This is a genomic window from Pseudomonas putida (assembly GCF_028682175.1).
Lineage (GTDB): Bacteria > Pseudomonadota > Gammaproteobacteria > Pseudomonadales > Pseudomonadaceae > Aquipseudomonas > Aquipseudomonas putida_AD.
Genome location: NZ_JANHKS010000011.1, coordinates 1 through 115,343 on the forward strand (window position 1 = coordinate 1; position 115,343 = coordinate 115,343).

Sequence of the window (115,343 nt, forward strand, 5' to 3'; positions counted from 1 at the left end):
CGGTGCCGGTGTTGAAATCGAATCATGCGCACGCCGCCACCCGTAGGAGCGCGCTTGCCCGCGATGGCGTCAGCACATGCGACATCACCGTACCTGACACACCGCCGTCGCGGGCAAGCGCGCTCCTACGCAGTTCCGTGGTGGAGTCAAATCAAGCGCACCCCGCCACAGAAACGGACACCGTGCTGCTACGGGTGAATTATCGTCATTCAGATCGAACAATCAGACTTCACGAACGCGGCGCTGACGCGGGTCCAGCCTTTGCCGGGGCTGGTCTGGGCGCAGACGGTCTTGGTCTTGCCTTGCCACAGGTAATAAGGCGCTGGCGCCGCGACGGCCAGGGTGGTGAAGGTGAGGAGGAGGGTGAAGGTGAGCGGCAAGCGCATGACAATTTCCTGTTGGCAAAAGGCCCGATAACCCAGGCACTGCAATTATCGCTCCCTGCGCGAAATTTTTTTGGCGCGCAGGCTGTGGCGATTCTATCGAAAGTGGCGGTCCGCCGTCGCCGATCAAATCACCGCTGCCGACCCCGTCCGATTTGCGCCCGCAATCACTGGGAAATCAGCCATTTGTATCTCTTCTGAAAAACTGGCGCGATCATTGCTATGACCTGCTCAGTACAGCTACAGGCGGCAAGCGTCTGTCGGAGGAGGAAGACTGTGGACAAGTTGCTTTACGTGGCCATGAGCGGTGCGTCGGAAAACGCCATCGCGCAAAAGGCCCATGCCAACAACCTGGCGAACGTCTCGACCAACGGGTTCCAGCGCGACCTGGAACAGGCCCGCTCGATGCCAGTGTTTGGCGAGGTCAACCCGTCTCGCGCCTATGCCATGAGCGAGCGCCCGGGCACTGACTTCAGCCAGGGTTCGATGATCGACACCGGTCGCGAGCTGGACGTTGCCGTCAAGGGCGACGGCTGGATGGCGGTCCAGACACCCGATGGCGGCGAAGCCTACACCCGCACCTCCAGCATGAATATCGACGCACTCGGCGTGTTGCGTGATGGCAATGGTTTGCCGGTCATGGGCAACAGTGGGCCGATTGCCGTGCCGCCACAGCAGCAGATCGAAATCGGCGCCGACGGCACGATCAGCGTTCAGTCCTTGGGTGAGAGCCCGCAGGTGATGGCGCAGATCGACCGCATCAAGCTGGTCCGGCCTGACCTTGCCAACCTGGAAAAAGGCCCCGACGGCCTGATGCACACCAAAGACGGCAAACCGGCGCAGGCCGATGCCAACGTGCAGGTCGAATCCGGTTTCCTGCAGTCGAGCAACGTCAACGCCGTCGAGGAAATGACCTCGGTGCTGGCGCTGTCCCGCCAGTTCGAACTGCATATCAAGATGATGAAGACCGCTGAGCAGGACGACGAGTCGATGGCTCGCGTCTTGCAAATGGGCTAATGACTGACAGCTTGCGCCGATAATCAGGCGCTCGAGGAGATTCAATACATGCTTCCGGCACTTTACGTCGCTAAAACCGGCCTGGCCGCTCAGGACATGAACCTGACGACCATTTCGAACAACCTGGCCAACGTCTCGACCACAGGCTTCAAGAGTGATCGCGCCGAATTCCAGGACCTGCTCTATCAGATCAAGCGTCAGCCAGGTGCTCAGTCCACCCAGGACAGCGAGCTGCCATCGGGCCTGCAACTGGGTACCGGTGTGCGCATCGTCGGCACCCAGAAGAACTTCACAGCCGGCAGCCTGCAGACCACCAACCAGCCGCTGGACATGGCAATCAACGGCCGTGGCTTCTTCCAGATCCGTCAACCGGACGGCACCGTGGCCTACACCCGCGATGGTACTTTCCACCTGGACCAGAACGGCCAGATCGTGACCGCCAACGGTTACGCGCTGGAGCCTGCGATTGTCGTGCCCCAGGACTCGCAGACCTTCACCGTCGGCGAAGACGGCACCGTGTCGGTGACCACTTCGGCTGCCACTGCCACGCCACAGGTGATCGGCAACATCCAGACCGCCGACTTCATCAACCCGGCCGGTCTGCAGTCCCAGGGCGGCAACCTGTACCTGGAAACCGCATCCAGCGGCGCGCCGCAAGTCGGTACGCCTGGCCTGACCGGCCTGGGTGTGGTGCGTCAGAACACCCTGGAAAACTCCAACGTCAGCACCGTTGAAGAGCTGGTGAACATGATCACCACCCAGCGCGCCTACGAGATGAACTCCAAAGTGATCTCGACCGCCGACTCGATGCTGCAGTACGTCACCCAAAACCTGTAAGTCGGTCACCTTCAAGCGGATCCTGAAACACCTGATGGTCTTTAACGAAACACCTGGTCAATCCTTGCTACACCGAGAGGTTTTAAGTGTCATGAAACGGCTTTCTGTACTGCGGCTTTCCCTGTTGGCAGCACCGCTTTGCGGGCTCGCGCTGCTGACCGGTTGCGTTGCGCCTTCGGCCAAGCCCAATGACCCTTACTATGCGCCGGTGTTGCCACGAACGCCGCTGCCTTCGGCGGCGAACAATGGCTCGATCTATCAGGCAGGCTTCGAGCAGAACCTGTACGGCGACCGCAAGGCTTACCGGGTGGGTGACATCATCACCATCACCCTGTCCGAGCGGATGGCGGCCAGCAAGGCGGCCAGTTCCGGGATCAGCAAGACCAGCAAGACCAGCGTCGGCCTGACCTCGCTGTTCGGTGCCGGTGTGAGCACCAATAACCCGGTGGGCAGCGGTGACCTGAGCCTGAATGCAGGCTACAGCGGCGACCGCGCCACCAAGGGCGACGGCAAGGCAGCGCAGAGCAACAGCCTGACCGGTTCCATCACCGTGACCGTGGCCGATGTGCTGCCCAACGGGATTCTGTCGGTGCGTGGCGAGAAGTGGATGACGCTCAACACCGGCGATGAGCTGGTGCGCATCGCTGGCCTGATTCGTGCAGACGACATCGCCACCGACAATACCGTGTCGTCCACTCGCGTGGCCGATGCGCGCATCACGTATTCCGGTACAGGGGCGTTCGCCGATTCCAGTCAGCCTGGCTGGTTCGACCGTTTCTTCCTGAGCCCGTTGTTCCCTTTCTGATACCGGGATAGCCATGATCACGTTCAAGCAACTGATAGCGGCAGCGTTGCTGTTCACCACGGCCATCGGCGCCCATGCCGAACGCCTGAAGGACATCGCCAGCATTTCCGGCGTGCGCACCAACCAATTGATCGGCTACGGCCTGGTGGTGGGCCTGAACGGCACGGGTGACCAGACCACCCAGACACCGTTCACCCTGCAGACCTTCAACAACATGCTCTCCCAGTTCGGCATCAAGGTGCCGGCGGGCTCGGGCACTGTGCAGTTGAAGAACGTCGCGGCCGTGGCGGTGTATGCCGACCTGCCGCCGTTCGCCAAGCCCGGTCAGCAGATCGACATCACCGTGTCGTCCATCGGTAACTCCAAGAGCCTGCGCGGCGGTGCGCTGTTGATGACCCCGATGAAGGGTATCGACGGCAACGTCTATGCGGTCGCCCAGGGCAACCTGGTGGTCGGCGGCTTTGACGCTGAAGGCCGCGACGGTTCGAAGATCACCGTCAACGTTCCGTCTTCGGGTCGTATCCCTGGCGGTGCGTCGGTCGAACGTGCGGTGCCGAGCGGTTTCAACCAGGGCAACTCGTTGACCCTGAACCTCAACCGCAACGACTTCACCACGGCCAAGCGCATCGTCGACAAGATCAACGACATGCTCGGCCCAGGCGTCGCGCAAGCGGTGGACGGTGGTTCGGTGCGCGTGACAGCGCCGCTGGACCCCAACCAGCGCGTGGACTACCTGTCGGTGCTGGAGAACCTGGAGATCGATCCGGGCCAGACCTCGGCCAAGGTCATCATCAACTCGCGTACCGGCACCATCGTCATCGGCCAGAACGTCAAGGTTTCGCCGGCCGCCGTGACCCACGGCAGCCTGACCGTGACCATCACCGAAGACCCTGTGGTCAGCCAGCCGGGTGCGTTCTCCAACGGCCAGACCGCCGTGGTGCCGCGCTCCAAGATCAACGCACAACAGGAACTGCATCCGATGTTCAAGTTCGGCCCGGGCACCACCCTGGACGAAATCGTGCGTGCGGTTAACCAGGTCGGCGCAGCCCCTGGCGACCTGATGGCGATTCTCGAAGCACTGAAACAGGCCGGCGCCCTGCAAGCCGACCTGATCGTGATTTAAGGACTGACCGATGAGTATTCCAACTGGCGGCACGAGCACAGTCGATTCGGGGGCGTATACCGACCTCAATCGCCTGACCGCCATGAAGAACGGCGACCGCGACAGCGAAGCGAACCTCAAGAAGGTGGCGCAGGAATTCGAGTCGCTGTTCGTCAGCCAGATGCTCAAGGCCATGCGCTCGGCCAACGAAGTGCTGGCCAAGGACAACCCGATGAACACTGCCGCGACCCGGCAGTATCAGGACATGTACGACCAGCAACTGGCGGTCAGCATGTCCCGCGAGGGTGGCGGTATCGGCCTTCAGGAAGTGCTGATGCGCCAGCTCTCCAAGAACAAGAGCGATGCAGGCCCTGCGACCAACCAGCTCAACCCGGCGGCGCCGACGGCCGCTGACGCCACTCACGCCCAGGGTGGCCTGGCGACCCGTATCGCCCAGCGTCCGTTGTGGGCAACCCGTTCGGTCGCGCCGGCTTCCATCGCCCTTGGCACCAACGCCGATGGCAGCGTGCACAACGATGTGGCCGCGCTCAACGCCCGTCGCCTGTCGCTGCCAAGCAAGCTGACCGACCGCATCATGGCCGGTATCGTGCCGAACACCGCAGGTGATGCTGCGGCCAGTGCGACCACGCTGAAAAACCGCATTGCCGTCTCCAATGCCGTCGCCGCCGCCAAGCAGGCAGGCAGTTCGGGCAATGGCGACTGGACCATCGGCCCGCAGTACACCGCCCAGGCCGACAGCTACGTGCGCAACCGCGTGCAGACTCCGCTGGCGCCGGGCAAGGCCGCGTTCGCCAATGCCGACGAGTTCGTCGCCACCATGTTACCGCTGGCCAAGGACGCCGCTGCCCGTATCGGCGTCGATCCGACCGTGCTGGTGGCCCAGGCGGCGCTGGAAACCGGCTGGGGCAAATCGATCATGCGTCAATCCGATGGCAGCAGCAGCCACAACCTGTTCGGCATCAAGGCCCAGGGTGGCTGGCAGGGGCCTGAAGCGCGGGCGATCACCAGCGAGTTTCGCGACGGCAAGATGGTCAAGGAGACGGCGGACTTCCGTTCCTACGACTCCTACGCCGACAGCTTCCACGATCTGGTCAGCTTCCTGCAGAACAACAATCGCTATCAAGCCACGCTTAAATCGGCCGATAACCCGGAACAGTTTGTGAAAGAACTGCAGAAGGCCGGGTACGCCACGGATCCGGGCTATGCCAGCAAGATTTCCCAAATAGCGAAACAGATGAAGAGTTACCAGAGCGTTGCAACCGCATCGGGCTCTTCCACGACTTTATAAGGTTTGAACCATGTCACTGATCTCAATTGGGCTTTCGGGACTGAACGCCAGCAGTGCAGCGATGACCACCATCGGCAACAACACTGCTAACGTCGACACGCTGGGCTACTCGCGCCAGCAAGTGATGACCACCTCCAGTGCTCAGCAGAATATCGGTGTGGGCTTCATCGGCACCGGTACTACGCTGTCGGACGTGCGTCGGATCTACAACGGCTTCCTGAACACCCAAGTGCAGTCCAGTACATCGCTCAACTCCGATGCCCAGGCGTATCTGGGTCAGGCCAAGCAACTCGACTCGATCCTGTCCGACAGCTCGACCGGGATCAGCACCGTCCTGAGCAACTTCTTCTCGTCCTTGCAGACGCTGTCGAGCGGGTCGACCGTCGCGGCCAACCGCGCCAATTTCCTGGCCAGCGCCAAGTCGCTCGCCGGGCAGTTCAACGCCATCTCCTCGCAGATGAAGGACCAGAACACCAGCATCAACAGTCAGTTGACGTCCCTCACCGGACAGGTCAACTCGCTGGCGTCCTCGATTGCCGACCTCAATACCCAGATCACCCAGGCCAAGGCCACCGGCGGCGAGCCCAACTCCCTGCTCGATGCCCGGGACGAGGCCGTGCGCCAGCTCAACGACCTGGTGGGCGCCAAGGTGGTCGAGAACAACGGCAACTATGACGTCTACATCGGCAGCGGCCAGCCGCTGGTCACCGGTGGCAAGGCCGGCACGCTGACCGCAGGCCCGAGCGACAGCGACCCGAACGTGTACTCGGTCAAGCTCAATTATCAGAATAGCAGCGTGGATGTGTCGTCGGTGGTCACCGGCGGTACCATCGGCGGTCTGCTGCGCTATCGCAGCGACGTGCTGCAGCCTGCGGCCAACGAGCTCGGTCGCCTGGCGCTGGTGGTCTCCGACCAGATCAACCAGCAGATGGGGCAGGGGGTGGATGCCAACGGCAACTTTGGCTCCAGCATGTTCACCAGCATCAACGACCCAAGCCTGGTCAGCCAGCGCAGCCTTGCCAACAAAGGCAACAGCGCAGGTTCCGGCAATCTGGACGTGACCATCGCCAACACCGGCGCGCTGACCACCAACGACTATCAGGTGACGTTCACCAGCGCCACCGGCTACAGCGTCACTCGCCTGCCGGACGGCCAGAACATGGGCGCCTACGACCTGAGCACCACGCCGCCACCGGTTATCGATGGCTTCTCGCTCAAGCTCAATGGCGGTGCGGTCACTGCCGGCGACAGCTTCAAGATCAGCCCGACCGCGTCGGCGGCGGGTGGCATCAAGACGGTCATGACCGACCCGAAAACCATCGCGCTGGCGGCGCCGTTGACGGCCACCAAAGGTGCAGGCAACGAGGGCAACGGGACTTTCACCCAGCCTGTGCTGAACACCCCGACCAATATCTACGACGCCACCGGCACCGCCGACCTGCGCAAGGCCATCGACGGCTCGACGCCGATGCGCCTGATGATGGGCGCCGTCGCAGCGGACGGCACGCAGTCCTATTCGCTGGTTGACGCCAGCGGGGCAGCCGTCAAAGACAAGAACGGCAACCCGATCACCGGCACGATCGTGCAGAAGCAGAACAACGACCTGAACCTGGCAGTGGGCTACACCGACTCGTCGGGTGCGGCGCAGTCGTTCTCCATCAGTATGTCAATCAATGGCGAGCCGAAGGCAGGCGACACTTTCAGCATCGACATGACCGGCGCCGGTTCCTCGGACAACCGCAATGCCGAGACCACGCTGGCCCTGCAGACCAAAGAGACCGTCGATACCGCCGGCGGCAGCGGCACCGGGATGACCCTGAGCGGCGCCAACGCCAACCTGATTTCCTCGGTCGGTGCCAAAGCCAAGCAGGCCTCGGCCGACGCTACCGCCACCACCGCAGTGCTGGCCCAGGCCAAGGGCGCGCGCGACAGCGTGTCCGGCGTGTCGCTGGATGAAGAAGCGGCCAACCTGGTCAAGTACCAGCAGTACTACACGGCCTCGTCGCAGATCATCAAAGCCGCTCAAGCCATCTTCAGCACGCTGATCAACAGTCTTTAAGGGGTCGTAAACCATGCGTATTTCCACCACCCAGTTTTACGAAACCAGCGCCAGCAACTACTCGCGCACCTACGCCAACGTCACCAAGACCGGCGAGGAAGTCTCCAGCCAGATCAAGCTCAATACTGCGGGCGACGATCCTGTGGGCGCGGCGCGCGTACTGGCCTTGCAGCAACAGAACTCGATGCTGCTGCAGTACAAGTCCAACATCGACAACATCAACACCGGCGTCGTGAACACCGAGACCGCGCTGACCGCCATCACCTCGGCGATCCAGCGCGCCCAGGAGCTGGTGCTGTCCGCCAGCAACGGCACCAACACCGACCAGAACCGCCAGGCCAACGCTTCGGAGCTCAAACAGTTGCAGGACCAGATCCTGGGCCTGATGAACTCCAAGGATTCGGAAGGCAACTACCTGTTCTCGGGATCGAAGTCGAGCACACCGCCCTACGCGATCAACCCCGATGGCAGCTACAGCTATCAGGGCGACCAGACCCGCAACATGCTGAACATCGGCAGCGGCATTTCCATGGCCAGCAACATCACTGGCTGGGATGCGTTCGAGCAGGCGATCAACACCACCCGTACCTCGGCGACCCTGACGTCCCCGACCACTGACGACGGCGTGCTGACGCTGTCAGGCGGCAGCGTCAGCAACAGTTCTGACTACGACACCAAGTTCCTGAGCGGCCAGCCGTACAGCATCACGTTCCAGAGCAGCACCCAGTACCAGATCCTCGACAAGAACGGCAACGACGTGACTGCGGAAGCCTCGTCGGCCGGCAAGTTCAAGTCCACCGGCCCGGAGAACCAGAGCATCGGTTTTCGTGGCCTGGAGCTGAACCTGAACGTCAACCTGACCCAGGCGCAGTACACCAACTCAGGCGCGGCCGATACCGCCATCGCAGGCCACAGCTTCCAGCTGGCGGTCTCGCCGACGTCCGTCACCACTGCACGCTTGCCGGCCAACCCGTCGTCAACCGTGATCAGCGGCACGACGGTCACCAACCAGGCCAACTACGACAGCACCTTCCCGTCCGGTGGTGCGATCCTGCGTTTCTCCAGTGCCACCAGCTTTGATCTGTACGCGGCGCCCTACGATCCGGCCACCAGCAAGCCGGTGTCCAGCGGCACCCTGACCGGCACCCCGCCAACGGCGACCGCAGCCGGGGTGACCTTCACCCTGAGCGGCGCGCCACAGGCGGGCGACCAGTTCACCGCCACCGGTTCCGCACCCCAGAGCCAGAACATCCTCAACACCCTGGGCACGGTCATCAATGCCCTGAACAGCAAGGTGGACGGTGATCCGATCGCCAAGCAGAAGCTGCAGGCCACCCTGACCTCGACCATCGGCAACCTGACCAGCGCCGCCAGCCAGATCGGCGATGCGGTCGCCGACGGTGGTGCGCGCGCAGCCACGGCCACCTCGCAAGGTGTCACCAACCAGACGCTGATCGACAACGGCACTACCGAGTCGGGCACCATCACCGCCTCCGACCCGGTCGATGCCATTGCCAGGCTGACCCTGCAGAAGAACATGCTGCAAGCCTCGCAACTGGTGTTCACCCAACTGTCCTCGCTGAACCTGTTCAGCAAGTTGTAATCGCCTGACCGGAGGGCGGTGCGCGAATTCTTCCCGCGCCGCCACCGCCGAGCGTCAACCGTTTTTTTCAGCGGTTAAGCCCCGCTCTCAGCCGAGAGGGGCGCGCCGCTCGTGAGTCCGCCTGTGAAATCAGCTCCTCTGGTCAGCATTGTCATACCCGCCTTCAATCCCCGTTTCTTCCAGCGTGCGTTACAGGGCGCGCTCAGCCAGACCTACTCGAACCTGGAAGTGATTGTCTGCGACGACTCGCGCGGCGACGAGATCCAGCGCATCACAGAAGCCTTTGCCCAGAACACCCGGGTCGACCTGCGTTACGTGCGCAACCCGCAGCGGCTGGGGTTTGTCGGCAACCTGCAGGCGTGCCTGGCCCAAGCCCGTGGCGAGTACGTGAAGTTTCTCTGCGACGATGACCAGTTGTTCGCCCTGGCGGTGCAGATGCAGGCGCGACAGCTGGACATGCATCCGGACGTGAATCTGGTACTGGCCTTGCGCCTGTTCTGGGACGCCGATGACGTGCAGCTTCCGGCCCGCCTTGAAAACAGTGCATTGGCCCCTCGTGGCGCGGTGTACAAGGGCGAGGACCTGCTGGGGATCTTCCAGGCGTTTCCGATCAACTTCGTCGGTGGTTTCAGCAGTTCGATGTTCCGTCGCAGGGACCTTGAAGAACTGTTGCCGGCACTGACCCAGCCGGAGCATGGCTTCGTCGCCTCGCTGGACCTGGCGCTGTACATCTGCCTGATGCGGCGCAGCAACGTGGTGGTGCTCAACAACGTGCTGAGCGTCGAGCGTCTGCATCAGGATCGGCTGAGCCATCAGCAATCGATGAAGGACGCCGCCCTGCAAGAGCGCGAGTGGCTGCTGCAGATGCTCGAAGCCCGTGGCGGCGAGCAGGCACCGGCCAAGGGCTGGGTGCGCTACCAGCCGCTGACCGACGACGAACTGGCGGGCGGCCCTGCACAACCTCGTGCCTGGGATGAGCTGCCGCTGAGCCGTTCGCTCGGCACCAAGCAGAGCACCCAGCAGTGGCGGGTCGGCATCGACAGCGAGAGTTTCGCCGAACTGTATGACCAGTGGCTGAGCTGCCGCATGCTGACACCGCTGCAGCAGAGCCAGTTGCCCAACGTCATCGCCCAGTGGCCGTCGCGGCCGAAGATCGTTCCGGTCATCATCGACGAAACGGGTGGTCGCGCCAGCCTGGCAACGACCCTCGACAGCCTCGACCAGCAGTTGTATCCGCCGGAACTGATCGTCGTGCTGTCGCGCACCTGCACCGAAGCCCGGCTTGAAAAACGGGTGTTCACCCTGCCGCTGCAGGACGACCCCTACGCCCAGCTCAACCCGCTGTTGTCGCAGCTCGACGGGGCCCAGTGGTGCTACTTGCTGCAGGCAGGAGACCGGTTGGTCAAGCCGGCCTTGCTGATGCTGGCCGAGCGCATCGCCATGAACCCCGGGCTGCAGTGCCTGTACAGCGACGAAGGCTCCCTGCGCGAGGGCGAGTCGGCGGAGCCGGTGTTCAAGCCGGACTTCAACCTCGACATGCTGCGCAGCTACCCTTATGTCGGTCGCGCCCTGGCGTTTTCCCGCCGTGCGTTGCTCGATGCCGGCGGTTTTGATCCGCGGTTTGGCGTGCTGGCACCCCACGACGCCCTGTGGCGGCTGTTCGAGCAGGACGGCGACGCAGCCATTGGCCATGTCAGCGAACTGCTGCTGGAATCGTCGTTCCCGCTACCGCGCTGGCTGGCGCTGCCGGAGGTCGCCGAGCAGAACCTTCAAGTGGTCCAGGCGCACTTGCAGCGCTGTGGCATCGCCCACGACATTCGTCCGGGCCAGAGCCTGGCGTTGCTCAACCGCATCGAGTACCTGCACCGCGAACAGCCGCTGGTGTCGATCATCCTGATCGTCAAGGACCAGTTGCCGGCCTTGCAGCGCTGCGTCGAAACCCTGTTCGAGAAAACCGCCTACGGCCGCTATGAACTGCTGATCGTCGACAATGCCAGCGAAACCCCCGAGGCCCGGGCGTGGCTGGCGGCGATGGCGCAACTGGACCCCGATCGCTTGCGGGTGCTGCGCCATTCGCAGACCGAACCTGTGGCCGCGCTGTACAACCAGGCTGCCAGCGATGCCCGCGGCGACTACCTGCTGCTGCTCAATCCGTACGCGATGATTACCCATGGCGACTGGCTCGGCGAGCTGGTCAGTCAGGCTCAGCGCCCGGAAGTCGGTGTGGTCGGCGCCAAGCTGTTCGGCTCCGATGGGCAGGTGCTGCACGCCGGGCTGATCCTGGGCCTGCATGGCCCGGCCGGTGTGCCGTTCCACGGCGAGAACATCAATGCCAGCGGCTACCTGCAACGCCTGCAGGTGGTCAGCGACCTCTCTGCGGTCGGCGGCGATTGCCTGATGATTCGCAAGCGCCTGTTCGCCGAGCTGGACGGTCTGGACGAGGTTCAGTACGGCAAGGGCCTGAGCCATGTCGACCTGTGCCTGCGGGTGCGCGAGAGCGGTCACCTGGTGGTCTGGACTCCGCACGCGTTGCTTGCCCTGGGCAGCCAGCCGCCGGTGATCGCAACGCCTGAGCTTCGCGAATTGCAGATTCTGGAACAGGAGCGTTTCTACCTGCGCTGGCTTCCGGTAGTAGCCCGCGATCCGGCGTACAACCCCAACCTTGCGCTCAACAGCCTGGGCGGCACCAGCTTCAACCTGGAACCGGGGCTGACCACTGGCTGGAGTCCGTTTTCCACCACGCAACTGCCGCGCATCCTGGCCTTGCCGATCAACGCCTCGGCCATCGGTCACTACCGCGTCACCCAGCCGCTGATCGAGCTGGAAGCGGCGGGGAGGGCGGTGGGCGTGATCAACTACAACCTGCCGAGCATGATCGATATCGAGCGCCAGTCGCCCGATATCATCGTGCTGCAGGGGCGCTACAGCGAAGCCCCCATCGATGAGATCGTGGGGCTGAAAACCTACTCCAGGGCGCGACGCATCTTCGAGCTGGATGACTACGTCATTCATGTGCCCAAGAAGAACGCGCACATCCGCAACATGCCCGACCGCCTGGAGATGGAGCGCCTGGTGCGCCGTGGCATCAGCCTGTGCGACCGGGTCGTGGTTTCGACCCAGCCGCTTGCCGATGCCCTGAGCGAGATGCACACCGACATTCGCGTGGTGCCGAACATGCTCTCGCCTCACTGGTGGAGCGGTCTGCGCAGCCATCGCCGAACGTCGGTCAAGCCCCGGGTCGGCTGGGGCGGCGGTACCAGCCACTCGGGTGACCTTGAGATCATCGCCGAGGTGGTGCGTGAGCTGGCAGATGAAGTGGATTGGGTATTCTTCGGCATGTGCCCGGATGCCTTGCGGCCTTACGTGCGCGAATTTCACACGGTGGTAGCGCTGGAGGCGTACCCGGCCAAACTGGCCAGCCTGAATCTGGACCTGGCGCTCGCCCCGCTGGAGCATCACATCTTCAACGACTGCAAAAGCAACCTGCGGTTGCTGGAGTACGGCGCCTGCGGCTACCCGGTGATCTGCACCGACACCTTGGCTTACCGTGGTTACCTGCCGTGCACGCGGATCTACACCAACAGCACGGAAGAATGGCTCGAGGCAATCCGCAGCCACCTCGCCGACCCGGACGCCAGCTACCGCCAGGGCGACGCCCTGCGCGAAGCGGTGCTGCGCGACTACATGCTGCGCGACGACAACCTGCAGCATTGGGTCAACGGCTGGCTAGCCGACTGACACCCCGCTCCCGTAGCAGCGGCCTTGCCCGCGGGTCGATCTCGCGGCCGCCCCCGCCGGCAAGCCGTGCTGCTACGGACTGGCGGCGCACTCAGATCCCGCGCTAGCGATATCGCGGACGCCGACGCCGGCAAGCCGGACTGCTACGGGTTGGTGGGGTGGTGGCGATTTCTGTGTGGGTCGGAATGGTGGGAGCGGGCTTGCCCGCGAAAGCGGTGGGTCAGGCGATATCGAAACGTCAGGCCTGACGCATTCGCGGGCAAGCCCGCTCCCACAGATTCTCGGCACAACCATAGATTACCGGCACATTTTCGGATACATGGGTGCACCCAATCCCGTAGCAGCCGGGCTTGCCCGCGGGTCGATCTTGCGGACGCCCCCGCCGGCAAGCCGTGCCGCAACGGACCGGCGGCGTACCCGGATCCCGCGTCCTCCGACGCTTTTGGTAGCAGTCCGGCTTGCCGGCGTCAGCGATCTCGCGGCCGCCCCCGCCGGCAAGCCGTGCTGCTACGGGTTTGTGGGGTGGTGGAGATCTCTGTGTGGGTCGGAATGGTGGGAGCGGGCTTGCCCGCGAAAGCGGTGGGTCAGGCGATATCGAAACGTCAGGTCTGACGCATTCGCGGGCAAGCCCGCTCCCACAGATTGCTGGCACAACCATAGATTGTCGGCACAACCACAGATTCTCGGCACAACCATAGATTACCGGCACATTCTCGGATACATGGGTGCACCCAATCCCGTAGCAGCCGGGCTTGCCCGCGGGTCGATCTTGCGGACGCCCCCGCCGGCAAGCCGTGCTGCTACGGATCGGCGGCGTACCCGGATCCCGCGTCCTCCGACGCTTTTGGTAGCAGTCCGGCTTGCCGGCGTCAGCGATCTCGCGGCCGCCCCCGCCGGCAAGTCGTGCTGCTACGGGTTTGTGGGGTGGTGGAGATCTCTGTGTGGGTCGGAATGGTGGGAGCGGGCTTGCCCGCGAAAGCGGTGGGTCAGGCGATATCGAAACGTCAGGTCTGACGCATTCGCGGGCAAGCCCGCTCCCACAGATTGCTGGCACAACCATAGATTGTCGGCACAACCACAGATTCTCGGCACAACCATAGATTGCCGGCACATCCACGAATTCCTGGGTGCACCCAATCCCGTAGCAGCCGGGCTTGCCCGCGGGTCGATCTCGCGGCCGCCTCCGCCGGCAGGCCGTGCTGCTACGGACCGGCGGCGTACCCGGATCTCGCGTCCTCCGACGCTTTTGGTAGCAGTCCGGCTTGCCGGCGTCAGCGGTCGTATGCCAGAAAAACAGACGCCGCAAAACTGGCGCGCTTCCTGCAAGACCTCCCTTATATCGCCATAAATCGTGCATTCCAGGCGTTGCCCTGCACGGTGCGATGTCGATTTCGGTGATTGGTCCAGACGGCCTGCGAGGCGCGAAGAGCGCCAGCTTGAGCCCTGAACGAAACATGAGGGGAAGTGCAGTGAAAGCAGTAATTCTGGCGGGCGGTCTCGGTACCCGTATCAGCGAAGAGTCGCATCTGAAACCCAAGCCCATGATCGAGATCGGCGGAAAGCCAATTCTCTGGCACATCATGAAGCAGTACTCCGCCCACGGCATTCACGACTTCGTGATCTGCCTGGGCTACAAGGGCTATGCGATCAAGGATTTCTTCGCCAACTACTTCCTGCACACCTCCGACGTCACCTTCGACATGCGCAACAACCGCATGGACGTGCATCAGAACTACAGCGAGCCATGGCGCGTCACCCTGATCGACACCGGGGATGACACCATGACCGGCGGCCGCCTGCGTCGTGCCCAGCGCTACGTCGAAGATGAAGAAGCCTTCTGCTTCACCTATGGCGACGGCGTATCGGACCTGAACATCGGCGCGCTGGTCGATTTCCACCGTGGCCACGGCAAGATGGCCACCGTGACCGCCGTTCAGCCTCCAGGACGCTACGGTGCGCTGGATCGCGATGGCGACCGCGTGCTGGGTTTCACCGAGAAGCCCCGTGGCGACGGTGGCTGGATCAACGGCGGCTTCTTCGTGCTGTCGCCCCGGGTGCTGCCGTTCATTGCCAATGACATGACCTCGTGGGAATCCGAGCCGCTGGCGCAACTGGCTGCCCAGGATCAACTGCGCGCGTACCAGCACGAAGGTTTCTGGCACCCGATGGACACCCTGCGCGACAAGAATCAGCTCGAAGAACTCTGGCAGAGCGGGGAGGCTCCATGGAAGCAGTGGAGCTGAGCCCGGCGTTCTGGCAGGGCAAGCGTGTCCTGCTCACTGGACACACAGGCTTCAAGGGCAGCTGGCTGGCGCTGTGGCTGGGCAGCATCGGTGCCCGGGTGACCGGCTTTGCCCTGGACCCCGGCACCGAGCCGAGCCTGTTCGAGCTTGCCCGTGTGGCTGAAGGCATCGACGACCGCCGTGGCGACCTGCGCGACCTCGGCGCACTGCTGGAGGTGATCGCAGACGTCGAGCCTGAAATCGTCCTGCACCTGGCGGCCCAGCCGCTGGTGCGCGAAGGCTATCGCGACCCGTTGGGCACCTACTCGAGCAACGTCATGGGTACCCTCAACCTGCTCGAAGCGGTGCGTCAGGTTGGCTGCGTGCGCGCCTGCGTGCTGGTGACCACCGACAAGGTGTACGCCAATCAGGAGTGGCTGTGGCCCTATCGTGAGAACGAGCCCCTGGGCGGCCATGACCCCTACAGCAGCAGCAAGGCGTGCTGCGAATTGCTCGCGCAATCCTATGCCGCATCGTTTTTTCATCCCGATAAATACGCCGAGCACGGTCTGGCCATCGCCACCGCCCGCGCGGGCAATGTGCTGGGCGGTGGTGATTTCGCCGCCGACCGCCTGATCCCCGATGTGCTCAAGGCATGGTCGGCGGGGGAGCCTGTGACCTTGCGTTATCCGCAGGCCGTGCGCCCCTGGCAACACGCTCTGGAGCCGTTGGCGGGTTATCTGCTGCTCGCCCAGGGGCTGTTCGAGCAAGGCCCGCAGATGGCGGGTGCGTGGAACTTCGGCCCCAGCGACAGCGACATGTGCACCGTCGGCGAAGTGGTCGCGACCCTCGCCAGCCACTGGCCTCAGGCGCCGGGGCTACGGGTGGAAACCAGCGAGCTGCACGAAGCCGGTCTGTTGCGCCTGGACAGCAGCCGTGCGCGGCAGTTGCTCGGCTGGCAAGCGCGCTGGTCTTTGCAGCAGTGCCTGCAGAACACCCTGGCCTGGCACCTGGCGTGGAAGGCCGGCGAAGACATGCGCGACTTCACCCTCTCGCAACTGAACCAGTACATGGAGCGCACATGATCGACATGCAATTGCGCGCCTTGCCGCTCAAGGGGCTGTTCAGCGTCCAGCACCGCCGCCACGCCGATCAGCGCGGACAGTTTTCACGGCTGTTCTGCGAGGGCAGCCTGGCCGCGTTCGGCCAGACTTTTCACATTCGCCAGATCAACCATTCCCGCACCACCGAGCAGGGCACGGTGCGCGGCATGCATTACCAGAAGGCCCAGGCCCCCGAAGCCAAGCTGATTACCTGCCTGCGCGGCGCCGTCTGGGATGTGGCCGTTGACCTGAACCCGGATTCGGCAACCTTCTTGCAGTGGCATGCCGAGCGACTGGAAGCTGGCGACGGGCGCAGCCTGTTGATTCCTGCAGGCTTCGCCCACGGATTCCAGGCGTTGACCGACGACGCCGAGCTTCTGTACCTGCACAGCGCCGATTATTCGGCCGAGCATGAGGCCGGTCTGTCGGCAAACGACCCACGGCTGGACATTGCCTGGCCGTTGCCTGTCAAGAATCTGTCGGCTCGCGACGCTGGCCATCCAATGCTGGACTCGACTTTTGCTGGAGTGCGTTTATGAATTGCCGTGGTTGCGGTGCGAAGCTTTCGCTGCCGCTGATCGATCTGGGCACTGCGCCACCGTCCAACGCCTACCTGCGGCCCGAGCAACTGACCCAGGCCGAGCAGTGGGTGCCGTTGAAGGTCGATGTGTGCGAACAGTGCTGGCTGGTGCAGACCGATGACTACACCAGCGCCGAAAGCCTGTTCGACGCCGACTATGCCTATTTCAGCTCGTTCTCCAGCTCCTGGCTGGCCCATGCCGAGCGGTACGTGGGCCAGATGGTTGAGCGCTTCGCGCTGAACGCTGACAGCCGCGTGGTCGAGATCGCTGCGAACGACGGTTACCTGTTGCAGTACGTGGCCGGTCGTGGCATCGGCTGCCTGGGCATCGAGCCGACCCGCAGCACCGCCGAGGCGGCGCGGGAGAAGGGCCTGGAAATCCGCGAGGTGTTTTTCGGCGAGGCCACCGCGCAGGCCCTGGTTGCCGAAGGCTGGTCGGCGGACCTGATGGCGGCCAACAACGTGCTGGCCCATGTGCCGGACATCAACGACTTCCTGCGCGGGTTCGCCACGCTGCTCAAGCCAACCGGTGTTGCCACCTTCGAATTCCCGCAACTGCTGGCGCTGATCGCCGGGCAGCAGTTCGACACGCTGTATCACGAGCATTATTCCTACCTGTCGTTGACTGCCGTGCAGACCCTGTGCGAGCGCAACGGCCTGCAGGTCTTCGATGTGCAATCACTCAAGACCCATGGCGGCTCGCTGCGGGTCTTCGTGCAACGTGGCAGCCTCTCGCAGCCCGGCGCTCAAGCGGTACAGCCTGCGGTCGCGCAGCAGTTGCAGGCCGAGCTGGACGCCGGGGTGAAAACGCCGCAGTTCTACGCATCCCTGGCGCCTGCGGCCGAACGCATCAAGCATCAATTGCTGGGCTTCCTGCTCAAGGCCAAGGCAGAGGGCAAGCGCGTGGTGGGCTACGGTGCGGCGGCCAAGGGCAACACCTTGCTCAACTATGCGGGCGTGAAGCCGGACCTGCTGGCCTGGGTCGCCGACGCCAATCCGCACAAGCAGGGCAAATTCCTGCCGGGTAGCCGCATCCCTGTGGTTTCCCCCGAACGCATCGCCATCGAGAAGCCGGACTACGTGCTGGTGCTGCCGTGGAACCTGCTCAAGGAGATCGGCGAGCAGCAGAGCCACGTGCACGGTTGGGGCGGCCGTTTCGTGATTGCCGTGCCGGAGTTGACCTTCCTGTGAGCAACCGAACAGTTCTGGTGACCGGTGCGACCGGTTTCATCGGCCGGCACGTGGTGAAGGCGTTGCTGGCGCGCGGATTTGCCGTGCGTGCCGTGGCCCGTGATGCCGACAAGGCACGCAGCATGCCGTGGTATGGCGATGCCGCAGTCGAATTCGTCGCCGCGGACATCCATGCCGCCGCCACCGATGTGCCTGCGTTGAGCGAAGGCGTCGACGCCTTGATGCACCTGGCCTGGCCGGGGCTGCCGAACTACGCGGGGCTGTTTCATTTCGAGGTCAACCTGCCCGCCGACTACGCCTTCATCAAGCAGGTGGTGCGCAGCGGTGTGAGCCAGGTTCTGGTCACCGGCACCTGCTTCGAGTACGGGCTGCAGAGCGGTCCGCTGAGCGAGTCGACGCTTGCCCAGCCCGTCAATCCCTATGGCCTGGCCAAGAACACCCTGCGCCAGTTTCTGGAAGCCCTGAGCCGCACCGAAGCGTTCACCTTGCAGTGGGCGCGGCTGTTCTACCTGCACGGCGAAGGGCAGAACCCCAACAGCCTGCTGGCGGCCCTGGAGAGAGCCATCCAGGCTGGCGATACACAGTTCGACATGTCCCCGGGGGATCAACTGCGCGACTACCTGGCGGTGGAAGACGCGGCGGCCTGCCTGGTGACGGCGCTGGAGCATCCACAGTTCGCCGGCGTGTTCAATTGCTGCAGCGGCCGGCCCGTGTCGGTGCGGGCGCTGGTCGAGGACTACCTGCAGGCGCGCGGCGCAAAGATTTCACTCAACCTTGGCCATTACGGCTACTCGGCTCATGAACCCATGGCGTTCTGGGGCACCCGGGATCGGCTGCAGCAATTGTTAGGGGGCTCTGATGGTGCGTGAATTGTATCGGGCGACGGATCTGCCGGTGTTGCAGAACCGCACCTTCGCCGAACCGCACTCGGCGCGGCAGTCGGGCAGGGCCGATCTGGTGCTGGTCCAGGACGAGGAAACCGGCCTGATCTACAACCAGGCCTTCGATCCGGCCAAGCTGATCTATGACAGCAACTACCAGAACGAGCAGGCCCACTCGGCGCTGTTCAAGCAGCATCTCGAGGTCGTGGAAGGCATCCTGGCGCGTCATTTCACCGGCAAGGTGCTGGTCGAAGTCGGCTGCGGCAAGGGTTACTTTCTGGAGATGCTCGCTGGCAGGGGCTATGACATTCGCGGTGTCGACCCGGCCTACGAGGGCGATAACCCGGCGGTGATCAAGGACACCTTCAACCCGCGCCTGGGCATTCGTGCCGACGGTGTGGTGCTGCGCCACGTGCTCGAACACATTCCGGACCCCATGGCGTTTCTGGCGCAAATCGCGGCGGCCAACCATGGCGGCCAGATCTACATCGAGGTGCCATGCTTCGACTGGATCCTGGAGCATCGCGCCTGGTTCGACCTGTTCTACGAACACGTCAATTACTTCCGCCTCGAAGACTTGCGCCAGATGTTCGGCAACGTCCAGGAGTCCGGCTACCTGTTCAACGGCCAGTTCCTGTACGTGGTGGCCAACCTTGCGAGCCTGCGCCGCCCCGTCGCCAATGCCACCACCGCAGTGAGCATGCCCGCGGCCTTCGACAGCAGCCTGAACCGCGCCATCGAGGTGATCAAGGCCGCGCCGCACAAGGGCGTGGCGGTGTGGGGCGGGGCGTCCAAGGGCGTGATTTTCTCGCTGTTCCTGCAACGCATGGGCATCGAAGTCGATTACGTGGTGGACATCAATCCACAGAAGCAGGGGCAGTTTCTGCCGCTCAGCGGGCTGCGCGTGTCATCTCCCGAAGAAGCCATGAGCAGTTGGCCCGCGGGCACGCACCTGTTCGTGATGAATTCCAATTACCTAGAAGAAATCAAACGGATGACGGGCGGCGCGTGCGTGTATCACGCCGTGGACGACGCCGTTTTCCATTCCCAGATCGAGGCTGCAAACCAATGACTACAAACCCCGCTCAAGTGTTTCAGGAAGAGTGCAAGGCCGAAGTGGCTGCCCAGGGCCAGGACAAGAGCCTCGTCGCGCTGGGTCAGCAGTTCTACAACGAGTCGGCCAGGCACAAGTACACCTACCACTTCTCGTGGATGGGCCGTCCGATCATTCAGACCCCGCAGGACATGATCGCCATGCAGGAGCTGATCTGGGCAGTGCGCCCGGACGTGATCATCGAAACCGGCATCGCCCATGGCGGCTCGATCCTCTACTACGCCTCGCTGCTGCAGTTGATCGGCCACGGTGAAGTGATCGGCATCGATATCGACATCCGCCAGCACAACCGCGAGGCGATCGAAGCCCACCCGATGAGCCACCGCGTGAGCATGATCCAGGGTTCGAGCATCGATCCTGCGCTGGTCGAGCAGGTCCGCGCGCGCGTTGCCGGCAAGAAGGTCATGGTGGTGCTGGACTCCAACCACACCCACGAGCATGTGCTCGAAGAACTGCGCCTGTACGCGCCGCTGGTGTCGGTCGACAGCTATTGCGTGGTCATGGACACCGTTGTCGAAGACATGCCCGAGGACGCCTTTCCGGACCGTCCATGGGGCAAGGGTGACAACCCCAAGACCGCCGTGTGGGCCTACCTCAAGGAAAACGACGACTTCCAGATCGACGTTTCGGTGCAGAACAAGCTGCTGATCACCGTTGCCTCCGACGGCTACCTGCGTCGCGTTCGCTAACCCATGAATTCAGAGCTTGCGCCTCGGTCGAGCGGCTCGTCAGTGTCAGGATGAAGGTATGAAAGGTCGTAACAGTCTGGAAGTGGCAGCCTCGCTCAACGAGCTGCTGACAGTGGTATTGCTCAGTCACAACCGCCCGGCGTTCCTGCGCCGGGCCATGGCCTATTACAGCGCGCTGTCGTGCCGTGTGCTGGTGCTGGACTCGTCCACCCAGGCGTTGGATAGCGCCGAGACCCGCCATCCGTTCGTGGACTACCGGCACGTCTCGCAATTCGCCTACTGGGGCTTCCAGGCCAAGCTGGCCCACGGCGTCGGGCTGGTCGAAACGCCGTACATGGTGCTGGCCGCCGACGACGATTTCATCGTGCATGACTCCCTGCACCAGACCCTGGCGTTCCTGGAGAGCAACCCCGACTACGGCCTGTGCCACGGCTATTGCATGATGTACGTGTCGCAGGCCAACAGCGTCGGCTACCTGCGCCGGGACAAGAAGGTGCGCGAAGACTACGACGACGAGAGCGCCGAAGACCGCATCGTCTCGTACATGGGGCAGTACCTGCCGCCGTTCTACGCCGTGACCCGCACCGGGCTGCTCAAGGACTTCTTCGAGGCGATGCCCGATCGTGGCTTCGAGTGGATGGAAATCGGTCACGTGTACTACCTGCTGGCGCGCGGCAAGGCACGTGTGCTGCCGATTCCCTACGTGGTGCGCGAGGTCAACGTCGGCGAGTCCGAGCACCGCACCGACGTCTACCACAAACTCAGCTACCTGGACCCCAAGACCGTCGCCGAGCGCGAGGCCTATGCCGAGTTTCTTGCCGCGTTGCCGACCCAGGTGGTCGCCAGCGACGCCGAGCACGGCAAGCAGATCGCCCTGCGCGCGTTCGATGCCATGGCCCAGGGCTTGCGCGAACGCGCGTCGCTGACCATCGAGCCGATCTTCCGCTCGGTCTGGACTGACCCGCTGTTGCCGCCTGACCGCACCTTCGGGCCGCGTCAGTACGTCGAGATGCCGTTCTACAACAAGCCGTTCTTCGACACCCTGGCCGAGTATGAATTTCTCCTGCACGCGATGCCTGCCGGGCACCTGCAACTGGCAGAACTCGAAGGCGTGTGGGTGCGGCAACAGGCGTTGCTGCAGATCCACGACAATGACGTGCTCGAAACCATCCTCAACCGGTTGTGGCAGGCGGTGGAACTCAGCCCGTTCAATCGCGAAGTGGTCAACGCCCTGGCGCTGCGCCTGAGCCAGCAGAGCGAAGCGGGGGTGGAAGAAGCCCGCGAAGACGCGCTGACCATGGCCGCCTGGGCCGAACGCCTGGCCGCCGCCCCGGAATACGATTACCGCAAGACATTCGACAGCATGCAGTCGGGCCGTGTCCTCAAGTGGCTGCAAGAGCGCAGCCCGGATGCAGCGCAAGGCGCAGCGCTGGGCCAGCACCTGGCAGAGCTGGGCGGCGGGCCGCAGTTCGGTCTGTTCCTGCTGGACCTGGACAACGACATGGAGCAGTTGCAGGCCACCCTCGACAGCCTGGTCGAAGGCTACTGCAAGCGCTTCAAGATCGTGGTCTTCACCACCGGTGAGCCGCCAGCCGCCACGGCGGTCAACAACACCCTGCATTTCGTCGAAGTGACCCGCAACAACTACGTCGACAAACTCAACCAGATGGCGCGCCAGACCGAGTGCGACTGGGTAATGCTGGCGCAGGTGGGCGATGTGTTCACCCCCGGCGGCCTGGTGCGCGCGAGCCTCGAGCTGCAAGGCGCGCCTGGATGTCGCGCGGTGTCCGTGGACGAAGTCCAGCGTCTGGAAAGCCATGCGCTGGCCGATGTCCTGCGCCCCGGTTTCAACTTCGACCTGCTGCAAGCGGTGCCGTCGGTAATGGCCCGCCACTGGCTGGTGCGCCGTGATGTGCTGCTGGATGTCGGTGGCTACTCGGCAGACTTCAGCGAGGCGCTGGAATTCGACCTGCTGCTGCGCCTGGTCGAGGAGGAGGGCATGAACGGCCTGGCCCATCTGGACGAGCCGCTGCTGATCTGTCACGCACAGCCCATGAAGGACAATGAACAGGAGCGCATGGCCCTGAGCCGTCACCTGTCGGCCCGTGGTTACAAAGCGTTGATCAGCTCCTCGCAACCGGGTGTCTATCAGATCGACTACCGTCATACCGCGCGACCACTGGTGTCGATCATTCTCAACGGCGAGGCCGGGCTGCCGGCGTTGCAGGACTGCCTGACCAGCATCCTGCAGCGCACCCGCTACAGCCTGTACGAGGTGCTGGTGGCGGTGGCGCCGGCGCAGGAAGTCGAGCTGGCTGCCTGGCTGAACGAGCAGGGCAAGATCGCAGCTCAGGTGCAGGTGGTCGCCAACCGCGATGGCCTGAGCCATGGCGCATTCGTCAACACGGTTGCCGCCCAGACCAACGGCGAGTATCTGGTGCTGATGGCGGCCGATGCCCAACTCATCAGCCCCAACTGGCTGGGCTCGCTGCTCAACCAGGGCCTGCGCGCCGAAGTGGGTGCGGTGGGCGCGAAACTGCTGGACGAAGACGGCAAGGTCACCCAGGGAGGGCTGCTGCTGGGCTTCGACGGCGGCATTGGTTCACCGTTCGTGGGCCAGGGCAAGGACGAAGACGGCTACATGTACCGCGCGGTGGTCGAACAGAATCACTCGGCGCTTTCCGGCACCTGCATGATGGTGCGCAAGGAGGTATTCGATGCCGTGGGCGGGCTGGACGAAGGCCCGTTGGCCGAGGCCTTTGCCGACGTCGACCTGAGCCTGAAAGTCGCCCAGGCAGGTTATCTGCTGGTCTGGACGCCGCAGGTGCAACTCACCCACCCGGGCGTGCTGCCCGATGCCCCCGAGGCCCTGGCGGCGCTGCGGGAGAAATGGGCTGACGCCTTCGCCCGGGACCCGGCCTACAACCCCAATCTGGCACTGACCGGCAAGGCCTATTCTCTCGGTCAGGCCAGCGGTGCCCACTGGCAGGAATTCCTGGCGTAGTCGCACGGGAAAAAAGGACGCACTCATGTTCAACGGCAAATCAGTGTTCATCTCAGGCGCGACCGGCTCGTTCGGTCGCCAGTTCATCCGCACGCTGCTGGCGCGTTACCAGCCGCGGCGAGTGGTGGTGTTTTCCCGCGACGAGCTCAAGCAGTACGAGATGCAGCAGGAATTCAACGCACCCTGCATGCGTTATTTCCTGGGCGACGTGCGCGATGCCGAGCGGCTGGTGCAAGGCATGCGCGGCATCGACTATGTGGTCCATGCCGCCGCGCTCAAGCACGTGCCCGCAGCGGAATACAACCCGACCGAATTCATCCGCACCAACGTCAACGGCGCCGAGAACATCATCGCGGCAGCCATTGCCAACGGCGTGAAGAAAGTCGTCGCGCTGTCCACCGACAAGGCCGCCAGCCCGATCAACCTGTACGGCGCGACCAAGTTGCTGTCGGACAAGCTGTTCGTTGCCGCCAACAACATCGGCGGTGAGGAGCAGACCCGCTTTGCCGTGGTGCGCTACGGCAACGTGGCAGGCTCGCGGGGTTCGATCGTGCCGTTTTTCAACAAGCTGATCGCAGGCGGCGCGAAGGAGCTGCCGATCACCGACCCGCGCATGACGCGCTTCTGGATCACCCTGGACCACGGCGTGGATTTCGTCATGCAGAGCTTCGAGCGCATGCACGGCGGCGAAGTGTTCGTGCCCAAGATTCCGTCGGTGCGCATCGTTGATCTGGCCCAGGCCATGGCCGCTGACCTGCCGCACAAGGTGGTGGGCATTCGTCCCGGCGAGAAACTGCACGAACTGATGGTGCCCCAGGACGATGCGCGCATGACCCTGGAATTCGACGATCACTACACCATCGTGCCGTCGATCCGCTTCAACAACGTGGACACCGATTTCACCATCGATGCGACCGGAGCCGCCGGGCGTGCCGTGGCCGATGACTTCGAGTACCGCTCCGACACCAATCCGGATTTCATGTCGGTCAAACAGATCGGCGACCTGCACGCCGGCATCACGCCATGATTCCCTACGGGCGGCAGAGCCTGGATCAGGCCGACATCGACGCGGTGGTGGCTGTGCTGCAATCGGACTGGCTGACCCAGGGCCCGACCATCGAGCGCTTCGAAGCAGCCATGGCCGAGCGTTGCGAAGCCGGCTTCGGCATCGCTGTCAGCAACGCCACCGCAGCCTTGCACATCGCCTGCCTGGCCGCAGGGCTAGGGGAAGGGGATGCGTTGTGGACCAGCCCCAACACCTTTCTGGCCTCGGCCAACTGCGGGCGTTACTGCGGCGCCGATGTCGATTTCGTCGACATCGACCCCTTGACCTGGAACCTCGACGTCAACGCCCTTGAGCACAAGCTGCGTGCCGCCGAGCGCATCGGCAAGCTGCCCAAGGTGCTGGTGGCAGTGGCCTTCTCGGGCCAGAGCTGCGACATGCGGGCGATTGCCGAGCTGGCAAGGACCTATGGTTTCATCGTCATCGAAGACGCCTCACACGCTGTCGGCGCCCGGTACGCCGGACGGCCGGTGGGCTGTGGCGAGTTCGCCGACATGACGGTGTTCAGCTTTCATCCGGTGAAAATCATCACCACCGGGGAGGGCGGGCTGGTGCTGACCAATCGCCCAGAACTGGCCGAGCGCCTGCGCCGCCTGCGCAGCCACGGCATGACCCGCGACCCTGCACAGATGGACGAACCCAGCCACGGCCCCTGGTATTACCAGCAGGTGGAACTGGGCTTCAATTACCGCATCACCGACATGCAGGCAGCGCTCGGGCTGTCGCAACTGGGCAAGCTCGATGGCTTCCTGGCGCGCCGGCGTGAACTGGCAGCGCGTTATCAGCAGTTGCTGGCGGACCTGCCCCTTGACCTGCCAACGGCGCAGGCCGACGCCGAATCGGCCTGGCACCTCTACGTGGTACGTTTGCAGACGCAGCGCCTGGCCGTGAGCCACCGCGAAGTGTTCGAAGGCTTGCGCGCCGCCGGCGTCGGGGTCAACGTGCATTACATCCCCGTGCACCTGCAGCCGTATTATCGGGACCTGGGGTTCATCGCCGGAGACTTCCCCGAGGCCGAAGCCTACTACGCCCAGGCCATCAGCCTGCCGCTGTTCCCGGCCATGACGCACGAACAACAAGACTTCGTGATCGGGCAGCTCAAGACGCTGCTGGTTACCTCAGATTGATGGATGCAGCATATGCGTGAACTGACTGAACAAGAGCAATTCTGGCAAGGCGACTTCGGCGACCAATACGTGGGGCGCAACCAGGGCCAGGCGCTGATCTCGGCCAACCTTGCGCTGTTCGCCAAGGCGTTGGGCCGGACCCAGAAGCTCGGTTCGCTGCTGGAACTGGGCACCAACACCGGCAACAACCTGCAGGCCCTGCGTCAGTTGTTGCCGGGTTGCGAACTGGCAGGTGTCGAGATCAACGCCATGGCCCACGCCCAGGCCCAGGCACTGGAGATCGCCAGCGTCTGGCACGGTTCGCTGTTCGACTTCCCCCGCGAGCGCCAGTACGACCTGACGCTGAGCAAGGGCGTGCTGATTCACCTGGCACCCGAGCTGTTGAGCCAGGCCTATGACCAGCTCTATCACCTGAGCAAGCGCTATGTGCTGATTGCCGAGTACTACAACCGTGCGCCGGTGGAGGTCGCTTATCGCGGCAACAGCGGCAAGCTGTTCAAGCGCGATTTCGCCGGGGAGATGCTGGATCGTTTCGCCGATCTGCAGCTTGTCGACTACGGCTTCGGCTATCACCGCGATCCGCAGTTTCCGGTGGACGACATCACCTGGTTCTTGCTGGAAAAACGTTCGTGAGTGCCGTGGCGATCATTCCGGCACGCGGTGGCAGCCAGCGGATCGCGCGCAAGAACATAAAGCTGTTCAACGGCGAACCCATGATCGCAGGTTCCATCCGCACGGCGCTCGCTTCAGGGGTGTTCGATGCAGTGGTGGTCAGCACCGATGACGAAGAAATCGCCGAGGTCGCGCGGGCCTGCGGTGCGCAGGTGCCGTTCATGCGCCCGGCGCAACTGGCCGACGCTTACACCGGCACCGCACAGGTGATCGAACATGCCATCGGCGCGATGGGGCAGCGCTTCGATTATACCTGCTGCATCTACGCCACCGCGCCCTTATTGCAGGCGCGCTTCCTGCGTCAGGGGCTTGAACTGCTCGAGGCGGCACCGGACAAATCCTATGCGTTCTCGGTGTGCAGCTTCGGCTTTCCGATCCAGCGCGCGCTGACGCTCAACGACAGTGGCGCGCTGCAAGCGTTGTACCCTGAATTCCGTAATGTTCGCTCACAGGACCTGCCGGTGGCGTATCAGGACGCCGGGCAGTTCTACTGGGGGCGTACCGAGGCTTGGCTGCGCGGTGACCTGCTGTTTTCCGAGGCGAGCCTGCCGGTGATCCTGCCCCGGCATCTGGTTCAGGACATCGATAACGAAGAAGACTGGCTGCGCGCCGAATACCTGTATGCCGCGCTCAAGGCGGGGGGAGAACTCGATTCATGAGAGTGCTGATTCGCGCCGACGCCTCGATCAACATCGGCAGCGGCCATATCGCCCGCTGCCTGACCCTGGCCAAGGTGCTGCGCAAGGACGGCGCCGAGGTGGCGTTCGCCTGCCGGCAACTGCCGGGCCATCTGCTGCAACGCCTGACCGATGAGGGCTACGTCGCCCATGGCTTGCCCGAGCGCTACCCTCAGGAGCAAGGCGGGGTGGACATCGAAGCCTCTCTGCCGTGGCAGGCCGACATCGATGCGCTGGCGCAGGCGCTTGGCGAGCAACCACGCTTCGACTGGCTCATCGTCGACCATTACGGTCTGGATGCGCGGTGGGAAAAGGCAGCCCGTCAATTCGCCGACCGGCTGATGGCCATCGACGACCTGGCCAACCGGCCCCACGCGGTGGACGTGCTGCTCGATCAGAACTACAGCGCACAGGCCCAGGAGCGGCCCTATGCGCGTTGGGTCGATGCCGACTGCCGCACCTTCCTGGGCCCGCACTACGCGCTGATGCGCGACGAATTTCGATGCGAGGCCATCGCCATCAAGCCTGTGGTCAAGCGGGTGATGGTCAACTTCGGCGGCTTCGATGCAGCGCGGCAGGTCTATGCCACGATGCTGGCGCTGCAGGGGTTCGACGATCTTGAAGTGGACTTCGTCGCCGGGCTGCACAACCCCGAGTGGGACGCTATGTGGGCGTTGGTCGAGTCCCGTCCGAACTGGCGATTGCACACGCTGGTGAGTGATTTTCTCGGCCTGATGCAACAGGTCGATCTGTTCATCGGGGCGGGCGGCGGCACCACCTGGGAGCGGGCGGCGCTGGGCTTGCCGACGATCTGCATCTCGGTCGCCAACAATCAGCAGCTCAATGCGCAACTGATGGCCGAGGCGGGCGGGCACCTGTATCTGGGGCCCCACGAAACGCTGGATCCGCAGCGCTTGATGCAGGCCATTTCGACGCTGCGTGACGACCAGGAACTGCGCCGCAGCTATGCCATGCACTCTCGCGCACTGGTGGACGGCAACGGTGCCCGGCGGCTGGCCGTGGCGCTGATGGCGCCGTTGCTGGAACTGCGCCAGGCCACTGGACTGGACGCCGCTTTACTCTTCGAAGGCCGCAATGCAGAGCATGTGCGCCGTTGGTCGTTCAACCCCGAGCCGATCGACTGGGATGCCCACGTGGCCTGGCTGGCACGCAGCCTGGAGAACCCGCAACGGCTGATCCTGATCGCCGAAACCGCCCAGGGGCCGGTTGGCGTGGTGCGCTACGATCTACAGGGCGCAACGGCCGAGGTCTCGATCTATCTGTTCGAGGGGCAGACCGGCGTGGGTTGGGGCGCGGCACTCCTGAACAGCGGGGAGCGTTTCCTGCACCGCCACTGGCCGCAGGTCCGCATGATCGCGGCGCAGGTGATGGACGCCAACAGCGCCTCCCATTCTCTTTTTACCAAGGCCGGTTATCTGCAGGCCGGCCAGCAATACCAGCGAGTGATCAGCGATGAATAGCTTCAAGATCGGTTCAAGAACCATCGGCCCCGATGCGGCGCCCTTTGTCATCGCCGAAATGAGCGGCAACCACAACCAGTCCCTCGATCAGGCGCTGCGTATCGTTGACGCCGCCGCGAAGGCCGGGGCCCATGCGCTCAAGCTGCAAACCTACACCGCCGACACCATGACCCTGGACATTGCCGAAGGCGAGTTCTTCATCAAGGACCCCAACAGCCTGTGGGCGGGGTCCTCGCTGTATGCCCTGTATCAAAAGGCCCACACGCCGTGGGAATGGCATGCGCCGATCTTCGAGCGCGCCAGGGCGCTGGGGATGCTGGCGTTTTCCACGCCGTTCGACGAGACGGCGGTGGACTTTCTCGAAGGCCTGGACGTGCCGGCGTACAAAATCGCCAGTTTCGAGAACACCGACATTCCGCTGATCCGCAAAGTGGCGGCCACCGGCAAGCCGATGATTATCTCCACCGGCATGGCCAGCCTCGCCGAACTCGACGAAAGCGTGCGTGCTGCCCGCCAGGCCGGATGCAAGGATCTGGTGCTGCTCAAATGCACCAGCACCTATCCGGCATCGCCCGAGAACAGTCATATTCGCACCATTCCCCATCTGGCCGGGTTGTTTGGCTGCCAGGTGGGCCTGTCCGATCACACCATGGGGGTCGGGGTGTCTGTCGCGGCGGTGGCGATGGGTGCAACGGTGATCGAAAAGCACTTCACCCTCGACCGTGCAGACGGCGGGGTGGACGCGAGTTTTTCCCTGGAGCCTGCCGAAATGGCAAGCCTGGTGATCGAAACCGAACGTGCCTGGCAGGGGCTTGGACAGGTGCGCTACGGCGCGACCCAGGCTGAGCAGAAGTCCCTGGTGTTCCGGCGCTCATTGTACGTGGTCAGGGACATGGCCGAGGGCGAAGTCTTCAGCCCCGACAACGTCCGCGCCATCCGGCCCGGCCTCGGCCTGGCGCCCAAACACATCGACACCGTGCTCGGCCGCAAGGCGCGCCAGCCGATCAAGCGCGGAACGGCACTTAGCTGGGACATCGTTGGCTGATCGCCCGAGGCCACTGCGGATTACGATCATAAAACTGTGGGAGCGGGCTTGCCCGCGAAGGCGGTGGCCCGGACAGCGTGATGGTGCCTGATATTCCCCTTCGCGGGCGAGCCCGCTCCCACAGGAAGCGGGTTTATGACCTGATGGCAAGGCGGACTCAATAACGCCCCCGCCGGCAAGCCGTGCTGCTACGGGATCGGGGGCGTTCAGGACCGGCAAAACCCCGCGCCTGACACGCACACCCTCATGACCCTTTCATGTCAATTGACTGTCCGAAACACACGCCACCCTTGCACAGCACCGACCGGTCAGCTAAAAGCTTGTAAAACTTTTGGTGACCTGTGAGTCATAACGGGCATCTTCACTGTATCGTGCTTGCAGGTAATGGAAGCATCAGGCTGATTCCACAGACATTCCGGACAGCCCGGCGCCTTCGCATTTGCCATTTTTTCGGCCTCAAGCCCCGGATTTCAATGCCCCGCCCCCAGGGCTGCGGGTGATGTTCAGCAGTTTTTGATTGGGAAGCCATGATGATTGGCATTAAAAGCATAGCGAGTTACGTGCCAGCAGCCGGCGTTGACAATTACGCTCAGGGTGCCAAATTCGGGAAGGATGAAGACTTCATCCTTGGCAAGATCGGTTCTGCTTTTCTGCCTCGCAAGGACGACACACAGGAAACCTCCGATCTGTGCGTCGAAGCCGCCAACCAGCTGTTCGCCAACAACCCCGAACTTTCCCGCGACGCCATCGACGTGGTCATCGTCGTCACCCAGAACGGTGATGAAGAAGGGCTGCCGCACACCGCAGCCATCGTTCAGCACAAACTGGGCCTGCCGACCCACGTCGCCGCGTTCGACATCTCCCTGGGATGCTCGGGTTACGTCTACGGCATCTACGCGCTCAAGGGTTTCATGGAAGCCGCAGGCCTGAAAAACGGCTTGCTGATTACCGCCGATCCGTATTCGAAGATCGTCGACCCCGAAGATCGCAACACCACCATGCTCTTCGGCGACGCCGCCACGGCCACCTGGATGGGCGAAAACGCGCCATGGCAGTTGGGCAAGTCCAAGTTCGGCACCGATGGCTCTGGCGCCGAATTCCTCAAGACCACCAACGGCGCGTTCTACATGAACGGTCGGCAGGTGTTCAACTTCGCCCTGGTCAAGGTGCCTGCGCACCTGAACGAACTGCTCACCGATTCGGGCCTGCAATCGTCCGAGATCGACGCATTCTGCATTCACCAGGGCAGTGCCGCCATCGTTGACGCCGTGGCCCGCCGCTTCGAAGACGGCAGCCACCCGGAAAAATTCGTCAAGGACATGCTCGAGACCGGCAACACCGTGTCGTCGAGCATTCCGCTGCTGCTGGAAAAGCACCTGCTCAACGCCAGTTGGAAGCGCGTGGCCATTTCAGGCTTCGGTGTAGGGTTGTCCTGGGGCTCGGCGATCATTTATCGTCCTTGACCCTGAGTCAGTCAAAACGGCGACACTGAATTTCAGGTCGCCGTTTTTTTATTTCCATCGTTTGCCAAGGACCGCGCGCATGAGCGAGATTTTCCAGCGCAACTTCGCGATCATCGAACAGCGCTGGCCCCAGCTCGCTCAGCGGTTGTCGGCTGAAGACGCCGATGCAGTGCCCGCGCAACTGCTCGAAGGCCAGGGCTCGACCCTGAACATCGCCGGCATTCAGCTCACCAGCCGTCATGACCGGGTCGCCGAGGCGCGGTTGCAGGCGGCGAGCCTGCCCGCCGACAGCGCCGAGATCCATGTGTATGGCACAGGGCTTGGGGATCTGCAGCGCGTCCTGCTGGCGTCCTCCACGCTGCAAAACCTCCACCTGCACATCCTCAACGGCGCGATCTTCGCCCTGGTGTTGCGCCTGCTGGAACAGGATGACTGGCTCACAGATCCCCGTGTGAGCCTGGCCTATGCCAACGGGCACGCGGAAATTCAATTGCCGTTCTTCGCGCTCCCCGCCGAGCTGGTGCTGGCCGAAGACAGCAGCGCCCGGATCCGGGACCGATTGGTGAGCGAGATCCACCTGAGCTTCAACAACCGCGAGTTCGCAGCCGACCACCCCGACAACATCGCGCGGCTGGAGCAGGGCAGGGCACTGCTGCGCAGCGACACCGATGTGGGCGAACTGTTTGGCACTGCGCCCGGACGCGACGTCTTCGTGATCGCCACCGGGCCAAGCCTGCAACAGCATTTGCCACGGCTGAAACTCATCAGCGATTCGACCGAGCGGCCGCTATTGATATGCGTTGACACGGCGCTGGTCCCCCTGAGCCGCCACGGCATCCGGCCGGATCTGGTGGTCAGTATCGATCACAACATCACCCAGCGTCATTTGCCCCCCGAAGCCAGCGCAAACGTCGCGCTGGTCTACTTGCCGCGGCTCGACGCCGAGCTGCTCAGCGCCTGGCAGGGCCCGCGCTACGTCGGTTACTCGGCGAGCCCCATGTACACCGCCATTCGCCAGGACATCCCCAAGGCGCAATTGCTCGCCGCCGGGAGCGTCATCCATCCGGCCATCGACCTGGCGGTGAAGATGGGCGCCGCCCGCATCACCCTGTTCGGCGCCGACTTCGCCTTTCCCGGCGACAGGACCCACACCGGCTGGCAGGACGGCGAACTGGGCCCCGAAATGAGCATCGCCAAACACTGGGTCCGTGACGGGCGCGGCAACAAGGTCAAGACCCAGCTCAATTTCCGCAGCTACCTGATCGAGCTCGAGCGCTACATCACACTCCATCCCGAGGTGAAATTCCTCAACACCAGCCGTGACGGCGCACTGATCGCCGGCACCGAATTCGACCCAGACTGGACCGCGCCATGACCTCCCGGACCCAAATCATCGAAGACGCCGTCCACTGCGCGCACCTGTTCCGGCTGGGGCGGGATATCGAAGGGGCGTTGAAAATGGTGGATGTGATCGATGCGGCGATGCCCTTCGCCTCATCCGGCCAACAGGCAGAGTGGACTCAGGTACTGGGCGCGATATTGCAGTGCCAGGAGCGGCAAGACTGGATCGGGGTGGCAGACTGGTTGGAGGCCGAGTTCGTAGCCTTGTGCCGGAGTTGAAGTTTTCTGCATCCGCAACAGTTAAAGAAAAGTACTACAAATTAGTTTTACTTCTTGATAATCAGCGGCCCGATCGGGCCGTTTTTTTTAGCTTTATTTTAATCAATGAATATGAGTGAGTTAGGGCAGTTATTATCCGACATGTGTCGTGGTGGCACAGTTCCAGATTATAGAAATCAACTAAAGCCCTTAAGCCTGTCGTCGATAACGAAACTGTAGGTTTTCCGGGCGAAATGGACTTCCCCGCTTTTTGAAAACCTGCCGTTTCTATCAACGAGGGAATTCAAAATGGCTTTGACTGTAAATACCAATATTGCGTCGCTTTCTGTTCAGACCAAGCTCAACCGCGCCAGCGATGCGCTGAGCGTCTCGATGAGCCGTCTGTCTTCAGGGCTGCGGATCAACAGCGCAAAGGACGATGCCGCAGGGTTGCAGCTTGCAACCATGATGACCAACGAAGTCCGGGGCCAGGTGGTGGCATTGCGAAATGCCAACAATGGTGTGTCCATGGCGCAGGCGGCGGAGGGGGCACTTGATCAGACCGCTACTATCCTTATCCGGATGAAAGAGTTGGCGATTCAAGCCCGCGATGACCATAACGGTTCGGTGCAGCGCAAGGCGTTGAATGATGAATTCGTGACGATGAGTGCAGAACTGACGCGAATCTCCGAGAGCACCAAACTTAATGGCAAGGCACTTCTGGACGGCACTGCGGGTGCAATGGAACTGCAAATTGGCACGGAGACCACAGCGGCAGATCGCATTACCCTGGTATTGAGCGACAAGTTCGATGCTGTTTCGTTGGGTGTCGATTCGGCAACGCTGGCACTGTCAGGGGCGACCATCGCTGACGCCCACACCAATGTCGATACCGCCATGTCGGCGATCAACGCAGCGATCTCATTGGTGACGTCCACGCGAGCCGGATTGGGCGCGGCGCAGAATAGGTTGTCGGCAACGGTGGCCAACCTTCAAAGCATGCGGGAGAACACTGAAGCGGCCCGCGGCCGGATTCAGGACGTCGACTTCGCCGCCGAAACCGCCGAACTCACCAAACAACAAACCCTGCAACAAGCCTCGACCGCCATCCTGGCCCAGGCCAACCAACTGCCGTCGGCTGTCCTCAAGCTGCTCCAGTAACCATCTCAAAAGCAGGATCCGCGCACGACGCACGCCGTGCGCGGCTTCAAGGCCCGAGAAATCAACGCGTTGCTTGCGTGATTAAAGCTTTCCAGGGTTGCGCCGAAACGCTGTGTAACCCCCGTCAAAAAAGCAGGGGTGGCGCTCTGGTGGCAAAAAATTTTCAAAAGCCCCTAAAGCTCCTTGCAGATACGACGATAAACATTACGAAGGTTCTCTAGGCCACACCCGGCGGTTGCCAGGGCCGGATAGCCGCAGCACCCAACCAACGAGGAATTCATCATGGCTTTAACCGTTGCTACCAACACCACTTCCCTGGCCGTTCAGAAAAACCTGAGCCGCGCTTCTGACGCTCTGTCGACTTCCATGACCCGTCTGTCCTCGGGCCTGAAAATCAACAGCGCAAAAGACGACGCCGCTGGCCTGCAGATCGCCACTCGCGAAACTTCGCAAATCCGTGGTCAGACTGTAGCTATCAAGAACGCCAACGACGGTATCTCGATCGCTCAGACCGCTGAAGGCGCTCTGCAAGAATCGACCAACATTCTGCAACGTATGCGTGAACTGGCTGTTCAGGCCCGTAACGGTACCAACAGCTCGGCTGACCGTGACGCTCTGCAAAAAGAATTCGTGCAGATGCAATCGGAACTGGACCGTACCGCAGGTTCGACCAACCTGAACGGCAAGAACCTGCTGGACGGCTCGGCTGGCACCATGACCCTGCAAGTCGGTGCTGACACTGGCTCCGCCAACCACATCGACATCGTGCTGAGCAGCAAGTTTGACTCCGCATCCCTGTCGGCTGGCAGCGGTACCATCTCGATTTCCGGTACCAGCGCCAACTTCAGCGGCAACATCGACAAGGCCATCACTGCCATCGACCTGGCAATCGCCAACATCGGTGCAACCCGTGCTGACCTGGGTGCTGCGCAAAACCGTCTGACCAGCACCATCTCCAACCTGCAGAACATCGTGGAAAACACCACTGCTGCACAAGGCCGTGTACAAGACACCGACTTCGCAGCTGAAACCGCTAACCTGACCAAGCAGCAGACTCTGCAACAGGCTTCCACCGCTGTTCTGGCCCAGGCTAACCAACTGCCATCCGCTGTACTGAAACTGCTTCAGTAATATCGGAATGAGTTTTGGCGGAGGAGTGTGCTTGCGTACTCTTCCGCCTTTTTACGTTGAGAGGTAGTAGACATGGACATGACCGCCAAGCTCAATCAGTCTTACGCTGCTGTACAACCCCTGCCTGCGGTCGCGGACAAGCCTGCTGTCACCCCTCAAAAAGCCGTCACCCCGGTGCCTGACACCGCCAAGGCCGACGCGCAAACAAGTAAAGACTCGCATTCCGAAAGTGATCCCGACGCATTGAAAGCCGCAGTCCAGGAAATCGAAAAGTTCGTTCAGTCGGTGCGCCGCAATCTGGAGTTCTCGATAGATGAGGCTTCGGGCAAGGTCGTCGTTAAAGTGATTGCCAGTGAAACCGGCGAAGTCGTGCGGCAATTGCCCTCTGCAGAGGCGCTGAAGATCGCCGACAGCCTGCAGAACGCTCACAGCTTGTTGTTCGACGCAAAAGTGTAAGTGGCATGAAACGTGAACGCGGTACTTTTGAACGGTGACTTAGTCAAAAGACCGACTCAAACTGAAGGGAGACACACATGGCTAGTCCAATCACTCCATCCACCGGCCTCGGATCGGGCCTGGCAATTGGCGATATCGTCAATGCCCTGGTCGCTTCCGACAAGCTGGCCAAGCAGACGCAGATCACCACGCAGACCAAGCTGGTCACCACCAAACTGTCCGGGATCGGTACCCTGCAGTCGGCGGTGTCTGCATTTCAGACAGCCCTCAAAGGCCTCTCTGACGCGAAGAACCCGTCATTCAACGGCTATGCGGCCAAGTCGTCCGACGAAACCAAGCTGACCGTCACCTCCGACAACAATGCGGTGCCAGGCAACTACACCGTTGAAGTCGGCAATATCGCGACCAGTTCCAGCGTCGCCACCGCTGCCTTTTCCGGCGGCACTGCCAGTGCCATTCCGAGTGGTAACCTGACCATCACTCAAAATGGCATTTCCACCAGCTACCCCATTCCTGCCGGCGCCACCCTGGCTTCGGTGGTCAAGCAGATCAACGCCGATACCGACAGCACCAAGATCAGTGCGAACATCATCACCGACGCCAACGGTTCGCGTCTGGTGCTGGGTTCGACCACCACCGGTGCCGGCTCTGATATCACCACCACCAGTGATATCGCAGGCTTCACGATCAATGCCAACACCAAGCTCGATTCGACCTCGGGAAGCTCGGCCGGTTACATCGGCGCTCAGGCCGTGGACGCGTCGCTGACCATCAACGGTCTGCCGGTGACCAGCAAGAGCAACACCCTGGATTCGACCCTGGGTGGCGTGACCATGACCCTGGTGGCCAAAGGCACTTCCACCGTCAACGTCGCGACCAACACCGACGGCCTGAAAACCTCGCTGCAAACCTTCATCACTGCCTACAACGCAGTGGTTGCCGCCGTGTCCAGCGTGACCAAGGCGACGATCAGTTCCACGCCCGATCCAACCACCGGCGCCACCGTGACCCCGGCTGCGCTGACCGGCGACTCGATGCCGCGTTCGATCCTGACCGCCATGCGCAACGAACTGGTGACCACCGGTGCCGCTGGTGACCTGTCGGTGCTGGCGCAGTTGGGTATCACCACTTCGCAGACCGACGGTACGCTGTCGCTCAATGACACGCAGTTCAAGGCGGCGATGGACAAGGGCCTGGCCGGTGACGTGCAGCAGCTGTTCAGCGGCACCACCGACAGCAACGGCCTGGTCGCACGCATGAACGCCGCGCTGACGCCCTACACCCAGACTGGCGGCATGTTCGACACCCGCAAGAGCAGCCTGAACACCCAGCAGAACGATCTGCAGGATCAGCAGGCGGCTCTGGACTTGCGCGTGACCAACCTGACCGCGACGCTGACCGCCAAATACAACGCGATGGACCTGGTGGTGGGGCAGTTGAAGGCCTCGGCTTCCAGCATTACTTCGTTCTTCGATTCGTTGAATGCGCAGAAATCCAGCTGATGCTTGACTGATAAACCAGGACCCGGCCAAAGTGCCGGGTTTTTGGCATCTGGGCCTAAAGTTTCTCAAGGCCTCGTCGATATCCTGAATATAGAAACTTCAAGTGGTGTGAGGTAAGTACATGAACCGGATGGCAGCCCTTCGGCAGTATCAGAAGGTCAATTCACACGCGCAGACCGCCGTCGCGACACCGCACCGTCTAGTGCAGATGCTGATGGAAGCGGGTCTTGACCGCATCGCCCAGGCCAAGGGTGCCATCGAGCGCAAGGACATTCCCTCCAAGGGCGTGCTGATCGGCAAGGCCATCGAGATCGTCGGCGGCCTTCGCGAAGGGCTCGACATGGAGAAGCAGGCCGAACAACTGGCGCATGTCGACAACCTGTACGTCTACATGATGAAGCGTCTGGCCGAAGCCAATATCAAGACTGACCCGAAAATTCTCGATGAAGTCAGCGGATTGTTGACTACCGTGAAGGAAGGTTGGGACGCCATTGGCGATCAGCCACCTGTCCTGTAAGAGGAAATCACCATGAGTGCTGCACTCAAGCGAATCGAAGAAACCCGCGAAGCTCTGGTCGGTGCCCTGGCCGAACGTGACTGGGAGGCCATCGGCAAGCTCGATCTGGCCTGCCGTGCCTGCGTTGACGAGGTCATCCGCGAGGCCAACGACGATGAGCCGCAGTTGCGCAGCAATCTGGAGGAGCTGCTGGGTGTGTACCGCCAGTTGATAGACGTTGCGGTGGAAGAGCGTCAGGCAATTGTCGATGAAATGTCACAGATCCAGCGAGCGAAAAGCGCCGCAAAGGTATACCATCTGTTTGGTTGACGCTTAGGTTGATCGAAAAAATTGTGCGCCATAAAATTGACTGTGTACGGTTTTTTGACTTAACTAGTGATGTTCACTAATTTCTGGTTTGTGTGGCGTTGATCGCACCCCATACAGAGCCAAGCTTGCCCCTGAGCGGGCATCGAGTTGACTAGGGAAGTTGCTATTGCATGTGGCGTGAAATCAAGATTCTGCTAATCGATGACGATAGCCAGCGCCGCCGTGACATGGCGGTCATTCTGAATTTCCTCGGCGATGAGAACCTGTCCTGCTCCAGCACTGACTGGCAGCAAGTGGTAGGCGCTCTGGCGTCCACTCGGGAAGTCCTTTGCGTGCTGGTTGGCACCGTGAACGCCCCGGGCAGTCTCCAGGGGCTGCTTAAGACCATCGCTGCGTGGGATGAGTTCCTTCCTGTCCTGCTGATGGGCGAAAATTCTTCGGTCGACCTGGCCGAGGACTTGCGTCGGCGCGTGTTGTCCACCGTCGAAATGCCCCCCAGCTACAGCAAGCTGCTGGATTCCCTGCACCGTGCCCAGGTCTATCGCGAGATGTACGATCAGGCCCGCGAGCGCGGTCGCCAGCGCGAACCCAACCTGTTCCGCAGCCTGGTCGGCACCAGCCGTGCCATCCAGCACGTGCGCCAGATGATGCAGCAGGTGGCCGACACCGACGCCAGCGTGCTGATCCTGGGCGAGTCGGGCACGGGCAAGGAAGTGGTCGCGCGCAACCTCCATTACCATTCCAAGCGGCGTGATGCGCCCTTCGTGCCGGTCAACTGCGGCGCGATCCCGGCCGAGCTTCTGGAAAGCGAACTGTTCGGCCACGAGAAGGGCGCCTTCACCGGTGCGATCACCAGCCGGGCAGGGCGTTTCGAGCTGGCCAACGGTGGCACGCTGTTTCTCGATGAAATCGGTGACATGCCGTTGCCGATGCAGGTCAAGCTGCTGCGCGTATTGCAGGAGCGCACCTTCGAGCGCGTGGGCAGCAACAAGACCCAGAGCGTCGATGTGCGGATCATCGCGGCCACCCACAAGAATCTCGAAGACATGATCGAGACCGGCGGTTTCCGTGAAGACCTGTACTACCGCCTGAACGTGTTCCCGATCGAGATGGCGCCGTTGCGTGAGCGCGTGGAAGACATCCCGCTGCTGATGAACGAGCTGATCTCGCGCATGGAGCACGAGAAGCGCGGCTCTATCCGGTTCAATTCGGCGGCGATCATGTCGCTGTGCCGTCACGGCTGGCCGGGCAACGTTCGCGAGCTGGCCAACCTGGTGGAGCGCATGGCGATCATGCACCCGTACGGGGTGATCGGTGTCGCTGAACTGCCGAAGAAATTCCGCTACGTCGACGACGAAGACGAGCAACTGGTCGACAGCCTGCGCAGCGACCTGGAAGAGCGCGTCGCCATCAACGGCCACACGCCCAACTTCGCCAACAGCGCCATGTTGCCGCCCGAAGGCCTGGACCTTAAGGACTACCTCGGTGGTCTGGAGCAGGGCCTGATCCAGCAGGCGCTGGACGATGCCAACGGGATCGTCGCACGGGCAGCCGAACGCTTGCGTATCCGTCGTACCACGCTGGTGGAGAAGATGCGCAAGTACGGCATGAGCCGTCGCGAGGGCGATGATCAGGGCGACGACTGACACCCGATTGACGCGTCAAAAATAAACCGCTGATTTTTCAGCGGTTTTTTTTCGGCACGAGGATTGCTAAGTCTCTTGCAACATACCGTTTAACTGACGGTTCGCCACGCGAGAGATCATTTATGTCCCAGGCCGCTCCGATGTCTTCCAAACCTGCCACGACAGCGGGTTTGCAAGTGCAGCCGTCCCCGGAATTGGAAAGTCGACAAGGATTGGAGCAGGCATTCGCCCTGTTTAACCAGATGTCGGCGCAATTGACGGATTCCTACAGCCTGCTGGAAGCGCGGGTCACCGAGCTCAAGGGTGAGCTGGCGGTGGTCAGTGCCCAGCGCATGCAGGAACTGGCGGAAAAAGAGCGCCTGGCCAATCGTTTGCAGAACCTGCTGGACCTGCTGCCAGGTGGCGTGATCGTCATCGACGCCCACGGCATGGTGCGCGAGGCCAACCCCGCTGCGCTGGACCTGTTGGGTGAGCCGCTGATCGGCATGCTCTGGCGCCACGTCATCGCACGTTGTTTCGCGCCTCGCGAAGACGACGGTCATGAAATTTCGCTGAAGGACGGCCGTCGCCTGTCGATTGCCACCCGCTCCCTGGACGCCGAGCCCGGCCAGTTGGTGTTGCTCAACGACCTGACTGAAACCCGTCATCTGCAAAGCCAGCTGGCGCGCCACGAGCGCCTGTCGTCGCTGGGGCGCATGGTCGCCTCGCTGGCCCATCAGATTCGTACGCCATTGTCGGCGGCCATGATCTACGCCAGCCACCTGACCGAGCAGGCACTGAATACCGAAACCCAGCAGCGCTTTGCCGGCCGCTTGAAAGAGCGCCTGCATGAACTGGAGCACCAGGTGCGCGACATGCTGGTGTTCGCCCGTGGCGAGTTGCCCCTGACCGACCGCGTGAGCCCCGCGGGTCTGGTCGGCGCGCTGGAGTCGGCGGCCCAGACCCATGTGCGCGATGCGGCGGTTCGCTGGCAGTGCGACAGCCTCGACGGCGAGTTGCTGTGCAACCGCGACACGCTGGTGGGAGCGTTGCTCAATCTGATCGAAAACGCGGTGCAGGCCAGTGCCGGGGCATCGCGTATCAAGGTTCATGCCTACAGTCGCGGCGCGACGCTGCGGCTGTGCATCAGTGACAATGGCAGCGGCATCGACGCCGCCGCGCTGGCGCGTATCGGCGAACCCTTCTTTACCACCAAGACCACGGGCACGGGCCTGGGGCTGGCGGTGGTCACGGCGGTCGCCCGGGCACATCAGGGGCAGGTGCAATTTCGCTCGCGTCCGGGGCGGGGCACCTGTGCCATCGTTTCCTTGCCGCTGGTTCCAGGCACCGGCGGTGGAGTGGCTGGAGTGGAGAACCCATCATGACGATCAAGGTGTTGCTGGTCGAGGACGACCATTCTCTGCGCGAGGCCCTGGGCGAAACCCTGGCGCTGGCCGGCCACGATTACCAGGCCGTCGGCTCAGCCGAGGAAGCATTGCTGGCAGCAGGGCAAGCCTCGTTCAACCTGGTGGTCAGTGACGTCAACATGCCGGGCATGGACGGCCATCAGTTGCTCAGCCAGTTGCGCAGCCGCTATCCGCAGTTGCCGGTGCTGTTGATGACCGCTCATGGCTCGGTGGATCGGGCCGTGGACGCGATGCGGCAGGGCGCTGCCGACTACCTGGTCAAGCCATTCGAGCCCAAGGCGCTGCTGGCGCTGGTTGCCCGGCATGCGCTGGGGCGCCTGGGGCCTGCCGATGGCGAGGGGCCGATTGCGGTAGAGCCTGCCAGCGTCCAGTTGCTCAACCTGGCAAGCCGGGTTGCCAAAAGTGATTCCACCGTGCTGATTTCCGGCGAGTCGGGAACCGGCAAGGAAGTGCTGGCGCGCTTCATTCACCAGCAGTCACCGCGGGCAGGCAAGCCGTTCATTGCCATCAACTGCGCGGCAATCCCGGACAACATGCTCGAAGCCACCCTGTTCGGCCACGAGAAGGGCTCCTTTACCGGCGCCATCGCCGCCCAGCCGGGCAAGTTCGAACAGGCCGATGGTGGCACCATTCTCCTCGACGAGATTTCCGAAATGCCCATGGGCCTGCAGGCCAAGCTGCTGCGGGTGTTGCAGGAGCGCGAAGTTGAGCGGGTCGGTGCGCGCAAGCCCATCGAGCTGGACATTCGCGTGCTGGCCACCACCAACCGCGACCTGGCGGGGGAAGTGGCGGCGGGGCGTTTCCGCGAAGACCTGTTCTATCGTCTGTCGGTGTTTCCGCTGGCCTGGCAGTCGTTGCGTCAGCGTCCTGCCGACATTCTGCCGCTGGCCGAGCGTCTGCTGGCCAAGCACGTCAATAAAATGAAGCACGCCCCGGTGAGCCTGTCGCCCGAAGCGCAAAAGTGTCTGGTCGGGTACAGCTGGCCAGGCAACGTGCGCGAACTGGACAACGCCGTGCAGCGGGCGCTGATTCTGCAGCAGGGCGGGGTGATCCAGGCCGAGGACTTCTGCCTGGCCGGTCCCGTGAGCTTTGCGTCGGCGCCACTCGCAGCGCCGGCCCTTCAGGTTTTGCCGACGCTGCCGACAACGCCGGGTGTCATGGAATCGTCGCCGGAAGCGGCGGGCGGTGAAATGGCCGGTGCGCTGGGGGAAGATCTGCGCCGCCGGGAGTTCCAGATGATCATCGACACCCTGCGCGCCGAGCGCGGCCGCCGCAAGGAAGCCGCCGAACGCCTGGGTATCAGCCCGCGTACCTTGCGCTACAAGCTGGCGCAGATGCGTGATGCGGGAATGGATGTCGAAGGGTATCTGTTCGCTTCTTGAGCTTTGCAATGAGCCTGTGGGAGCGGGCTTGCCCGCGAATGGGGTGTGTCGGGCCGCGCGTTTCGCCTGACGCTGCGCCTTCGCGGGCAAGCCCGCTCCCACAGGTTTGTCTATTCGGTAACCACCCAAATACTTTCATGAAAAGCTGGCACAGTGCCTCTATCGGTCTGGCATTGTTGTTGCTACTACATGGGTAACCGCTGAATCGGTGTCAAAAATTTGCGGCCCTTTTAAGAGAGAAGTCCATGAGCCAGGGTGTTGAATTTAATCGCTTGATGTTGGACATGCGTTCCATGCAGATGGACGCAATGGCCAAGCCTAAGGCCATCGATGCCCCGCAGCAGGCGGGTGCGACCAGCTTTTCCGACATGCTCGGCATGGCCGTGAACAAGGTCAATGACACGCAGCAGGCCTCCAACCAGCTGGCCACCGCCTTCGAGATGGGCAAGAGCGGCGTGGATCTCACCGACGTGATGATTTCCTCGCAGAAAGCCAGCGTGTCGTTCCAGGCGCTGACCCAGGTACGCAACAAGCTTGTCCAGGCGTACCAAGACATCATGCAAATGCCGGTTTGAGGACGATTTAAGTCATGGCTGAAGCCGTCGCCGATAACGTGCCCGCAAAAGCGGGTGCGACAGGAAGCAAGCCGATGTTCGGCCTGGCGTTCCTGCAAAATCTTTCCGAGATGACCATGCTGCGGCAGGTTGGCCTCATGGTCGGTCTGGCGGCCAGCGTGGCGATTGGTTTTGCCGTCGTGCTCTGGTCGCAACAGCCGGACTACAAGCCGCTGTATGGCAGCCTGTCGGGCATGGACACCAAGCAGGTGATGGATACCCTGGCCCAGGCTGACATCCCGTACACCGTCGAGCCCAACTCCGGCGCCTTGCTGGTCAAGTCCGAAGACCTGTCCCGTGCCCGCATCAAGCTGGCCGGTGCCGGCATCGCGCAGAACGACGGCAACGTCGGCTTCGAGATCCTCGACAAGGACCAGGGCCTGGGCACCAGCCAGTTCATGGAAGCGACCCGTTATCGTCGCGGCCTGGAAGGCGAGCTTGCGCGTACCATTTCTGCCCTGAACAACATCAAGGCCGCCCGCGTGCACCTGGCGATCCCGAAGAGTTCGGTGTTCGTGCGTGACGATCGCAAACCTACCGCCTCGGTGCTGGTCGAGATGTACGCCGGCCGCACCCTGGAGCCCGGGCAGGTGGCCGCGATCGTCAATCTGGTGGCGACCAGCGTTCCCGAGCTGACCAAGTCCCAGGTCACCGTGGTCGACCAGAAAGGCAACCTGCTGTCCGATCAGGCGGAAAATTCCGAACTGACCATGGCCGGCAAGCAATTCGACTACACCCGTCGCATGGAAGGCATGCTGACCCAGCGTGTGCAGAACATCCTGCAACCGGTGCTGGGCAATGATCGCTACAAGGCGGAAGTGTCGGCCGACGTTGACTTCAGCGCCGTGGAGTCCACTGCCGAAAGCTTCAACCCCGATCAGCCTGCACTGCGCAGCGAGCAGACCACCAACGAACAACGCTCCAGCAGCAGCGGTCCGCAAGGCGTGCCCGGTGCCCTGAGCAACCAGCCACCTGGCCCGGCCACCGCGCCGCAGACCACCGGTGGTGGTGCAGCCGGTGCCGCAGGCCCGATTGCCCCTGGCCAGCCACTGCTGGACGCTAACGGTCAGCAGATCATGGACCCGGCCACCGGCCAGCCAATGCTCGCGCCGTACCCGTCGGACAAGCGTAACCAGTCGACCAAGAACTTCGAGCTGGACCGTTCCATCAGCCACACCAAGCAGCAGCAGGGCAAGATCAATCGCCTGTCGGTTGCGGTAGTGGTGGACGATCAGGTCAAGGTCAACCCGGCCAATGGTGAAACCACCACCGTGCCGTGGACCGCCGACCAGTTGGCGCGCTTCACTCGCCTGGTGCAGGACGCGGTGGGCTTCGATGCCGCCCGTGGCGACAGCGTCAGCGTGATCAACGTGCCGTTCTCCACCGAGCGTGGCGAAGTGATCCCGGACATTGCCTTCTATCAGCAGCCGTGGTTCTGGGACATCGTCAAACAGGCGATGGGCGTGATCTTCATCCTGGTGCTGGTGTTCGGCGTGCTGCGTCCGGTGCTCAACAACATCACCAATCCGAAAGGCAAGCATGCCGACGGTGACGTGGAACTGGGCGGCATGGTCGGCCTGGACGGCGAGCTGGCCAATGACCGCGTGAGCCTTGGCGGTCCGCAAAGCATCCTGCTGCCTAGCCCTACCGAGGGTTATGACGCGCAGCTCAACGCAATCAAGAGCCTGGTGGCCGAAGACCCGGCCCGTGTGGCTCAGGTCGTAAAAGAGTGGATCAACACAGATGAGTGAGACTCGTGCAGCGGTCAAATTGACCCGCGTTGACAAGGCCGCGATCCTGCTGCTCACCCTGGGTGAGACGGACGCCGCGCAGGTTCTGCGTCACATGGGGCCCAAGGAGGTCCAGCGTGTGGGCGTGGCCATGGCGCAGATGCGCAGTGTGCACCGCGAGCAGGTCGAGCAGGTGATGGGCGAGTTCGTCGATCTGGTCGGTGACCAGACCGGCGTCGGCATAGGCTCGGACGGCTACATCCGCAAGATGCTCACCCAGGCGCTGGGCGAGGACAAGGCCAACGGTCTGATCGACCGCATCCTGCTGGGTGGCAACACCAGCGGTCTGGACAGCCTGAAGTGGATGGAACCGCGCGCGGTCGCCGACGTCATTCGTTACGAGCACCCGCAGATCCAGGCCATCGTCGTCGCTTATCTGGATGCCGACCAGGCCGGTGAAGTGCTGGGCCATTTCGACCACAAGGTGCGCCTGGACATCATCCTGCGCGTCTCGTCGTTGAACACCGTGCAGCCTGCGGCGCTCAAGGAATTGAACCAGATTCTCGAGAAGCAGTTCTCCGGCAACGCCAACACCTCGCGTACCACCCTGGGCGGGATCAAGCGTGCTGCGGACATCATGAACTTCCTCGACAGTTCGGTCGAAGGCCAGCTCATGGATTCGATCCGCGAAGTGGACGAAGACCTCTCGACCCAGATCGAAGACCTCATGTTCGTCTTCAACAACCTGGCCGATGTCGACGATCGTGGCATCCAGGCCTTGTTGCGCGAAGTGTCTTCCGATGTGCTGGTGCTGGCCCTCAAGGGTTCGGACGACGCCATCAAGGAAAAGATTTTCAAGAACATGTCCAAGCGTGCCGCCGAATTGCTGCGCGACGACCTGGAAGCCAAGGGCCCGGTTCGCGTCAGCGACGTGGAAACTGCACAGAAAGAGATCCTCACCATTGCCCGTCGTATGGCGGAGGCCGGGGAGATCGTTCTCGGCGGCAAAGGTGGCGAGGAAATGATTTAACAGCAGGTGCAGTCGATGTTCAGCTCCGATAAAGAAACGCCTAGCGAGCTCATCCGCGCCAAGGACCTCAGTGGATTCGATGTCTGGGCCTTGCCCAGCTTCGATCCCCATGTCGAAGAACCCGAGCCGGAACCTGCGCCCGAGCCCGAACCTGCCGAAAGCGAAGAAGTGCCGCTGGAAGAAGTCCAGCCCATGACCCTCGAAGAGTTGGAGAGCATCCGTCAGGACGCCTACAACGAGGGCTTTGCCATCGGCGAGAAGGAAGGCTTCCACAGTACCCAGCTCAAGGTTCGCCAGGAGGCGGACATCGCCCTGGCCGCCAAGCTGCAAAGCCTGGAGACCCTGATGAGCCATCTGTTCGAGCCTATCGCCGATCAGGACGCGCACATCGAGAAGGCCATGGTGACCCTGGTCGAGCACGTCGCCCGCCAGGTGATCCAGCGCGAGCTGAAAACCGATTCTAGCCAGATCGGCAAAGTATTGCAGGATGCCCTGCGCATGCTGCCGATGGGCGCTACCAACGTGCGGATCCTGATCAATTCCCAGGATTTCGACCAGGTGAAGGCCCTGCGTGATCGCCATGAAGAAAACTGGCGCATCCTTGAAGACGACACCCTGCAACCCGGCGGTTGCCGCGTGGAAACCGAACACAGCCGCATCGATGCCAGCGTTGAGACGCGCCTGAGCGTGGCGATCGCCAAGATGTTCGACCAGCTTCACGAACAGGCGCTGCACCCGGCCGTCCCGGACGTGAGTGTCGATCTGGACGCCGCGATCAAGAGCGCCGAAAGCGCCCTGCAGAAACAGTCGGACGCCTCCGATGCGTCTTGAGCGCACCAGCTTCGGCAAGCGCCTGAGCACCTACGCCGATGCCATTACCTTGCCGGTACAGCCGGTGGTGGAAGGGCGCCTGCTGCGCATGGTCGGCCTGACCCTCGAAGCCGAGGGCCTGCGCGCCGCCATGGGCAGCCGTTGTGTGGTCATCAACGACGACAGCCATCACCCGGTTGAAGTCGAAGCGGAAGTCATGGGCTTCGCCGGCGGCAAGGTGTTCCTGATGCCGGTCGGCAGCGTGGCCGGTATTGCGCCGGGTGCGCGCGTGGTGCCTCTGCCTGATACCGGTCGTTTGCCCATGGGCATGACCATGCTCGGTCGCGTCCTCGATGGCGCCGGTCGTCCGCTGGACGGCAAGGGCGGCATGAAGGCCGAAGACTGGGTGCCGCTGGACGGCCCGACCATCAACCCGCTCAAGCGCGACCCCATCAGCCAGCCGCTGGATGTGGGCATTCGTTGCATCAACGGTTTGTTGACGGTAGGTCGCGGCCAGCGTCTGGGCCTGTTCGCCGGTACCGGTGTGGGTAAGTCCGTGCTGCTGGGCATGATGACCCGCTTCACCGAGGCCGACATCATCGTGGTCGGGCTGATCGGCGAACGGGGTCGCGAGGTGAAGGAGTTCATCGAGCACATTCTTGGCGAAGAGGGCCTCAAGCGTTCGGTGGTGGTGGCGTCCCCAGCCGACGACGCGCCGCTGATGCGTCTGCGCGCTGCCATGTATTGCACGCGCATCGCAGAATATTTCCGCGACAAGGGCAAGAACGTCCTGTTGCTGATGGATTCGCTGACCCGTTTCGCCCAGGCCCAGCGGGAAATCGCCCTGGCCATCGGCGAGCCGCCCGCGACCAAGGGCTATCCGCCCTCGGTGTTCGCCAAGCTGCCCAAGCTGGTGGAGCGCGCGGGCAATGCGGAGAAAGGCGGCGGGTCGATCACCGCGTTCTACACCGTACTGTCCGAAGGCGACGACCAGCAGGACCCGATTGCCGACTCGGCGCGGGGTGTGCTGGACGGTCACATCGTGCTGTCCAGGCGGCTGGCCGAGGAGGGGCATTACCCGGCCATCGACATCGAAGCGTCCATCAGCCGGGTCATGCCGTCGGTGGTCGATGCGCAGCACATGACCCAGGCGCAGTACTTCAAACAGCTGTGGTCGCGCTATCAACAGAGCCGCGACCTCATCAGCGTGGGCGCCTATGTGGCCGGCGGCGACCGCGAGACAGACCTTGCGATCAACCTGCAACCGCAACTGGTGCAATACCTGCGTCAGGGCTTGCACGACAACGAGAGCATGCAAAGCAGCGAGGCGCAGTTGGCGCGCATCTTCAATCCTCAGGCGGCTGGCTGATAACCCATGGCCCAGACCCGCGCATCGCGCCTGGCGCCCGTGGTGGACATGGCCGAAAGCGCCGAAAAGACCGCCGCCCAGCGTTTGGGGCATTTTCAGGGCCAGGTCCGGCTGGCCGAGAACAAACTCGGCGAGCTCGAAAAATTCCGCGCCGATTACCAGCAGCAATGGATCGACAAAGGCTCGGTGGGCGTGTCTGGCCAGTGGCTGATGAACTACCAGCGCTTTCTCAATCAGCTGGAAACGGCCGTCAGCCAGCAACGCCAGAGCCTGACCTGGCACCAGAACAACCTCAACAAAGCCCGCGGCGAGTGGCAAAAGGCATACGCCCGCGTCGAAGGCCTGCGCAAACTGGTGCAACGCTACATCGACGAAGCCCGCGCCGCGGAAGACAAACGCGAGCAAAAACTCCTCGACGAACTCTCCCAGCGCCTCCCCCGGCAGCAGCCGTTCTAGCCGCTTCAGATGTCGGCTGTGATGCGTGGCGCGTCAGCGATGAATCCCTGTGGGAGCGGGCTTGCCCGCGAAAGCGTCATATCGGACCCTTCAATGTCGTATGGTCCGCCCCCTTCGCGGGCAAGCCCGCTCCCACAGTTCTATGATCCCCAGTCCCGTAGCAGCACGGCTTGCCGGCGGGGCGATTTCGAGAGCGCCATCGCGGGCAAGCGCGCTCCTACAGGCACAGACACCGCATGCCCGGCCGGTGGTGCGCGACGTCAGGCGAGCAATCAAACCACCCAACTCCACCCCAGTCAGATCACTTCCATCATGACTGTAGGAATCTTCCATTTGCCGCGCCGCACAAGGGGTGCTAAAACTTCATCCGTCTGACGCCGTTTCATATAAGGGATTTGCCAATGTCAGTTACTTCCGAGCGCTCTCCTGACAAGCAGAAGCTGACCATCAAGATCAAAGGACGGTTCGATTTTTCCACGCACCAGGATTTTCGCGGTGCGTACGAGCGAGAAACCGACGCCAAGCATTACGTAGTCGATCTGAAGGAAACCAACTACCTCGACAGCTCGGCGCTGGGCATGCTCCTGCTGCTGCGCGATCACGCCGGCGGCGAACGCGCCGATGTACGGTTGGAAAACTGCAGCGCCGACGTCATCAAAATCCTCGCCATTTCCAACTTCTCCAAACTCTTCAACATCGGCTAATGGCGGGTTCTGCGCCACCCGAGCGCCTGACGATACTCATCGCCGACGACAACGCCAGCGACCGCATGCTGCTCTCGGCGATCATCAGCCGCCTGGGGCATGAGGTCCAGAGCGCCTGCGATGGCGAAGAAGCCGTCGGACTGTTCGAGCGCAGGCGCCCGCAACTGGTCCTGATGGACGCCCTGATGCCGGTCATGGACGGCTTCGAGGCGGCCCGCCGGATCAAGGAACTGGCCGGCGAAGCGCTGGTGCCGATCATCTTCCTCACCTCCATGAGCGAAGGCGAGGGCCTGGCGCGCTGCCTGGATGCCGGCGGCGATGACTTCATCACCAAGCCCTACAACCCCATCGTGCTGGCCGCCAAGATCAACGCGATGAACCGCCTGCGCCTGTTGCAGGAAACCGTCCTGCAGCAGCGCGACATGATCGCCCGCCACCATAAATACTTGCTCAACGAGCAGCGCGTGGCCAAGGCGGTGTTCGACCAGATCGCTCACTCGGGCTGCCTCAACGCCCCCAACATTCGTTATCTGCAGTCGCCTTACGCGCTGTTCAACGGCGACCTGCTGCTGGCGGCGTGGGCGCCGTCGGGCAACATGCATGTGCTGCTTGGGGACTTCACAGGGCACGGCCTGCCGGCCGCCGTCGGGGCAATGCCGCTGGCCGAAGTGTTCTACGGCATGACGGCCAAGGGCTACGGCCTCCCAGAAACCCTGCGCGAGATGAACGCCAAGCTCAAGCGCATCCTGCCGGTGGACATGTTCTGCTGCGCGGCGCTGGTGTGCGTCAACTTCAAGCAGCAACTGGTGGAAGTCTGGAACGGCGGCCTGCCTGATGGCTACCTGCTGCATGCCGACGGGCGACCCCACACGCCGCTGGTGTCGGCGCACCTGCCGCTGGGCGTGCTGGGTGCCGGCAGCTTCGATGACAATACCCAGGTCTACCCCTTTGCCCCCGGCGACCGGGTGTTCCTGCTGTCTGACGGCGTGGTGGACAGCACCGACGAAAATGGCGAGATGTTTGGCTCGCGGCGGTTGCAGAACGTTTTCGTCACCAACCGCAACCCGGCCTCGCTCATGGAAGAAGTGCAATGGGCGCTCGCGCGGTTTCGCGGTCAAGTCCGTGACGATGTGAGCATGCTGGAAGTGGGCTTCAACGAGCCCGAGCTTCTGGGCACGCCGTCGGTGATCTACACCGACAGCGGCGATTCGAGCCCGCTGGACTGGGCCGCCAGCTTCGAATTCCGTGCCTCGACCCTCAAGCGCTTCAACCCGCTGCCCTACCTGTTGCAACTGCTCCAGGAAGTGCATGGCCTGCGCCTGCAGAGCAGCGAGCTCTATACCGTGATGTCCGAGCTGTACAGCAACGCCCTGGAGCACGGGGTGCTGGGGCTGGATTCGGCACTCAAGCGCGATGCCGAGGGTTTTGCCCTTTACTACCAGTTGCGCGCCGAGCGTCTGGAGAACATGGAAGGCGGGTTCATACGATTTAGTTTCCAGATAATTCCGGTCGGGCAGGGTGGGCGGCTGATCGTCGAAGTTCACGACAGCGGCAATGGTTTCGACGTCGAGAGGGTGCTGGCGTTGCCCCCTGCGGTCAACCAGTTGTCCGGGCGCGGGCTCAACCTGGTCCGGCAATTGAGTAATGAGTGCCATTGGTCCCCGGACGGGCGCACTGCCCGTGTAGAGTTCGCTTGGGAGGGTCTGGCATAATCCGGCGCTTTCTTGATCAAGGAGCGAGCAAGCAGTGAAAAATCATATGGATCTAAACGTCCTCGGGACGCTGCGTGACGTCATGGAAGGGGAATACCCGGCGCTGCTGGAGGTATTCATCAAGGATTCCGAACGACGTGTCATCGAGCTCAATGAGCTCATTCAATCAGCCGATTTTTCCTCCCCCGGCCCGCTCCAGCTCAAGCAACTGGCCGACAAGGTCCACAGCTTCAAGGGCAGTTGCAGCAACATGGGCGCCGCACACCTGGCCGACCTGTGCCGCGAGCTGGAAGACCAGGCGCGCAGCCCGGCGCCCCCCGGTGCTGCTGAAATCCGCCAGAGCGTCGCGGCGATCACCAGCGAATTTGCCGTGGTGCGCGATCTATTCGACGTACAACTGGAGTCTGCGCTCAAGGGATTCTGAGCCGGCAATCTGTCCCATCCCGAAAGCTGGCCCGCCATTTGCTTGATCTCCGCGCAATCGTGCTTTTGCGGAGATCAACATGGCCCTTGCCAACAACCCTTTACTTACGGCCCTGACGGCTGCCAAAGCCCAGAAAGCCAGCGCCGCCAATTCGGTAAAGGCGCCAGACCCCGTCAAGGACAACGCTTCCAGCTTCTCGACGGTATTTGCCAAGCAGGCCGCGCCCAAGTCTTCCAGCGTCGATGACAGCCCGCCCAAGCCCGCCAGCGCCAAGAGTCCGGCAGCGACCGACAAGCATGGCGCCAGCCAATCGTCTGCCGCCTCCGACAAGACGGTTGCCGATAACGGCAATGGCTTGCCTGGCAACAAGGCGGTGAATGCCAAGCCGGATAACGCCTCCGGTAAGGACAACGACGAGGACGACGATACCGACGACACCTCCGATTCCGCGACCTCGGCCACCGATCCGACGGTAGCTGACGGCACTGTCACTGACCCGGTCGTCGATCCGTCGCTGATCGTTGCCACCCCCGTGGTCGAGCCTGCGCCGGTCCAGCCCGACGTCGCCGCGCAGCCGGTGATCGATCCGGCGTTGCTGGCCGGCACCGCCCCGGTTGTGCCGCCACCGGTGGTGCAGGCGCCGACCGACGCCACCGATGACACCTTCGACCCGTCGGCCGATCCTCTGGAAGGCTTGACGGCGGTTCAGGTGGCCCTGGAGAACAAGGCCCAGCAAAGCGCCCAGGCGAATGCGGCCGTGAAGGGCGCAGGCCATGACGCCGGCAAGCAGGACCCCAACGCCGATGCAGCGCAGCAGCTTGCCGGTAACCTGGCGGCGCTGGGCGATCAGCCTGTGGACAAGAGCACCACCGAGGGTGGCGGCGACAAGGCCTTTGCCGGGCTGTTGGCCGATGGCCTCAAGGATGTGAAGGGCGCCACCGGCGACACCCGGGTGGACAACTTCGCCGAGCGTCTGGCGGCATTGTCCCAGGCCGCCCAGGTGAAAACCGGCTCCGCGACGCCAGCGACCCCGCTCAATCAGCCGCTGGCCATGAACCAGAGCGGCTGGACCGAGGGCGTGATCAACCGCGTCATGTACCTGTCCAGCCAGAATCTGAAGCAGGCCGACATCCAGCTGGAACCGGCCGAACTGGGACGCCTGGACATTCGCGTCAATATGGCGGCAGACCAGCAGACCCAGGTCACCTTCATGAGCGCCCACGTCGGTGTGCGTGAAGCGCTGGAAAACCAGATGTCGCGCCTGCGTGATTCCTTCGCCCAGCAGGGCATGGGGCAGGTCGATGTCAACGTGGCCGACCAGGGCCGTGGCTGGCAACAGCAGGCCCAGCAGCAGTCGGGTGGTGACGCCCAGCGCGGCAATGGCACCAGTGGTTCGGGCAATGGCAGCGGCAGCGACCTGATCGCCGATGGCGCCCCGGTGGATGCCGCAACCGCCGCCGCCAGCGCCCCGTTGCAGGTGGTGGGTTCAAGCGCGGTCGATTATTACGCCTGACCCCCAATAGCTACTCCGACCCCGTAGCAGCACGGCTTGCCGGCGGGAGCGATACTTCAGTCAACTCATCAATGACTGACCCACCGCTCCCGCCGGCAAGCCGTGCTGCTACGGGGTTTCTCGTTTGATGTCTCGTCCAGCGCCAACTCTGGCACAACCCTTGCTCTCCCTATGTCACGCAACACCGAACCCATTGGATAGTGACGGATTATTGGCATGGCGAAGACCGACGACGCAGCACCTAAAGACCCCGCGAAGAAAGGCAAGTTGAAGATCATCATTCTCGTGGTGGTGGGCCTCTTGCTGGCCATCGGGCTGTCGGTCGGTGCTACCTGGTTCATCATGCACAAGGCCGAGAGCAAGCCTGATCCTGCGGTGGCGGCCGAAGCTGCTAACGTCAAGAAAGAGGCGATCTTCGAGCCGCTCACGCCGCCCTTCGTCGTCAACTACAACGTCAATGGCCGCCAGCGCTACATGCAGGTCAGCATTACCCTGCTGGCCCGTGATCACGCCGATCTGGAAGCGTTGAAAGTGCACATGCCGGTCATCCGTAACAATCTTGTGATGATGTTCTCAGGCCAGGCGTTCGACACCATCGCAACGCCGGTGGGCATGGAAATGCTGCGCCAGAAAGCCGCTGCCGTGGTGCAGGAAGTCGGCCAGAAAGAGCTGAACAAGAGCGTCATCGAGCAGGTTCTTTTCACTAACTACGTATTGCAGTAGGACCACGACATGGCCGTGCAAGACCTGCTGTCCCAGGATGAAATCGACGCGCTGCTGCATGGCGTGGACGATGGTCTGGTACAGACCGAAAGCGTCATCGAACCTGGCAGTGTTAAGAGTTATGACCTGACCAGTCAGGACCGCATCGTCCGTGGACGCATGCCGACCCTGGAAATGATCAACGAGCGTTTCGCCCGTTACACCCGCATCAGCATGTTCAACCTGTTGCGTCGCTCTGCCGACGTGGCGGTAGGCGGTGTGCAGGTGATGAAGTTCGGCGAGTACATCCACTCGCTGTACGTGCCGACCAGCCTGAACCTGGTCAAGATCAAACCGCTGCGCGGCACCGCGTTGTTCATCCTGGATGCCAAGCTGGTGTTCAAGCTGGTGGACAACTTCTTCGGTGGCGACGGCCGTCACGCCAAGATCGAAGGTCGTGAATTCACGCCGACCGAGCTGCGCGTGGTGCGCATGGTGCTGGACCAGGCCTTCATCGACCTGAAGGAAGCCTGGCAGGCGATCATGGAAGTCAATTTCGAGTACATCAACTCGGAAGTGAACCCGGCCATGGCCAACATCGTGGGCCCGAGCGAAGCGATCGTGGTGTCGACCTTCCACATCGAACTCGATGGCGGTGGCGGCGACCTGCACGTGACCATGCCGTATTCGATGATCGAGCCGGTGCGCGAAATGCTCGACGCCGGTTTCCAGTCCGATCTGGACGATCAGGACGAGCGCTGGGTCAACGCCCTCAAGCAGGACGTCATGGATGTGGCGGTGCCGCTGAGCGCCACGGTTGCCCGTCGTCAGCTCAAGTTGCGGGACATCCTGCACATGCAGCCCGGTGACGTGATTCCGGTGGAGCTGGGTGAACACCTGGTGATGCGCGCCAATGGCGTGCCGTCGTTCAAGGTCAAGCTGGGCTCGCACAAGGGCAATCTGGCGCTGCAGGTGATCGAGCCGATAGAACGTCGCTGACGCCTGGCCGTCTGCATCTGAATGTGTGCTGTAAACGAATTGCTCTGCTAACACAATTTACGGGCGAATGACAAAGCCCTGTCGAGGACAACCATGGCTGATGAAAACGAAATGAACTCCGCAGACGACCAGGCACTGGCTGACGAATGGGCTGCAGCGCTGGGCGAAGCGGGCGAGGGCGGTCAGGCTGATATCGACGCGCTGCTGGCCGCCGATGCGGGCAACGCCGCCGGCAACCGTCTGGCGATGGAAGAGTTCGGCAGCGTGCCAAAGCACAATGGCCCTGTTTCGCTGGAAGGCCCGAACCTGGACGTGATCCTGGACATCCCGGTGTCGATTTCCATGGAAGTGGGCAGCACCGACATCAACATCCGTAACCTGCTGCAACTCAACCAGGGCTCGGTGATCGAGCTCGACCGTCTGGCCGGCGAGCCGCTGGACGTGCTGGTCAACGGCACACTGATCGCCCACGGTGAGGTGGTGGTGGTGAACGAGAAGTTCGGCATCCGTCTGACTGACGTGATCAGCCCAAGCGAACGCATCAAGAAGCTGCGCTAAGTGGGTCGCTTGCTGAAGGGCCTGTTGGTCGCGCCCGTGCTGATGACGTCGTGGCTGGCAATGGCGGCGGATCCTGCAACCACGCCAGCGCCAGCCGCTGCCACGCCTGCCGTCACAGCGCCGGCTGCCGTTACCGTGCCCCCGGTGGGCGCTTTGACCAGCGGTATCGGCGGTCAACTGGCGCAACTGGTGTTCGGTTTGCTGCTGGTGGTCGGTTTGATCTTCGTGCTGGCCTGGCTGATGCGCAGGGTTCAGCGCGCAGGGCCCGGCGGCAACCAGGTGATCGAACTGGTGGGTTCCCGTGCCCTCGGCCCGCGTGACCGGCTGGTGCTGGTGCAGGTTGGCAACGAGCAGGTGCTGCTGGGCGTTTCCCCCGGCAGCATTACCGCGCTGCATGTGATGAACGAGCCGGTGCAGGTGCCTGAAACCCAGAACGCCACGCCCGAATTCGCCCGCCGCCTGATGGAAGCGCTGGGCAACAAGGGTGTGGTCAACAAAGGCGCGGCCCGGCCGTTCGGCGGCAAGGACAGCCTCGAAAATCCGGGTCAGAAGGATAAGAACTGATGCGCATTGTCTTGACGCTGCTGTTGTTGCTGGCAGCGCCGCTGGCGTTCGGCGCCGACCCGTTGTCGATCCCGGCGATCTCGCTGGGCACCGGTGCCAACGGCCAGCAGGAATACTCGGTCAGCCTGCAGATCCTGCTGATCATGACCGCGCTGAGTTTCATCCCGGCGTTCGTCATGCTGATGACCAGCTTCACCCGGATCATCATCGTGTTCTCGATCCTGCGCCAGGCCCTGGGCCTGCAGCAGACGCCGTCGAACCAGATCCTCACCGGCATGGCGCTGTTCCTGACGCTGTTCATCATGGCGCCCGTGTTTGACCGGGTGAACAACGATGCACTTCAGCCGTACCTGGCGGAAAAACTCACCGCCCAGGACGCCGTCGCCAAGGCTGAAGTGCCGATCAAGGACTTCATGCTCGCCCAGACCCGCTCAAGCGATCTGGAGCTGTTCATGCGTCTGTCCAAGCGCACTGACATCCCGACCCCCGACGCTGCGCCGTTGACCATCATCGTCCCGGCCTTCGTGACCTCGGAGCTCAAGACGGCGTTCCAGATCGGCTTCATGATCTTCATCCCGTTCCTGATCATCGACCTGGTGGTCGCGAGCGTGCTGATGGCCATGGGTATGATGATGCTTTCGCCGCTGATCATTTCGCTGCCGTTCAAGATCATGCTGTTCGTGCTGGTGGATGGCTGGGCGCTGATCATCGGTACGCTGGCCGGCAGTTTCGGTGGCGTATGAACCTGTTTGACGAGGAGTGCGCAGCATGACCCCAGAAGTGGCCGTCGACCTGTTCCGTGAAGCGCTGTGGCTGACCACCACCATGGTCGCCATCCTGGTGGTGCCCAGCCTGATCGTCGGCCTGCTGGTCTCGATGTTCCAGGCCGCCACCCAGATCAACGAACAGACCCTGAGCTTCTTGCCGCGTCTGCTGGTGATGCTCATCACCCTGATCGTGGTCGGCCCGTGGCTGGTGCGTACCTTCATGGAATACATCATTTCGCTGTACACCAGCATTCCCCAAGTGATCGGCTGACGTCTGCATGGAACCTGTGCTGGCGCTGACCGATACGCAGATCAGCACGTGGGTGGCCGCCTTCATGCTGCCGCTGTTTCGCATCGCGGCGGTGCTGATGACCATGCCGATCTTCGGCACGACCCTGGTGCCGACCCGCGTGCGCCTGTACCTGGCGCTGGCGATCACCGTGGTGGTGGCGCCGAGCCTTCCGCCGATGCCCGAAGTGCATGCGCTGGACCTGAGTGCGCTGCTGCTCATCGCCCAGCAGATCATCATCGGCGCGGCGCTGGGTCTGTCCCTGCAACTGTTTTTCCAGGCATTCGTGATCGCCGGCCAGATCGTCGCGATCCAGATGGGCATGGGTTTCGCGTCCATGGTCGATCCGGTCAACGGTGTGTCGGTGGCGGTGATCGGGCAGTTCTTCACCATGCTGGTGACGCTGCTGTTCCTGGCCATGAACGGTCATCTGGTGGTGTTCGAAGTCCTGATCGAAAGCTTCACCACGCTGCCGGTGGGCGAGGGGCTGATGGTCGCCAATTTCTGGGGCCTGGTGCTGCGCCTGGGCTGGGTGCTGGGGGCTGCGCTGATCCTGGTGTTACCGGCGATCACCGCGCTGCTGGTGATCAACATTGCCATGGGCGTTATGACCCGGGCGGCGCCGCAGCTGAACATCTTCTCTATCGGCTTCCCGCTGACCCTGGTGCTGGGCATGGGGATTCTGTGGATCTCCCTGGGCGACATTCTCAATCAGTACCAACCGCTGGCGGTCGACGCCTTGCAGTTGCTCAAGGAAATGGTCAGGGCGCGCTGAGATGGCAGAGAGCGAGAGCGGTCAGGACAAGACAGAAGACCCCACGGACAAGCGCAAGAAAGACGCGCGAGAAAAGGGCGAGATCGCCCGGTCCAAGGAGCTCAACACCGTCATCATCATGATCGTCGGCGCCGCCGGTTTGCTGGCGTTCGGCGGCTCGATGGCAGAAATGATGATGCAGCTGATGCGCGACAACTTCACCATCTCCAGGGATGCGCTGATGGACGAGCGCAGCATGAGCCTGATGTTGATGGTCTCAGGCAAGGCAGCGCTGCAGTCGGTCACTCCGTTGTTGGTGGCCCTGACCCTGGCGGCGTTGATCGGGCCGATTTCCCTGGGTGGCTGGCTGTTCGCGGCAGGCTCGCTGGCCCCCAAGTTCAGCCGGCTCAATCCCCTGGCGGGGCTCAAGCGCATGGTCTCGCCCAAGGCGCTGATCGAACTGCTCAAGTCCCTGGCCAAGTTTTTCATCGTGTTGATCGTGGCCATCATGGTCCTGTCCAAGGACAAGAACGATCTGCTGGCCATTGCCCATGAACCCCTTGAACTGGCGGTGGCGCACAGTCTGCAACTGGTCGGCTGGAGTACCTTGTGGATGGCCTTCGGGCTGTTGATCATCGCTGCTGTGGACGTGCCGGTGCAGCTGTGGGAAGCCCACAAGAAGCTGCTGATGACCAAGCAGGAAGTGCGCGACGAGCACAAGGACAGCGAAGGGCGGCCAGAGGTCAAGCAGCGGATTCGCCAGTTGCAGCGCGAGATGTCGCAGCGACGGATGATGGCGGCGATCCCCGAAGCCGACGTCATCATCACCAACCCGACCCACTACGCCGTGGCGCTCAAATACGACTCCGAGAAGGGCGGCGCGCCGGTGCTGCTGGCCAAAGGCAGCGACTTCATCGCCCTGAAGATCCGCGAGATCGGGGCGCAGCATCAGATCCTGCTGCTCGAATCGCCGGCGCTGGCGCGTTCGATCTACTACAGCACCGAGCTTGAGCAGGAAATTCCGGCGGGGCTGTACCTGGCGGTGGCGCAGGTGCTGGCCTACGTGTACCAGATCCGCCAGTTCCACGCAGGCCGCGGCAAGCGTCCACCGCCGTTGAACGAGGATCTGCCGATTCCGCCGGATTTGCGGCGGGATTCGTAGCGGGCGTGAGATCGCTACATGGATGCCCTTCGGGCCTATCGCGAGCAAGCTCACTCCTACATTTTTTGAAACGTGCCATGGCCTGATGGACTGAGTTGGTAGCCTTGGTGTTCGGTTCAGATTATTTTTGGTCTGTGAAAAAGGCTGCGCACTCGGTCCATCAGAATGCGGTACGTTGCAAAAAATGTAGGAGTGAGCTTGCTCGCGATCAGGCCCGAAGGGCATCAGAGTAAGAATTACCAAACCGGAAATATGTCGACCCCAACACAATTCCGTATAGTGGCACTCTGACATTTTTCACGCTTTCCCAGAGTTGGACAGAATTTTGCAATACCTGCGTTACAGCGCCTCTGGCGTCAAAAGTTTGATTTAACGCGCAGGTAGATAATCGGTGGATCGCTCTCAAATACTCACAAACGCACGCTCCGGACTGATCGGCCTGGGTCGTGGTCAGTTGGGCGTGCCGTTGTTGTTGCTGGTCATGCTGGCAATGATGATGTTGCCGATGCCGCCGTTCCTGCTGGACGTGTTCTTCACGTTCAACATCGCCTTGTCGATCGTCGTGCTGCTGGTCTGCGTCTACGCCCTGCGGCCGCTGGATTTCTCGGTGTTCCCCACCATCCTGCTGATCGCGACCTTGCTGCGCCTGGCGCTCAACGTGGCGTCCACCCGTGTGGTCATGCTCCACGGCCAGGACGGCCACGCCGCCGCCGGTAAGGTGATCCAGGCCTTCGGTGAGGTGGTGATCGGCGGTAACTACGTGGTCGGTATCGTGGTGTTCGCGATCCTGATGATCATCAACTTCGTGGTCGTGACCAAGGGTGCCGGTCGTATCTCCGAGGTGAGCGCGCGTTTCACCCTCGATGCGATGCCCGGCAAACAGATGGCCATCGACGCCGACCTCAACGCCGGCCTGATCGACCAGCCCGAAGCCAAGCGCCGCCGTCTGGAAGTCGCCCAGGAAGCCGAGTTCTACGGCTCCATGGACGGTGCCAGCAAGTTCGTGCGCGGTGACGCCATCGCCGGCCTCCTGATCCTGTTCATCAACCTCATCGGCGGCATGCTGGTGGGTATCCTGCAACACAACATGACCTTCGCCGACGCCGGCAAAGTCTACGCACTGTTAACCATTGGTGACGGTTTGGTGGCGCAACTGCCATCGCTGCTGCTCTCCACCGCTGCCGCGATCATGGTGACCCGCGCCTCGGGCTCCGAAGAAATGGGCAAGCTGGTCGGGCGCCAGATGTTCACTTCGCACAAGGCGCTGGCCGTCTCGGCAGGCATCATGATCGTCATGGGCCTGGTCCCGGGCATGCCGCACTTCTCGTTCATCAGCCTGGGCCTGGTCGCGGCGGGCGGTGCGTACCTGCTGTGGAAGAAACAGAACATGGTCAAGCTCGCGGCGATCCAGGAGGTCAAGCGTCAGCAGGACCTGCTGCCTTCGCCAACCCGTGCGCAGGAATCCAAGGAGCTGGGCTGGGACGACGTGACCCCGATCGACATGATCGGCCTGGAAGTGGGCTACCGCCTGATTCCGCTGGTGGACCGCAACCAGGGTGGTCAGTTGCTGGCGCGGATCAAGGGCGTGCGCAAGAAGTTGTCGCAGGAGTTGGGCTTTCTGATGCCAACCGTACACATTCGCGACAACCTGGACCTGGCGCCGAGCGCGTATCGTCTGACGCTGATGGGCGTGACCCTGGCCGAAGCCGAGATTTATCCGGATCGCGAGCTGGCGATCAACCCGGGTCAGGTATTTGGCAGCCTCAACGGCATCAATGCCAAAGACCCGGCGTTTGGCCTCGAAGCCGTCTGGATCGAAATCAGCCAGCGCGCCCAGGCGCAATCGCTGGGTTATACGGTGGTGGACGCCAGTACGGTAGTGGCCACTCACCTGAACCAGATTCTCTACAAACACTCACATGAATTGATCGGTCACGAAGAAGTCCAGCAATTGATGACGTTGCTGGCCAAAAGCTCGCCCAAACTGGCCGAGGAGCTGGTCCCTGGCGTGCTGTCGCTGTCGGCTTTGCTCAAGGTGCTGCAGGCGCTGCTGGCCGAGCAGGTTCCGGTGCGCGACATCCGCAGCATTGCCGAAGCCATCGCCAACAATGCCGCCCGGAGTCAAGATACCGCCGCGCTGGTGGCCGCCGTACGGGTCGGATTGTCCCGCGCAATCGTGCAAAGCATTGTCGGCATTGAGCCGGAGCTGCCTGTTATCACCCTGGAGCCAAGGTTGGAACAGATATTGCTCAATAGTCTGCAGAAGGCAGGTCAGGGTCAGGAAGAAGGCGTTCTGCTCGAACCGAGTATGGCTGAGAAACTTCAGCGCTCGTTGATCGAAGCGGCGCAGCGTCAGGAGATGCAGGGTCAGCCGGTAATTTTGTTGGTCGCAGGTCCGGTTCGCGCCATGTTGTCCCGCTTTGGACGCCTGGCGGTTCCGAACATGCATGTTTTGGCTTATCAGGAAATTCCTGACAATAAGCAAGTCACCATCGTAGCGACTGTCGGGCCGAACGGCTGAGGTAGTGAGTCATGCAAGTTAAGCGTTTTTTCGCCGCCGATATGCGTCAAGCCATGAAACTGGTTCGTGATGAGCTGGGCGCTGAAGCCGCCATCATCGGCAACCGGCGGATTGCCGGTGGCGTCGAGCTGACAGCCGCGCTGGACTACAAACTGTCTGCGCTGGCCCCGCGTGTGCCCAACGTCGAGCTCGAGGACGAGCTGCGCAAGACTCAGTCGCGCATCGTGACCGCACAGGCGGAGCTGACCAGCCGCAGCGAACTGGACACCGTCGCCAATCGCCAGCTGTTCGCAGGCATCGCGATGGACGACAGCAACAAGCAGATCGAGCCAACCCTGGACGAGCCGTTCCGCCCATCGATCCATGCCGCGATCGCGGCTGATCGTGCAGAGCGTGCCGAGCGTGCGGCGGCCGAGCCTGGCATCAGCCAGCGCGCCTACGAGTCGATGCGTTCGGAATTGAACGGCCTGCGTGAACTGCTGGAGGTCCAGCTCGGTTCGCTGGCATGGAATCAACTGCAAGGCAGCCGCCCGCAACAGGCCAACCTGTGGCGTCGCCTGCAACGTGTCGGCCTGTCCGGCCCGCTGTCCCGCGACCTGCTGAACATGGTCCCGGACGTCGACGACCAGCCCCACGCCTGGCGCATGTTGCTGGCGCACCTGGCGCGCATGATCGTCACGCCCGACGTCGAGCCGCTCGAAGAGGGCGGGGTGATTGCCATGGTCGGACCTGCCGGAATGGGCAAGACCACCACACTGGCAAAACTTGCGGCGCGATATGTGTTGAAATACGGCGCGCAAAATATCGCGCTGGTGAGCATGGACAGCTTCCGTATCGGTGCCCAGGAGCAACTCAAGACGCTGGGCCGGATTCTCAATGTGCCGGTGACCCACGTCGATCCGGGCCAGTCCCTGGCTCAGGCGCTGGAGCCGCTGCTGCGCAAGCGCGTGGTGTTGATCGACACCGCAGGCCTGCAAGCCAGCGATCCTGCACTGCGTCTGCAACTGGAAAGCCTGGCTGGCCGCGGCATCAAGGCGCGCAACTACCTGGTCCTGGCCACAACCAGCCAGAAGCAGGTGTTGACCGCCGCGTACCACAGTTACAAACGTTGCGGCCTGGCCGGGTGCATCCTGACCAAGCTGGACGAAACCGCAAGCCTGGGCGAAGTGCTCAGCCTTGCCGTGACACACGAGTTGCCCGTGGCCTATCTCACCGATGGCCCACGGATACCGGATGATCTGCATCTGCCACGTCGCCATCAGCTTGTAAGCCGGGCGGTGAGTGTTCAGATGCAGGAGGAGCCTAGCGAGGAAGCGATGGCGGATATGTTTGCGGATCTTTATCACAGCCCCGGCAAACGCGCGGGCTAGGTTAAGGAAAATGACATTGGAAAATACCTGCATCGATGGTCTGCCAGGCATTGTTCAGTCACTGAACGTGCAGCCCGAAATGTGGCTTAGGTCTAAGCAAGACAAGGTAAAAAATTAACATGGGCAGCATGCATCCCGTTCAGGTTATTGCGGTGACTGGTGGCAAAGGTGGCGTAGGCAAGACCAACGTGTCAGTGAACCTTTCGCTGGCACTGGCCGAGCTAGGGCGTCGCGTGATGTTGCTGGACGCCGATCTGGGTCTGGCCAACGTCGACGTATTGTTGGGCTTGACCCCTAAACGCACCCTGGCCGACGTCATCGAAGGCCGCTGCGAACTGCGCGATGTCCTGTTGCAGGGGCCTGGCGGTGTGCGCATCGTGCCGGCGGCGTCCGGCACTCAGAGCATGGTCCAGTTGACCCCGGCCCAGCATGCCGGCCTGATTCAGGCATTCAGCGACATCGGCGACAACCTGGACGTGCTGGTGATCGACACCGCCGCCGGGATTGGCGAATCGGTCGTCAGCTTCGTGCGCGCGGCGCAGGAAGTGTTGCTGGTGGTCTGCGACGAGCCGACTTCGATCACTGACGCCTACGCGCTGATCAAGCTGCTCAACCGCGACTACGGCATGAACCGCTTCCGCGTGCTGGCCAACATGGCCCAGAGCCCGCAGGAAGGGCGCAACCTGTTCGCCAAGCTGACCAAGGTCACCGACCGCTTCCTGGACGTCGCGCTGCAATATGTGGGCGCCGTGCCGTACGACGAGTGCGTGCGCAAGGCGGTGCAGAAGCAGCGCGCGGTGTACGAAGCGTTTCCCCGTTCCAAATGTGCGCTGGCGTTCAAGGCCATCGCGCAGAAAGTCGATACCTGGCCGCTGCCGGCGAACCCGCGTGGCCACCTGGAATTTTTCGTTGAGCGCCTGGTTCATCAGACCAGTGCAGGGCCAGTGTCATGACTGCAAGTGGCTATCGCATGTACAGCAAATCATCCAGAGATTCCCAGTACGAGCTCATCGAGCGCTATGCCCCGTTGGTCAAGCGTATCGCCTACCACTTGCTGGCGCGTCTGCCGGCCAGCGTGCAGGTCGAGGACTTGATCCAGGCGGGGATGATCGGCCTGCTCGAAGTGTCGACCAAATACGACTCCACCAAGGGTGCGAGCTTCGAGACCTACGCCGGCATCCGCATTCGCGGCGCGATGCTCGACGAAGTGCGCAAGGGTGACTGGGCGCCACGCTCGGTTCACCGCAATACGCGCATGGTCAGCGACGCGATTCGTGCCATTGAAGCAAAAACCGGCCGTGACGCTAAAGATCACGAGGTTGCTGCCGAACTTCAATTGAGCCTGGACGATTACTACGGGATTCTGAACGATACCTTGGGCAGCCGCCTGTTCAGCTTCGACGACCTTTTGCAGGACGGCGAGCATGAAGGGCTGCACGAGGACGGCGCGAGCCAGTCGCTGGAACCCTCGCGCGATCTCGAAGACGAGCGCTTCCAGAGCGCGCTGGCCGATGCCATCGCCAACCTGCCCGAGCGTGAACGCCTGGTGCTGGCGCTGTACTACGACGAAGAGCTGAACCTCAAGGAAATCGGTGAGGTCCTGGGTGTCAGCGAATCCCGTGTCAGCCAGCTGCACAGCCAGTGCGCCGCACGTCTGCGGGGCCGGCTGGGTGAGTGGCGCGCACGTTGATTGATTGAACGCAGGCTTTCGGGGCTGCGGATGGTATGTAAAACCGGCTGTGCAAGATGTTGTGTGGGCATCATGAGACAAGGCAGGAGCCGGTCGGATCGGGTCTTTGAAGATCCGCTCTGCTGCGCGCGTGACCTGCCGATTCGTCAGACCCGTCACTGTTATTCGTAGAAGCCGCTCGCCGGTATTGATTGAACGCGCGTCCAGGTGCTGGGCGCGTTAAAGACTGCTTGGAGGTCGAATTGGACAAGAACATGAAAATCCTCATCGTTGATGACTTCTCAACGATGCGGCGGATCATAAAAAACCTGTTGCGTGACCTTGGGTTCACCAACACGGCCGAAGCAGATGACGGTACCACCGCATTGCCGATGTTGCAGGCTGGCGGTTTCGATTTCCTGGTCACGGACTGGAACATGCCGGGCATGTCGGGCATCGACCTGCTGCGCCAGGTGCGTGCCGATGAACGCCTGCGCCACATGCCGGTGCTGATGGTCACTGCCGAAGCCAAGCGCGAGCAGATCATCGAGGCTGCCCAGGCCGGTGTTAACGGTTACGTCGTGAAGCCATTCACAGCCCAAGTGCTCAAAGAGAAGATCGAAAAGATATTCGAGCGCGTCAATAGCTGATGTCCGCTGCGAGGGCGCTATGGATCCTAAAGATTCGACAATGGGTGACTTCGAGTCGACCCTGAAGAAACACGCACAAGAGCTCGTCACCAGCCTTGAAAAAGGCAAGTTCGGCGACGCCGTGCAACTTATCCATGAGCTTAACCAGACTCGCGATCGCGGGTTGTATCAGGAAGTGGGCAAGCTGACGCGCGAGTTGCACAGCGCGATCGTCAACTTCCAGATCGACCCGCACATGCCGCAAGCCGAGGAAGTGTCCCAGATCACTGACGCCACCGAGCGCCTGTCCTATGTGGTCAGGCTCACGGAAGGTGCGGCCAACCGCACCATGGACCTGGTGGAGCAGAGCACGCCGTTGATGAACGGCCTGAGCGAGGACGCCAAGGCACTGAGTGCCGATTGGGGGCGCTTCATGCGTCGCGAGATCGGCGCCGAAGAGTTTCGTGATCTGGCCCGCCGCGTCGATGGTTTTCTGTCGCGCAGCGAGAAGGAGACCCACCAGGTCGCCAGCCACCTGAACGACATTCTGCTGGCCCAGGACTATCAGGACCTGACCGGCCAGGTGATCAAGCGTGTCACCACGCTTGTGACCGAGGTCGAGAGCAATCTGCTCAAGCTGGTGCTGATGGCAAGCCAGGTGGATCGCTTTGCCGGGATCGAGCACGATCAGGAAGTGTTCCGTAAGCAAAAAGAACAGGAAAAACTTCATTCCAAGGGTGAAGGTCCGCAGATTCATGCCGATAAACGTGAAGACGTCGTATCCGGTCAGGATGATGTAGACGATCTGCTATCCAGCCTGGGTTTCTAACTTCCAGTTCCCGGGTTCTATGTGAAAGTGGCGCAAGGTCTGCGCGCGAATGCTTCGACGAAGGCAATGCGCGTAGGCCATCAACGCAGCCTCTGGATCGGTTTGACGGTTAATTTTAGGAGCACCCCCAATGAGCTTCGGCGCCGATGAAGAAATCCTTCAGGATTTTCTGGTAGAGGCCGGCGAGATTCTCGAGCAGTTGTCCGAACAGTTGGTCGAGCTGGAAAGCCGACCGGATGATGCGGATCTGCTCAATGCAATTTTTCGCGGTTTTCACACTGTAAAAGGGGGCGCCGGCTTCCTCCAGCTCAACGAGCTGGTTGAATGCTGCCACATCGCTGAAAACGTGTTCGACATCCTGCGCAAAGGTGAGCGTCGGGTCGATGCCGAACTCATGGACGTCGTGCTCGAAGCGCTGGACACCGTGAACAGCATGTTCGGCCAGGTGCGCGAACGCTCTGACATTACCCCCGCCACCCCAGGGCTGCTCGCCGCGCTGTCGCGCCTGGCCGAGCCTGCGTCGGCCGATGAAATCGCCGCTGCGCCTGCACCTGTGGTCGAGGAAGTGCCAGAGGCTGCGTCCGAAGACATCACCGATCTTGAATTCGAACAACTGCTCGACTCGCTCAACGCGGTCAAGGCCCAGGCGGCGGGTGCTGCCGTCTCGGCGCCGGCACCGGTGGCTGCTGCCCCCGTGCAGGCTGATCAGCCGGCCAGCGATGAAATCACCGACGCCGAGTTCGAATCGCTGCTCGATCAACTGCATGGCAAGGGTCAGTTCGCCGCCGATGCCGTGGCGCCTGCCGCCAACGCGCCATCTGCAGCGGCAGCGACACCTGCCAGCGACGAAATCACCGACGACGAATTCGAAGCCCTGCTGGACCAGTTGCATGGCAAGGGCAGCTTCTCCCCCGACGCCAGCGCACCGGTTGCCGCCGCGCCTGTGGCTGCTGCCAGCGAGCCTGCATCGGACGAAATCACCGACCACGAATTCGAAGCGCTGCTCGATCAACTGCATGGCAAGGGCAAGTTCGAACCGGCCGTAGCCGGCGCGACCGCCACTGCTGCCGCACCGGTCAAGAAAGCCGAGCCAGCCAAGGCTGAATCTGCCAAACCGCAAGCACCGAAAGCCGAGGCACCGAAGGCTGAAGCGGCACCTGCGCCTGCGCCAGCAAAAGCTGCGCCTGCACCGGCGCCGACCCGTGCACCTGCGCCGGCCGCCGCCGACAAGGCGCCGACCGAAGCGGAAACCACCGTGCGCGTCGACACCGCGCGGCTGGACGAAATCATGAACATGGTCGGCGAACTGGTACTGGTGCGTAACCGCCTGGTGCGCCTGGGCCTGAACAGCGGCGACGAAGCCATGTCCAAGGCCGTGTCCAACCTGGACGTGGTGACCGCCGACCTGCAGACCGCCGTCATGAAGACGCGCATGCAGCCGATCAAGAAGGTCTTCGGGCGCTTCCCGCGTCTGGTTCGTGACCTGGCGCGCCAGCTCAAGAAAGAAATCAACCTTGAACTGGTGGGTGAAGAAACCGACCTGGACAAGAACCTGGTCGAGGCCCTGGCCGACCCGCTGGTGCACTTGGTGCGCAACGCGGTGGACCACGGCATCGAATCGCCGGAAGAGCGCGAAGCGTCGGGCAAGGCCCGTGGCGGTCGCGTAGTACTCTCGGCGGAACAGGAAGGCGACCACATCCTGCTGTCGATCTCCGATGACGGCAAGGGCATGGACCCGGCGGTGCTGCGCGCCATCGCGGTCAAGCGTGGCGTGATGGACAAGGACGCGGCCGATCGCCTGTCCGACACCGATTGCTACAACCTGATCTTCGCCCCGGGTTTCTCGACCAAGACCGAGATTTCCGATGTGTCCGGCCGTGGCGTGGGCATGGACGTGGTGAAAACCAAGATTTCCCAGCTCAACGGCTCGATCAACATCTACTCGACCAAGGGCCAGGGCTCGAAGATCGTCATCAAGGTCCCGCTGACTCTGGCGATCATGCCGACCCTGATGGTGATGCTGGGCAACCAGGCCTTCGCCTTCCCGCTGGTCAACGTCAACGAGATCTTCCACCTGGACCTGTCGACCACCAATGTCGTCGATGGTCAGGAAGTGGTGATCGTACGGGACAAGGCCCTGCCGCTGTTCTACCTCAAGCGCTGGCTGGTCAGCTCGGCCGCTCACGAAGAGCAGCGCGAGGGCCACGTGGTGATCCTCTCGGTGGGCACGCAGCGCATCGGTTTCGTGGTGGATCAACTGGTGGGCCAGGAAGAAGTGGTCATCAAGCCGCTGGGCAAGATGCTGCAAGGTACCCCAGGCATGTCCGGCGCCACCATCACCGGTGACGGCCGCATCGCGCTGATCCTCGATGTACCGAGCATGCTCAAGCGTTACGCCGCACGGCGTATCTGATTCAAGCGAGCGCGTCCGCCGTCACGGCAACGCGCGCCTCGTAGCAGCACGGCTTGCCGGCGGTGGCGCCTGCGGGACCGTCACCGCCGGCAAGCCGTGCTGCTACGAGGGCGTCGCCGGGATCAGATCCCGGTGTGTGTCATGTTTGACGAAACAGGTTTGATTCAGCGGCCTGTTCCGTCCTATGGAGTGTTTATGGCAGTCAAGGTTCTGGTGGTAGACGACTCCGGTTTTTTTCGCCGGCGCGTCTCGGAAATTCTTTCCTCTGACACAACGATTCAAGTGGTCGGCACCGCCACCAATGGCAAGGAAGCGATCGAGCAGGCGCTGGCCCTCAAGCCTGACGTGATTACCATGGACTACGAAATGCCGATGATGGATGGCATTACCGCAGTCCGGCACATCATGCAGCGCTGCCCGACACCGGTCCTGATGTTCTCCTCACTGACCCACGAAGGCGCCCGGGTGACCCTGGATGCGCTGGACGCCGGTGCGGTGGACTTCCTGCCGAAGAATTTCGAAGACATCTCGCGCAACCCCGAGAAGGTCAAGCAGATGCTGTGCGAGAAGGTGCACAGCATTTCGCGCAGCAACCGTCGCTTTGGCGGGTACAGCAGCCCGGCAGCGCCTGCGCCGGTATCGAGCCCGGCCTCTGCATCGCCTGCCAGCTCGCTGCGCAGCAGCGCAACACCGAGCGCCACCACGCGCCCGGCGCCAGCCCCTGCACGTCCGGCGCCCGCTGCGCCTGCGGCCCACGGCGCGGCACACCATGCACCTGCCTCGCCTGCGCCCAAGCGCAAGGCATACAAGCTGGTGGCCATCGGTACGTCCACAGGTGGCCCGGTGGCGCTGCAACGGGTGCTGACCCAACTGCCTGCCAATTTCCCGGCGCCCATCGTGCTGATCCAGCACATGCCGGCGGCCTTCACCAAGGCCTTTGCCGAGCGCCTGGACAAGCTGTGCCGCATCAGCGTCAAGGAAGCCGAGGATGGCGACATCCTGCGTCCGGGCCTGGCGCTGCTGGCCCCCGGCGGCAAGCAGATGATGGTCGACGGCCGTGGCGCGGTGAAAATCCTGCCGGGCGACGAGCGCCTCAACTACAAGCCCTGCGTGGACATCACCTTCGGTTCCGCCGCCAAGGCCTATGCCGACAAGGTGCTGGCCGTGGTCCTGACCGGCATGGGCGCGGACGGTCGCGAAGGCGCGCGTCTGCTCAAGCAGGGCGGCAGTCATATCTGGGCTCAGGACGAAGCCAGTTGCGTGATCTACGGCATGCCGATGGCCATCGTCAAAGCCGATCTGGCGGATGCCGTTTACAGCCTGGACGATATCGGGCGACATCTGGTCGAGGCGTGTATCTGATGGATGTTCTGACTCTCATAGGGATCATTCTGGCGTTCATCGCCATCATCGGCGGCAACTTCCTGGAAGGCGGCCACCTGGGCGCCTTGCTCAACGGGCCGGCGGCGCTGATCGTGCTCGGCGGTACGCTCGCGGCCTGCCTGTTGCAGACGCCGATGAGCGCGTTCAAGCGGGCGATCCAGATCTTCGTGTGGATTCTGTTTCCGCCGCGCATCGACCTGCAAGGCGGTATCGACCGCGTCGTCAACTGGAGCCTGACCGCCCGCAAGGAAGGTCTGCTGGGCCTGGAAACCGTCGCCGACACCGAACCTGACGCCTACTCGCGCAAGGGCCTGCAGTTGCTGGTCGATGGCGTCGAGCCGGAAACCATTCGCAGCATTCTGGAAGTGGATTTCCTGACTCAGGAAAGCCGCGACATCCAGGCCGCCAAAGTCTTCGAAAGCATGGGCGGCTACGCGCCGACCATCGGCATCATCGGTGCGGTGATGGGCCTGATCCATGTCATGGGCAACCTGGCGGACCCGAACCAACTGGGCAGCGGCATTGCCGTGGCATTCGTCGCGACCATCTATGGCGTGGCGTCGGCCAACCTGATCCTGCTGCCGGTGGCCAACAAGCTCAAGGCCGTGGCGGTGCGTCAGTCGCGCTACCGCGAGATGCTGCTCGAAGGCCTGCTGTCCATTGCCGAGGGCGAAAACCCGCGTTCGATCGAGTTGAAGCTGCAAGGCTTCATGGAGTGATGGACTGATGGCCCGTCGACGTCGCCACCACGAAGAGCACGAAAATCACGAACGCTGGCTGGTGTCCTACGCGGACTTCATCACCTTGCTGTTCGCCTTTTTCGTGGTCATGTACTCCATTTCCTCGCTCAACGAAGGCAAGTACAAGGTGCTTTCCGAGGCGCTGGTTGGCGTGTTCAACGAAGCCGAGCGCAGCGTGCGGCCGATCCCCATCGGCGAGCAGAAGCCGCAGACCGTGCGCCCGGCAGACCCTCTGGTCAACGACAGCGACCAGACCGACGCAGCCCTGGGGCAGGCCGCCCAGGATCCGCTCAAATCCATCGCCGATGACGTCAACGCAGCGTTCGGCGACCTGATCGCCTCGAACCAGATGACGGTGCGGGGCAACGAGTTGTGGATCGAGATCGAGCTCAACTCAAGCCTGCTGTTCGGCAGCGGCGATGCGATGCCCAGCAACCTGGCGTTCGACCTGATCGACAAGGTGGCCAGGATCGTCAAGCCGTTCGACAACCCGATTCACGTCGAAGGCTTCACCGATGACCAGCCCATCAGCTCGGCGCAGTACCCCAGCAACTGGGAGCTGTCGTCGGCGCGTGCATCGAGCATCGTGCGCATGCTGGCCATGGACGGGATCAACCCGGCGCGCATGGCCTCGGTCGGCTATGGCGAATTCCAGCCGCTGACCTCCAACGCCACCGCCGATGGCCGCGCGCGCAACCGTCGCGTGGTGCTGGTGATTTCTCGCAACCTGGACGTGCGTCGCAGCCTGACCGGCTCAGGTACCGCCGCCAATGCAAAACCCGATGCAGCATTGCGGCGTGCTGGCACACAAACTGCACCAGTCCCGGCTAAACCGCCGCAAGGCGTCAAATCTTCGTCATCTGCCCCGTGATTGCGGGCGCAGCGCTTTGATCGGCGGGAACGCGAACACATGAGAGTCTGGGCGGTAGCCAATCAGAAAGGCGGGGTCGGAAAGACCACCACCTCAATCGCTTTAGCCGGCTTGCTGGCGGAGGCGGGCAAGCGCGTGGTCGTGGTCGATCTGGACCCTCATGGCTCGATGACCAGTTATTTCGGTCACAACCCCGACGCGCTGGAGCACAGCTGCTTCGACTTGTTCCTGCACAAGGGCGCGGTGCCAGACGGACTGCCGGGCCAATTGCTGCTGCCCACCAGCGATCAGCGCATTTCCCTGCTGCCTTCGAGCACCGCCCTGGCCACCCTTGAGCGTCAGACGCCGGGGCAGAGCGGCCTGGGCCTGGTGATCGCCAAGAGCCTGGCGCAACTGTGGCAGGACTTCGATTACGCGATCATCGACAGCCCGCCGTTGCTGGGTGTTTTGATGGTCAATGCCCTGGCGGCGAGCCAGCAACTGGCCATTCCGGTGCAGACCGAGTTTCTCGCGGTCAAGGGCCTGGAGCGCATGGTCAACACGCTGGCGATGATCAACCGCTCGCGCAAGGTGCCGCTGCCGTACACCATCGTGCCCACGCTGTTCGACCGCCGCACCCAGGCCTCGATGGGCACGCTCAAGCTGTTGCGTGACAGTTTTCCGGAGCATGTCTGGAAGGCGTATATCCCGGTGGACACTCGCTTGCGCGATGCCAGCCGGGCCGGTGTCACGCCGTCGCAGTTCGACGGCAAGAGCCGCGGCGTGCTGGCCTATCGCGCGCTGCTCAAGCACATGCTCACCGAGCAGTTGGCCGGGCAGGGGCAGGTGGCCTGACATGTCCATTGATCGTTTATTTGCAGCACAGGGCGCTCTGCGCTCAAGTCCAAAGGTCCCGCAGCCGATATTCGGGGCAGGCGGCAATCGCATCACTTATATTCGGGCCCTTGTATGAACCGCCCTCTGGACACCGCTTCACGGCCACAACTGGCGCTGCAGAATTACCTCGACGCGTTGCTTCAGGACGCCACCGAGGAACTGGAAGCGGACGACAGCATCGATGATTTCCAGGCGGCCGTGCTCGAAGAGCAGGCCCACGACGCACGCATGCGCTCGGCCGTCGCCGAAGCTGTTGCGGCAGCAGTGCCTGTACCGGTCAGCCGGCCCGAGCCGGTTTCCCTGGCGTTCGTGCCCGAGGCCAGGCCTGCCCGGCCGGTCGCCGAGCCTGTGGCGGCGCGGGTGCTCGAAGCCCCGGTGATCCTGCCGCAGGTGCTGGTGCCACCTGTCATTGCGACGCCGGTGCTCGAAGCTCCGGTCATTGACGCGCCGGTGCTCAAGGCTCCGGTGATCGAAACGCCCATCGAAGCCCCCGACCGGGCTGAGCCTGTCAAAGGCCTGGTCGAGCCGGTGGCCGATGTGCACCTGCCAGCCCAGCGCCCGCCGGTGCCGCCGACCTCGGACGAGCGTCCGCAGTGGGCCGAGGAGCCTTTCGAATGCCTGCTGTTCGACGTCGCCGGGCTGACCCTGGCGGTGCCGCTGGTGTGCCTGGGCTCGATCTATCCACTGGCCGGCCATGAACTGACGCCGCTGTTCGGTCAGCCGGACTGGTTCCTCGGCATCCTGCCCAGCCAGGCCGGTAACCTGAAGGTGCTGGACACCGCGCGCTGGATCATGCCGGACCGCTACCGCGACGATTTTCGCCAGGGCCTGCAATACGTGATCTCGGTTCAGGGCTATGAGTGGGGGCTGGCGGTGCATCAGGTCAGCCGCTCGTTGCGCCTGGACCCCAGTGAAATCAAATGGCGCACCCATCGCGGCCAACGTCCCTGGCTTGCCGGGACGGTGATCGAGCACATGTGTGCGCTGCTGGACGTTTCCGAATTGGCCGAGCTGATTGCCAGCGGCGCGGTCAAGCAGATGCAAGCACTTAAATAAACACTCTCAGATAAACACCGGGCGGCGCTGACGCGTCGTTCGCAGAGCACAACACGCAAGGGGTTAGGGGTATGAAGAAGTCGTCAGCACAGGGTTCCGAAGATCCGATCCTGCAATGGGTCACCTTCCGCCTGGACAACGAAACGTATGGCATCAACGTGATGCAGGTTCAGGAAGTGCTGCGCTACACCGAGATTGCGCCGGTGCCGGGTGCGCCAAGCTACGTGCTGGGCATCATCAACCTGCGCGGCAACGTGGTGACCGTGATCGACACGCGTCAGCGCTTTGGTCTGCCACCGGTTGAAGTCAGCGACAACACGCGTATCGTGATCATCGAGGCCGACAAGCAAGTGGTCGGGATCCTGGTCGACAGCGTGGCCGAAGTGGTCTACCTGCGTCAGTCGGAAGTCGAGACGGCGCCGAACGTGGGCAACGACGAATCCGCCAAGTTCATCCAGGGCGTGTGCAACAAGAACGGTGAGCTGCTGATCCTCGTGGAGCTGGACAAGATGATGTCCGAGGAAGAGTGGTCCGAGCTGGAGAGCATCTGATTGATCTTCGAGGTTGCGGTCATTTTTCTGGCGGTGTTGTGGGTCGCGAGCGTCGCGATGTTCATGGCCCACACCAAGCGCCAACGCACACTGGCCATGCAGCAGGTCGAAGCCGACTCGCTGCGTGACCAGCGCATCCGCGATCTTGCCCGGCGCCTGGAGAACTACCAGGGCGGTACGGTAAAAATGGGCGAAGAGCTGCATGAACTGCGGTCCATCGTCGCGCCTCTGCCGGACAAGATCACCGCGCTCGAACAGCGCGACCCTTCCACCCTGTCCTTCGCCCAGGCCGCCCGCCTGGTCGGCATGGGCGCCAGCGTCGACGAACTCACCCAGTCCTGCGGCCTGACCCAGGCCGAAGCGCAGTTGATGACCAAGCTGCACGGCAATAACTGAGTTCTTCTTGCCGGTAGCAGCACGGCGTGCCGGCGGGGGCGGCCTCAAGATCGCCTCCGTCCGCATTGATGCACCAAACATCCCCCACCGTAGGAGCGCGCTTGCCCGCGACAGCGTGGTGTCAGCTGCCATCCATGGCACAGACAGACCGCATCGCGGGCAAGCGCGCTCCTACAGCGTTGTGTGTATCCCTACGGGTGCTCTGGCATTTATGGAAGTCGCGTTCACCGCCACCCTGTAGCAGCACGGCTTGCCGGCGTCAGCGTCCGCAAGATCGCTCCCGCGGGCAAGCCCGGCTGCTACGGGCGCTCTGGCATTCCTGGAATTTTGCGTTCACCGCCACCCCGTAGCAGCACGGCTTGCCGGCGGGGGCGGCGTCAAGATCGCCTCCGCAACCACGTCGCACGCCAAACCTGTGGGCGCGTTAGCGCGGGGTGATATCCCGCTCCACCGGCTCAGGATCCGGATCGAACCCCACCGGAAACTTGCCCTTCAAATGCCAGGCAAACGCGATGATTTCGGCAATGGTCAGGTACAGTTCCTGGGGAATGCTGTCGCCCAGTTCCATACGCGCGAGCATTTTCACCAGTTCGGCGTTTTCGTAGATCGGGACTTTGTATTCCCGGGCGATCGCCAGGATCGCTTCGGCCAGGGCATCGTCGCCCTTGGCGGTGAGGGTGGGGGCTTGCTGGCCGTCGTAGCTCAATGCAATGGCCTGGCGTGGATTGGTTTCGGGCTGTCTCATCAGGCGTTCTCGTCGATCCAGCGTTGTTCCAGCACGGTACGCGGGCCTTGGCTGGGCACGCCGCGGTTGCACGCCAGTTCCTTCACGTTCAGGCCGCAGGCCACCAGGCGGGCGCGCAGGTTGTCCAGCTCGCCCGAGATCAATTCGGCTGCGCCTTCGCGCTGTGCCCACATCTGACTGGACAAGCTGCCGGCGATCAACTGCGCCTGAACCTGCAACGGTCCCAGTGGCTCCAGATCGAACGCCAGCTCCACGCGCCAGAGCTTTTCCTTCTCCTTGACCTCCTGAGTGGCGTTGTCCGGCGCCTGCTCGCGTTCAGGCGTGTCTTCGCGCTGAACCTTGACCTGCAACGGCACGATGTCATGGGCGTTGCGCATCGGGATCTCAAGCTGCCAGGTGGTGACCTGGGTACCGTCGGCGTTGGTGCGGGTCTGCTCCAGGCCGCCGAGTTGATGGCTTTGCAGGCGGGAAATGGCCCCCGCCGCAAGCTTCAACAGCGTCTCAAGGTCATCCTTGCCTTCGGCACTGCCCAAGGTGCGGGCGGGCAACGGAAAGCTGCTCTGCGGCCCGGGCGCGGCCACCAGCCCCAAGGTGCCGAGGGCGTTGCGGATCACGCTGGGCATCGCTCGCGCCAGGGTATTGGCCGCGGCCGCAGCGTTGTAACTGGTGTTATCCGGCAGGCCCGGAAGAATCTGCGCAATGACCCGCAGCAGATTGGCTTTCATGTCCGGCACCAACGTCGGGTTCTGCCCGGCCAGCAGGCGCGATTCCATGAACAGCCCGCTGGCGTTGAGCGCCTGGGCCACACCCTTGGCGGTGCTCATCTGCGCAAGATCGGGCAGGTCGGCGAGCAGTTGTTCGACGCTGGCGCGCAGGTTCGCCGGCAAGGTGTCCGGGGTGTCTGCGCTGGGTGGCGGCAGGTTCTGCAGGGCGGTCAGGAGACTTTGCAGCGAGCCCTGGCGGCTTTGCTGGGTCGAGAGTTGCTGGGCCAGAGCCAGTTCATCAAGCCGATTGGGCATGGCAACGAAGTTCAGCGCCTGGCTGTTCTGCACCTGTGCGCTGAGCAGGCTGCCCACCCGCAGCGGCTGCGGACTGTCGATGGTCAGGCTGCTGCCCGCCAGCGCGGTATTGAGCAGCATCACAATCGAGCGATACACCGCTGGCTGGGTGGTCGCGCCGCCGGCAGGTGTGCCGGCCAGTTGCGCCACATTCTGCGCCGCCACCTGGGTGGTCAGCACCTTGCCCTGCAGCAGGGTCCCGGCGGGAAGCTGGCGGGTGTCGATGCTGGTCAGGCTGTTGGTAATGGCCTTCTGCAAGTCCTGAACGCTGATGGTCAGGGTGTCGGCTGAACCCTGGGCCACGTTCACTGTGGTGCCGGGCGTCAGGGGCAGGGTGCTGGAGACGGGCAGGGTGGTCTGCCGGCCGTTGTCCATGGTGAGCTTGAGCAGCAACTGAAAGTCGTTGCCCAGCTGTTTGAGGCTGACCACTTCGGCATTGGCGACCTGCCCCGCGTTGAGCAGGCCGGCGCGCGGCTCCATCAGCTTGAGCACTTCGCCCGGTGGCACGCCTGCGCGCAAGAGGGCAGTGGCCGCCGCGACTGGAGAAAGATTGGGTATATCGCCTGTCATCAGATCCCGACTCGGTCAAATGGCGCTCTGGAAAGCCTGTCTTAGGGACATCGGTCCCTGATATGTATAATCGCGCACCGACATCGGCAGCCAATTACTAAGCTGCATAAGTATAACGGCCATGCCGTCGCCGACTTGACACCTGCCATCCGAAAAGAAGGTCCACATGCAGATCCCTGTTCTTGAAGCTGTAGGGCTTGCCTGCGAACGCGACTGGCGCCTTTTGTTCGAGCACCTGGACGTGAAGCTGGCGCCCGGGGACATGGTACAGATCAGCGGCCCCAACGGCAGTGGCAAGACCAGCCTGCTGCGCCTGCTCAGCGGCCTGATGCGGCCCACGGCAGGGGATGTGCTGCTGGACGGCAAGCCCCTGGCCGAACAGCGCAGTGCGCTGGCCCATAACCTGCTGTGGATCGGCCACGCGGCGGGCATCAAGGACTTGCTCACCCCCGTGGAAAATCTCACCTGGCTGTGCGCGCTGCACCACAGCGTTCAATCCAGTGAGCTCTGGCAGGCCCTTGAAGCCGTCGGCCTGCGCGGCTTCGAAGACGTGCCCTGTCACACGTTGTCGGCCGGGCAGAAGCGTCGGGTGGCGCTGGCCCGCCTGTATCTGCCGGGACCTGCGTTGTGGATGCTCGACGAGCCGTTCACCGCGCTGGACAAGCAAGGCGTGGCGCAACTGGAAGAGCACCTGGCCAGCCATTGCGAGAACGGCGGCACCGTGGTGCTGACCACCCACCACACGCTGAGCCGCACGCCGGCCGGTTATCGCGACCTGGACCTGGGGCAGTGGGCCGTATGAGTCATGTGTTTAGCCTGTTGATCGCCCGCGAAGCGCGGCTGCTGTTTCGTCGTCCCGCCGAGCTGCTGAACCCGCTGGTATTCTTTGCCATCGTCATCGCCCTGTTTCCGCTGGCAGTGGGGCCAGAGGCCCGATTGCTGCAGACACTGTCCCCAGGTTTGGTGTGGGTGGCGGCATTGTTGTCAGTGCTGCTGTCGCTGGACGGCCTGTTCCGCAGCGACTTCGAAGATGGCTCCCTTGAGCAATGGGTGCTTTCGTCACACCCCCTGGCATTGCTGGTGCTAGCCAAGGTGGCGGCACACTGGGCCTTTTCCGGGCTGGCACTGGTTTTGCTCGCGCCTCTATTGGCCCTGATGCTGGGGTTGCCGAGCGCCTGCCTGCCGGTTCTGCTGCTGTCATTGCTGCTGGGAACGCCGGTGTTGAGCCTGCTGGGCGCAGTGGGCGCGGCGCTGACGGTGGGGCTCAAGCGCGGCGGCCTGTTGCTGGCGTTGTTGATCCTGCCGCTGTACATCCCGGTGCTGATTCTGGGCAGCGGCGCCCTGCAGGCTGCACTTGAGGGTATGCCTGCGACCGGCTATCTGCTTTGGCTTGGCAGCCTGACCGCTCTGGCGATAACTCTGACGCCTTTTGCAATTGCCGCTGGCTTGAAGATCAGTGTTGGCGAATAATGAATTTCTGACCGATCAGACAGTTTTTTGAGATCCTTCGCTGGACTTCATACGATCGGCAGCAGGACACTTCAGCTAATAGAAGTGCCTGGGTTCTGCAAGCAGGCTTGAAACACCGTGATGACAAGTACCTTGATGAAGGCAACATGATGAACACTAGCGCCAAGGCGAAGAGCGGCATCAGTTGGGCCTGGTTCCACAAACTGGGTTCGCCGAAATGGTTTTACGGCATCAGCGGCCGCCTGCTGCCCTGGCTGAGTATCGCTGCCGCCTTGCTGATCGGCACTGGCGTGGTCTGGGGCCTGGCCTTCGCCCCACCGGACTACCAGCAGGGCAACAGCTTTCGCATCATCTACATCCACGTGCCTTCTGCCATGCTGGCGCAGTCCTGCTACGTGATGCTGGCGATCTGCGGCGTGGTCGGCTTGGTCTGGAAGATGAAAATGGCCGACGTCGCGCTGCAGTGCGCCGCGCCCATCGGCGCCTGGATGACCGCCGTGGCGCTGGTTACCGGGGCGATCTGGGGCAAGCCGACCTGGGGTTCATGGTGGGTGTGGGATGCACGCCTGACGTCCATGCTGATTCTGCTGTTCCTGTACTTCGGTCTCATTGCGCTGGGCAACGCGATCAGTAATCGTGACAGCGCGGCCAAGGCCTGTGCGGTGCTGGCCATCGTCGGCGTGGTCAATATTCCGATCATCAAATACTCGGTGCAGTGGTGGAACACCCTGCATCAGGGCGCGACCTTCAGCCTCACCGAAAAACCGGCCATGCCCGCTGAAATGTGGTTGCCGTTGCTGTTCACGGCGCTGGGCTTCTATTGCTTCTTCGGCGCGGTGTTGCTGATGCGCATGCGCCTTGAAGTGCTCAAGCGCGAGGCACGGGCCGGCTGGGTCAAGGATGAAGTGATGAAAAGCCTGGGCGGTGCTGCCGGCAAGGAGACACAGCCATGAGTTTCGAGACATTCGGCGACTTTCTCGCCATGGGCAAGCACGGGCTGTTCGTCTGGACCGCCTACGGCATCTGCCTGATGGTGCTGGCCATCAACGTCGCGTCACCTTTGCTGGCGCGTTGGCGTTACCTGCAACAAGAGGCGCGTCGTCTGCGCCGGGAGAAGCATTCGTGAATCCGCTGCGAAAGAAGCGCCTGTTGATTATCGTCGCGATCCTTGCCGGGGTCGGCGTCGCTGTCACCCTGGCCCTCAGCGCCCTGCAGGAAAACATCAACCTGTTCTACACCCCGACCCAGATCGCCAGTGGTGAAGCGCCCCACGACACGCGTATCCGTGCCGGCGGCATGGTGGAGAAGGGTTCGTTGCAGCGTTCCTCCGATTCGCTGGACGTGACCTTCGTGGTCACCGATTTCAACAAGTCAGTGACCATCACCTATCGCGGCATCCTCCCGGACCTGTTCCGCGAAGGGCAGGGCATCGTCGCGCTGGGCAAGCTCAACGCCGATGGCGTGGTGGTCGCCGATGAGGTGCTAGCCAAGCACGATGAAAAGTACATGCCGCCGGAAGTGACCAAAGCGTTGAAAGACAGCGGTCAAACCGCACCGAACCAACCGGCGGGTGCGTCCTATGCGCCGGCCAAACAGGGGTAAGCCATGATTCCCGAACTCGGCCACCTGGCCATGATCCTGGCCCTGTGCTTTGCCATTGTGCAGGCCATCGTCCCGCTGTTTGGCGCCTGGCGTGGGGATCGCGCCTGGATGGGCCTGGCCCAGCCAGCCGCCTGGGGGCAGTTCGCCTTCCTGCTGTTCGCCTTTGGCTGCCTGACGTACTCATTCATGGTCGACGACTTTTCGGTGGCCTACATCGCCGAAAACTCCAACAGCGCCTTGCCCTGGTACTACAAATTCAGCGCCGTGTGGGGCGCCCACGAGGGCTCGCTGCTGCTCTGGGCGTTGATCCTCGGCGGCTGGACCTTCGCCGTGTCGGTGTTCTCTCGCCAGTTGCCGCAAGTGATGCTGGCGCGGGTGCTGGCGGTCATGGGCATGATCAGCGTGGGCTTCCTGCTGTTCCTGATCCTGACCTCCAACCCGTTCAGCCGCATCCTGCCGCAGGTGCCCCAGGACGGCCGCGATCTGAACCCGCTGCTCCAGGATCCGGGGCTGATCATTCACCCACCGATGCTGTACATGGGCTACGTCGGGTTCTCCGTGGCCTTCGCCTTCGCCATCGCCGCGTTGCTCGGCGGGCGCCTGGACGCTGCCTGGGCCCGCTGGTCGCGGCCATGGACCATCGTGGCGTGGGGCTTTCTGGGCATCGGCATCACCCTGGGCTCGTGGTGGGCCTATTACGAGCTGGGCTGGGGCGGCTGGTGGTTCTGGGACCCGGTGGAAAACGCATCCTTCATGCCTTGGCTGGTGGGCACGGCGCTGATCCACTCGCTGGCCGTCACCGAGAAACGCGGCGTGTTCAAGAGCTGGACTGTGCTGCTCGCCATCGCGGCGTTCTCTCTGAGCCTGCTGGGGACCTTCCTCGTGCGCTCCGGCGTGCTGACGTCGGTTCACGCCTTCGCCTCGGACCCTGCTCGCGGCGTGTTCATCCTGGCGTTCCTGTTGCTGGTGGTGGGCGGTTCGTTGACGCTGTTCGCGATCCGCGCGCCGGTGGTCAAAAGCCATGTCGGTTTCGGCCTGTGGTCGCGGGAAACCCTGCTGCTGGGTAACAACCTGGTGCTGGTGGTGGCGGCCTCGATGATTCTGCTCGGCACCCTGTACCCATTGGTGCTCGATGCTTTGAGCGGGGCGAAGATGTCGGTCGGCCCACCATATTTCAACGCGATGTTCGTGCCCTTGATGGGCGTGCTCATGGCCGTGATGGCCGTAGGTGTGCTGGTGCGCTGGAAAGACACCCCGGTCAAGTGGCTGATGAGCATGCTGGCGCCGGTGCTGGTCGGCAGCGCGGTGCTGGCGGTGATCGCCGGTTTCGCCATGGCGGATTTCCACTGGGCGGTGCTCGCCACCTGCCTGCTGGCGGCCTGGGTGTTGCTGGCCGGTGTACGCGACGTGCTGGACAAGACCCGCCACAAGGGCCTGCTCAAGGGCATGCGCGCCCTGACGCGCAGCTATTGGGGCATGCAGGTGGCGCACCTGGGCATCGCAGTGGTGGCGCTGGGCGTGGTGTTGTCGAGCCAGAACAGCGCCGAGCGCGACCTGCGCCTGGCGCCAGGGGAGTCGGTCGAGTTGGGCGGCTACATGTTCGTCTTCGAAGGGGCCAAACACGTTCAAGGCCCCAACTTCACCTCCGACAAAGGCACGATTCGCGTGCTCGAAGGCGGCAAGGAAGTGACGGTGCTGCACCCTGAAAAACGTCTGTACACCGTGCAGCGCTCGATGATGACCGAAGCCGGCATTGACGCCGGCTTCACCCGTGACCTCTACGTTGCCCTGGGCGAGCCGCTGGATAACGGCGCCTGGGCGGTGCGGGTGCACGTCAAGCCGTTCGTGCGCTGGATCTGGTTCGGTGGGCTCATCACCGCACTGGGCGGCCTGCTGGCTGCGCTGGACAAGCGTTATCGAGTCAAGGTCAGGGCAAAAGTGCGGGATGCGTTGGGGCTGTCGGGAGCTGCGGTATGAAGCGTTGGGTGTTGTTGATTCCTCTGGTGCTGTTCCTGGGTATGGCGGCGTTTCTTTACCGCGGCCTGTACCTGGATCCTTCGGAACTGCCGTCGGCGCTGATCGACAAGCCGTTCCCCGAGTTTTCCCTGCCTTCGGTGCAGGACGGCAAACCGCTGACCCGCGCCAATCTCGTGGGCAAACCGGCGCTGGTCAACGTCTGGGGCACCTGGTGCATCGCCTGCCGCGTCGAGCACCCGGTGCTGACCCAACTGGCGCAGCGGGGTGTGGTGATCTACGGCGTCAACTACAAGGACGTCAACGCCGACGCCCTCAAGTGGCTCAAGGATTTTCATGACCCCTACCAGCTCAACATCAACGACGAGGCCGGCAGCCTGGGCTTGAACCTTGGCGTGTATGGCGCGCCGGAGACCTTCCTGATCGACCGCAAGGGCATCATTCGCTACAAACATGTGGGCGTGATCGACGAGACGGTCTGGCGTGAAAAACTCGCTGGGCTGTATCAGGGGTTGGTTGACGAGGGCAAGCAATGAGGCGCCTGTTGCAAGCCGCTGCGCTGCTGATGCTGGCCTTCGCCGGCGCTGCCCACGCCGCCATCGACGCCTACACCTTCAAGGACGACGCCGAGCGTGCCCGCTACACCGAGCTGACCCGCGAGTTGCGCTGCCCCAAATGCCAGAACCAGGACATCGCCGACTCCAACGCGCCGATTGCCGCTGACCTGCGCAAGGAGATCTACCGCATGCTCGGCGAAGGCCAGAGCAACCAGCAGATCATCGACTTCATGGTCGACCGCTACGGCGAGTTCGTGCGCTACAAGCCTGAACTGAACGCCCACACCTGGCTGCTCTGGTTCGGCCCTGGCGGCCTGTTGCTGGGAGGCGTGGTGCTGATCGGGGTGATAGTTGCCCGTCGGCGCAAGCAGCATACCCCACAGACCGATGTGCTTTCCGACGAGGAGCGTCAGCGCCTCGCCCACCTGCTGGATAACAAAAACGAATGATCGATTTCTGGCTAGCGGCCGGCCTGCTGTTGCTGGTGGCCCTGAGTTTTCTGCTGATCCCGGTGTTGCGCGGTCGTCGTGCGCAAAGCGAGGAGGATCGCACCGCCCTGAACGTCGCCCTGTACCAGGAGCGCCTGGCCGAGCTGCAAGCGCAGCAGGCAGAAGGCGTGCTCTCGGCAGAACAGATGGACAGCGGCCGTGCCGAGGCCGCCCGCGAGTTGCTGGCCGACACCGAAGGCGTCTCGCCAGACCGGGTCGGGCGCTTGGGCAAGCCGCTGCCGTTGCTGGCGGCCGTGCTGGTTCCGGTGCTGGGTCTGGGGCTCTATCTGCACTACGGTGCCAGTGACAAGGTCGAACTGACTCGCGAATTCGCCAAGCCGCCAGCTTCGTTGGCGCAGATGACCGATCGCCTGGAGCGGGCGGTCAAGGCCCAGCCCGATTCTGCCGAAAGCATCTATTTCCTGGCTCGCACCTATATGGCCCAGGATCGCCCGGCCGATGCGGCGAAGATGTTCGAAGCCGCCGTTGCGCTGGCGGGGCGTCAGCCAGAGCTGCTGGGGCAGTGGGCGCAGTCGTTGTACTTCGCTGGCAACAAGGCCTGGATCCCGCAGATCCAGGGGCTGGCCGATGAAGCGCTGAAGGCCGACCCCAGAGAGCCTACCAGCCTGGGGCTGAAAGGGATCAATGCGTTCGAGAGCCAGCATTTCCAGGAGGCAGTGGATTACTGGCGTCGCCTGTTGGCCGTACTGCCGCCTGACGATCCTTCGCGCACTGCCCTCGAAGGTGGTATTGCCAAGGCCAGCGACCGCCTGGTGCAGAGCGGCGGCACGCTGAAAGACGCACCGCTGGTGGCGGCTGCCGGCGCGCATCTGAAGGTGAGGGTGACCCTCGCCGACGAGCTCAAGACCCAGGTGCAACCGGGCGACACGGTGTTTGTCTTTGCCCGCGCTGTGTCCGGTCCGCCCGCACCCTTGGCGGTCAAACGGGTGACCGTGGCGGATCTGCCGGTGGAAGTCGAGCTGACAGATGCTGATGCGATGATGCCGCAGCTGAAACTGTCGAACTTTCCGGAAGTCCAATTGGTGGCCCGGGTATCCCGTGCTGGCCAGCCGACTTCCGGTGAGTGGATCGGCCGCAGTCAACCGCTGCCCAGCAACGTGACGGCCCGCCAGGCCCTGACCATCGACAGCCCCGATCAATGATTCTGGTCGTGCGGCCCTGACACAAAAGAGATGCCTTTATGTATCGCGTCGCACGATTTGCCTTGCTGAGTGTGGTGGTGGCGCTGAGCGCCGCCTGTGCGGTCCAGCGCCCAGGTCCGCAGAGTTCGGAACCGATTCCCACGATTCCCGGGCCATCGCCCACCCCGCAGCCGGGAACGCCGCGCACCACGCCGCAGACCCCGCCCACGATGCCGATCCCGTCGGGCCCGAAAACCAGCGCCAACTTCGCCCCGCCGCCGGGTGGCCACAGCCACTGGGACGCCAGACTGGGCGTGCACGTGCTGGATAACGTCCCCAACACCTTCTACCGCCAGCGCACCTACTACCGCTGGAACAACGGCTGGACCTGGGCCACCTCGCCAGCCGGGCCGTGGCAGGAAACCGATTCGAGCGGCGTACCGGCCGGGCTGAGCCGCCAGTTCGGGAATTGATTGTCGTAGCCTGACCGATTGGCGTGCTGCGCCACGATCCTGTAGGAGTGAGCTTGCTCGCGATAGCGTCTGTTCATCAACATCGCGTCGTCTGGCTAACAGCAATCGCGAGCAAGCTCACTCCTACAGGGGCGGGGTGAGGCGGGGCTAAATAAAAAACGGCGACCTCGATGGGTCGCCGTTTTCATTTCATCCCAACCCCTTACTTGGCGGGGTAGATCTGGTCAAACACTCCGCCATCGACGAAGTGCGTCTTCTGCACGGTGCGCCAGTCGCCGAAGGTCTTCTCCACTGACAGGAAGTCGACTTTCGGGAAGCGGTCGGTGTACTTGGCCAGGACTGCCGGGTCCCGTGGGCGCAGGTAGTTGGCGGCGGCGATTTCCTGGCCCTGGGCCGACCACAGGTATTTCAGGTATTCCTCGGCGGCGGCGCGGGTGCCTTTCTTGTCCACCACCTTGTCGACCACGCTCACCGGCGGCTCGGCCTCGGCAGAGACGCTTGGGTAGACCACTTCGAACTGATCGCGGCCAAACTCGCGGGCGATCATCTCGGCTTCGTTTTCGAAGGTCACCAGCACGTCGCCGATCTGGTTGGTCATGAAGGTGGTGGTAGCACCGCGACCGCCCGTGTCCAGTACTGGCACGTGGCTGAACAACTCGCCGACGAATTTCTTCGCCGCTGCTTCATCGCCGCCATTCTTCAGGGTGTAGCCCCACGCCGACAGGTAGGTGTAGCGGCCGTTGCCCGAGGTTTTCGGGTTCGGCACCACGACTTCGACGCCATCCTTGACCAGGTCCGGCCAGTCTTTCAAATGCTTGGGGTTGCCCTTGCGCACGATGAACACAGTGGCGGAAGTGAACGGCGCGCTGTGGTTGGGCAGGCGCTCGACCCAGTTTTTCGGGACCAGTTCGCCATTGTCGGCCAGGGCGTTGATGTCGGTTGCCATGTTCATGGTGATGACGTCCGCCTGCAGCCCGTCGATCACGGCGCGGGCCTGTTTGCTCGAACCGCCGAATGACATCTTAAGGGTGACGTCTTCCTTGTGCTCGTCCTGCCAGTGCTTCTGGAAAGCAGCGTTGTAGTCTTTGTAGAAGTCGCGCATCACGTCGTAGGAGACGTTGAGCAGCTCAGGGGCGGCGTGGGCGGCGCTGGCGAAGGCCATGGCGCAGGTCAGCATCGAGGCGGCGAAGATTTTTTTCACTGCGAATTCCTTTGTCGTGTCGCGATTATTCTTATGAAAAAAGGGATGGCTAATGGCCGCGACTATAACGAAAACGGTTAGCGTCTTATAGATTAAAAACTTCTGTACTTATGACCGTTTAAAAACGCAGCGGGCGATCCTGCACAGACTGTCGAAACAGACGGCCACCTGCCTGCACCAGCCAGCAGGAGAGGATGAACGGCGCGGTCAACGTCGCCAGGCCCAGACTGGAAAAACCCGGTTGGAGCAGGATCGCCAGTGCGACGGCGATGGCTGGCAGCCAGGGCTTGTGGCGTATATGGCTGAACGCCAGAGCCGCCAGCGCCGGGTTGTAACCGGCAAGCCCCAGCAAGGCCAGATTGGTTTCCTGCTGCCAGAGGGCGAAGGCCACTCCGCTGACGCAGCCGAAGGCCGCCCACAATGCAGCGTTGCGGCTGGACAGCAGCAAGCCGATGCCGATCAGCACGCCTGCCAGCGGATGGTCCAGCAGAAACACCTGGCCCAGGCCCACCGGAAGCGCCTGGAGCAGACCGGTATCGACCATCGGGGCGGCGGGCATCGGCTCGGCAAAGGTCAGCAGTACCCAGCTGAACAGCACGAACGGCGCGGTGTAGGCCTTCAGGCAAGACGCCCTGGGCGTGCGTTGCAGCCAGGCGTGCATCAGCATCGCGCTCAGCCCGCCACAGGCGATGACCAGCAGGGGCAGCATCGGCGACCATTCGAACCGATAGCAGATCAGCAAGCCCAGCAGCACGCCGTTATAGCTGTACACCCCGGACTGCCGCTCGGCCTTGGGGTAACCGCGACGCTGCGCGGTCAGCAGGCCCGACACGGCACCGAGCAGCGCGCCGCCAAGGGAGGAGGGCGCACTGATGAGAATCGCCAGCAGGCACATCAAGCCACACAGGGGACTGCGTTGCAGAAGCACCTGGCTGAAGCCATTGAGCAGCGCTTCGGCCCAGTCGGGACAGTGGGAGGCGGGGGCAGATCGAAGGGTTTGCATGTATGTATTCAATATTATTTTTTATTGTATACATAATGGCTGAAGGGCAAACCTCTATCAAGTAGGAGCGCGCTTGCCCGCGATTGCGCCGTATCAAATGACGCATGAGCAACGGAAAATCCCGATCGCGGGCAAGCGCGCTCCTACAAAGGCTGTTTGCACCAGATCTACACCCTGAACTGCCGCAACAACCCGTTCAACTGCTCACTCAAGCCCTTGAGCTGCGCACTGGCGGCGCTGGACTGCTCGGCGGCGATGGCGGTGCCCTGGGACAACTGCGCGGCCTGGGTCACGTTCTGGTTGATGTCTTCGACTACGTGGGATTGCTGCAACGTCGCGCTGGCAATCGAGGCGTTGAGGCCATTGAGGTTTTGCAGGGCCTGGCTGATGGAGGTCAGGCTCTGGCCGGCCAGGTGCGCCTGTTCGATGGTCAGTTGCGAGGAGCGGCTGCTGTCGCTGATGACTTTCACGGCGGCATCGGAATGGCTTTGCAGGCGTTCGATCATCGCCTGGATTTCCGCCGTGGATTTCTGCGTGCGTTGCGCCAGCAGGCGCACTTCGTCGGCCACCACCGCAAAGCCGCGGCCCTGATCGCCTGCGCGCGCCGCTTCGATGGCAGCGTTCAGGGCCAGCAGGTTGGTCTGTTCGGCGATGGAGCTGATGACTTCCAGCACCCCGCCAATCTGGGTGCTTTCACTGGCCAGGGTGCGGATCACGTCCACCGCCTGGCTGATGGTGCCGGACAGGTGATCGATCTGCTTGAGGCTGCTGTCGATGTTCGCCTGACCCTGCTGCGCCTGGGACTGGGCACTGCGCATCTCGCTGGCGGCATGCTCCGCGTTCTTGGCGACATCCTGCACGCCATAGGTCACTTCGTTGATGGCGGTCGCGACCTGTTCCATCTGCAGCGATTGCTGCTGGCTGCGTTCCTGAGCCTGCACCGCGTTGTTGCCCAGTTCGCTCGACGCCTGGCCCAGGCCCACTGCCGACAGTTGCAATTGGCTGACCACCCCGCGCAGTTTGGCGGTGAATGCATTGAAATGCCCGGCCAGTTGGGTGATCTCGTCCTTGCCCTGGGTTTCAAGGCTGCGGGTCAGGTCGCTTTCGCCACTGGCGATGCTGGCCATGGCCTCGACGGTGGCGTTCAACGGCCCGGCAATGCTGCGTGCGATGAGGGTCAACAGCAGCGCCATTACCAGAATGATCCCGGCGCTGATCGACAGGGCCTTGATGACCTGCTGCTGGAACTCGGCCTGCACGTCATCGACATACACGCCAGAGCCGATGATCCAGCCCCACGGGGTGAACAGCGAGATGTAGGAAGTCTTCTGCACCGGCTCGCTGGCGCCCGGCTTGGGCCAGCGATAGGTGACCATCCCGGCGCCCTTGGCCTTGGCCAGGGTGACCATTTCGTTGAAGACCTGGAAACCGTCCGGATCCTTCACCCCGGACAGATCCTGTCCCACCAGCTTGGGGTGGGCCGGGTGCATGATCATCACAGGCCGCAGATCATTGATCCAGAAGTAGTCGGTCTGGTTGTAGCGCAGGCCGCGAATGGCATCCATGGCCTGCTGCTGGGCCTGTTCGCGGGTCAGCTTGCCGCTGTTTTCAAGGCCCTGGTAATACTCCAGAAGGCCGCTGGCGGTCTGCACCACGTGCATGGTTTTCTGCGCCTTGGCGTCGTACAGATCGTCGTGGATCTGCTTGAGCATGGCCACGGCCAGGGTGAACAGCATCAGCACGGCGACGATTAGAATCAGCCACAGGCGCCGGCTGATCGACAGGTTACGCATATTCATGATCGTCACTCCGTTTCATTGTTCTTGTTATTGCGCCAAGCCTCGTCAGGCACCATGGCGAATGGCAGACAGCGGGCTCGTCTTCAAGCATCTCGGCCCGTGCCGGACAAACCTGAGAGCGGCATGCGGATTTGTACAGCCAGTCATCGAATATGGCCAATTGGCCATTAGTCCAACAAAACAGTGGCGTCAGAATGCCATCGATATAGCCAAAGGCTTACACGAAATGGAGATTTTGGCTCTGGATGGGATCCAGTTATCACAGTAAATTGGATCCCATCAACCGCAACGAAGGAACGCTGCGGGATCAGGGACGATCGACCGTTCGCCAGGAATGGCTGCCGACATGGATTTTGGACGGTCTTGCACAAACCCGCTTCGGCGGGTTTTTTTATGCCTGAAAGGCTGCCCTTACAACCGTTTCAATCAAATCTCGTCACTGAATGGAATTTCCAGCGCGCGCGCCGTTCACAGTACCGACAGCAGCCGGAGTCCAGGACAGGACCAGCCGGACAGGTGACGGGAAGAATTATGGTGGGTGCAGCGCAAATGGCAGCAAACGAGCAGGAAAAACGCCTCATCCTGGTGGTTGAAGATGAGTCGATCATCCGTGATTTCGTGTGCGAGATTCTGGGCGACGAGGGTTTCTCGACCCATGCCCTGGAGAACGCCGACGACGCGGTGAGGTTTCTCGATGAGCACGCCGACCGCGTGTCGCTGCTGCTGACCGACATTCTCATGCCGGGCACGTTGAATGGAGCCGATCTGGCCAACCTGTCGGGTAACAAGTGGCCGCAGATTCCCATCCTGATCATGTCTGGCCACGAAACGCCGGAAAGCTCCGGCGTGCAGCATCAGGTGACCTTTATCCGCAAGCCGTGGAGCTTCGGGCAACTGCTCGATGGCGTCGACAAGGCCCTGCAATCGGGCAAGGCGCCATAAGCCTCAACGATCCGGCTCACACCCCTTGAGCACCAGGCGCACGATGGTCTGGGCGGCGGCTTCGTAGTCGGCGTCGTCCAGCTTGGCCTTGCCGGTGACCGAGGAAATCTGCCAGTCGAAGTCCGCGTACGTCTGGGTCGCGGCCCAGATGCTGAACATCAGGTGGTGCGGGTCGAGCGGGGCGATCAGGCCGTCGTCGATCCAGCCCTGGATGCACTCGATGTTGTGCCGGGCCTGGGCGTTGAGCTGCTCGGCCTGCTCGGCGGTCAGGTGCGGCGCACCGTGCATGATCTCGCTGGCGAACACCTTGGAGGCGAAGGGCAGGTCGCGGGAAATGCGGATCTTGGAGCGGATGTAGCCGCTCAGTACTTCAGCCGGGACCCCCTGGCGATTGAAGGGCGTCGAGGCCTGCATGATCGGCTCGATGATGCTTTCGAGCACCTCGCGGTAGAGGTTGTCCTTGGATTTGAAGTAGTAATAGACGTTGGGCTTGGGCACGCCAGCCTTGGCGGCGATGTCGCTGGTCTTGGTGGCGGCGAAGCCCTTGTCGGCGAATTCTTCACTGGCTGCGCGCAGGATCAGTTCTTTGTTGCGCTCGCGGATGCTGCTCATAAAGCGGAATGTCCTTGCCGGCTCGGCGGTGGCGAATGGTAGCACCGGCCTCGCGGCAGGCTCAAGATTGCGGCGAACGCGCTATGATCCGGTCAGTGGAGTGACCGTGTCCGGGTTTCTGGCGGGCATGGGAGCGGGGAATGAACCGGATCTGAACGGCGAGGTGACAGCAGCATGAACAGCCCTTTGTTTTCCAGCGTCGTTGCCTATGCCCAACATTGCGAACGACAACTGGTGGAAATCCTTCATCGCCGGCCGACGCTTGACCGGCAACAAGTCATGACCTGGGTGGACGAGCAAAGCCACGCCCTGGAAGACCGCGACCCGCTGGAGCTGCTGCGCGCGCTCAACGCCAAGGTCAGGGCAGGCAAACCGATGCCATGGGAAAAACGCACGCCGTAGCAGTCCGGCGTGCCAACGTCGGCGATCACTACTTGGCCCTGAACTGTGGGAGCGGGCTTGCCCGCGAAGGCGGTGGATCCAGCACCTTCGAAGCGTCAAGGCTGACGCATTCGCGGGCAAGCCCGCTCCCACAGGTCAATCAATAACTCCCCAGATTTAATGAACACTCTGCCCCGTAGCAGTCCGGCTTGCCGGCGTCGGCGATCTCAAGACTGCCCCCATACCCGTCAATTATCGGCGACCTGCGCATAGGCCTTGGCCGGTTTGCGGTGGTAGAACATCGCCACGCCCACCAGCACCACCAAGATGCTCAGCAACACCATCGACGATCCCACGGTACCAAAATCCAGCCCGCCTTTTTCATGGGGCTTGGTCAGCACATCGCCCAGGGTCGCGCCGAACGGCCGGGTCAGCACGAACGCGATCCAGAACAGCGCCACCGACGACAGGCGCGTGGTGTAGTGCAGCACCGCCACCACAGCGATACCCGAACCGATCAACAGCGCGCCGCCGGCAAAGCCCAGCCCCGAATCGTCCGCCAGGAAATCACCCAGCGCAGTACCCAGGGTGTTGGAAAACAGAATCGCGAACCAGTAGAACAATTCCGCCTTCAGCGTCGTCACGCGGCTGACCGACAACGATTTCTCGCTCAGGTACCAGACCGAGAAGATCGCCAGCAGGATGGCCACCAGAATCGCCGAGCCCGCCGCATACCCCAGTCCTAGCGTGCGATCCATGAAATCGGACATCGTGGTGCCCGCCGTGCTGGTCGACAGAATGACGATCCAGTACAGCGCCGGGTTGTAACGTTTGGACGCAAGTTGGGTGAGTAAGGTGACGACAAACACGCTGATCAGAATCAGCGAACTCATCAAGTAACCAACGTCCAGGGTCATGGACAGCAGGTCACCAGCGGTTTCACCCAGCGTCGTGGCGCAGATCTTCATGATCCAGAACGCGAGGGTAATCTGTGGGAGTTTATTCATGGGCTATACCGAAATGGGTCAGACACATTATTAGAAGTGGCGTCTGGCGAGGGCCGACGGGGGGCATAGTCCATTGGCGGGCGTTAAAAGCTGGTCGAATGGAAATGAAAATCCCATGAAAGTTACAGTTGGCGACATATCCGCTTTCAGTTTTTTACCGGCGGGCAGCCCTGGCGCTGGCAACGGGTGTAAAATCCGCCGCGGCATTTAAATGGATCGAATTGCCGTTTCGACAAGACGTATTTGCTAGAAGGAGATAGACCATGCATGGATACGGGATGTCCGGAGACCTGCTGCACCTGAGCCTTTATCTGCTGACCATCGTCGCCTGGCTCTATTTGTGGCTGGTGTGCGTGTTTGGCAGCGTGCCGTTCAGGAAACGGCTGGGCACTCACGCTTTGTTGATCTGCGCGCTGGGCGTGCCAAGTCTTGCGACTTTCATGGTGGGCGGCGCTGTTGTGCTGTTCGGTCTGGAGTACGTGCTGTGGAGCCTGATGGTCGTCGGCGTGGGAATGCCGCTGGCGGGGGTTCAACTGGTCAATCGCGACCGGCAAAAGGACGGCTCGGCCCAGGCGCGGCGTTGAGTGCCGCTTGGCGTGGGCTCCGATCAGACAAAGCCCACGCCTGCACTGAATTAGAAGAACACTTTTACCAACAGGCTGGCAGTGTTCTGGTCGGTATCGAAGTAACGGGTGTCATTGATCCCGTATTTGTTCGTCCAGTAGTCATACTCGATACCCACGTACAGCTGGCGCTCTGGCAGGTTCATCGCCTTGCCCAGGTCATATTTGATCTGCGGGTTGAAGTGCAGGTTGGAGTGGTAGTCGCCCTTGGTGTTGGACTGTTTGTTGTCCACGACCCAGTCCATGAATCCGTCGATCAGAATGTCCGACTTGCCCACCGGAATGGTGTAGGACCACACCGGCGTAATCTGCCAGGCGCCGTAACCGGCACGGTGGCCGTCGTTGTAGCGCTTGTAGAAGTTGAGCTGGAAGTAGTCGAAGCCCGGGATGTTCAGGTCGAAGCCCGGACCGATCAGGTACGACTCGACGTCGCCTTCGCCGAACTCGTAAGTACCCGCCAGCAATACGTCCTTGATCGGGCCCAGCTCGAATTTCTGACCGAAGATCTTGCCCATCGACAGGCGAGGGGAGAACTCGCCGTACAGGGTGTTGTTGCCCACGCCCGGATCTTTCTTGCCGTTGTAGAAGATGTTGTCGACGAACAGGAAGTTGTCGCCGTACTTCCAGCCATCCGCGTGCTCGAAAGTGAACGTCTGCTGGATCTCCGGGTTCACGGCAAAGTCCTTGCCGTAGAGATAGGTCAGGCTGTTGCTCTGCCACTGCAACAGATCGCCCGACATGGCAGGGGCGGCGGCGAGCAGGCTGCCTGCGGCCATCAGGCTGGAAAGTGTACGGTTCATGCATTTACTCCCTAAGGTTTAAAGTCGTTGTCGCTCGGTTGTAACGCTCTGATGTGGCGCTATTTTTTCTAAATAAGTTGTCCATTTGGTCAACTTGAAGGGTGCAACGAAACCGCGCCCGCAGCCGGAAAAAAGGCCAAAAAGACTCGTCGGCTGTTTTCGCAACAGTCGAGGGAAGAGTGTTTTCAATGCCTTTTCGAGGGTGCAGCGGGTGATCGGTTAACTAACTTTGCAGTCAGAATCTTGTTGGTGGTCGTTCGACCCTGATTTCGAGCGGCGGCGGAGGATACTGACTCGCGCCACCAGGCTCAAGTGCTCCGCGACGGAGCACCTGAATCGACACCAGGTAAACGTTCGTCAGTGCGAGTGCACAGGCCCTGCCATGGCCGCGCGTTCGGCACCGCCGAGCACGTTGAACAGCAGGTTGAGCAGCACGGCGCTCAAGGTCGCCATGGCAATGCCGCTGTGGGTGATAGGCCCCATCCAGTGTGGCAACTGGCTGAAGAATTCCGGCCGCACGACCGGGATCAGGCCCATGCCGATGCTGACCGCAACCAGCAACTGGTTGCGACGGTCGGAGATGTCGGCTTCCTGGAGGATCTTGATACCGGTGGCCGCCACCATGCCGAACATGGCAATGGCCGCGCCGCCGAGCACTGCTGGCGGAATCGACGCCACCAGGTACGCAGCCTTGGGCAGCAGGCTGAGCAGGATCAGGAAGCCACCGGCAACCATGGTCACCGAGCGGCAACGCACACCGGTCATCTGCACCAGGCCGATGTTCTGGGCGAACGAGGAGTGGGTGAAGGTGTTGAGGAAACCCGCCAGGAACGACGCTGCCGCATCGCACAGCAGGCCGCGACGCAACATGCCGGGGGTGACTTCGCGGTCGGTGATCTTGCCCAGTGCCAGGAACATCCCGGTGGACTCGACGAAGATGATCACCACCACCAGGCACATCGACAGGATCGGCGCCAGGCTGAAGGTCGGCATGCCGAAGTGCATCGGCGTGACCACCTTGACCCACTCGGCCTGGGCCAGGCCGCTCAAGTCGACCATGCCGATGAAGCCCGACAGGATGTAGCCCAGGCCCATGCCGATCAGCACCGAGATGTTGACCCAGAAACCGCGCATGAAGCGGTTGATCAGCAGGATGCTGCCCAGCACCAGCGCCGCCACGCCCAGATACACCGGGTCACCGAAGCTTACGGCCTTGTTGCCGCCGCCCGCCCAGTTGACCGCAACCGGAAACAGCGAAAGGCCAATGGAGGTGATGACGGTACCGGTCACCAGTGGCGGAAAGAAGCGCACGATTTTCGACATGAACGGGGCGATCAGCATGCCGAAGAAACCGGCAGCGATGGTCGCGCCGAAAATCCCCGGCAAGCCGACGCCGGGCATGCCGGCCATCGCGACCATGCTGCCGACAGCGGCAAAGCTTGCCCCCATCATCACCGGCATGCGAATCCCCAGCGGGCCGATCCCGAAGGATTGCACGACCGTGGCGATACCGGCGACCAGGAGGTCTGCGTTGATGAGAAAGGCGATTTCTTCGCGAGACAGGCCAGCGGCCTGACCGATGATCAGCGGCACCGCGACGGCACCGCCATACATCAGCAGGACGTGTTGCAGGCCCACCAGAATCAGTTGCATCAGTGGCAGGGGCTGTCGTGGTGGCGCAGCAGGGATGCGCGCGTGAGTTGACTCGGACATGCAACACCTCATTTGTTCTTATTTTTGAGTACGCCCGTTGCGGCTGGGCGGTGGAACCTCGACTTCGGCAAACACGCCCCTGTAGGAGTGAGCTTGCTCGCGATAGCGGTGAGTCAGTCGACAATGATGAAACTGTCAGACCGCGATCGCGAGCAAGCTCACTCCTACAGGGATCGGCGACATCAGGCAGATCCGGGGCATCAAGCGACGCCCCCTTACATCAGTTCGTCTGGGCCCCCTTGTCGATCCACTGCCCCAGCAGGTCACGTTCCTGCTGGGTCATCTGGGTGATGTTGCCCAGTGGCATGATCTGCGCAGTCACGGCCTGGGCCTGGATGCGCGGGGCCAGTTGCTGGATCTGCTGCGGGGTGTCGAACATGATCCCGGCCGGCGCACTGCTGAACAGCGGGCTGGTCGGTTTGGCCGAATGACAGACCGCGCAGCGTTCCTGAATCACGCTGTGCACCTTGTTGAAATCCACGCCGCCGGCATTGCTCGCCTGTGCCGGTTGCTCAGCTGGGGCGGGGGCTTTTGCAGGTTGCGGTTCGTCGGCGCGATGACCACCGATGGCGGTAGCAGGCAGCGGCTGGTACTCGATCTTCGCCACGTCAGGCGCCTTGGCCATCTGCGCAGGGCCTGTGACATAGGCCAGGCAGATCATCCCCAGTGCGCCGACCGGCAGTGCCCAGGCGAACTTATTGCTGTCGTGACGGGTGTTGAAGTAGTGACGCACCAACACCGCACACACCGCGATCGCCGCCAGGATCAGCCAGTTGTACTGGCTGCCGTAGGTGCTCGGGAAGTGGTTGCTGATCATGATGAACAGCACAGGCAGCGTGAAGTAGTTGTTGTGACGCGAACGCAGCAGGCCTTTGGCTGGCAGCGTCGGGTCCGGCGTACGGTTCTCGGCGATGGCCGCAACCAGTGCGCGCTGCGCTGGCATGATGATGCGGAACACGTTGCCGACCATGATGGTGCCCATGATCGCGCCGGTGTGCAGGTATGCACCACGGCCACTGAACACCTGGGTGAAGCCATAGCATGCCCCGATGACCAGCACGAACAGCACCAGGCCCAGCAGGCCAGGGCGCTTGCCCAGTGGCGAGTCGCAGAGCAAATCGTAGATGAACCAGCTGGCGACCAGGGCGCCGACGCCGATGGCGATGCCTTCGCCGCCGGTCAGTGTGCTGCCGGGCGCGAGCAGGTAAAGCGTGGGGTTGGAGTAGAACACGATGCACAGCAGCACGATGCCCGACATCCAGGTCCAGTAGGCTTCCCATTTGAACCAGTGCAGGTTGTCCGGCATGGTCGGCGGGGCAAGCTTGTATTTTTCCAGGTGGTAGATACCGCCGCCGTGGATCGCCCACAGGTCACCCGACAGCCCGTCGCGCGGCTTGGCGCGGTTGAGGTTGTTCTCCAGCCAGACGAAGTAGAAGGATGCGCCGATCCAGGCGATCCCGACGATCATGTGAATCCAGCGCACGCCCAGATTCAGCCATTCCATCAGATGTGCAGCCACAGTCTTTACCGTTAGTCTTCTGCCACTTAGCGAGCAGTCAGACCCTCTTTATTGTTGGGGATCGAGAATCATCTTCTGACTCTCTTCGAAGAAATGCTCATCGCAGTTATTGCCACTGCCACTGCGATCAACCACCAGGAAGTCATCCCGCTTTTCGATCGTCAGCACCGGGTGGTGCCAGACGCCGCGATGGTAATTAACACCCTGCCTGCCATTGGTGATGAAGGCGCGGGTCAACTCTGGTTCAGGAACATCGCCAAATGGCGCGACCACGACCAGAAAAGGGTTGCCGAGCAGCGGAATGAAAGCCTGGCTGCCCAGCGGATGGCGCTCCAGCATGCTCACGGTCAGCGGCATGTCCTGCGCGTCGGCGCGGAAGATGCTGATGATCGCGTTATCGTCCGGCGTTGTCGTTTCAACGGTCGCCAGCTTGTGAAAGCGCATGGTCGAGCCGTTGTTGATCATGAAATGATCGCTGCCATCGGTTTCGATGACATCACCGAAAGGGGCGAAGGCTTCTTTGGTCAACGGCTCGATAATCAGTTTGCGCATGCGGATTCTTCTGTTCTCAAGTTCAGTGATGGATCTGCGATCCTGCTGTCTTCTGTGGGAGCGGGCTCGCCCGCGAAAGCGTTGTGCCGGTCAACACATGGTTTGCAGACATATCGCCTTCGCGGGCAAGCCCGCTCCCACAGGGTCGGTCAGCTGCTCGTTACTTGGCTACTTTGCCGAGCACACGCAAGCGGCTCACACCACCATCCGGGAACACGTTCAGGCGGATGTGGGTGATCGGGCCCAGCTTGTTGATCTGCTCGACGAAGCTGTGCTCGGCGTGCATCTGCAGCTTCTGGCTCGGCAGCAGTTCGCGCCAGAACAGGCTCTGGGTTTCGATCTGGCTGTCGGTGCCGCCTTTGACGAATGCGCCCTGGATCGAGCAGCTGTCCGGGTAGTTGCCCTTGAAGTGCAGGGTGTCGACGACGATCTGCTCGACTTCACCGGCATGCCCCAGCGCCACGATCACCCAGTCATTGCCTGGCGTGCGACGACGCGCAGTTTCCCAGCCGTCGCCCATGTTGATGCCACGGCCCGGGTTGAGGATGTTGCTCATGCGGCCGAAGTGCTCGTCGGAGCAGGCCAGCGCGCGGCCGCCATTCAGGGCTGCGGCCAGGTCCACTTGCTCGTTGTCGCCAACGGCCGACCAGTCGCGGTGCGGCACGCCGTACACGCGCAGGCGCGCCACGCCGCCGTCCGGGTAGATGTTGAAACGCAGGTGGCTGTAGGCCTTGGCGTCGCTGATTTCGTGGTAGTGGTGGCTGTCGCCCTTGAGCTCCACGGCCGCCAGCACTTCAGTCCACACGGTGTTCTCGTCCGGTTCGCCCGAGGCCAGGAAGCAGCCTTCCAGGGACGCCGATGGCGGGTAGTTGCCGGTGAAGAACGAGGTGTCGATGTCCACGCCCTTGATCGAACCTGCCACACCCAGGCGGATCACCGCGCTGTCATAACCTTCGAAACGCTTGCGGCGCGATTCCCAGCCGTCCATCCACTTGCCGTTGTCGTCGAACACGCCTTCTTTCCACACAGCCGGGGTCGGCTGGAACAGGCGGTTGGCATCGGCGAACCAGTCGTCGGTGACGGAGATGATCTTGGTGCCCAGACGTGCATCGGCCAGGTTGACGAATTTCTCGAAGGGTACGGCGTAAGCTTTCATTCTTTTTGTCTGCCTTTTATTGATGGCGTGGGAGAAGGTCGGTTGGGGCTCAAAGTGTCTGCAATCGGAACAGCGCGATCTTGTTGATTTCGGCCAGGGCGCAGGCGAACTCGGTTTGGGCCGAGTTGTGAATGCGCGTCTCGAATGCCGCAAGAATCTGATGCCGGTTGCTGCCCTTGACCGCCATGATGAAGGGGAACGCGAACTTGGCCTTGTAGGCGTCGTTCAGCTCGGTGAAGCGTGCAAACTCTTCAGCCGTGCATTGGTGGATACCGGCGCCAGCCTGTTCGTTGGTGCTGGCTTCGGTCAGTTGGCCTTGCACGGCGGCTTTGCCGGCAAGATCCGGGTGAGCGTTGATCAGCGCCAGTTGCGTGGCGTGATCGGCGCTCAACAGGATGTCGCTCATACGGGCATGCAGGACGTCGACGTCGTCGATGTCGCTGCCGTGGCCCAGGTCATAGGCCTTTTCGGCGACCCAGGGCGAATGCTCGTAGATGTCGGCGAAGGCTTTGACGAAGTCTTCGCGGGTAAGGGATGAAGGCGTCAGGCTCTGGAAGCGGCTCATTTGGCGGCTCCCTTCACAGAGTGGGGCTGGAAAGGATGCACATCATGCCAGTGGCGGGCGATCTCGACGCGGCGGGCGAACCACACCTGCTCATGGCCTTTGACGTATTCAAGGAAACGCTGCAGCGAGGCCAGGCGGGCAGGGCGGCCGATCAGGCGGCAGTGCAGGCCGATGGAAAGCATCTTCGGCGCCTCGGCCCCTTCGGCGTAGAGCACGTCGAAGGCGTCTTTCAAGTAATCGAAAAAGTCGTCGCCCTTGTTGAAACCCTGCACCTGGGTGAAGCGCATGTCGTTGGTGTCGAGGGTGTAGGGAATCACCAGGTGCGGCTTGCCGGTGCTGTTGTTCGGTTCCCAGTAGGGCAGGTCGTCGTCGTAGGTGTCGCAGTCGTAGAGAAAGCCGCCTTCTTCCATCACCAGGCGACGGGTGTTGGGGCCGGTGCGACCGGTGTACCAGCCCAGCGGGCGCTCGCCGGTGAGCTCGGTGAGGATGCGGATCGCTTCGAGCATATGCTCACGTTCCTGGGCCTCGTCCATGTTCTGGTAGTCGATCCAGCGGTAGCCGTGGCTGCAGATCTCGTGGCCGGCTTCGACCATCGCGCGAATCACGTCCGGGTGACGCTGGGCGGCCATGGCCACGGCGAAGATGGTCAGCGGGATATCGAACTGCTTGAACAGCTTGAGGATGCGCCACACGCCGGCACGGCTGCCGTATTCGTACAGCGACTCCATGCTCATGTTGCGCTGGCCTTGCAGCGGCTGGGCGGCGACCATCTCGGACAGGAAGGCTTCGGATTCCTTGTCACCGTGCAGGATGTTGCGCTCGCCGCCTTCCTCGTAATTGAGTACGAACGACAGCGCGATCCGGGCATTGCCTGGCCAGTGTGGGTGGGGCGGGTTACTGCCGTAACCGATCAGGTCGCGTGGATAGTCGGCGCTCACTGCAATCTTCCTTATCTACGTGTTGTCTGTGGCAGTGGTCGGGTCGAACCTGGCAGGACCACTGCGGCGATGGATAGATTGTATACAACTTTATTTACTATTTGTAACCCTGTTTTTTCGCCTTTCTGCTGCCGTACATCACCCCACTGTACGTAGCAAGAAACTTGCCTGAGTGGTCAGGTTAAGCTGAAAAAACGCAGCAATATCCGCGATGCCCGGGAAATCAGGCTCCAACAGGATGGCCGGGCGGATAGGGTCAAAAAAGCCATTTTAATTGTGTACAATTTTCGCAGAAAGTGTCTTAATCGCTCATCGCCCGCATCTTTCAGGCCCTGAATGAGTGCGCGCCTATACCCCAACCATCCAAAAAGAGGCACTGACACGCCATGGGACGATTGACCACACACGTGCTGGACGCCGCGCATGGCTGCCCCGGCAGTGACATCCGCGTTGCCCTGTATCGCATAGAGGGCGAGCGCCTGGAAAAGATCGCCGAGACCCGCACCAACGCCGACGGCCGCTGCGATGCGCCGTTGCTGCAAGGTGAGGATTACCGTTCCGGTGTCTATCAACTGCAATTCAGCGCCGGCGACTACTACCGCGCCAAGGGCGTGAAGCTGGGTGAGCAGCCGTTTCTGGACGAAGTGGTGCTGCGTTTCGGCATCGATGCCGGCCAGGACCACTACCACGTGCCCCTGCTGATTTCGCCGTACAGCTACTCGACCTATCGCGGTAGCTGATTCAACCGCTTGACCCGCTTCATCGCACTGCCCCTGTTCCTCATTGCCCGCCCCACACTGCGGGCTTTTTTTTGCCCGAAACATGGCAACACACACATCCCGTAGCAGCACGGCTTGCCGGCGGGAGCGGTGTGCCAGACAGCTCATCTGTGACTGACACACCGTCCCCGCCGGCAAGCCGTGCTGCTACGGAACTGTGTTGAAGGACCCGTAGCAGTCCGGCTTGCCGGCGTCGGCAATTTTGAAAGGTTATAGATACCGGCGAGAAGTCCTAGTGGCTAAGCAACGCCGCCGTGCCCGCCCCGCCAAACAACCCCGCGCTGATGCGGTTGAACCAGCTCTGGCCGCGCCCGGTGCGCAGGTACCGCGCCGCGCCCTGGGCGCTCAGGCCGTAGAACAGCTTGCAGGCCAGGTCCAGCAGGGTCCAGGTCACGATCATCGTCAGCAACTGGCCGAGAAACGGCTGATCCGCCTTGAGAAACTGCGGCAGGAAGGCGGCGAAGAACAGGATGTCTTTCGGGTTGCTGCCGCCCAGCACAAAGGCACGCCAGAACAGTGAAGCGAAACCCGGATGGGCCAGCGCCTGGGGTACTTCCTGGGCGGTCACAGGCTGACGGGACTGCTTCCAGCTCTGCCAGGCCAGATAAAACAGGTACAGGCCACCTGCGATCTTCAGCACGCTGAACAATTGCTCGGATGCCATCAACAGCGCGCCCAGGCCCAATGCCGACGCGCTGAGCAGGCAGATCGAGGCGCAGACCCCGCCGAGGAACGCCGGGTACGACCGCAGCAGGCCGTAATTGAGGCTGTTGCCAATCATCAAGAGCGACAGCGGGCCTGGGATCAGAATCACCACCAGCGCAGCGCCGCTGAACAGCAGCCAGGTTTCCAGAGTCATGCTTTATTTCTCCTTTTTTGAAATGACAAAACGCCATCCCATGGATGACGTTGGTCAGGAACATGATGAATGACCTGTGGGAGCGAGCTTGCTCGCGAAGGCGGCAATTCTGACACCGAGGCGTCTGAACCATTCGCGAGCAAGCTCGCTCCCACAGTGGTCAATGCATCAAATTGAAACGGCGTGGGTTTACAGGAACACAAACTTGGCAATGAAAATCGCGCACAGTGCCCACAGGCTCACGGAAATTTCTTTATGCCGCCCGGTACCCGCCTTCAGCACCACGTAGGTGATAAAGCCCAGGGCGATGCCGTCGGCGACCGAAAAGGTCAGTGGCATCATGATCGCCGTGACGATGGCCGGAATCGCGTCGGTGGCTTCGTCCCAATCGATGTGCGCCATGCCGCCCATCATCAGCATCGCCACATAAATCAGTGCGCCTGCAGTGGCGTAGGCAGGAATCATGCCCGCCAGCGGTGCGAAGAACATCGCGGCCACGAACAGGACACCCACGGTCACGGCGGTCAGACCTGTACGACCGCCCGCCGCCACACCCGAAGCACTTTCCACGTAGCTGGTGACCGGCGGCACACCGACCATCGCACCAAACACGCTCGATGCGCTGTCGGCCTTGAGGGCGCGGGACAGGTTCTCGATGCGGCCGTCTTCATTGACCAGGCCTGCCCGCTGGGCGACGCCCATCAGGGTGCCCGCCGTGTCGAACATATGAACGAAGAGGAAGGCCAGCACCACGCTGATCATGCTGACGTTGAACACGCCCGCGATGTCCATGGCCATCCAGGTCGGCGCAAGGCTCGGCGGGGTAGAGAAGATACCGTTGTAGTGCACAAGTCCCAGGCCCCAGCCGGCCAGTGTCACGGTGATGATGCTGATCAGGATCGCGCCGAACACCCGGTGGTAGCTGAGCACGGCAATCATCAGAAAGCAGATCGCCGCCAGCAGCGGACCAGGCTCACGCAGGGAACCCAGCTTGATGAGGGTGGCCGGGCTGTCGACCACGATGCCCGCCGTCTTCAGGCCGATCAGGCCGAGGAACAGCCCGACCCCCGCACCCATGGCGTAACGCAGGCTGACCGGAATGCTGTTCAGCAGCCATTCGCGAATGCGCGACAGGGTCAGAATCATGAAAATCACGCCCGAGATGAACACCGCACCCAGCGCCGTCTGCCAGCTGTAACCCATGGTGCCGACCACGGTGTAGGTGAAGAAGGCGTTCAGGCCCATGCCTGGCGCCAGGCCCACCGGCCAGTTGGCGTACAGGCCCATCAGCAGGCAACCCAGGGCGGCGGCGATGCAGGTCGCGACGAAGGCGGCGCCGTGATCGATACCGGCGTCAGCCATGATGTTGGGGTTGACGAAGATGATGTAGGCCATGGTGATGAAGGTCGTCAGGCCCGCCAGCAGCTCGGTCCTGACGGTGGTGCCATGCACGCTCAGCTTGAAGATGCGCTCGAGCAGGCCGGTGCGTGGCGGCCTTGCTTCTATTGGAGTGGCATCGAGCGGCGCGGCTTCGGTTTTGCGACTTTCCACAGTGAAATCCTCGGGACGTTTTTGTTGTTTTTTTCAGAGCCGGTAACTGCTCTTTGAAGCGAGTCGACCTTCAGTCCGATTTCTTGACTGAAAGGTCAGAAACGTGCACGAGCGAATTATGCTTTTGTATACAAAAATTGCAAATAATGTTTTTGATTTTGTCGCAAGGATTTTACCGATTGTGTGCATAAGGCCCAATGGAACACGCCTCTGTGCAGACTTTGCACACTGTGTACAATGCGCCATTACTTTTACTGTGACTTTGCCGGGATATCTGCTATTGCTTTAGCAAACAGTGGCTTGCTCCCGCAGTCACGGCACGGCCCCCGGGCCGGATTCAGGTCTTGTGAGTGTCCATGAACGATCAGCTGCAACCCCTCAAGAAACAACCGCGCGCCGCCAAGGCAGGCCGCAGCGGTACCCAGGACGACATCGTCTACGCGCATATCTTCGAGGCGATCCTCGAGCAGCGTCTGGCGCCCGGCACCAAGCTTTCCGAAGAAGCCCTGGGGGAGATCTTCGGGGTCAGCCGCACGATCATTCGTCGCGCCTTGTCGCGCCTGGCCCATGAAGGCGTGGTGCTGCTGCGCCCGAACCGTGGCGCCGTGGTGGCAAGCCCCAGTGTCGAAGAAGCGCGGCAGGTGTTTTTCGCCCGGCGCATGGTCGAGAAGGCCATCACGGAACTGGCGGTGCAGCACGCCACCGTCGAGCAGCTCAATGAACTGCGCAAGATGGTCAGCGACGAGCGCGACAGCTTCTCCAGAGGGGATCGTGGGGCGGGAATCCGGTTGTCTGGCGAGTTTCACCTGAAACTGGCCGAGGCAGCCAGGAACGCACCGTTGATCAGCTTCCAGCGCAGCCTGGTGTCGCAGACCTCGCTGATCATCGCCCAGTACGAAAGCGGCAACCGCACGCACTGTTCCTACGATGAGCACACCCAGCTGATCGACGCCATCCAGGCCCGCGACGCAACGCTGGCAGTGGACCTGATGATGCACCACATGGATCACATCGACAGCAAGCTCAACCTTGACGAAGAAAGCGCGTCGGATGACCTGCACGCGGTGTTCTCGCACCTGGTGCTGCCGAAGAAAAAGCCGGGGCGCAGTACGGCGGTTTGATCGTGGAATTCGGGCATTGATTAAAGCAACTGTGGGAGCGGGCTTGCCCGCGAAGGCGTCCGGTCAGCCAACATCACATTGACTGACCCAACGCTTCGCGGGCAAGCCCGCTCCCACAGGGGGTAGAGGGTGCGCGCGAAATCGACGCTTTCCTCAGCGCTTGTGCACCAACGCCCCCGCCGAATACGTCTCGCTCACCGTCCGGTCATCCCCCAGGGTCATCAGCACGAACAGCTTCTCCTCGATGCTCGTCGCCTGCTTCATGCGGTACGACAGCAGCGGGGTGGCGTTGTAGTCCAGGACCACGAAGTCCGCTTCAGTGCCTTCATGCAGGTTGCCGATCTTGTCCTCCAGACGCAGCGCCCGCGCACCGCCCAGGGTCGCCAGGTACAGCGACTTGAACGGGCTGAGCTTGGCACCCTGCAGTTGCATCACCTTGTAGGCCTCGTTCAGCGTCTGCAGGATCGAGAAGCTGGTGCCGCCACCCACGTCAGTGCCCAGTCCCACGTTCACCTTGTGCTTTTCCGCCATCGGCAGGTTGAACAGCCCGCTGCCCAGGAAGAAGTTGGACGTCGGGCAGAAGGCGATGGCTGACCCGGTTTCCGACAGCCGCTCACATTCCTGATCGCACAAATGCACGCCGTGGGCGAACACCGAGCGCTCGCCCAGAAGCTTGAAGTGGTCGTACACGTCCAGGTAGTTCTTGCGCTCCGGGAACAGCTCCTTGACCCACTCGACTTCCTTCAGGTTTTCGCTGATGTGGGTCTGCATGTAGAGGTCGGGGTATTCGCCCAGCAACTGGCCGGCGAGGGCCAGTTGCTGCGGCGTGCTGGTGGGTGCGAAGCGCGGCGTGACCGCGTAGTGCAGGCGGCCCTTGCCATGCCAGCGCTCGATCAGCGCCTTGCTGTCGACGTAGCTGGACTCGGCGGTGTCCACCAGGTAGTCCGGGGCGTTGCGGTCCATCATCACCTTGCCGGCGATCATCCGCAGATTGAGCTTCTCGGCAGCGGTGAAGAACGCATCCACCGACTCCTTGTGACGGCTGCCGAACACCAGTGCGGTGGTGGTGCCGTTGCGCAGCAATTCCTGAATGAAGATGTCAGACACTTCAGCGGCGTGCGCAGGATCGGCGAATTGACGCTCGACAGGAAACACGTAGGTGTTGAGCCAGTCCAGCAGTTGTTCGCCGTAGGACCCGACCATGCCGGTCTGTGGCAAGTGGATGTGGGTGTCGATGAAACCGGCGGTGATCAGCGCATCGCTGTAGGTCACCACTTCGATATCGCTGGCAAGCGTGCCGAGCAAGTCCCTGGCGTGGCCGACGGCGATGATCTTGCCGTTCTCGACCACCATCAGGCCGTCTTCGAAATATTCGTAGGACGCCTCGATCACCACTTCGGCCGGGTCGGCGATGCTGTGGACGATGGCGGCGCGGTAGGCTTTCTTTGCAGTAGTCATGTTCAGGATTCGTTCTTCAAATGTTCATTGAGCCTGGCTGCGGCGGGAGACCGGCATCAGCTTGGCGACGGGTTCGGAGGTCGAGCCTTGCTCGCCGCTTTCCATCCCGAAGCAGGCGTTATAGGTGGCGATCACTTCGGCGGCGACCGACACGGCAATTTCAATAGGTAGCTTGCCCTTCACCTCGGACAGGCCCATGGGGCAACGCATGCGCTGCACCAGCGCCGGGTCGAAGCCGCGATCACGCAGGCGATGTTCGAATTTGACGCGCTTGGTCTTCGAGCCGATCAGCCCGAACCAGGTGAAATCGCCACGCTTGAGGATGGCGGCGGTCAGTTCCAGGTCCAGTTGGTGATTATGGGTCATGACGATGCAGTAACTGCCGGCGGGCAGGTTGTCCACTTCGTCGACCACTTCATCGTTGACGATCTTGCTCACCCCTCCGGGTAACTGCGCGGGGAATTCCGCTTCCCGCGAGTCGATCCAGCGCACCCGGCAGGGCAGGCTGGCCAGCAGCGGCACCAGGGCGCGGCCGACGTGGCCTGCGCCAAACACGGCAATCTGCGCCTGGGGTTGGCCCATGGGTTCGAACAGCAGCACGTTCACGCCGCCGCAGCACTGGCCCAGACTCGCGCCGAGGCTGAAGCGTTCGAGACGGGTCTGCTGGGTGCCGCTTTCGAGCATCTGGCGGGCGATGTCCATGGCCTTGTATTCCAGATGGCCACCGCCAATGGTGTCGTAGATCCGCTCGGCGCTGACCACCATTTTCGAGCCTGCATTGCGCGGTGTCGAGCCGCGCTCCTCGATGATGGTCACCAGCACGCAGGCTTCCCCTGCGGTTTGCAGCTCGGCGAGGGCGCTGATCCAGTTGTTCATGTGTTTCTCCTGATCGCCTGTGGCAGATCAAAAATCCTGGTTGGCTGTACCGGCGTCATCGCGAGCAAGCGCGCTCCTACAGGGATTGCGCACTACCTGTAGGAGTGAGCTTGCTCGCGATGAGGTCCATCCAGACGCCGCCGCTACACCGGTGAAACCGTCAACTCATGGGCCACACCCTCGGCCTCGGGCGCTGCCTGTTTCAACTTGCGCATCTGCTCGCACCCCCACAACACCCGCTCCGGCGTTGCAGGCGCGTCGATCTTAGGCTGATGCCTGTAATCACCCAGGCTCGCGACTGCATCCTTGATCGCGCACCAGGCCGCGATGCCCAGCATGAATGGCGGCTCGCCCACGGCCTTGGAATGGAACACCGTGTCTTCCGGGTTCTTGCGGTTTTCCACCAGCTTGACTCGCAGGTCGGCAGGCATGTCCGCCACCGCCGGAATCTTGTAGCCGGCCGGGCCGTTGGTCATCAGCTTGCCCTTGGCGTTCCAAACCAGCTCCTCGGTGGTCAGCCAGCCCATGCCCTGAATGTAGCCGCCCTCGACCTGGCCGATGTCGATGGCTGGGTTCAGCGAGGCACCGACGTCATGCAGGATGTCGGTGCGCAGCATCTTGTACTCGCCGGTCAGGGTGTCGACGATCACCTCGGTGCAGGCTGCGCCGAAGGCGAAGTAGTAGAACGGCCGCCCGCGGGCCTGGCTACGGTCGTAGTAGATTTTCGGGGTCTTGTAGTAGCCGGTGCTCGACAGCGACACCTGACCCATCCACGCCTGTTGCGCCAGGGTGTCGAAGCTGATGACCTGCTCGCCGACGCGCACATGGCCATTGCGGAATTCGACCTGGGATTCTTCGCACTTGTAGTGCCTGGCCGCGAACTCCACCAGGCGCTGCTTGATGGTTTCTGCCGCGTTCTGCGCCGCCTTGCCGTTCAGGTCCGCACCACTTGAAGCAGCGGTGGGCGAAGTGTTCGGCACCTTGTCGGTGTTGGTGGCGGTGATCTGCACTCGGCTGAAATCCACCTGGAACACCTCGGCCACCACCTGCGCGACCTTGGTGTTCAGGCCCTGGCCCATCTCGGTGCCACCGTGGTTGAGGTGGATGCTGCCGTCGGTGTAGATGTGGATCAGGGCGCCGGCCTGGTTGAGGAAGCTTGCGGTAAAGGAGATGCCGAATTTCACCGGCGTCAGCGCAAGACCCTTCTTGAGGATCGGGCTGTTGGCGTTGTAGGCCATGATCGCCTTGCGCCGCTCCGCGTACTGGCTGCTTTCCTCAAGCTCGGCGGTCATTTCTTCGAGCATGTTGTGCTCGACGGTCTGATAGTAGTGCGTGACGTTGCGCTCGGTCTTGCCGTAGTAGTTGGCCTTGCGCACCGCCAGCGGGTCCTTGCCCAGATGCCGGGCGATGGCGTCCATCACTTCCTCGATGGCCACCATGCCTTGCGGGCCGCCGAAGCCGCGGTAGGCGGTGTTCGACGCGGTGTTGGTCTTGCAGCGATGGCCGTTGATGGTGGCATCGCCCAGGTAGTACGAGTTGTCGGCGTGGAACATGGCGCGGTCGACGATGGAGGCAGACAGGTCCGGCGAGCAACCGCAGTTACCGGCCAGCTCCAACTGGATGCCCTGCAGGCGCCCGTCGTTGTCGAAGCCCACGTCGTACTCGACGTAGAAGGGGTGGCGCTTGCCGGTCATCATCATGTCTTCGACGCGGGGCAGGCGCATCTTGGTCGGCTGGCCGGTCAGGCGCGCAACCACCGCGCACAGGCACGCAGGGCTTGCGGCCTGGGTTTCCTTGCCGCCGAAACCGCCGCCCATGCGACGCATGTCCACCACCACCTTGTTCATCGAAACGTCCAGCACTTCGCTGACCAGCTTCTGCACTTCGGTGGGGTTCTGCGTGGAGCAGTAGACGATCATGCCGCCGTCTTCGGTGGGCATCACCGAGGAAATCTGGGTTTCCAGGTAGAAGTGTTCCTGGCCGCCGATGTGCAGCGTGCCCTGGATGCGGTTGGGCGCCGAGTCCAGCGCCGTGGCCGAATCACCGCGTTTATGGGTGTGGCTTTCGAGCACGTAATGCTTGTCGCGATAGGCCTGGACCACATCGAGAACGGGCTCGAGGTCCTCGTACTCGATAATCGCCGCCATGGCTGCCTTGCGCGCGGTTTCCAGGTCGCGAGCGGCAACGGCGATCACCGGCTGGCCGACGAATTCGACTTTGTCGATGGCCAGCAGCGGGTCGCCCGGCAGCAGCGGGCCGATGTCTTTCAGGCCTGGAATGTCTTCGTGGGTGATGGCGATGCGCACGCCTTCGAAATCGTAGCAAGGCGAGACATCGACCTTGACGATGCGCGCGTGGGCACGGTCCGACATGCGCGCATACACATGCAGCTGATTGGGGAATTCGAGGCGGTCATCGATGTAGATCGCTTCACCCGAGACGTGCTTGTCGGCGCTGTCATGCTTGACGCTGCGACCAACGCCGGAGGTGAGGTCCTGCTGGAACAGGGCGACCAGTTCTTCCTGGGTCTTTTGCGGGGCGTGATTAGACATATGCAGTCACCCGAGTCTCGATGTGTGGCGTTTGCAGCTCGATGAAGTATTTGCGCAACAGGTTCTGCGCGCTCAGCAGGCGGTATTCCTTGGTGGCGCGGAAGTCCGACAGCGGCGTGAAGTCCTTCTCCAGCGCGGCGCAGGCGCGTTCAATGGTGGCCGACGTCCAGGGCTGGCCGATGAGGGCCTGCTCGCAGTTGGCCGCGCGTTTCGGGATTGCCGCCATGCCGCCGAAGGCTGCACGGGCATCGACGATGGCGCCGTTTTCCACCTGCACGCGGAATGCAGCGCAGACTGCCGAGATGTCGTCGTCCAGGCGCTTGGAGACCTTGTAGGCGCGGAAGGCCTGTTTGGCGTTGGCCTTGGGCACGATGATCTTCTCGATGAACTCGCTTTCCTCACGGGCAGTGACGCGGTAATCGATGAAGTAATCCTCCAGCGCCAGGGTTCGCGACTTGCTGCCTTTGCGCAGGACGATCTTGGCCCCCAGCGCGATCAGCAGGGGAGGCGAGTCGCCAATCGGTGAGGCGTTGCCGATGTTGCCGCCCAGCGTGCCCTGATTGCGGATCTGCAGTGATGCAAAACGGTGCAGCAGCTCGCCGAAATCCGGGTATTGGTGGGCCAGGGCTTCGTAACAGTCGGTGAGCGCGGTGGCGGCGCCGATCTCGATGCGGTCGTCGAACGCCTCGATCTTCTTCATCTCGGCCACGTTGCCGACGTAAATCATCACCGGCAACGGCCGGTGGAACTGGGTGACTTCCAGCGCCAGGTCAGTGCCGCCCGCCAGCAACCGGGCTTGCGGATAGGAATCGTAGAGGTCGGCGAGGTCGGCCACGGTCAGCGGCACCAGGCAGCGTTTGTCGCCGCAGTTCAGCTCGGCGGTTTCCTTGGGGGCGATGGCTTTCAGGCGGGCGATAGTCTGGGCCTGGCGGGTGTCGAACTGATCCGGCTGGGGCTGGCTGCAGCACTGCTCGGCGGCGGCCAGGATCGGGCGGTAGCCGGTGCAGCGGCACAGGTTGCCGGCCAGCGCCTCGTGGGCCTGGGCGTGCTTGATCTTGCTGGAATCGGCTTCGCTGGTGTTCTTCTGCAGGGCAAACAGCGACATCACGAAGCCCGGGGTGCAAAAGCCGCACTGCGAGCCGTGGCACTCGACCATGGCCTTCTGCACGCTGTGCAGTTGCCCCTGGTGCTTGAGGTCTTCGACGCTGATCAGTTGCTTGCCATGCAACGAGGCGACGAACGTAAGGCAGGAGTTGAGGCTGCGATAGCTCAAGTGATCCTGGCCGTCGGCGTCGGTGCTCAGTTCGCCCACCACCACAGTGCAGGCGCCGCAGTCGCCGCTGGCGCAGCCTTCCTTGGTGCCGGATTTATGCAGGTGCTCACGCAGGTAGTTGAGCACCGTCATGTTCGGGTCAAGAGCATGCTCGGTCTTGAGCTCTTGGTTCAGTAAGAACTGGATCACGGGTCGCGCCTCGTCTTCTTGTAATAGATAGCTGTCTTAAAGGTGTAGCGGAAATTGTTCATCGAACCTGTCGATGAATCTATCAGTTCTGACTATTGGGTCAATTAAAATCTGACCTAGAGGTCAAGAAAATCACATTTCCGGTGACTAGCCGATTAACGGCAGCAAGGTCTTGCAATAAAACCGTGGGACGACGCTCAAAGAATTGCTTATTTCATGCCAGTTTCCATGCATATGGCCCTGCGCCACAGGTATCCAGTGCGATACACTGCGCCGCTTGTGTGCAGCCATGGTTTTAAAGGAAAGAAATGACGTTCAAGGCACCGGACAGCCTCGCTGAGCAGATCGCTCACCACCTCGCCGAACGGATCATTCGCGGCGAGCTCAAGCCCGGGGAGCGGATTCAGGAGCAGAAGGTCACCCAAGCGCTGAATGTCAGCCGTGGCTCTGTGCGCGAAGCATTGCTGATCCTGGAACGCCGTCACCTGATCGTGATCCTGCCGCGCCGTGGTGCCCAGGTGTCCGTGCTCACCCCGCACAACATCGAAAGCCTGTGCGCGCTGATGAGCGAGATGTACATCTTGCTCGGCCTTGCGGTGGCCAAACGCTGGGCCGAAGAACTGGACCTTGCGCCGTTCCAGCAGATCCAGCAGCGGCTGATCGCCAGTTGCGAGCGCGGCGACGTGAAGAGCTTCGTCGAGGACAGCTTCAACGTGATGCGCGCTGCGTATCCGTTCGCCAACAATCCGTACCTGGAAGAAACCGTCGAGAACCTGCAGCCGTCCATGAGCCGCTTCTACTACCTGGCGCTGGATCAGCGTCAGGCCGAGATGAGCGAATACCTGACACTGTTCGGCCAGTTGCTGGAAGCGGTGGTTGCGCGGGATCTGCCGCGCATCCGCGACGTGCTCACCGCCTACGCCGAGCGCAGTTGCCAGTCGATCCTGTCTGCATTGGCGGCCAGCTGATCCATGCGGCTTAAATGCATCAGGCTGGCGGGGTTCAAGTCGTTCGTCGACCCGACGACAGTGAACTTCCCCAGCAACATGGCGGCCGTGGTCGGCCCCAATGGATGCGGCAAATCCAACATCATCGACGCGGTGCGCTGGGTCATGGGCGAAAGCTCGGCCAAGAACCTGCGCGGCGAGTCGATGACCGATGTCATCTTCAACGGCTCCACCAGTCGCAAGCCGGTGAGCCAGGCCAGCATCGAGCTGGTGTTCGACAACTCCGACAGCACGCTGGTGGGCGAATACGCCGCCTATGCGGAAATTTCCATTCGCCGCAAGGTCACCCGCGACAGCCAGAACACCTATTACCTGAACGGCACCAAATGCCGGCGTCGCGACATCACCGACATCTTCCTCGGCACGGGCCTGGGGCCACGCAGCTACTCGATCATCGAGCAGGGCATGATCTCCAAGCTGATCGAAGCCAAGCCCGAGGATCTGCGCAACTTCATCGAAGAGGCCGCGGGCATCTCCAAGTACAAGGAGCGCCGGCGTGAAACCGAGAACCGCATTCGTCGCACCCACGAGAACCTCGCGCGTCTGACCGACCTGCGCGAAGAGCTCGAGCGTCAACTGGAGCGCCTGCACCGCCAGGCCCAGGCCGCCGAGAAGTATCAGGAATACAAGGCCGAAGAGCGTCAGCTCAAGGCGCAGTTGTCGGCGTTGCGCTGGCAGGCCCTGAACGAGCAGGTGGCCCAGCGCGAAGCGGTGATCGGTAACCAGGAAGTCGGCTTCGAAGCGCTGGTCGCCGATCAGCGCAGCGCCGATGCCGCCATCGAGCGCCTGCGTGACGGGCACCATGATCTGTCCGAGCGCTTCAACGTGGTGCAGGGGCGCTTCTATTCGGTGGGCGGTGACATCGCTCGTAACGAACAGAGCATCCAGCACGGCCAGCAACGCCTGCGCCAATTGCAGGACGACCTGCGCGAAGCCGAGCGTGCGCGCCAGGAGACCGAATCCCATCTGGGCCATGACCGCACGCTGCTCGCGACCCTCGGTGAAGAGCTTGAAATGCTCGAGCCCGAGCAGGAAATGACCCTGGCCGCCGCCGAGGAATCCGCCGCCGCGCTGGAAGAGGCCGAGGTGGCCATGCACGGCTGGCAGGAAAAATGGGACGCTTTCAACCTGTCGTCCGCCGAGCCGCGGCGTCAGGCCGAGGTCCAGCAATCGCGCATCCAGCAGCTGGAAACCAGCCTGGAGCGACTGGCCGAGCGGCAGCGTCGGTTGGGTGAAGAGCGCCAGTTGCTCGCCGCCGATCCCGAAGACGCGGCGATTCTCGACCTCAGCGAAGACCTCGCCGCCCGGGAGATGGCCTTCGAAGAGCTGACCGCCGAGGAAGAGCAACTGGTCGAGCGCCTTGAGCAACTGCGTCTCGAACTGCAACAGGCCACCCAATCCCAGCAGCAGGCCCAAGGCGATCTGCAGCGCCTCAATGGCCGCCTCGCCTCGCTGGAAGCCTTGCAACAGGCTGCGCTCGATCCGGGGACCGGCACCGCCGAGTGGCTGCGCGATCACCAGTTGAGCGAGCGTCCGCGCCTGGCCGAAGGCTTGCGCGTTGAAGCCGGTTGGGAGCTGGCGGTGGAGACCGTGCTCGGCGCGGACTTGCACGCCGTGCTGGTCGATGACTTCTCGGGGCTGGATCTGGCCGGTTTCAGCCAGGGCGACTTGCGTCTGGTCAGCTCCGCCAGCGACATGACGCGCATTGCCGGCAGCCTGCTGGACAAGGTCGACAGCCAGGTCGATCTGAGCAGCTGGCTGGGGCAGGTCAAACCTGTCGAAACACTCGAAGACGCCTTGTCGATGCGCGCGCAGTTGAGCGTCGGGCAGAGCCTGATCAGCCGCGATGGCTATTGGGTCGGCCGTGATTTTCTGCGGGTGCGCCGCGCCAGTGAAGCCGAAAGCGGCGTACTGGCCCGAGGCCAGGAATTGCAGCGTCTGGAAGCCGAACGCGAAGAGCGCGAAGCGACCCTCGCCGCGCTCGAAGAGCAACTGCTCAGCCTGCGTGAACAGCAGCGCACCCAGGAGGAGAGCCGCGAACAGCTTCGCAGGCGCCTGCAGGAAGAAGCCCGTCAGCAGAGTGAGTTGAAGGCGCAACTGTCGGCCGCCAAGGCCAAGGTCGAGCAATTGACCCTGCGTCGCACCCGGCTGGACGAAGAACTGACCGAACTCGGCGAGCAGCGCGCTTTGGAGCAGGAGAGCCTGGGCGAATCGCGCCTGCAATTGCAGGACGCCCTGGACAGCATGGCGCTGGACACCGAGCAGCGCGAACTGCTGCTGGCCCAGCGTGACAGCCTGCGCGAGCGCCTGGACCGGGTGCGCCAGGAAGCCCGCCAGCACAAGGACCACGGCAACCACCTGGCCGTGCGCCTGAGCTCCTTGCGAGCGCAACACGATTCCACCCGCCAGGCGCTGGAGCGTCTGGAGATGCAGTCCGAACGCCTGACCGAAAAGCGCGAGCAGTTGAGCCTCGGGTTGGAGGAGGGCGCAGCACCGCTTGAAGAGCTGCGCATGAAGCTTGAAGAGCTGCTGGAAAAGCGCATGGCCGTCGACGACGAAATGCGCACCGCCAAGAATGCCCTCGAAGACGCCGACCGTGAACTGCGCGATGCCGAGAAGCGTCGTACCCAGGCCGAGCAGCAATCGCAACTGCTGCGTGGGCAACTGGAACAGCAGCGTCTGGAATGGCAATCGCTCACTGTCAGACGCAAGACGTTGCAGGAGCAATTGCACGAAGACGGCTACGATCTAAATGGTGTGCTGGCGACATTGACCCCCGAGGCCAACGAAAAGGACGCCGAGGAAGAACTGGGGCGCATCGACGGGCGAATCCAGCGTCTGGGCGCGATCAACCTTGCAGCCATCGACGAGTACCAGCAGCAGTCCGAGCGCAAACGCTATCTGGACGCTCAGGATGCCGACCTCGTTGAAGCGCTGGATACCCTGGAAAACGTCATTCGCAAGATCGACAAGGAAACGCGAAATCGCTTCAAAGAGACCTTCGATCAGATAAACAGCGGAATTCAGGCACTTTTTCCAAAAGTTTTCGGTGGTGGCAGCGCTTATCTGGAACTGACGGGCGAAGATTTACTCGATACAGGGGTGACGATCATGGCGCGTCCTCCGGGCAAGAAGAACAGCACGATCCATTTGCTGTCCGGCGGCGAGAAAGCCCTGACCGCACTGGCACTGGTTTTTGCCATTTTCAAACTCAACCCGGCGCCGTTCTGCATGCTCGACGAAGTCGATGCACCACTGGACGACGCCAACGTGGGCCGCTATGCCCGACTGGTCAAGGAGATGTCGCAGACCGTGCAGTTCATCTACATCACGCACAACAAGATCGCCATGGAAATGGCCGACCAGTTGATGGGTGTCACCATGCATGAGCCGGGGTGTTCGCGCCTTGTGGCGGTGGACGTAGAGGAGGCGATGGCGCTGGTGGATGCGTAGCTGCTGGCCAGGCGGCCAGACGAATAGACAGGGAAAAGTGGCGTTCTGATAGCGCGGCACAGGATTAACCGTCGCAGCCGTACAGATGCTCGCGACATGCCAGATGTAACTGACGGTGTAAAGTTACCTTTGGTCGTGCTAGTTTAATGTCCACTTTTTCATTTTTGCGTGGGTAAAAGGCCATTCAGAACATAGAGTTGGCTCCACGTTTTAAAGGGGTTTACGCCCTTAATTTTCAGAATTTTCAATAGAGGCACGGGATTACATGGAAATCGGTCTGCGAGAGTGGCTGATCGTCATCGGCATTATTGTCATTGCCGGTATTCTTTTCGACGGCTGGCGCCGGATGCGCGGCGGCAAGGGCAAGTTGAAATTCCGGCTGGACCGCAGCTTCTCCAACCTGCCGGACGACGAAGAAGGCTCGTCCGCCGAGGTACTGGGCCCTGCACGTGTCCTGGACAACCAGAAAGAACCGCAGCTCGACGAGCACGACCTGCCAACCATGAGCGCTGCCCGCGAGCGGCCGGAACGTGCCGAGCGCCCCGAGCGCGAATCCAAACGCGGCAAGCGCAAGGACGAGCCGCAGCAGGGCGACCTGAATCTGGACCTGGACGGCCCGAGCCTGTTCAGCGCCCGCGAAGACGACTTCCCGGACGACAAGCCTGCCCAGCGCATCACCGAGGACAAGGACCTGGCGCCGGTCGAGGAAGTGCTGGTCATCAGCGTGATTTCCCGCGACGAAAGCGGCTTCAAGGGCCCTGCCTTGTTGCAGAACATTCTGGAAAGCGGCCTGCGTTTCGGCGAGATGGACATTTTCCATCGCCACGAAAGCATGGCGGGCAATGGCGAAGTGCTGTTCTCCATGGCCAATGCGGTCAAGCCGGGCGTATTCGATCTGGACGACATCGACCACTTCAGCACCCGCGCCGTGAGCTTCTTCCTCGGCCTGCCAGGCCCGCGTCATCCGAAACAGGCTTTCGACGTGATGGTGGCCGCAGCCCGCAAACTGGCTCACGAATTGAACGGCGAGTTGAAAGATGATCAGCGCAGCGTCATGACTGCGCAGACCATCGAACACTACCGCCAGCGCATCGTCGAATTCGAACGCCGCGCGCTGACTCAGCGTCGTTGATCCCCGTAGATCGTGGGCCTGATTGAACTGTGGGAGCGAGCTTGCTCGCGAAGGCGTTGGTTCTGACACCGCAGCGTCTGAACCATTCGCGAGCAAGCTCGCTCCCACAGGTACACCGCCCTGATCCTATGAATTGAGCAGCCCCGGCTGCTCTTTTGCTTTTCGAGAACACCCATATGAACGCCGAACAACGAATTCTGGAACTGCGCGCAGAGCTGGATCTGCACAACTACCGCTATCACGTGCTCGACGAGCCGAGCATTCCGGATGCTGAGTACGACCGCCTGTTCCATGAACTCAAGGCGCTGGAAGCGGAAAACCCGCATCTGGTGACCCCGGATTCGCCGACCCAGCGCGTCGGCAGTGCGGCGCTGTCGGCGTTCACCCAGGTGCGCCACGAGATCCCCATGCTGAGCCTGGGCAACGCCTTCGAAGAAATCGACCTGCGTGAATTCGACCGCCGCGTGA

The 115,343-nt window shown here is 62.2% G+C and carries 105 protein-coding genes and 2 pseudogenes (1 of these 107 running past the window's edge); 85 read left to right on the forward strand and 22 right to left on the reverse strand.

Annotated features, from left to right (window positions below; genetic code table 11):
- Positions 1-209: 209 nt before the first annotated feature.
- Positions 210-386: a hypothetical protein gene (locus tag NPS29_RS10055; protein ID WP_274132338.1), complete on the reverse strand. Its 177-nt coding sequence runs from the start codon at positions 384-386 to the stop codon at positions 210-212.
- Between the two features lie 273 nt (positions 387-659).
- Here NPS29_RS10055 and NPS29_RS10060 point away from each other — a divergent pair, with 273 nt between their 5' ends.
- The 66 genes and pseudogenes from NPS29_RS10060 (at position 660) to NPS29_RS10385 (ending at position 73,735) form a co-directional block, all read left to right on the forward strand.
- A complete protein-coding gene (locus NPS29_RS10060; protein WP_274132339.1) occupies positions 660-1,400 on the forward strand; it encodes a flagellar basal body rod protein FlgF in 741 nt (246 codons plus the stop codon).
- 48 nt (positions 1,401-1,448) lie between these two features.
- Complete coding sequence (gene flgG / locus NPS29_RS10065) at positions 1,449-2,237, forward strand: flagellar basal-body rod protein FlgG (protein WP_274132340.1); 789 nt, start codon at positions 1,449-1,451, stop codon at positions 2,235-2,237.
- A gap of 91 nt (positions 2,238-2,328) precedes the next feature.
- Complete coding sequence (gene flgH, locus NPS29_RS10070; protein WP_274132341.1) at positions 2,329-3,042, forward strand: flagellar basal body L-ring protein FlgH; 714 nt, start codon at positions 2,329-2,331, stop codon at positions 3,040-3,042.
- Between the two features lie 13 nt (positions 3,043-3,055).
- The gene (locus NPS29_RS10075) at positions 3,056-4,165 is read left to right on the forward strand and encodes a flagellar basal body P-ring protein FlgI (protein WP_274132342.1); all 1,110 of its coding nucleotides are present in this window, start codon (positions 3,056-3,058) and stop codon (positions 4,163-4,165) included.
- Between the two features lie 10 nt (positions 4,166-4,175).
- Complete coding sequence (gene flgJ / locus NPS29_RS10080) at positions 4,176-5,453, forward strand: flagellar assembly peptidoglycan hydrolase FlgJ (protein WP_274132343.1); 1,278 nt, start codon at positions 4,176-4,178, stop codon at positions 5,451-5,453.
- 10 nt (positions 5,454-5,463) lie between these two features.
- Complete coding sequence (gene flgK / locus NPS29_RS10085) at positions 5,464-7,512, forward strand: flagellar hook-associated protein FlgK (protein WP_274132344.1); 2,049 nt, start codon at positions 5,464-5,466, stop codon at positions 7,510-7,512.
- 13 nt (positions 7,513-7,525) lie between these two features.
- Entirely contained in the window at positions 7,526-9,115 is a 1,590-nt protein-coding gene (locus NPS29_RS10090; protein ID WP_274132345.1) for a flagellar hook-associated protein 3, read from the forward strand.
- 123 nt (positions 9,116-9,238) lie between these two features.
- On the forward strand, positions 9,239-12,853 hold the full coding sequence (locus NPS29_RS10095) for a glycosyltransferase (RefSeq protein ID WP_274132346.1): 3,615 nt from the start codon (positions 9,239-9,241) through the stop codon (positions 12,851-12,853).
- Between the two features lie 1,469 nt (positions 12,854-14,322).
- Positions 14,323-15,096 carry a glucose-1-phosphate cytidylyltransferase gene (rfbF, locus tag NPS29_RS10100; RefSeq protein WP_274132347.1) on the forward strand — a complete coding sequence of 258 codons (774 nt, stop codon included), beginning with the start codon at positions 14,323-14,325 and terminating at the stop codon, positions 15,094-15,096.
- On the forward strand, positions 15,078-16,160 hold the full coding sequence (gene rfbG / locus NPS29_RS10105) for a CDP-glucose 4,6-dehydratase (protein ID WP_274132348.1): 1,083 nt from the start codon (positions 15,078-15,080) through the stop codon (positions 16,158-16,160). Before rfbF ends, rfbG begins: the two co-directional genes overlap by 19 nt.
- On the forward strand, positions 16,157-16,717 hold the full coding sequence (locus NPS29_RS10110; RefSeq protein WP_274132349.1) for a dTDP-4-dehydrorhamnose 3,5-epimerase family protein: 561 nt from the start codon (positions 16,157-16,159) through the stop codon (positions 16,715-16,717). Before rfbG ends, NPS29_RS10110 begins: the two co-directional genes overlap by 4 nt.
- Positions 16,714-17,949, forward strand: coding sequence for a class I SAM-dependent methyltransferase (locus NPS29_RS10115; protein WP_274132350.1), 1,236 nt, complete (start codon positions 16,714-16,716; stop codon positions 17,947-17,949). The genes NPS29_RS10110 and NPS29_RS10115 overlap by 4 nt, the downstream gene beginning before the upstream one ends.
- Positions 17,946-18,818: an NAD-dependent epimerase/dehydratase family protein gene (locus NPS29_RS10120; protein ID WP_274132351.1), complete on the forward strand. Its 873-nt coding sequence runs from the start codon at positions 17,946-17,948 to the stop codon at positions 18,816-18,818. The genes NPS29_RS10115 and NPS29_RS10120 overlap by 4 nt, the downstream gene beginning before the upstream one ends.
- Entirely contained in the window at positions 18,808-19,902 is a 1,095-nt protein-coding gene (locus NPS29_RS10125) for a class I SAM-dependent methyltransferase (RefSeq protein WP_274132352.1), read from the forward strand. The genes NPS29_RS10120 and NPS29_RS10125 overlap by 11 nt, the downstream gene beginning before the upstream one ends.
- Complete coding sequence (locus NPS29_RS10130) at positions 19,899-20,633, forward strand: cephalosporin hydroxylase family protein (RefSeq protein WP_274132353.1); 735 nt, start codon at positions 19,899-19,901, stop codon at positions 20,631-20,633. Before NPS29_RS10125 ends, NPS29_RS10130 begins: the two co-directional genes overlap by 4 nt.
- A 58-nt stretch (positions 20,634-20,691) precedes the next feature.
- On the forward strand, positions 20,692-23,637 hold the full coding sequence (locus NPS29_RS10135; RefSeq protein ID WP_274132354.1) for a glycosyltransferase family 2 protein: 2,946 nt from the start codon (positions 20,692-20,694) through the stop codon (positions 23,635-23,637).
- 25 nt (positions 23,638-23,662) lie between these two features.
- Entirely contained in the window at positions 23,663-24,664 is a 1,002-nt protein-coding gene (gene pseB / locus NPS29_RS10140; protein WP_274132355.1) for a UDP-N-acetylglucosamine 4,6-dehydratase (inverting), read from the forward strand.
- Entirely contained in the window at positions 24,661-25,827 is a 1,167-nt protein-coding gene (gene pseC / locus NPS29_RS10145) for a UDP-4-amino-4,6-dideoxy-N-acetyl-beta-L-altrosamine transaminase (protein WP_274132356.1), read from the forward strand. Before pseB ends, pseC begins: the two co-directional genes overlap by 4 nt.
- Positions 25,828-25,839: 12 nt before the next feature.
- A complete protein-coding gene (locus tag NPS29_RS10150; protein WP_274132357.1) occupies positions 25,840-26,460 on the forward strand; it encodes a pseudaminic acid biosynthesis-associated methylase in 621 nt (206 codons plus the stop codon).
- Positions 26,457-27,158 (forward strand): pseudaminic acid cytidylyltransferase, encoded by a 702-nt coding sequence (pseF, locus tag NPS29_RS10155; protein WP_274132358.1) that lies wholly within the window; start codon positions 26,457-26,459, stop codon positions 27,156-27,158. The genes NPS29_RS10150 and pseF overlap by 4 nt, the downstream gene beginning before the upstream one ends.
- Entirely contained in the window at positions 27,155-28,657 is a 1,503-nt protein-coding gene (gene pseG / locus NPS29_RS10160; RefSeq protein ID WP_274132359.1) for a UDP-2,4-diacetamido-2,4,6-trideoxy-beta-L-altropyranose hydrolase, read from the forward strand. Before pseF ends, pseG begins: the two co-directional genes overlap by 4 nt.
- Entirely contained in the window at positions 28,650-29,702 is a 1,053-nt protein-coding gene (pseI, locus tag NPS29_RS10165; protein WP_274132360.1) for a pseudaminic acid synthase, read from the forward strand. The genes pseG and pseI overlap by 8 nt, the downstream gene beginning before the upstream one ends.
- Positions 29,703-30,232: 530 nt before the next feature.
- Entirely contained in the window at positions 30,233-31,165 is a 933-nt protein-coding gene (locus NPS29_RS10170) for a ketoacyl-ACP synthase III (protein WP_274132361.1), read from the forward strand.
- 79 nt (positions 31,166-31,244) lie between these two features.
- A complete protein-coding gene (locus NPS29_RS10175; RefSeq protein ID WP_274132362.1) occupies positions 31,245-32,540 on the forward strand; it encodes a motility associated factor glycosyltransferase family protein in 1,296 nt (431 codons plus the stop codon).
- Positions 32,537-32,785: a hypothetical protein gene (locus NPS29_RS10180; RefSeq protein ID WP_274132363.1), complete on the forward strand. Its 249-nt coding sequence runs from the start codon at positions 32,537-32,539 to the stop codon at positions 32,783-32,785. The genes NPS29_RS10175 and NPS29_RS10180 overlap by 4 nt, the downstream gene beginning before the upstream one ends.
- 288 nt (positions 32,786-33,073) lie before the next feature.
- Positions 33,074-33,925 carry a flagellin domain-containing protein gene (locus NPS29_RS10185; RefSeq protein WP_274132364.1) on the forward strand — a complete coding sequence of 284 codons (852 nt, stop codon included), beginning with the start codon at positions 33,074-33,076 and terminating at the stop codon, positions 33,923-33,925.
- A 282-nt stretch (positions 33,926-34,207) separates the two neighbouring features.
- Entirely contained in the window at positions 34,208-35,056 is an 849-nt protein-coding gene (locus NPS29_RS10190) for a flagellin domain-containing protein (RefSeq protein WP_274132365.1), read from the forward strand.
- A gap of 72 nt (positions 35,057-35,128) precedes the next feature.
- Positions 35,129-35,512, forward strand: coding sequence for a flagellar protein FlaG (locus NPS29_RS10195; protein ID WP_274132366.1), 384 nt, complete (start codon positions 35,129-35,131; stop codon positions 35,510-35,512).
- A 77-nt stretch (positions 35,513-35,589) separates the two neighbouring features.
- Positions 35,590-37,014, forward strand: coding sequence for a flagellar filament capping protein FliD (gene fliD / locus NPS29_RS10200; RefSeq protein ID WP_274132367.1), 1,425 nt, complete (start codon positions 35,590-35,592; stop codon positions 37,012-37,014).
- 121 nt (positions 37,015-37,135) lie between these two features.
- Positions 37,136-37,531: a flagellar export chaperone FliS gene (gene fliS, locus NPS29_RS10205; RefSeq protein ID WP_274132368.1), complete on the forward strand. Its 396-nt coding sequence runs from the start codon at positions 37,136-37,138 to the stop codon at positions 37,529-37,531.
- Between the two features lie 12 nt (positions 37,532-37,543).
- Positions 37,544-37,840, forward strand: coding sequence for a flagellar protein FliT (gene fliT / locus NPS29_RS10210; protein ID WP_274132369.1), 297 nt, complete (start codon positions 37,544-37,546; stop codon positions 37,838-37,840).
- Between the two features lie 170 nt (positions 37,841-38,010).
- Complete coding sequence (gene fleQ, locus NPS29_RS10215; protein ID WP_274132370.1) at positions 38,011-39,486, forward strand: transcriptional regulator FleQ; 1,476 nt, start codon at positions 38,011-38,013, stop codon at positions 39,484-39,486.
- Positions 39,487-39,608: 122 nt separating this feature from the next.
- Complete coding sequence (locus NPS29_RS10220; protein ID WP_425312484.1) at positions 39,609-40,850, forward strand: sensor histidine kinase; 1,242 nt, start codon at positions 39,609-39,611, stop codon at positions 40,848-40,850.
- Positions 40,847-42,274 carry a sigma-54-dependent transcriptional regulator gene (locus NPS29_RS10225; RefSeq protein WP_274132371.1) on the forward strand — a complete coding sequence of 476 codons (1,428 nt, stop codon included), beginning with the start codon at positions 40,847-40,849 and terminating at the stop codon, positions 42,272-42,274. The genes NPS29_RS10220 and NPS29_RS10225 overlap by 4 nt, the downstream gene beginning before the upstream one ends.
- 245 nt (positions 42,275-42,519) lie before the next feature.
- Complete coding sequence (gene fliE, locus NPS29_RS10230; RefSeq protein ID WP_274132372.1) at positions 42,520-42,849, forward strand: flagellar hook-basal body complex protein FliE; 330 nt, start codon at positions 42,520-42,522, stop codon at positions 42,847-42,849.
- A gap of 14 nt (positions 42,850-42,863) precedes the next feature.
- On the forward strand, positions 42,864-44,639 hold the full coding sequence (gene fliF / locus NPS29_RS10235) for a flagellar basal-body MS-ring/collar protein FliF (RefSeq protein WP_274132373.1): 1,776 nt from the start codon (positions 42,864-42,866) through the stop codon (positions 44,637-44,639).
- Positions 44,632-45,648 (forward strand): flagellar motor switch protein FliG, encoded by a 1,017-nt coding sequence (fliG, locus tag NPS29_RS10240; RefSeq protein WP_274132374.1) that lies wholly within the window; start codon positions 44,632-44,634, stop codon positions 45,646-45,648. Before fliF ends, fliG begins: the two co-directional genes overlap by 8 nt.
- Positions 45,649-45,663: 15 nt before the next feature.
- Entirely contained in the window at positions 45,664-46,479 is an 816-nt protein-coding gene (fliH, locus tag NPS29_RS10245) for a flagellar assembly protein FliH (protein ID WP_274132375.1), read from the forward strand.
- Complete coding sequence (gene fliI / locus NPS29_RS10250) at positions 46,469-47,827, forward strand: flagellar protein export ATPase FliI (protein WP_274132376.1); 1,359 nt, start codon at positions 46,469-46,471, stop codon at positions 47,825-47,827. Before fliH ends, fliI begins: the two co-directional genes overlap by 11 nt.
- A gap of 6 nt (positions 47,828-47,833) precedes the next feature.
- Positions 47,834-48,283: a flagellar export protein FliJ gene (fliJ, locus tag NPS29_RS10255; protein WP_274132377.1), complete on the forward strand. Its 450-nt coding sequence runs from the start codon at positions 47,834-47,836 to the stop codon at positions 48,281-48,283.
- 401 nt (positions 48,284-48,684) lie between these two features.
- Entirely contained in the window at positions 48,685-48,987 is a 303-nt protein-coding gene (locus tag NPS29_RS10260) for an STAS domain-containing protein (RefSeq protein WP_274132378.1), read from the forward strand.
- A complete protein-coding gene (locus NPS29_RS10265) occupies positions 48,987-50,699 on the forward strand; it encodes an ATP-binding SpoIIE family protein phosphatase (protein WP_274132379.1) in 1,713 nt (570 codons plus the stop codon). The genes NPS29_RS10260 and NPS29_RS10265 overlap by 1 nt, the downstream gene beginning before the upstream one ends.
- A gap of 46 nt (positions 50,700-50,745) precedes the next feature.
- Positions 50,746-51,123, forward strand: coding sequence for an Hpt domain-containing protein (locus NPS29_RS10270; RefSeq protein WP_274132380.1), 378 nt, complete (start codon positions 50,746-50,748; stop codon positions 51,121-51,123).
- Between the two features lie 79 nt (positions 51,124-51,202).
- The gene (locus tag NPS29_RS10275) at positions 51,203-52,636 is read left to right on the forward strand and encodes a flagellar hook-length control protein FliK (RefSeq protein ID WP_274132381.1); all 1,434 of its coding nucleotides are present in this window, start codon (positions 51,203-51,205) and stop codon (positions 52,634-52,636) included.
- A 216-nt stretch (positions 52,637-52,852) separates the two neighbouring features.
- The gene (fliL, locus tag NPS29_RS10280) at positions 52,853-53,359 is read left to right on the forward strand and encodes a flagellar basal body-associated protein FliL (protein ID WP_274132382.1); all 507 of its coding nucleotides are present in this window, start codon (positions 52,853-52,855) and stop codon (positions 53,357-53,359) included.
- 9 nt (positions 53,360-53,368) lie between these two features.
- Positions 53,369-54,337, forward strand: a complete 969-nt coding sequence (fliM, locus tag NPS29_RS10285; protein ID WP_274132383.1) for a flagellar motor switch protein FliM — start codon at positions 53,369-53,371, stop codon at positions 54,335-54,337.
- 93 nt (positions 54,338-54,430) lie between these two features.
- Positions 54,431-54,895, forward strand: coding sequence for a flagellar motor switch protein FliN (gene fliN, locus NPS29_RS10290; protein ID WP_274132384.1), 465 nt, complete (start codon positions 54,431-54,433; stop codon positions 54,893-54,895).
- A pseudogene (fliO, locus tag NPS29_RS10295) lies at positions 54,896-55,372 on the forward strand (flagellar biosynthetic protein FliO); the annotation flags it as partial.
- An 86-nt stretch (positions 55,373-55,458) separates the two neighbouring features.
- The gene (gene fliP / locus NPS29_RS10300; protein WP_274132385.1) at positions 55,459-56,202 is read left to right on the forward strand and encodes a flagellar type III secretion system pore protein FliP; all 744 of its coding nucleotides are present in this window, start codon (positions 55,459-55,461) and stop codon (positions 56,200-56,202) included.
- A gap of 25 nt (positions 56,203-56,227) precedes the next feature.
- Positions 56,228-56,497 carry a flagellar biosynthesis protein FliQ gene (fliQ, locus tag NPS29_RS10305; protein ID WP_274132386.1) on the forward strand — a complete coding sequence of 90 codons (270 nt, stop codon included), beginning with the start codon at positions 56,228-56,230 and terminating at the stop codon, positions 56,495-56,497.
- A gap of 7 nt (positions 56,498-56,504) precedes the next feature.
- Positions 56,505-57,290, forward strand: a complete 786-nt coding sequence (gene fliR, locus NPS29_RS10310; protein ID WP_274132387.1) for a flagellar biosynthetic protein FliR — start codon at positions 56,505-56,507, stop codon at positions 57,288-57,290.
- A 1-nt stretch (position 57,291) separates the two neighbouring features.
- The gene (gene flhB / locus NPS29_RS10315) at positions 57,292-58,431 is read left to right on the forward strand and encodes a flagellar biosynthesis protein FlhB (protein ID WP_274132388.1); all 1,140 of its coding nucleotides are present in this window, start codon (positions 57,292-57,294) and stop codon (positions 58,429-58,431) included.
- 391 nt (positions 58,432-58,822) lie between these two features.
- On the forward strand, positions 58,823-60,952 hold the full coding sequence (flhA, locus tag NPS29_RS10320) for a flagellar biosynthesis protein FlhA (protein WP_274132389.1): 2,130 nt from the start codon (positions 58,823-58,825) through the stop codon (positions 60,950-60,952).
- 11 nt (positions 60,953-60,963) lie between these two features.
- Positions 60,964-62,322 (forward strand): flagellar biosynthesis protein FlhF, encoded by a 1,359-nt coding sequence (gene flhF / locus NPS29_RS10325; RefSeq protein ID WP_274132390.1) that lies wholly within the window; start codon positions 60,964-60,966, stop codon positions 62,320-62,322.
- Between the two features lie 119 nt (positions 62,323-62,441).
- The gene (gene fleN / locus NPS29_RS10330; protein ID WP_274132391.1) at positions 62,442-63,275 is read left to right on the forward strand and encodes a flagellar synthesis regulator FleN; all 834 of its coding nucleotides are present in this window, start codon (positions 62,442-62,444) and stop codon (positions 63,273-63,275) included.
- Entirely contained in the window at positions 63,272-64,012 is a 741-nt protein-coding gene (gene fliA / locus NPS29_RS10335; RefSeq protein ID WP_268800319.1) for an RNA polymerase sigma factor FliA, read from the forward strand. Before fleN ends, fliA begins: the two co-directional genes overlap by 4 nt.
- 254 nt (positions 64,013-64,266) lie before the next feature.
- Complete coding sequence (locus NPS29_RS10340) at positions 64,267-64,641, forward strand: chemotaxis response regulator CheY (protein ID WP_274132392.1); 375 nt, start codon at positions 64,267-64,269, stop codon at positions 64,639-64,641.
- A 19-nt stretch (positions 64,642-64,660) separates the two neighbouring features.
- Positions 64,661-65,449: a protein phosphatase CheZ gene (locus tag NPS29_RS10345; protein WP_274132393.1), complete on the forward strand. Its 789-nt coding sequence runs from the start codon at positions 64,661-64,663 to the stop codon at positions 65,447-65,449.
- A gap of 130 nt (positions 65,450-65,579) precedes the next feature.
- Positions 65,580-67,862, forward strand: a complete 2,283-nt coding sequence (locus tag NPS29_RS10350; protein ID WP_274132394.1) for a chemotaxis protein CheA — start codon at positions 65,580-65,582, stop codon at positions 67,860-67,862.
- A gap of 195 nt (positions 67,863-68,057) precedes the next feature.
- Positions 68,058-69,224, forward strand: coding sequence for a protein-glutamate methylesterase/protein-glutamine glutaminase (locus tag NPS29_RS10355; RefSeq protein WP_274132395.1), 1,167 nt, complete (start codon positions 68,058-68,060; stop codon positions 69,222-69,224).
- Positions 69,224-69,964 (forward strand): flagellar motor protein, encoded by a 741-nt coding sequence (locus NPS29_RS10360; RefSeq protein WP_274132396.1) that lies wholly within the window; start codon positions 69,224-69,226, stop codon positions 69,962-69,964. The genes NPS29_RS10355 and NPS29_RS10360 overlap by 1 nt, the downstream gene beginning before the upstream one ends.
- A gap of 7 nt (positions 69,965-69,971) precedes the next feature.
- Positions 69,972-70,856 carry a flagellar motor protein MotD gene (gene motD / locus NPS29_RS10365; protein ID WP_274132397.1) on the forward strand — a complete coding sequence of 295 codons (885 nt, stop codon included), beginning with the start codon at positions 69,972-69,974 and terminating at the stop codon, positions 70,854-70,856.
- A 39-nt stretch (positions 70,857-70,895) separates the two neighbouring features.
- Positions 70,896-71,690, forward strand: coding sequence for a ParA family protein (locus NPS29_RS10370; RefSeq protein WP_274132398.1), 795 nt, complete (start codon positions 70,896-70,898; stop codon positions 71,688-71,690).
- A gap of 114 nt (positions 71,691-71,804) precedes the next feature.
- Entirely contained in the window at positions 71,805-72,788 is a 984-nt protein-coding gene (locus NPS29_RS10375) for a CheW domain-containing protein (RefSeq protein WP_274132399.1), read from the forward strand.
- A 71-nt stretch (positions 72,789-72,859) separates the two neighbouring features.
- Positions 72,860-73,339 (forward strand): chemotaxis protein CheW, encoded by a 480-nt coding sequence (locus NPS29_RS10380; RefSeq protein WP_274132400.1) that lies wholly within the window; start codon positions 72,860-72,862, stop codon positions 73,337-73,339.
- Positions 73,340-73,735, forward strand: coding sequence for a DUF2802 domain-containing protein (locus NPS29_RS10385; RefSeq protein WP_274132401.1), 396 nt, complete (start codon positions 73,340-73,342; stop codon positions 73,733-73,735).
- Positions 73,736-74,159: 424 nt separating this feature from the next.
- Here the strand turns inward: NPS29_RS10385 and NPS29_RS10390 are convergent, their stop codons facing one another.
- Together NPS29_RS10390 and NPS29_RS10395 are read right to left on the reverse strand one after the other, a co-directional pair.
- Entirely contained in the window at positions 74,160-74,480 is a 321-nt protein-coding gene (locus tag NPS29_RS10390) for an EscU/YscU/HrcU family type III secretion system export apparatus switch protein (protein ID WP_274132402.1), read from the reverse strand.
- Positions 74,480-76,108 (reverse strand): flagellar hook-length control protein FliK, encoded by a 1,629-nt coding sequence (locus NPS29_RS10395; protein ID WP_274132403.1) that lies wholly within the window; start codon positions 76,106-76,108, stop codon positions 74,480-74,482. Before NPS29_RS10395 ends, NPS29_RS10390 begins: the two co-directional genes overlap by 1 nt.
- A gap of 166 nt (positions 76,109-76,274) precedes the next feature.
- Here NPS29_RS10395 and ccmA point away from each other — a divergent pair, with 166 nt between their 5' ends.
- From ccmA to NPS29_RS10445, 10 genes are all read left to right on the forward strand, one after another.
- Positions 76,275-76,910, forward strand: coding sequence for a cytochrome c biogenesis heme-transporting ATPase CcmA (gene ccmA / locus NPS29_RS10400; RefSeq protein WP_274132404.1), 636 nt, complete (start codon positions 76,275-76,277; stop codon positions 76,908-76,910).
- Positions 76,907-77,578: a heme exporter protein CcmB gene (gene ccmB, locus NPS29_RS10405; RefSeq protein ID WP_274132405.1), complete on the forward strand. Its 672-nt coding sequence runs from the start codon at positions 76,907-76,909 to the stop codon at positions 77,576-77,578. Before ccmA ends, ccmB begins: the two co-directional genes overlap by 4 nt.
- 149 nt (positions 77,579-77,727) lie before the next feature.
- The gene (locus NPS29_RS10410; RefSeq protein WP_274132498.1) at positions 77,728-78,531 is read left to right on the forward strand and encodes a heme ABC transporter permease; all 804 of its coding nucleotides are present in this window, start codon (positions 77,728-77,730) and stop codon (positions 78,529-78,531) included.
- The gene (gene ccmD / locus NPS29_RS10415; protein ID WP_274132406.1) at positions 78,528-78,704 is read left to right on the forward strand and encodes a heme exporter protein CcmD; all 177 of its coding nucleotides are present in this window, start codon (positions 78,528-78,530) and stop codon (positions 78,702-78,704) included. The genes NPS29_RS10410 and ccmD overlap by 4 nt, the downstream gene beginning before the upstream one ends.
- Complete coding sequence (gene ccmE / locus NPS29_RS10420; RefSeq protein WP_274132407.1) at positions 78,701-79,180, forward strand: cytochrome c maturation protein CcmE; 480 nt, start codon at positions 78,701-78,703, stop codon at positions 79,178-79,180. The genes ccmD and ccmE overlap by 4 nt, the downstream gene beginning before the upstream one ends.
- 3 nt (positions 79,181-79,183) lie before the next feature.
- On the forward strand, positions 79,184-81,157 hold the full coding sequence (locus NPS29_RS10425; protein ID WP_274132408.1) for a heme lyase CcmF/NrfE family subunit: 1,974 nt from the start codon (positions 79,184-79,186) through the stop codon (positions 81,155-81,157).
- Positions 81,154-81,690, forward strand: a complete 537-nt coding sequence (locus tag NPS29_RS10430) for a DsbE family thiol:disulfide interchange protein (protein ID WP_274132409.1) — start codon at positions 81,154-81,156, stop codon at positions 81,688-81,690. The genes NPS29_RS10425 and NPS29_RS10430 overlap by 4 nt, the downstream gene beginning before the upstream one ends.
- Positions 81,687-82,160: a cytochrome c-type biogenesis protein gene (locus NPS29_RS10435; RefSeq protein ID WP_274132410.1), complete on the forward strand. Its 474-nt coding sequence runs from the start codon at positions 81,687-81,689 to the stop codon at positions 82,158-82,160. The genes NPS29_RS10430 and NPS29_RS10435 overlap by 4 nt, the downstream gene beginning before the upstream one ends.
- Positions 82,157-83,362 (forward strand): c-type cytochrome biogenesis protein CcmI, encoded by a 1,206-nt coding sequence (gene ccmI / locus NPS29_RS10440; RefSeq protein ID WP_274132412.1) that lies wholly within the window; start codon positions 82,157-82,159, stop codon positions 83,360-83,362. Before NPS29_RS10435 ends, ccmI begins: the two co-directional genes overlap by 4 nt.
- A gap of 38 nt (positions 83,363-83,400) precedes the next feature.
- The gene (locus NPS29_RS10445; protein WP_274132413.1) at positions 83,401-83,814 is read left to right on the forward strand and encodes a hypothetical protein; all 414 of its coding nucleotides are present in this window, start codon (positions 83,401-83,403) and stop codon (positions 83,812-83,814) included.
- Positions 83,815-84,016: 202 nt separating this feature from the next.
- On the opposite strand, the gene NPS29_RS10450 is transcribed toward NPS29_RS10445, so the two are convergent.
- The 4 genes and pseudogenes from NPS29_RS10450 to NPS29_RS28845 form a co-directional block, all read right to left on the reverse strand.
- Complete coding sequence (locus NPS29_RS10450) at positions 84,017-85,015, reverse strand: sulfate ABC transporter substrate-binding protein (RefSeq protein ID WP_274132414.1); 999 nt, start codon at positions 85,013-85,015, stop codon at positions 84,017-84,019.
- A 118-nt stretch (positions 85,016-85,133) separates the two neighbouring features.
- Positions 85,134-86,018, reverse strand: a complete 885-nt coding sequence (locus NPS29_RS10455) for an urea transporter (RefSeq protein ID WP_274132415.1) — start codon at positions 86,016-86,018, stop codon at positions 85,134-85,136.
- Between the two features lie 167 nt (positions 86,019-86,185).
- The gene (locus tag NPS29_RS28840; protein WP_400781419.1) at positions 86,186-86,920 is read right to left on the reverse strand and encodes a methyl-accepting chemotaxis protein; all 735 of its coding nucleotides are present in this window, start codon (positions 86,918-86,920) and stop codon (positions 86,186-86,188) included.
- Positions 86,921-87,043: 123 nt separating this feature from the next.
- Positions 87,044-87,817, reverse strand: a pseudogene (locus NPS29_RS28845) (cache domain-containing protein); the annotation flags it as partial.
- Positions 87,818-88,366: 549 nt separating this feature from the next.
- Between NPS29_RS28845 and NPS29_RS10465 the strand changes: the two are divergent.
- Positions 88,367-88,759 (forward strand): response regulator, encoded by a 393-nt coding sequence (locus NPS29_RS10465; RefSeq protein ID WP_274132417.1) that lies wholly within the window; start codon positions 88,367-88,369, stop codon positions 88,757-88,759.
- Between the two features lie 3 nt (positions 88,760-88,762).
- Here NPS29_RS10465 and NPS29_RS10470 read toward each other — a convergent pair whose 3' ends face one another.
- On the reverse strand, positions 88,763-89,371 hold the full coding sequence (locus tag NPS29_RS10470) for a TetR/AcrR family transcriptional regulator (RefSeq protein WP_274132418.1): 609 nt from the start codon (positions 89,369-89,371) through the stop codon (positions 88,763-88,765).
- A gap of 174 nt (positions 89,372-89,545) precedes the next feature.
- On the opposite strand from NPS29_RS10470, the gene NPS29_RS10475 reads away from it, so the two are divergent.
- Entirely contained in the window at positions 89,546-89,773 is a 228-nt protein-coding gene (locus NPS29_RS10475) for a hypothetical protein (protein WP_274132419.1), read from the forward strand.
- Between the two features lie 227 nt (positions 89,774-90,000).
- Here NPS29_RS10475 and NPS29_RS10480 read toward each other — a convergent pair whose 3' ends face one another.
- Positions 90,001-90,759 (reverse strand): hypothetical protein, encoded by a 759-nt coding sequence (locus NPS29_RS10480; RefSeq protein ID WP_274132420.1) that lies wholly within the window; start codon positions 90,757-90,759, stop codon positions 90,001-90,003.
- A 263-nt stretch (positions 90,760-91,022) separates the two neighbouring features.
- On the opposite strand from NPS29_RS10480, the gene NPS29_RS10485 reads away from it, so the two are divergent.
- Entirely contained in the window at positions 91,023-91,343 is a 321-nt protein-coding gene (locus NPS29_RS10485) for a hypothetical protein (protein WP_274132421.1), read from the forward strand.
- 50 nt (positions 91,344-91,393) lie between these two features.
- Here NPS29_RS10485 and NPS29_RS10490 read toward each other — a convergent pair whose 3' ends face one another.
- From NPS29_RS10490 to puuE, 7 genes are all read right to left on the reverse strand, one after another.
- Entirely contained in the window at positions 91,394-92,182 is a 789-nt protein-coding gene (locus NPS29_RS10490; protein WP_274132422.1) for an outer membrane protein OmpK, read from the reverse strand.
- A 357-nt stretch (positions 92,183-92,539) separates the two neighbouring features.
- Positions 92,540-93,895, reverse strand: coding sequence for a nucleobase:cation symporter-2 family protein (locus NPS29_RS10495; protein WP_274132424.1), 1,356 nt, complete (start codon positions 93,893-93,895; stop codon positions 92,540-92,542).
- Between the two features lie 220 nt (positions 93,896-94,115).
- Positions 94,116-95,414: a urate hydroxylase PuuD gene (locus NPS29_RS10500; protein WP_274132425.1), complete on the reverse strand. Its 1,299-nt coding sequence runs from the start codon at positions 95,412-95,414 to the stop codon at positions 94,116-94,118.
- Positions 95,415-95,462: 48 nt separating this feature from the next.
- On the reverse strand, positions 95,463-95,966 hold the full coding sequence (locus NPS29_RS10505) for an ureidoglycolate lyase (protein WP_274132426.1): 504 nt from the start codon (positions 95,964-95,966) through the stop codon (positions 95,463-95,465).
- Positions 95,967-96,126: 160 nt separating this feature from the next.
- Entirely contained in the window at positions 96,127-97,122 is a 996-nt protein-coding gene (gene alc, locus NPS29_RS10510) for an allantoicase (RefSeq protein ID WP_274132428.1), read from the reverse strand.
- 49 nt (positions 97,123-97,171) lie between these two features.
- Positions 97,172-97,687: a 2-oxo-4-hydroxy-4-carboxy-5-ureidoimidazoline decarboxylase gene (uraD, locus tag NPS29_RS10515; protein ID WP_274132430.1), complete on the reverse strand. Its 516-nt coding sequence runs from the start codon at positions 97,685-97,687 to the stop codon at positions 97,172-97,174.
- Complete coding sequence (gene puuE / locus NPS29_RS10520; RefSeq protein ID WP_274132433.1) at positions 97,684-98,625, reverse strand: allantoinase PuuE; 942 nt, start codon at positions 98,623-98,625, stop codon at positions 97,684-97,686. Before puuE ends, uraD begins: the two co-directional genes overlap by 4 nt.
- A gap of 386 nt (positions 98,626-99,011) precedes the next feature.
- On the opposite strand from puuE, the gene uraH reads away from it, so the two are divergent.
- Positions 99,012-99,365: a hydroxyisourate hydrolase gene (uraH, locus tag NPS29_RS10525; protein ID WP_274132435.1), complete on the forward strand. Its 354-nt coding sequence runs from the start codon at positions 99,012-99,014 to the stop codon at positions 99,363-99,365.
- 271 nt (positions 99,366-99,636) lie between these two features.
- Here uraH and NPS29_RS10530 read toward each other — a convergent pair whose 3' ends face one another.
- Together NPS29_RS10530 and NPS29_RS10535 are read right to left on the reverse strand one after the other, a co-directional pair.
- Positions 99,637-100,263 (reverse strand): LysE family translocator, encoded by a 627-nt coding sequence (locus tag NPS29_RS10530; protein WP_274132437.1) that lies wholly within the window; start codon positions 100,261-100,263, stop codon positions 99,637-99,639.
- A gap of 189 nt (positions 100,264-100,452) precedes the next feature.
- Positions 100,453-101,814: an NCS2 family permease gene (locus NPS29_RS10535; RefSeq protein ID WP_274132439.1), complete on the reverse strand. Its 1,362-nt coding sequence runs from the start codon at positions 101,812-101,814 to the stop codon at positions 100,453-100,455.
- 356 nt (positions 101,815-102,170) lie between these two features.
- Between NPS29_RS10535 and NPS29_RS10540 the strand changes: the two genes are divergently transcribed.
- Positions 102,171-102,935 carry a GntR family transcriptional regulator gene (locus NPS29_RS10540; protein WP_274132441.1) on the forward strand — a complete coding sequence of 255 codons (765 nt, stop codon included), beginning with the start codon at positions 102,171-102,173 and terminating at the stop codon, positions 102,933-102,935.
- Between the two features lie 153 nt (positions 102,936-103,088).
- On the opposite strand, the gene guaD is transcribed toward NPS29_RS10540, so the two are convergent.
- The 4 genes from guaD to xdhA all read right to left on the reverse strand — a co-directional run bounded on the left by guaD (position 103,089) and on the right by xdhA (position 109,283).
- Positions 103,089-104,393, reverse strand: coding sequence for a guanine deaminase (guaD, locus tag NPS29_RS10545; protein WP_274132443.1), 1,305 nt, complete (start codon positions 104,391-104,393; stop codon positions 103,089-103,091).
- Between the two features lie 24 nt (positions 104,394-104,417).
- A complete protein-coding gene (gene xdhC, locus NPS29_RS10550; RefSeq protein WP_274132445.1) occupies positions 104,418-105,269 on the reverse strand; it encodes a xanthine dehydrogenase accessory protein XdhC in 852 nt (283 codons plus the stop codon).
- Positions 105,270-105,412: 143 nt separating this feature from the next.
- Entirely contained in the window at positions 105,413-107,821 is a 2,409-nt protein-coding gene (gene xdhB, locus NPS29_RS10555) for a xanthine dehydrogenase molybdopterin binding subunit (RefSeq protein ID WP_274132447.1), read from the reverse strand.
- Entirely contained in the window at positions 107,814-109,283 is a 1,470-nt protein-coding gene (gene xdhA / locus NPS29_RS10560) for a xanthine dehydrogenase small subunit (RefSeq protein ID WP_274132449.1), read from the reverse strand. Before xdhA ends, xdhB begins: the two co-directional genes overlap by 8 nt.
- Before the next feature lie 308 nt (positions 109,284-109,591).
- On the opposite strand from xdhA, the gene NPS29_RS10565 reads away from it, so the two are divergent.
- The 4 genes from NPS29_RS10565 to ligA all read left to right on the forward strand — a co-directional run.
- Positions 109,592-110,251 (forward strand): GntR family transcriptional regulator, encoded by a 660-nt coding sequence (locus NPS29_RS10565; RefSeq protein ID WP_274132451.1) that lies wholly within the window; start codon positions 109,592-109,594, stop codon positions 110,249-110,251.
- Between the two features lie 3 nt (positions 110,252-110,254).
- On the forward strand, positions 110,255-113,743 hold the full coding sequence (smc, locus tag NPS29_RS10570) for a chromosome segregation protein SMC (RefSeq protein WP_274132452.1): 3,489 nt from the start codon (positions 110,255-110,257) through the stop codon (positions 113,741-113,743).
- 265 nt (positions 113,744-114,008) lie between these two features.
- Positions 114,009-114,875, forward strand: a complete 867-nt coding sequence (zipA, locus tag NPS29_RS10575) for a cell division protein ZipA (protein ID WP_274132453.1) — start codon at positions 114,009-114,011, stop codon at positions 114,873-114,875.
- Positions 114,876-115,051: 176 nt separating this feature from the next.
- Positions 115,052-115,343: the 5' end (the start) of an NAD-dependent DNA ligase LigA gene (gene ligA, locus NPS29_RS10580; RefSeq protein WP_274132454.1), read on the forward strand. 2,069 nt of this gene lie beyond the right edge of the window; the window shows 292 of its 2,361 coding nt (coding positions 1-292); its start codon is at positions 115,052-115,054; its stop codon lies off the right edge, out of view.

Excerpts from the sequence above, each read along its gene's own strand:
- fliT (WP_274132369.1), top strand. The coding sequence starts at position 37,544 with ATGAGTGCTGCACTCAAGCGAATCGAAGAAACCCGCGAAGCTCTGGTC.
- NPS29_RS10435 (WP_274132410.1), top strand. The coding sequence starts at position 81,687 with ATGAGGCGCCTGTTGCAAGCCGCTGCGCTGCTGATGCTGGCCTTCGCC.
- NPS29_RS10125 (WP_274132352.1), top strand. The coding sequence starts at position 18,808 with ATGGTGCGTGAATTGTATCGGGCGACGGATCTGCCGGTGTTGCAGAAC.
- NPS29_RS10180 (WP_274132363.1), top strand. The coding sequence starts at position 32,537 with ATGACCTCCCGGACCCAAATCATCGAAGACGCCGTCCACTGCGCGCAC.
- NPS29_RS10135 (WP_274132354.1), top strand. The coding sequence starts at position 20,692 with ATGAAAGGTCGTAACAGTCTGGAAGTGGCAGCCTCGCTCAACGAGCTG.
- NPS29_RS10260 (WP_274132378.1), top strand. The coding sequence starts at position 48,685 with ATGTCAGTTACTTCCGAGCGCTCTCCTGACAAGCAGAAGCTGACCATC.
- NPS29_RS10540 (WP_274132441.1), top strand. The coding sequence starts at position 102,171 with ATGAACGATCAGCTGCAACCCCTCAAGAAACAACCGCGCGCCGCCAAG.
- NPS29_RS10270 (WP_274132380.1), top strand. The coding sequence starts at position 50,746 with ATGGATCTAAACGTCCTCGGGACGCTGCGTGACGTCATGGAAGGGGAA.
- fliF (WP_274132373.1), top strand. The coding sequence starts at position 42,864 with ATGGCTGAAGCCGTCGCCGATAACGTGCCCGCAAAAGCGGGTGCGACA.
- fleN (WP_274132391.1), top strand. The coding sequence starts at position 62,442 with ATGGGCAGCATGCATCCCGTTCAGGTTATTGCGGTGACTGGTGGCAAA.
- NPS29_RS10150 (WP_274132357.1), top strand. The coding sequence starts at position 25,840 with ATGCGTGAACTGACTGAACAAGAGCAATTCTGGCAAGGCGACTTCGGC.
- NPS29_RS10445 (WP_274132413.1), top strand. The coding sequence starts at position 83,401 with ATGTATCGCGTCGCACGATTTGCCTTGCTGAGTGTGGTGGTGGCGCTG.
- fliI (WP_274132376.1), top strand. The coding sequence starts at position 46,469 with ATGCGTCTTGAGCGCACCAGCTTCGGCAAGCGCCTGAGCACCTACGCC.
- fliL (WP_274132382.1), top strand. The coding sequence starts at position 52,853 with ATGGCGAAGACCGACGACGCAGCACCTAAAGACCCCGCGAAGAAAGGC.
- NPS29_RS10480 (WP_274132420.1), bottom strand. The coding sequence starts at position 90,759 with ATGAATAAACTCCCACAGATTACCCTCGCGTTCTGGATCATGAAGATC.
- NPS29_RS10340 (WP_274132392.1), top strand. The coding sequence starts at position 64,267 with ATGAAAATCCTCATCGTTGATGACTTCTCAACGATGCGGCGGATCATA.
- pseC (WP_274132356.1), top strand. The coding sequence starts at position 24,661 with ATGATTCCCTACGGGCGGCAGAGCCTGGATCAGGCCGACATCGACGCG.
- NPS29_RS10470 (WP_274132418.1), bottom strand. The coding sequence starts at position 89,371 with ATGAGCAGCATCCGCGAGCGCAACAAAGAACTGATCCTGCGCGCAGCC.
- NPS29_RS10475 (WP_274132419.1), top strand. The coding sequence starts at position 89,546 with ATGAACAGCCCTTTGTTTTCCAGCGTCGTTGCCTATGCCCAACATTGC.
- motD (WP_274132397.1), top strand. The coding sequence starts at position 69,972 with ATGGCCCGTCGACGTCGCCACCACGAAGAGCACGAAAATCACGAACGC.
- uraH (WP_274132435.1), top strand. The coding sequence starts at position 99,012 with ATGGGACGATTGACCACACACGTGCTGGACGCCGCGCATGGCTGCCCC.
- zipA (WP_274132453.1), top strand. The coding sequence starts at position 114,009 with ATGGAAATCGGTCTGCGAGAGTGGCTGATCGTCATCGGCATTATTGTC.
- fliP (WP_274132385.1), top strand. The coding sequence starts at position 55,459 with ATGCGCATTGTCTTGACGCTGCTGTTGTTGCTGGCAGCGCCGCTGGCG.
- NPS29_RS10195 (WP_274132366.1), top strand. The coding sequence starts at position 35,129 with ATGGACATGACCGCCAAGCTCAATCAGTCTTACGCTGCTGTACAACCC.
- NPS29_RS10505 (WP_274132426.1), bottom strand. The coding sequence starts at position 95,966 with ATGCGCAAACTGATTATCGAGCCGTTGACCAAAGAAGCCTTCGCCCCT.
- smc (WP_274132452.1), top strand. The coding sequence starts at position 110,255 with ATGCGGCTTAAATGCATCAGGCTGGCGGGGTTCAAGTCGTTCGTCGAC.
- NPS29_RS28840 (WP_400781419.1), bottom strand. The coding sequence starts at position 86,920 with ATGGAACAGGTCGCGACCGCCATCAACGAAGTGACCTATGGCGTGCAG.
- NPS29_RS10530 (WP_274132437.1), bottom strand. The coding sequence starts at position 100,263 with ATGACTCTGGAAACCTGGCTGCTGTTCAGCGGCGCTGCGCTGGTGGTG.
- fleQ (WP_274132370.1), top strand. The coding sequence starts at position 38,011 with ATGTGGCGTGAAATCAAGATTCTGCTAATCGATGACGATAGCCAGCGC.
- NPS29_RS10355 (WP_274132395.1), top strand. The coding sequence starts at position 68,058 with ATGGCAGTCAAGGTTCTGGTGGTAGACGACTCCGGTTTTTTTCGCCGG.
- NPS29_RS10485 (WP_274132421.1), top strand. The coding sequence starts at position 91,023 with ATGCATGGATACGGGATGTCCGGAGACCTGCTGCACCTGAGCCTTTAT.
- NPS29_RS10275 (WP_274132381.1), top strand. The coding sequence starts at position 51,203 with ATGGCCCTTGCCAACAACCCTTTACTTACGGCCCTGACGGCTGCCAAA.
- NPS29_RS10350 (WP_274132394.1), top strand. The coding sequence starts at position 65,580 with ATGAGCTTCGGCGCCGATGAAGAAATCCTTCAGGATTTTCTGGTAGAG.
- NPS29_RS10395 (WP_274132403.1), bottom strand. The coding sequence starts at position 76,108 with ATGACAGGCGATATACCCAATCTTTCTCCAGTCGCGGCGGCCACTGCC.
- NPS29_RS10175 (WP_274132362.1), top strand. The coding sequence starts at position 31,245 with ATGAGCGAGATTTTCCAGCGCAACTTCGCGATCATCGAACAGCGCTGG.
- fliH (WP_274132375.1), top strand. The coding sequence starts at position 45,664 with ATGTTCAGCTCCGATAAAGAAACGCCTAGCGAGCTCATCCGCGCCAAG.
- NPS29_RS10495 (WP_274132424.1), bottom strand. The coding sequence starts at position 93,895 with ATGTCCGAGTCAACTCACGCGCGCATCCCTGCTGCGCCACCACGACAG.
- NPS29_RS10380 (WP_274132400.1), top strand. The coding sequence starts at position 72,860 with ATGAAGAAGTCGTCAGCACAGGGTTCCGAAGATCCGATCCTGCAATGG.
- fliR (WP_274132387.1), top strand. The coding sequence starts at position 56,505 with ATGGAACCTGTGCTGGCGCTGACCGATACGCAGATCAGCACGTGGGTG.
- NPS29_RS10430 (WP_274132409.1), top strand. The coding sequence starts at position 81,154 with ATGAAGCGTTGGGTGTTGTTGATTCCTCTGGTGCTGTTCCTGGGTATG.
- NPS29_RS10565 (WP_274132451.1), top strand. The coding sequence starts at position 109,592 with ATGACGTTCAAGGCACCGGACAGCCTCGCTGAGCAGATCGCTCACCAC.
- NPS29_RS10170 (WP_274132361.1), top strand. The coding sequence starts at position 30,233 with ATGATTGGCATTAAAAGCATAGCGAGTTACGTGCCAGCAGCCGGCGTT.
- flhF (WP_274132390.1), top strand. The coding sequence starts at position 60,964 with ATGCAAGTTAAGCGTTTTTTCGCCGCCGATATGCGTCAAGCCATGAAA.
- NPS29_RS10225 (WP_274132371.1), top strand. The coding sequence starts at position 40,847 with ATGACGATCAAGGTGTTGCTGGTCGAGGACGACCATTCTCTGCGCGAG.
- NPS29_RS10055 (WP_274132338.1), bottom strand. The coding sequence starts at position 386 with ATGCGCTTGCCGCTCACCTTCACCCTCCTCCTCACCTTCACCACCCTG.
- flgG (WP_274132340.1), top strand. The coding sequence starts at position 1,449 with ATGCTTCCGGCACTTTACGTCGCTAAAACCGGCCTGGCCGCTCAGGAC.
- NPS29_RS10490 (WP_274132422.1), bottom strand. The coding sequence starts at position 92,182 with ATGAACCGTACACTTTCCAGCCTGATGGCCGCAGGCAGCCTGCTCGCC.
- pseI (WP_274132360.1), top strand. The coding sequence starts at position 28,650 with ATGAATAGCTTCAAGATCGGTTCAAGAACCATCGGCCCCGATGCGGCG.
- ccmI (WP_274132412.1), top strand. The coding sequence starts at position 82,157 with ATGATCGATTTCTGGCTAGCGGCCGGCCTGCTGTTGCTGGTGGCCCTG.
- alc (WP_274132428.1), bottom strand. The coding sequence starts at position 97,122 with ATGAAAGCTTACGCCGTACCCTTCGAGAAATTCGTCAACCTGGCCGAT.
- fliE (WP_274132372.1), top strand. The coding sequence starts at position 42,520 with ATGAGCCAGGGTGTTGAATTTAATCGCTTGATGTTGGACATGCGTTCC.
- NPS29_RS10110 (WP_274132349.1), top strand. The coding sequence starts at position 16,157 with ATGATCGACATGCAATTGCGCGCCTTGCCGCTCAAGGGGCTGTTCAGC.
- pseG (WP_274132359.1), top strand. The coding sequence starts at position 27,155 with ATGAGAGTGCTGATTCGCGCCGACGCCTCGATCAACATCGGCAGCGGC.
- pseB (WP_274132355.1), top strand. The coding sequence starts at position 23,663 with ATGTTCAACGGCAAATCAGTGTTCATCTCAGGCGCGACCGGCTCGTTC.
- ccmD (WP_274132406.1), top strand. The coding sequence starts at position 78,528 with ATGAGTTTCGAGACATTCGGCGACTTTCTCGCCATGGGCAAGCACGGG.
- fliM (WP_274132383.1), top strand. The coding sequence starts at position 53,369 with ATGGCCGTGCAAGACCTGCTGTCCCAGGATGAAATCGACGCGCTGCTG.
- NPS29_RS10185 (WP_274132364.1), top strand. The coding sequence starts at position 33,074 with ATGGCTTTGACTGTAAATACCAATATTGCGTCGCTTTCTGTTCAGACC.
- NPS29_RS10220 (WP_425312484.1), top strand. The coding sequence starts at position 39,609 with ATGTCCCAGGCCGCTCCGATGTCTTCCAAACCTGCCACGACAGCGGGT.
- NPS29_RS10265 (WP_274132379.1), top strand. The coding sequence starts at position 48,987 with ATGGCGGGTTCTGCGCCACCCGAGCGCCTGACGATACTCATCGCCGAC.
- NPS29_RS10115 (WP_274132350.1), top strand. The coding sequence starts at position 16,714 with ATGAATTGCCGTGGTTGCGGTGCGAAGCTTTCGCTGCCGCTGATCGAT.
- flgJ (WP_274132343.1), top strand. The coding sequence starts at position 4,176 with ATGAGTATTCCAACTGGCGGCACGAGCACAGTCGATTCGGGGGCGTAT.
- NPS29_RS10410 (WP_274132498.1), top strand. The coding sequence starts at position 77,728 with ATGAACACTAGCGCCAAGGCGAAGAGCGGCATCAGTTGGGCCTGGTTC.
- NPS29_RS10190 (WP_274132365.1), top strand. The coding sequence starts at position 34,208 with ATGGCTTTAACCGTTGCTACCAACACCACTTCCCTGGCCGTTCAGAAA.
- xdhB (WP_274132447.1), bottom strand. The coding sequence starts at position 107,821 with ATGTCTAATCACGCCCCGCAAAAGACCCAGGAAGAACTGGTCGCCCTG.
- NPS29_RS10455 (WP_274132415.1), bottom strand. The coding sequence starts at position 86,018 with ATGCAAACCCTTCGATCTGCCCCCGCCTCCCACTGTCCCGACTGGGCC.
- NPS29_RS10375 (WP_274132399.1), top strand. The coding sequence starts at position 71,805 with ATGAACCGCCCTCTGGACACCGCTTCACGGCCACAACTGGCGCTGCAG.
- NPS29_RS10090 (WP_274132345.1), top strand. The coding sequence starts at position 7,526 with ATGCGTATTTCCACCACCCAGTTTTACGAAACCAGCGCCAGCAACTAC.
- uraD (WP_274132430.1), bottom strand. The coding sequence starts at position 97,687 with ATGAGCCGCTTCCAGAGCCTGACGCCTTCATCCCTTACCCGCGAAGAC.
- ccmB (WP_274132405.1), top strand. The coding sequence starts at position 76,907 with ATGAGTCATGTGTTTAGCCTGTTGATCGCCCGCGAAGCGCGGCTGCTG.
- NPS29_RS10345 (WP_274132393.1), top strand. The coding sequence starts at position 64,661 with ATGGATCCTAAAGATTCGACAATGGGTGACTTCGAGTCGACCCTGAAG.
- NPS29_RS10425 (WP_274132408.1), top strand. The coding sequence starts at position 79,184 with ATGATTCCCGAACTCGGCCACCTGGCCATGATCCTGGCCCTGTGCTTT.
- ccmA (WP_274132404.1), top strand. The coding sequence starts at position 76,275 with ATGCAGATCCCTGTTCTTGAAGCTGTAGGGCTTGCCTGCGAACGCGAC.
- fliJ (WP_274132377.1), top strand. The coding sequence starts at position 47,834 with ATGGCCCAGACCCGCGCATCGCGCCTGGCGCCCGTGGTGGACATGGCC.
- fliN (WP_274132384.1), top strand. The coding sequence starts at position 54,431 with ATGGCTGATGAAAACGAAATGAACTCCGCAGACGACCAGGCACTGGCT.
- NPS29_RS10130 (WP_274132353.1), top strand. The coding sequence starts at position 19,899 with ATGACTACAAACCCCGCTCAAGTGTTTCAGGAAGAGTGCAAGGCCGAA.
- NPS29_RS10360 (WP_274132396.1), top strand. The coding sequence starts at position 69,224 with ATGGATGTTCTGACTCTCATAGGGATCATTCTGGCGTTCATCGCCATC.
- fliS (WP_274132368.1), top strand. The coding sequence starts at position 37,136 with ATGAACCGGATGGCAGCCCTTCGGCAGTATCAGAAGGTCAATTCACAC.
- flgK (WP_274132344.1), top strand. The coding sequence starts at position 5,464 with ATGTCACTGATCTCAATTGGGCTTTCGGGACTGAACGCCAGCAGTGCA.
- fliA (WP_268800319.1), top strand. The coding sequence starts at position 63,272 with ATGACTGCAAGTGGCTATCGCATGTACAGCAAATCATCCAGAGATTCC.
- xdhC (WP_274132445.1), bottom strand. The coding sequence starts at position 105,269 with ATGAACAACTGGATCAGCGCCCTCGCCGAGCTGCAAACCGCAGGGGAA.
- NPS29_RS10370 (WP_274132398.1), top strand. The coding sequence starts at position 70,896 with ATGAGAGTCTGGGCGGTAGCCAATCAGAAAGGCGGGGTCGGAAAGACC.
- guaD (WP_274132443.1), bottom strand. The coding sequence starts at position 104,393 with ATGACTACTGCAAAGAAAGCCTACCGCGCCGCCATCGTCCACAGCATC.
- fliG (WP_274132374.1), top strand. The coding sequence starts at position 44,632 with ATGAGTGAGACTCGTGCAGCGGTCAAATTGACCCGCGTTGACAAGGCC.
- fliQ (WP_274132386.1), top strand. The coding sequence starts at position 56,228 with ATGACCCCAGAAGTGGCCGTCGACCTGTTCCGTGAAGCGCTGTGGCTG.
- NPS29_RS10390 (WP_274132402.1), bottom strand. The coding sequence starts at position 74,480 with ATGAGACAGCCCGAAACCAATCCACGCCAGGCCATTGCATTGAGCTAC.
- fliD (WP_274132367.1), top strand. The coding sequence starts at position 35,590 with ATGGCTAGTCCAATCACTCCATCCACCGGCCTCGGATCGGGCCTGGCA.
- flhB (WP_274132388.1), top strand. The coding sequence starts at position 57,292 with ATGGCAGAGAGCGAGAGCGGTCAGGACAAGACAGAAGACCCCACGGAC.
- NPS29_RS10465 (WP_274132417.1), top strand. The coding sequence starts at position 88,367 with ATGGCAGCAAACGAGCAGGAAAAACGCCTCATCCTGGTGGTTGAAGAT.
- flgH (WP_274132341.1), top strand. The coding sequence starts at position 2,329 with ATGAAACGGCTTTCTGTACTGCGGCTTTCCCTGTTGGCAGCACCGCTT.
- NPS29_RS10075 (WP_274132342.1), top strand. The coding sequence starts at position 3,056 with ATGATCACGTTCAAGCAACTGATAGCGGCAGCGTTGCTGTTCACCACG.
- rfbG (WP_274132348.1), top strand. The coding sequence starts at position 15,078 with ATGGAAGCAGTGGAGCTGAGCCCGGCGTTCTGGCAGGGCAAGCGTGTC.